Origin of the sequence: Streptomyces sp. NPDC058000, from assembly GCF_042886435.1 — a bacterium.
Lineage (GTDB): Bacteria > Actinomycetota > Actinomycetes > Streptomycetales > Streptomycetaceae > Streptomyces.
This window is the reverse complement of the sequence record NZ_JBHVQS010000006.1, coordinates 1-115,343: the sequence shown is the minus strand read 5'-3', so window position 1 is coordinate 115,343 and position 115,343 is coordinate 1. Positions and strand designations below refer to the sequence as shown.

General features: G+C 71.5%; 90 protein-coding genes, 5 pseudogenes and 1 riboswitch (1 of these 96 running past the window's edge). Of the genes and pseudogenes, 55 read left to right on the top strand and 40 right to left on the bottom strand.

The features are described 5' to 3' along the window. On the bottom strand, positions 1-3,682 hold the 5' portion of the coding sequence (gene eccCb, locus ACFVT2_RS09150; protein ID WP_390014111.1) for a type VII secretion protein EccCb. Its footprint begins 680 nt before the window's first position; the window shows 3,682 of its 4,362 coding nt (coding positions 1-3,682); the start codon lies at positions 3,680-3,682; its stop codon lies off the left edge, out of view. 57 nt (positions 3,683-3,739) lie between these two features. Then, positions 3,740-4,180, bottom strand: coding sequence for a hypothetical protein (locus ACFVT2_RS09145; RefSeq protein ID WP_390014109.1), 441 nt, complete (start codon positions 4,178-4,180; stop codon positions 3,740-3,742). A 348-nt stretch (positions 4,181-4,528) separates the two neighbouring features. On the opposite strand from ACFVT2_RS09145, the gene ACFVT2_RS09140 reads away from it, so the two are divergent. After that, positions 4,529-4,972, top strand: coding sequence for a hypothetical protein (locus ACFVT2_RS09140; protein ID WP_390014107.1), 444 nt, complete (start codon positions 4,529-4,531; stop codon positions 4,970-4,972). A gap of 70 nt (positions 4,973-5,042) precedes the next feature. On the opposite strand, the gene rodA is transcribed toward ACFVT2_RS09140, so the two are convergent. From rodA to ACFVT2_RS09095, 9 genes are all read right to left on the bottom strand, one after another. Next, complete coding sequence (rodA, locus tag ACFVT2_RS09135; protein ID WP_390014472.1) at positions 5,043-6,242, bottom strand: rod shape-determining protein RodA; 1,200 nt, start codon at positions 6,240-6,242, stop codon at positions 5,043-5,045. Positions 6,243-6,300: 58 nt separating this feature from the next. Continuing rightward, complete coding sequence (locus ACFVT2_RS09130) at positions 6,301-7,095, bottom strand: class I SAM-dependent methyltransferase (protein WP_390014469.1); 795 nt, start codon at positions 7,093-7,095, stop codon at positions 6,301-6,303. A 333-nt stretch (positions 7,096-7,428) separates the two neighbouring features. Further along, positions 7,429-9,078 (bottom strand): APC family permease, encoded by a 1,650-nt coding sequence (locus ACFVT2_RS09125; protein WP_390014105.1) that lies wholly within the window; start codon positions 9,076-9,078, stop codon positions 7,429-7,431. Between the two features lie 165 nt (positions 9,079-9,243). Beyond that, entirely contained in the window at positions 9,244-9,498 is a 255-nt protein-coding gene (locus ACFVT2_RS09120; RefSeq protein WP_390014102.1) for a hypothetical protein, read from the bottom strand. A gap of 66 nt (positions 9,499-9,564) precedes the next feature. After that, entirely contained in the window at positions 9,565-10,377 is an 813-nt protein-coding gene (locus ACFVT2_RS09115) for a class I SAM-dependent methyltransferase (RefSeq protein WP_390014099.1), read from the bottom strand. Beyond that, complete coding sequence (locus tag ACFVT2_RS09110) at positions 10,374-10,889, bottom strand: MarR family winged helix-turn-helix transcriptional regulator (protein ID WP_390014097.1); 516 nt, start codon at positions 10,887-10,889, stop codon at positions 10,374-10,376. The genes ACFVT2_RS09115 and ACFVT2_RS09110 overlap by 4 nt, the downstream gene beginning before the upstream one ends. Positions 10,890-10,947: 58 nt before the next feature. Continuing rightward, positions 10,948-11,199 (bottom strand): hypothetical protein, encoded by a 252-nt coding sequence (locus ACFVT2_RS09105; protein ID WP_390014094.1) that lies wholly within the window; start codon positions 11,197-11,199, stop codon positions 10,948-10,950. Between the two features lie 110 nt (positions 11,200-11,309). Next, the gene (locus ACFVT2_RS09100; RefSeq protein WP_390014092.1) at positions 11,310-12,026 is read right to left on the bottom strand and encodes an N-acyl homoserine lactonase family protein; all 717 of its coding nucleotides are present in this window, start codon (positions 12,024-12,026) and stop codon (positions 11,310-11,312) included. A 227-nt stretch (positions 12,027-12,253) separates the two neighbouring features. Further along, positions 12,254-12,748 (bottom strand): NUDIX hydrolase, encoded by a 495-nt coding sequence (locus ACFVT2_RS09095; protein WP_390014467.1) that lies wholly within the window; start codon positions 12,746-12,748, stop codon positions 12,254-12,256. 154 nt (positions 12,749-12,902) lie between these two features. Here ACFVT2_RS09095 and ACFVT2_RS09090 point away from each other — a divergent pair, with 154 nt between their 5' ends. The 3 genes from ACFVT2_RS09090 (at position 12,903) to ACFVT2_RS09080 (ending at position 15,294) form a co-directional block, all read left to right on the top strand. After that, positions 12,903-13,961 (top strand): DUF5954 family protein, encoded by a 1,059-nt coding sequence (locus ACFVT2_RS09090; RefSeq protein ID WP_390014089.1) that lies wholly within the window; start codon positions 12,903-12,905, stop codon positions 13,959-13,961. A gap of 71 nt (positions 13,962-14,032) precedes the next feature. Next, positions 14,033-14,242: an NUDIX domain-containing protein gene (locus ACFVT2_RS09085; RefSeq protein WP_390014087.1), complete on the top strand. Its 210-nt coding sequence runs from the start codon at positions 14,033-14,035 to the stop codon at positions 14,240-14,242. A gap of 410 nt (positions 14,243-14,652) precedes the next feature. Next, positions 14,653-15,294: a TetR/AcrR family transcriptional regulator gene (locus tag ACFVT2_RS09080; protein ID WP_390014084.1), complete on the top strand. Its 642-nt coding sequence runs from the start codon at positions 14,653-14,655 to the stop codon at positions 15,292-15,294. Positions 15,295-15,761: 467 nt separating this feature from the next. On the opposite strand, the gene ACFVT2_RS09075 is transcribed toward ACFVT2_RS09080, so the two are convergent. Next, complete coding sequence (locus tag ACFVT2_RS09075) at positions 15,762-16,358, bottom strand: hypothetical protein (RefSeq protein ID WP_390014081.1); 597 nt, start codon at positions 16,356-16,358, stop codon at positions 15,762-15,764. Between the two features lie 476 nt (positions 16,359-16,834). On the opposite strand from ACFVT2_RS09075, the gene ACFVT2_RS09070 reads away from it, so the two are divergent. The 5 genes from ACFVT2_RS09070 to ACFVT2_RS09050 all read left to right on the top strand — a co-directional run bounded on the left by ACFVT2_RS09070 (position 16,835) and on the right by ACFVT2_RS09050 (position 21,227). Further along, positions 16,835-18,058, top strand: a complete 1,224-nt coding sequence (locus ACFVT2_RS09070) for a sensor histidine kinase (protein WP_390014079.1) — start codon at positions 16,835-16,837, stop codon at positions 18,056-18,058. After that, a complete protein-coding gene (locus ACFVT2_RS09065) occupies positions 18,055-18,777 on the top strand; it encodes a response regulator (RefSeq protein ID WP_390014077.1) in 723 nt (240 codons plus the stop codon). The genes ACFVT2_RS09070 and ACFVT2_RS09065 overlap by 4 nt, the downstream gene beginning before the upstream one ends. Positions 18,778-18,939: 162 nt before the next feature. Further along, positions 18,940-19,956: a DUF418 domain-containing protein gene (locus ACFVT2_RS09060; RefSeq protein WP_390014075.1), complete on the top strand. Its 1,017-nt coding sequence runs from the start codon at positions 18,940-18,942 to the stop codon at positions 19,954-19,956. A gap of 267 nt (positions 19,957-20,223) precedes the next feature. Further along, positions 20,224-20,937 (top strand): HNH endonuclease family protein, encoded by a 714-nt coding sequence (locus tag ACFVT2_RS09055; RefSeq protein ID WP_390014073.1) that lies wholly within the window; start codon positions 20,224-20,226, stop codon positions 20,935-20,937. After that, the gene (locus tag ACFVT2_RS09050) at positions 20,934-21,227 is read left to right on the top strand and encodes a hypothetical protein (RefSeq protein WP_390014071.1); all 294 of its coding nucleotides are present in this window, start codon (positions 20,934-20,936) and stop codon (positions 21,225-21,227) included. Before ACFVT2_RS09055 ends, ACFVT2_RS09050 begins: the two co-directional genes overlap by 4 nt. Positions 21,228-21,314: 87 nt before the next feature. On the opposite strand, the gene ACFVT2_RS09045 is transcribed toward ACFVT2_RS09050, so the two are convergent. From ACFVT2_RS09045 to ACFVT2_RS09035, 3 genes are read right to left on the bottom strand one after another with little or no spacing between them, the layout of a single operon-like run. Continuing rightward, positions 21,315-21,878 (bottom strand): SMI1/KNR4 family protein, encoded by a 564-nt coding sequence (locus ACFVT2_RS09045; RefSeq protein ID WP_390014069.1) that lies wholly within the window; start codon positions 21,876-21,878, stop codon positions 21,315-21,317. A 59-nt stretch (positions 21,879-21,937) separates the two neighbouring features. Beyond that, positions 21,938-22,339 carry a DUF4345 domain-containing protein gene (locus tag ACFVT2_RS09040; protein WP_390014067.1) on the bottom strand — a complete coding sequence of 134 codons (402 nt, stop codon included), beginning with the start codon at positions 22,337-22,339 and terminating at the stop codon, positions 21,938-21,940. A gap of 57 nt (positions 22,340-22,396) precedes the next feature. Beyond that, on the bottom strand, positions 22,397-22,828 hold the full coding sequence (locus tag ACFVT2_RS09035) for a protein-tyrosine phosphatase family protein (RefSeq protein ID WP_390014064.1): 432 nt from the start codon (positions 22,826-22,828) through the stop codon (positions 22,397-22,399). A gap of 404 nt (positions 22,829-23,232) precedes the next feature. Here ACFVT2_RS09035 and ACFVT2_RS09030 point away from each other — a divergent pair, with 404 nt between their 5' ends. The 6 genes from ACFVT2_RS09030 to ACFVT2_RS09005 all read left to right on the top strand — a co-directional run bounded on the left by ACFVT2_RS09030 (position 23,233) and on the right by ACFVT2_RS09005 (position 30,532). Next, entirely contained in the window at positions 23,233-23,436 is a 204-nt protein-coding gene (locus tag ACFVT2_RS09030; RefSeq protein ID WP_390014062.1) for a hypothetical protein, read from the top strand. Positions 23,437-23,678: 242 nt separating this feature from the next. Continuing rightward, positions 23,679-24,905 (top strand): helix-turn-helix domain-containing protein, encoded by a 1,227-nt coding sequence (locus ACFVT2_RS09025; protein WP_390014060.1) that lies wholly within the window; start codon positions 23,679-23,681, stop codon positions 24,903-24,905. Further along, positions 24,902-25,453 carry a hypothetical protein gene (locus ACFVT2_RS09020; protein ID WP_390014058.1) on the top strand — a complete coding sequence of 184 codons (552 nt, stop codon included), beginning with the start codon at positions 24,902-24,904 and terminating at the stop codon, positions 25,451-25,453. Before ACFVT2_RS09025 ends, ACFVT2_RS09020 begins: the two co-directional genes overlap by 4 nt. Before the next feature lie 411 nt (positions 25,454-25,864). Continuing rightward, positions 25,865-28,252 (top strand): ATP-binding cassette domain-containing protein, encoded by a 2,388-nt coding sequence (locus ACFVT2_RS09015; protein ID WP_390014056.1) that lies wholly within the window; start codon positions 25,865-25,867, stop codon positions 28,250-28,252. Positions 28,253-28,465: 213 nt separating this feature from the next. Continuing rightward, positions 28,466-30,136 carry a peptide-N4-asparagine amidase gene (locus ACFVT2_RS09010; protein ID WP_390014053.1) on the top strand — a complete coding sequence of 557 codons (1,671 nt, stop codon included), beginning with the start codon at positions 28,466-28,468 and terminating at the stop codon, positions 30,134-30,136. Positions 30,137-30,355: 219 nt separating this feature from the next. Next, entirely contained in the window at positions 30,356-30,532 is a 177-nt protein-coding gene (locus ACFVT2_RS09005) for a hypothetical protein (RefSeq protein WP_390014051.1), read from the top strand. Positions 30,533-30,582: 50 nt separating this feature from the next. Here ACFVT2_RS09005 and ACFVT2_RS09000 read toward each other — a convergent pair whose 3' ends face one another. Continuing rightward, on the bottom strand, positions 30,583-31,593 hold the full coding sequence (locus tag ACFVT2_RS09000) for an ArsR/SmtB family transcription factor (RefSeq protein ID WP_390014049.1): 1,011 nt from the start codon (positions 31,591-31,593) through the stop codon (positions 30,583-30,585). Positions 31,594-31,842: 249 nt separating this feature from the next. On the opposite strand from ACFVT2_RS09000, the gene ACFVT2_RS08995 reads away from it, so the two are divergent. After that, complete coding sequence (locus tag ACFVT2_RS08995; RefSeq protein WP_390014047.1) at positions 31,843-33,120, top strand: alpha/beta hydrolase family protein; 1,278 nt, start codon at positions 31,843-31,845, stop codon at positions 33,118-33,120. Positions 33,121-33,180: 60 nt separating this feature from the next. On the opposite strand, the gene ACFVT2_RS08990 is transcribed toward ACFVT2_RS08995, so the two are convergent. Next, on the bottom strand, positions 33,181-33,702 hold the full coding sequence (locus ACFVT2_RS08990) for an AAA family ATPase (RefSeq protein WP_390014464.1): 522 nt from the start codon (positions 33,700-33,702) through the stop codon (positions 33,181-33,183). Positions 33,703-33,946: 244 nt separating this feature from the next. Here ACFVT2_RS08990 and ACFVT2_RS08985 point away from each other — a divergent pair, with 244 nt between their 5' ends. Beyond that, the gene (locus ACFVT2_RS08985) at positions 33,947-34,300 is read left to right on the top strand and encodes a PH domain-containing protein (RefSeq protein WP_390014045.1); all 354 of its coding nucleotides are present in this window, start codon (positions 33,947-33,949) and stop codon (positions 34,298-34,300) included. Between the two features lie 108 nt (positions 34,301-34,408). Here the strand turns inward: ACFVT2_RS08985 and ACFVT2_RS08980 are convergent, their stop codons facing one another. Both ACFVT2_RS08980 and ACFVT2_RS08975 read right to left on the bottom strand, forming a co-directional pair. Next, a complete protein-coding gene (locus tag ACFVT2_RS08980; protein ID WP_390014043.1) occupies positions 34,409-35,635 on the bottom strand; it encodes an NAD(P)/FAD-dependent oxidoreductase in 1,227 nt (408 codons plus the stop codon). After that, entirely contained in the window at positions 35,632-35,952 is a 321-nt protein-coding gene (locus tag ACFVT2_RS08975) for a bifunctional 3-phenylpropionate/cinnamic acid dioxygenase ferredoxin subunit (protein WP_390014041.1), read from the bottom strand. The genes ACFVT2_RS08980 and ACFVT2_RS08975 overlap by 4 nt, the downstream gene beginning before the upstream one ends. A 282-nt stretch (positions 35,953-36,234) precedes the next feature. On the opposite strand from ACFVT2_RS08975, the gene ACFVT2_RS08970 reads away from it, so the two are divergent. The 8 genes from ACFVT2_RS08970 (at position 36,235) to ACFVT2_RS08935 (ending at position 47,988) form a co-directional block, all read left to right on the top strand. Continuing rightward, positions 36,235-36,978, top strand: coding sequence for an IclR family transcriptional regulator (locus ACFVT2_RS08970; protein ID WP_390014462.1), 744 nt, complete (start codon positions 36,235-36,237; stop codon positions 36,976-36,978). 254 nt (positions 36,979-37,232) lie between these two features. After that, entirely contained in the window at positions 37,233-38,318 is a 1,086-nt protein-coding gene (locus tag ACFVT2_RS08965; protein ID WP_390014040.1) for an S-(hydroxymethyl)mycothiol dehydrogenase, read from the top strand. Continuing rightward, complete coding sequence (locus ACFVT2_RS08960; RefSeq protein ID WP_390014038.1) at positions 38,315-40,777, top strand: FAD-dependent oxidoreductase; 2,463 nt, start codon at positions 38,315-38,317, stop codon at positions 40,775-40,777. The genes ACFVT2_RS08965 and ACFVT2_RS08960 overlap by 4 nt, the downstream gene beginning before the upstream one ends. A 144-nt stretch (positions 40,778-40,921) precedes the next feature. Continuing rightward, on the top strand, positions 40,922-42,109 hold the full coding sequence (solA, locus tag ACFVT2_RS08955) for an N-methyl-L-tryptophan oxidase (RefSeq protein ID WP_390014035.1): 1,188 nt from the start codon (positions 40,922-40,924) through the stop codon (positions 42,107-42,109). An 11-nt stretch (positions 42,110-42,120) separates the two neighbouring features. Next, a complete protein-coding gene (locus tag ACFVT2_RS08950) occupies positions 42,121-43,281 on the top strand; it encodes an aromatic ring-hydroxylating dioxygenase subunit alpha (protein WP_390014029.1) in 1,161 nt (386 codons plus the stop codon). Then, positions 43,274-44,740 carry an aldehyde dehydrogenase family protein gene (locus ACFVT2_RS08945; RefSeq protein WP_390014026.1) on the top strand — a complete coding sequence of 489 codons (1,467 nt, stop codon included), beginning with the start codon at positions 43,274-43,276 and terminating at the stop codon, positions 44,738-44,740. Before ACFVT2_RS08950 ends, ACFVT2_RS08945 begins: the two co-directional genes overlap by 8 nt. Positions 44,741-44,752: 12 nt before the next feature. Beyond that, positions 44,753-46,318, top strand: a complete 1,566-nt coding sequence (locus ACFVT2_RS08940) for an APC family permease (protein WP_390014023.1) — start codon at positions 44,753-44,755, stop codon at positions 46,316-46,318. A gap of 62 nt (positions 46,319-46,380) precedes the next feature. Further along, positions 46,381-47,988 (top strand): GMC family oxidoreductase, encoded by a 1,608-nt coding sequence (locus ACFVT2_RS08935; RefSeq protein WP_390014021.1) that lies wholly within the window; start codon positions 46,381-46,383, stop codon positions 47,986-47,988. A gap of 24 nt (positions 47,989-48,012) precedes the next feature. Here the strand turns inward: ACFVT2_RS08935 and ACFVT2_RS08930 are convergent, their stop codons facing one another. Further along, a complete protein-coding gene (locus ACFVT2_RS08930) occupies positions 48,013-49,992 on the bottom strand; it encodes a heavy metal translocating P-type ATPase (RefSeq protein WP_390014018.1) in 1,980 nt (659 codons plus the stop codon). A gap of 107 nt (positions 49,993-50,099) precedes the next feature. Between ACFVT2_RS08930 and ACFVT2_RS08925 the strand changes: the two genes are divergently transcribed. Next, positions 50,100-50,483, top strand: a complete 384-nt coding sequence (locus ACFVT2_RS08925) for an ArsR/SmtB family transcription factor (protein WP_390014015.1) — start codon at positions 50,100-50,102, stop codon at positions 50,481-50,483. A gap of 86 nt (positions 50,484-50,569) precedes the next feature. Here ACFVT2_RS08925 and ACFVT2_RS08920 read toward each other — a convergent pair whose 3' ends face one another. The 5 genes from ACFVT2_RS08920 to ACFVT2_RS08900 form a co-directional block, all read right to left on the bottom strand. Then, positions 50,570-51,364 carry a carbon-nitrogen hydrolase family protein gene (locus ACFVT2_RS08920; protein WP_390014012.1) on the bottom strand — a complete coding sequence of 265 codons (795 nt, stop codon included), beginning with the start codon at positions 51,362-51,364 and terminating at the stop codon, positions 50,570-50,572. Between the two features lie 197 nt (positions 51,365-51,561). Continuing rightward, a complete protein-coding gene (gene aspA, locus ACFVT2_RS08915; RefSeq protein ID WP_390014009.1) occupies positions 51,562-52,971 on the bottom strand; it encodes an aspartate ammonia-lyase in 1,410 nt (469 codons plus the stop codon). Between the two features lie 52 nt (positions 52,972-53,023). Beyond that, positions 53,024-54,124 (bottom strand): asparaginase, encoded by a 1,101-nt coding sequence (locus tag ACFVT2_RS08910; protein WP_390014006.1) that lies wholly within the window; start codon positions 54,122-54,124, stop codon positions 53,024-53,026. Further along, positions 54,121-55,596: an amino acid permease gene (locus ACFVT2_RS08905; protein WP_390014003.1), complete on the bottom strand. Its 1,476-nt coding sequence runs from the start codon at positions 55,594-55,596 to the stop codon at positions 54,121-54,123. The genes ACFVT2_RS08910 and ACFVT2_RS08905 overlap by 4 nt, the downstream gene beginning before the upstream one ends. Beyond that, positions 55,593-56,354, bottom strand: coding sequence for a FadR/GntR family transcriptional regulator (locus tag ACFVT2_RS08900; RefSeq protein WP_390014000.1), 762 nt, complete (start codon positions 56,352-56,354; stop codon positions 55,593-55,595). Before ACFVT2_RS08900 ends, ACFVT2_RS08905 begins: the two co-directional genes overlap by 4 nt. 178 nt (positions 56,355-56,532) lie before the next feature. Here ACFVT2_RS08900 and ACFVT2_RS08895 point away from each other — a divergent pair, with 178 nt between their 5' ends. Continuing rightward, complete coding sequence (locus ACFVT2_RS08895) at positions 56,533-57,987, top strand: glyceraldehyde-3-phosphate dehydrogenase (RefSeq protein ID WP_390013997.1); 1,455 nt, start codon at positions 56,533-56,535, stop codon at positions 57,985-57,987. Positions 57,988-58,080: 93 nt separating this feature from the next. On the opposite strand, the gene ACFVT2_RS08890 is transcribed toward ACFVT2_RS08895, so the two are convergent. Continuing rightward, positions 58,081-59,004: an alpha/beta fold hydrolase gene (locus ACFVT2_RS08890; protein WP_390013995.1), complete on the bottom strand. Its 924-nt coding sequence runs from the start codon at positions 59,002-59,004 to the stop codon at positions 58,081-58,083. A gap of 126 nt (positions 59,005-59,130) precedes the next feature. On the opposite strand from ACFVT2_RS08890, the gene ACFVT2_RS08885 reads away from it, so the two are divergent. Both ACFVT2_RS08885 and ACFVT2_RS08880 read left to right on the top strand, forming a co-directional pair. Continuing rightward, a complete protein-coding gene (locus ACFVT2_RS08885) occupies positions 59,131-59,742 on the top strand; it encodes a CGNR zinc finger domain-containing protein (RefSeq protein WP_390013992.1) in 612 nt (203 codons plus the stop codon). 202 nt (positions 59,743-59,944) lie between these two features. Continuing rightward, positions 59,945-61,477 (top strand): adenosine deaminase, encoded by a 1,533-nt coding sequence (locus tag ACFVT2_RS08880; protein ID WP_390013989.1) that lies wholly within the window; start codon positions 59,945-59,947, stop codon positions 61,475-61,477. A gap of 66 nt (positions 61,478-61,543) precedes the next feature. Here ACFVT2_RS08880 and ACFVT2_RS08875 read toward each other — a convergent pair whose 3' ends face one another. Together ACFVT2_RS08875 and ACFVT2_RS08870 are read right to left on the bottom strand one after the other, a co-directional pair. Then, positions 61,544-62,146 (bottom strand): GNAT family N-acetyltransferase, encoded by a 603-nt coding sequence (locus tag ACFVT2_RS08875; protein ID WP_390013986.1) that lies wholly within the window; start codon positions 62,144-62,146, stop codon positions 61,544-61,546. A 125-nt stretch (positions 62,147-62,271) separates the two neighbouring features. Continuing rightward, on the bottom strand, positions 62,272-63,048 hold the full coding sequence (locus ACFVT2_RS08870) for a GNAT family N-acetyltransferase (protein ID WP_390013984.1): 777 nt from the start codon (positions 63,046-63,048) through the stop codon (positions 62,272-62,274). Between the two features lie 213 nt (positions 63,049-63,261). Between ACFVT2_RS08870 and ACFVT2_RS08865 the strand changes: the two genes are divergently transcribed. Continuing rightward, positions 63,262-63,939, top strand: a complete 678-nt coding sequence (locus ACFVT2_RS08865; protein WP_390013981.1) for a hypothetical protein — start codon at positions 63,262-63,264, stop codon at positions 63,937-63,939. A gap of 815 nt (positions 63,940-64,754) precedes the next feature. On the opposite strand, the gene ACFVT2_RS08860 is transcribed toward ACFVT2_RS08865, so the two are convergent. Together ACFVT2_RS08860 and ACFVT2_RS08855 are read right to left on the bottom strand one after the other, a co-directional pair. Continuing rightward, on the bottom strand, positions 64,755-65,735 hold the full coding sequence (locus tag ACFVT2_RS08860) for an aldo/keto reductase (protein WP_390013978.1): 981 nt from the start codon (positions 65,733-65,735) through the stop codon (positions 64,755-64,757). A gap of 11 nt (positions 65,736-65,746) precedes the next feature. Continuing rightward, on the bottom strand, positions 65,747-66,706 hold the full coding sequence (locus ACFVT2_RS08855; protein WP_390013976.1) for an alpha/beta hydrolase: 960 nt from the start codon (positions 66,704-66,706) through the stop codon (positions 65,747-65,749). A gap of 120 nt (positions 66,707-66,826) precedes the next feature. Here ACFVT2_RS08855 and ACFVT2_RS08850 point away from each other — a divergent pair, with 120 nt between their 5' ends. From ACFVT2_RS08850 to ACFVT2_RS08810, 9 genes and pseudogenes are all read left to right on the top strand, one after another. Then, complete coding sequence (locus ACFVT2_RS08850) at positions 66,827-67,486, top strand: TetR/AcrR family transcriptional regulator (RefSeq protein ID WP_390013973.1); 660 nt, start codon at positions 66,827-66,829, stop codon at positions 67,484-67,486. A gap of 875 nt (positions 67,487-68,361) precedes the next feature. Then, a pseudogene (locus ACFVT2_RS08845) lies at positions 68,362-69,000 on the top strand (MFS transporter); the annotation flags it as partial. Between the two features lie 783 nt (positions 69,001-69,783). Next, a pseudogene (locus tag ACFVT2_RS08840) lies at positions 69,784-70,170 on the top strand (alpha/beta hydrolase); the annotation flags it as partial. Between the two features lie 441 nt (positions 70,171-70,611). Then, on the top strand, positions 70,612-73,344 hold the full coding sequence (locus tag ACFVT2_RS08835; protein ID WP_390013970.1) for an AAA family ATPase: 2,733 nt from the start codon (positions 70,612-70,614) through the stop codon (positions 73,342-73,344). Positions 73,345-73,527: 183 nt separating this feature from the next. Further along, positions 73,528-76,248, top strand: a complete 2,721-nt coding sequence (locus ACFVT2_RS08830; protein ID WP_390013967.1) for an AAA family ATPase — start codon at positions 73,528-73,530, stop codon at positions 76,246-76,248. 569 nt (positions 76,249-76,817) lie between these two features. After that, positions 76,818-91,745: an amino acid adenylation domain-containing protein gene (locus ACFVT2_RS08825; RefSeq protein ID WP_390013964.1), complete on the top strand. Its 14,928-nt coding sequence runs from the start codon at positions 76,818-76,820 to the stop codon at positions 91,743-91,745. Between the two features lie 82 nt (positions 91,746-91,827). Beyond that, the gene (locus ACFVT2_RS08820) at positions 91,828-92,037 is read left to right on the top strand and encodes an MbtH family NRPS accessory protein (RefSeq protein WP_331246234.1); all 210 of its coding nucleotides are present in this window, start codon (positions 91,828-91,830) and stop codon (positions 92,035-92,037) included. 106 nt (positions 92,038-92,143) lie between these two features. Then, complete coding sequence (locus ACFVT2_RS08815) at positions 92,144-93,427, top strand: MFS transporter (protein WP_390013962.1); 1,284 nt, start codon at positions 92,144-92,146, stop codon at positions 93,425-93,427. 1,337 nt (positions 93,428-94,764) lie between these two features. After that, on the top strand, positions 94,765-95,232 hold the full coding sequence (locus ACFVT2_RS08810) for a VOC family protein (RefSeq protein WP_390013959.1): 468 nt from the start codon (positions 94,765-94,767) through the stop codon (positions 95,230-95,232). 78 nt (positions 95,233-95,310) lie between these two features. Here the strand turns inward: ACFVT2_RS08810 and ACFVT2_RS08805 are convergent. Continuing rightward, positions 95,311-95,472 (bottom strand): annotated as a pseudogene (locus tag ACFVT2_RS08805) (phytanoyl-CoA dioxygenase); the annotation flags it as partial. 701 nt (positions 95,473-96,173) lie between these two features. On the opposite strand from ACFVT2_RS08805, the pseudogene ACFVT2_RS08800 reads away from it, so the two are divergent. Continuing rightward, positions 96,174-96,530 (top strand): annotated as a pseudogene (locus ACFVT2_RS08800) (manganese efflux pump); the annotation flags it as partial. Positions 96,531-96,599: 69 nt separating this feature from the next. Here the strand turns inward: ACFVT2_RS08800 and ACFVT2_RS08795 are convergent. Further along, positions 96,600-97,199, bottom strand: a complete 600-nt coding sequence (locus ACFVT2_RS08795; RefSeq protein WP_390013956.1) for a cation transporter — start codon at positions 97,197-97,199, stop codon at positions 96,600-96,602. 82 nt (positions 97,200-97,281) lie between these two features. Between ACFVT2_RS08795 and ACFVT2_RS08790 the strand changes: the two genes are divergently transcribed. The 3 genes from ACFVT2_RS08790 (at position 97,282) to ACFVT2_RS08780 (ending at position 99,652) form a co-directional block, all read left to right on the top strand. After that, positions 97,282-97,647, top strand: a complete 366-nt coding sequence (locus ACFVT2_RS08790; RefSeq protein WP_390013954.1) for an ArsR/SmtB family transcription factor — start codon at positions 97,282-97,284, stop codon at positions 97,645-97,647. Continuing rightward, positions 97,644-98,354: a cation diffusion facilitator family transporter gene (locus ACFVT2_RS08785; RefSeq protein WP_390013951.1), complete on the top strand. Its 711-nt coding sequence runs from the start codon at positions 97,644-97,646 to the stop codon at positions 98,352-98,354. Before ACFVT2_RS08790 ends, ACFVT2_RS08785 begins: the two co-directional genes overlap by 4 nt. Positions 98,355-98,845: 491 nt before the next feature. After that, positions 98,846-99,652 (top strand): MgtC/SapB family protein, encoded by an 807-nt coding sequence (locus ACFVT2_RS08780; protein ID WP_390014460.1) that lies wholly within the window; start codon positions 98,846-98,848, stop codon positions 99,650-99,652. 160 nt (positions 99,653-99,812) lie between these two features. Here the strand turns inward: ACFVT2_RS08780 and ACFVT2_RS08775 are convergent. Continuing rightward, positions 99,813-100,280, bottom strand: a pseudogene (locus ACFVT2_RS08775) (HoxN/HupN/NixA family nickel/cobalt transporter); the annotation flags it as partial. A gap of 414 nt (positions 100,281-100,694) precedes the next feature. Between ACFVT2_RS08775 and ACFVT2_RS08770 the strand changes: the two are divergent. Both ACFVT2_RS08770 and ACFVT2_RS08765 read left to right on the top strand, forming a co-directional pair. Next, complete coding sequence (locus ACFVT2_RS08770; RefSeq protein WP_390013948.1) at positions 100,695-101,435, top strand: hypothetical protein; 741 nt, start codon at positions 100,695-100,697, stop codon at positions 101,433-101,435. A gap of 148 nt (positions 101,436-101,583) precedes the next feature. Then, entirely contained in the window at positions 101,584-101,796 is a 213-nt protein-coding gene (locus ACFVT2_RS08765; RefSeq protein ID WP_390013946.1) for a hypothetical protein, read from the top strand. On the opposite strand, the gene ACFVT2_RS08760 is transcribed toward ACFVT2_RS08765, so the two are convergent. Beyond that, positions 101,765-102,319, bottom strand: a complete 555-nt coding sequence (locus tag ACFVT2_RS08760; protein WP_390013943.1) for a lytic transglycosylase domain-containing protein — start codon at positions 102,317-102,319, stop codon at positions 101,765-101,767. The genes ACFVT2_RS08765 and ACFVT2_RS08760 overlap by 32 nt on opposite strands. A gap of 576 nt (positions 102,320-102,895) precedes the next feature. After that, positions 102,896-103,065: riboswitch (M-box (ykoK) riboswitch) on the top strand. 303 nt (positions 103,066-103,368) lie between these two features. Here ACFVT2_RS08760 and ACFVT2_RS08755 point away from each other — a divergent pair. From ACFVT2_RS08755 to ACFVT2_RS08730, 6 genes are all read left to right on the top strand, one after another. Beyond that, on the top strand, positions 103,369-105,015 hold the full coding sequence (locus ACFVT2_RS08755; protein ID WP_390013941.1) for an NRAMP family divalent metal transporter: 1,647 nt from the start codon (positions 103,369-103,371) through the stop codon (positions 105,013-105,015). 86 nt (positions 105,016-105,101) lie between these two features. Then, positions 105,102-105,437: a hypothetical protein gene (locus ACFVT2_RS08750; RefSeq protein ID WP_390013938.1), complete on the top strand. Its 336-nt coding sequence runs from the start codon at positions 105,102-105,104 to the stop codon at positions 105,435-105,437. Between the two features lie 114 nt (positions 105,438-105,551). Further along, positions 105,552-105,836, top strand: a complete 285-nt coding sequence (locus ACFVT2_RS08745; RefSeq protein WP_390013935.1) for a hypothetical protein — start codon at positions 105,552-105,554, stop codon at positions 105,834-105,836. Positions 105,837-105,964: 128 nt separating this feature from the next. Beyond that, positions 105,965-106,249, top strand: coding sequence for a hypothetical protein (locus ACFVT2_RS08740; RefSeq protein ID WP_390013933.1), 285 nt, complete (start codon positions 105,965-105,967; stop codon positions 106,247-106,249). A 425-nt stretch (positions 106,250-106,674) separates the two neighbouring features. Then, entirely contained in the window at positions 106,675-107,061 is a 387-nt protein-coding gene (locus tag ACFVT2_RS08735) for a hypothetical protein (protein ID WP_390013930.1), read from the top strand. Positions 107,062-107,207: 146 nt separating this feature from the next. Further along, positions 107,208-107,477, top strand: coding sequence for a hypothetical protein (locus ACFVT2_RS08730; protein WP_390013927.1), 270 nt, complete (start codon positions 107,208-107,210; stop codon positions 107,475-107,477). 208 nt (positions 107,478-107,685) lie between these two features. Here ACFVT2_RS08730 and ACFVT2_RS08725 read toward each other — a convergent pair whose 3' ends face one another. The 5 genes from ACFVT2_RS08725 to ACFVT2_RS08705 form a co-directional block, all read right to left on the bottom strand. Further along, entirely contained in the window at positions 107,686-107,997 is a 312-nt protein-coding gene (locus ACFVT2_RS08725; protein ID WP_390013924.1) for an ArsR/SmtB family transcription factor, read from the bottom strand. Between the two features lie 106 nt (positions 107,998-108,103). Beyond that, a complete protein-coding gene (locus tag ACFVT2_RS08720) occupies positions 108,104-108,514 on the bottom strand; it encodes a (2Fe-2S) ferredoxin domain-containing protein (RefSeq protein WP_390014457.1) in 411 nt (136 codons plus the stop codon). Between the two features lie 14 nt (positions 108,515-108,528). Next, on the bottom strand, positions 108,529-109,560 hold the full coding sequence (locus ACFVT2_RS08715; protein ID WP_390013922.1) for a WD40 repeat domain-containing protein: 1,032 nt from the start codon (positions 109,558-109,560) through the stop codon (positions 108,529-108,531). Then, positions 109,557-110,600 (bottom strand): CobW family GTP-binding protein, encoded by a 1,044-nt coding sequence (locus ACFVT2_RS08710; RefSeq protein WP_390013919.1) that lies wholly within the window; start codon positions 110,598-110,600, stop codon positions 109,557-109,559. Before ACFVT2_RS08710 ends, ACFVT2_RS08715 begins: the two co-directional genes overlap by 4 nt. 6 nt (positions 110,601-110,606) lie before the next feature. Then, positions 110,607-110,876, bottom strand: coding sequence for a hypothetical protein (locus ACFVT2_RS08705; protein ID WP_390013916.1), 270 nt, complete (start codon positions 110,874-110,876; stop codon positions 110,607-110,609). Positions 110,877-111,374: 498 nt separating this feature from the next. Between ACFVT2_RS08705 and ACFVT2_RS08700 the strand changes: the two genes are divergently transcribed. The 3 genes from ACFVT2_RS08700 to ACFVT2_RS08690 all read left to right on the top strand — a co-directional run bounded on the left by ACFVT2_RS08700 (position 111,375) and on the right by ACFVT2_RS08690 (position 113,041). Continuing rightward, positions 111,375-111,674 (top strand): hypothetical protein, encoded by a 300-nt coding sequence (locus ACFVT2_RS08700; RefSeq protein WP_390013913.1) that lies wholly within the window; start codon positions 111,375-111,377, stop codon positions 111,672-111,674. Positions 111,675-111,934: 260 nt separating this feature from the next. After that, positions 111,935-112,090, top strand: a complete 156-nt coding sequence (locus ACFVT2_RS08695; RefSeq protein ID WP_390013910.1) for a hotdog domain-containing protein — start codon at positions 111,935-111,937, stop codon at positions 112,088-112,090. Between the two features lie 258 nt (positions 112,091-112,348). Further along, positions 112,349-113,041 (top strand): transposase, encoded by a 693-nt coding sequence (locus ACFVT2_RS08690; RefSeq protein WP_390013908.1) that lies wholly within the window; start codon positions 112,349-112,351, stop codon positions 113,039-113,041. 69 nt (positions 113,042-113,110) lie between these two features. Here the strand turns inward: ACFVT2_RS08690 and ACFVT2_RS08685 are convergent, their stop codons facing one another. Beyond that, the gene (locus tag ACFVT2_RS08685) at positions 113,111-114,085 is read right to left on the bottom strand and encodes an Lrp/AsnC family transcriptional regulator (protein WP_390013906.1); all 975 of its coding nucleotides are present in this window, start codon (positions 114,083-114,085) and stop codon (positions 113,111-113,113) included. A 126-nt stretch (positions 114,086-114,211) separates the two neighbouring features. Between ACFVT2_RS08685 and ACFVT2_RS08680 the strand changes: the two genes are divergently transcribed. Beyond that, positions 114,212-115,087 (top strand): SDR family oxidoreductase, encoded by an 876-nt coding sequence (locus ACFVT2_RS08680; protein ID WP_390013903.1) that lies wholly within the window; start codon positions 114,212-114,214, stop codon positions 115,085-115,087. The last annotated feature ends 256 nt before the right edge of the window (positions 115,088-115,343 follow it).

The following is a 115,343-nucleotide window of genomic DNA, read 5'->3' as shown; positions in this document are numbered from 1 at the left end:
ACGCGATGCCGGGCGGGCCCGCCGCGGGCGGCGGCAGCTCGGCGGCCGGGAACACCGCCGGCAGCACCCGCACCGGCGGCGCCACCGGACCCGACCAGTGCGTACCCACCGCCGAGGCCAGCTCGCCCAGCGCGATGCCCAGGTTGTCGCCCTCGGCGACGCCGTCGATCCGCGGCAGCGCGGCGAGGAAGTGCAGCCGGTTCGGCGACAGACCCCGGCCGGGCCGGCCGACCGGCACGTTGACCGCCTGCCGGCGGTCGACCTCCGACTCCAAGGGGTCGCCCAGCCGCAGCTCGACCCGGTTCAGCAGCAGATCGCGCAGCGCCGGCCGGACCTCGCTGTACCGGGCGACACTGACCATGAGATGGACGCCGAAGCCCAGGCCGCGCCCGGCGAGGTCGAGGAGGGTGCCGTCCAACTGCTCGAAGTCCGACCGGAAGGAGGAGAAACCGTCGATCACCAGGAAGACGTCGCCCCACGCCTCCGACGGGAACTCCCCGGCCGCCCGGCGCTGCCGGTAGGTGGCGATGGAGTCGATGCCGTGGGCGCGGAAGAACTCCTCCCGACGCTCCAGGATCCCGCTGACCTCGGCGACCGTACGGCGCACCCGGTCCGGCTCCATCCGGGTGGTGACCCCGCCGACGTGCGGCAGCCCCGCCAGGTCGAGCATCCCGCCGCCGCCGAAGTCCACACAGTAGAACTGCACTTCGCGAGGGGTGTGGGTGAGTGCGAACGCGGCGATCACCGAGCGCAGCGCGGTCGACTTGCCGGTCTGCGGACCACCCACGAACAGCCCGTGCCCGGCCGTCCCGGAGAAGTCCAGGTACATCACCTCACGGCGCTGTTCGAACGGCTTGTCCACCACCGCGGCGGGCACCACCAGACGGCCCAGCGCGTCGTACGAGGCCGGGTGCAGACCGCGCTCGGCGGTGGCCACCAGCGGCGGCAGCAGCTGGTCGACAGTCGGCGGCGCGTCCAGCGGCGGCAGCCAGACCTGGTGCGCCGGCGGGCCCTGGCCCCGCATCCGCTGGACCAGGACGTCCAGCACGCTCTCGGAGAGCGCCGCCACGCGGTCCCCGGCCCCCGGGGGCGCCCCGGGAGCCCGGTAGGCGGCCGACGCATACGCGCCCATGAACCGGATCATGGACTCGCTGCCGTGCTGGAGGATGCCGGCGCCCGGGGTGCTCGGCAGGTGGTAGGCGTCCGGCACCCCGATCGCCGCCCGCGACTCCGCCGCGGAGAAGGTCCGCAGCCCGATCCGGTACGAGAGGTGGGTGTCCAGACCGCGCAGCCGGCCCTCCTCCAGGCGTTGTGAGGCGAGCAGCATGTGCACGCCGAGGGAGCGGCCGATCCGGCCGATCTGGACGAACATCTCGATGAAGTCCGGCTTGGACGTGAGCAGTTCGCTGAACTCGTCCACCACGACGACCAGCGAAGGCAGCGGCGGCAGGGCCGCCCCCGCGGCCCGGGCCCGCTCGTAGCCGGTGATGTTCGGGTGGTTCCCCGCGGAGCGCAGCAGCTCCTGGCGGCGCTGCAACTCGCCGGTGAGCGCGTCCCGCATCCGGTCGATCAGCGCGGTGTCGTCGGCGAGATTGGTGATCACCGCCGCGACGTGCGGCAGCTCCGCCATGCCGGCGAACGTCGCTCCGCCCTTGAAGTCCGCGAGGATGAAGTTGAGGTGCTCGGAGGAGTGGGTGACGGCCAGCGCCAGCACCAGGGTGCGCAACAGCTCGGACTTGCCGGAGCCGGTGGCGCCCACGCACAGCCCGTGCGGGCCCATCCCGCCCTGGGACGCTTCCTTGAGGTCCAGGAAGGCCGGCTGCCCGTCCTGCCCGATCCCGATCGGCACCCGCAGCCGGTGCTCCGGCGCACGCCGCCGCCACGGACCGGATACCTCGAAGCCCCCTGGATCCCCGATCTCCAGCAGCTCCGCGAACGACAGCTCGTCCTGCGCGGTGCGGACGGCCGACGGCGGCTCGACCGATGCGAACCGCGCCCAGCCGCCACGGGCCCGGGTGCCCAGCTCCGCCGCGGCCGCCGCCAGGTCGTGCACCGCGGCCACCCCGTCCGTACGCGGCAGCGCGATGTGCACGTACCGCTTCTCGGCCCGGTCGTTGCAGAGCGCCACACCCGGCGTGGCGGGGGTCAGCCGGGCGGCCAGCTCGGGGTGGATCAGGGACTCGTCGGGGGAGCTGAGCGCCAGCTCGAAGCGGGTCAGCATCACCTCCAGCAGCGGCCGGGGGACGGCCGCCCAGCGGGACGTGCTCACCATCAGGTGCACCCCGTGGCGCAGGCCGGTGGTCCCGATGCCGCGCAGTGCCACCGCCAGGTCCTGGAAGTTCTCGGCGAACTCCGCCCACCCGTCGACGACCAGGAAGAGGTCGCCGACCGGCTGGTCGGCGAGCAGACCGCGGGCCCGCGCACCCCGGTACGCCTCGATGGAGTCGATCGCCGGCAGGCGCTCGAAGTCGTTCTCCCGGCGGGTGTTGAGCGCCACCGCCTGCGCGACCATCCGGTGCACCCCGTCCGGGTCCTGGCGCTGGGCGAAACCGCGGACGTGCGGCAGGTGCTTGAGCCGGCGCAGCCCGCCGCCGCCGAAGTCGACGCAGTGGAACTCGACCTCGTACGGGGTGTGCGTCAGGGCGAGCGAGGTCACCAGCGTCTGGAGCAGCAGGGTCTTGCCGCTGCGCGGCCCCCCGGCCACGGCCACGTGCCCGGCGCCACCGGAGAGGTTCACGTAGTGGGTCTGGACCCGGCGGCCCTCGGCCCGGTGCGACCGGCCGATCGGCGTGATCAACTGCCCGCTGTCCCGCCAGTTCTCGGCCGCGAGGCCGCGGTCGCGGGTCACCACCAACGGCGGCAGCAACTGGTCCACGGTGGCGAGCGGCGACGGGCCGTCGGTCTCGGTGAGGCCGGGGAACGGCCGGTGCGCGTGCGGAGACGCCTTCGACAGTCGCAGCCGGCTGCCGCCCTGGATGTCGCTGCCGAAGAAGGTGGGCTTCTGCTCGTGGGTGCGGGCCACCGTGTCGGAAACGTACTGGTACAGCTCCTGCGCCGTGACCCAGCCGTCCTCGTCGAGGTCGGCGCGACCGGTGTTCAGGCCGTCGATCACGGCGCGGGTGAACACCGAGCTCCACTCGGCCGGCCCGCCGCCCGGGGGCGCGTCCTCGATGGCCTCCTGGACGGAGTTGGCCGCGGTGATCACATAGCTGCCGCGGTGGTCCACGAACTGCCGGGGGATGTCGTCGAGGCCCAGATCGCCCTTCGACGTGCCGAACGCGCCGGAGAAGCAGCAGTCCAACAGCGCTATCTTCTGCTGCGCCCGGCTGAACTCCATCGACTCCTTGATGAACTCCGCCGAGACCGAACTGGCCCGGATCATCTCGCGGTTGGTCCGCACGGTCGCGAAGTGCAACCGCCCCCGACGGTCCTTCAGGCCGTGGCACGACAGGTAGACCAGCGCGAGATCCACCTCGCGGTCCATGAAGAGCCGCTCGATGGCCTCCTCGATGACCGCCTTGGACTCGTCGACCAGGACCTGTACGGAGTCGAACTGGCCGATGTCCGGGTCTTCGAGCAGCGCCGCCAGCTTGCGGGCGTCGTGGACCGGCGACCGCAGCTGGGGCAGCGAGTCGTCGAGGTAACGCTCGGTCGCGATCAACAGGGCGCGGCGGTCACCCACGGGAGCCTCCCGCGGTCCGCGCTTCGGGGCGCGCCCCGGCGCCGTCCGGCCGCGCCATCAGGCGTCCCCCGTGGTGCCCTCCAGCGCCGACGGCCCCGCCGCTCCGCCCGGCGCGGCGTCGGGGCCCTCGGCCACCGCCCGGATCCAGGCTTCCACCGCCGCGTCGGTGGTCTTCTTCGACGCTCCTTGGATCTCCAGCCGGTTCTTCCCGCTGACCAGGACGGCCTTGCGGGCCCCGCTGCGTTGGATCACGTCCCGCACGACGCGGGTGACCGATCGCAGGACGGCGACCGAGAAGCCGCCGCTGAGCACCAGCGTGCCCAGCGACGCCAGCAGCCCGCTCTTGCCGCCGGTCGCACCGGCGGTCTGCCCGCGCTCGACGTCGGGCAGGTCGAGGCGTAGCAGTTCCTCGTGCAACTGCCGCGTCAGTTCGTCGAGTTCCTGGTCATCGACGTTCTCGTCGTGCACGACGACGGTGACGTCCCCCGTGATCGTCATGAGCCACCTTTCGCGTTACCGCAGGATTCTAGAGGCAGCCGCGCCTGGAGTGAGGCGTGGAATGTCTCAACGCTGCTGCAATGCGGCCGGGTTGGGTGCCCGGTGCGCCCGGAGGCGCCGTGCTGTCCCGTCGACTCCGCAGGAGTTCCCACCGCCTCCGACCCGCAGCGCGGCGACCCCGAGACGCGGTCGTGGTTGCCCGTACGGGTTGTCCCTTACCGCCCCCTGAGGCGCGGCGCCGTCGGAGTCGTCCGCCGGGTCGATGAACGGCGGCCGCGGCGGTCGGATGCTGGAGGTGATCGCAGGGAGGGGTGCGCCGCCCCTCCGGAAGCAGAAGGGACCTTTGTCATGAACGCCCGGAGCCCGCGTCCCGCCGCGGTTCCCGCCGAAGCGCTGCGGCACCCCCGCAGCCTCAAGGCATTCCGCGGTATGAAGCTGCTGGTCGGCGGCTACCTCGCGCTCAGCGTGCTCACCCTCGCGGCCATCTACCTGCTCCGCGGCGACGCCGCCGTCGTGAACGACGCCGTCTGGGTGCGCGCGAGCATCGTCGCCGCCAGTGCCCTGCTGACGTACACCTTCACCGTCCGTGCGGCCCGCGGCTCCCGGGGTGCCTACCGCAGGCTGCGGATCGTCGCCCCCCTCATGGCGGCGGCCATCGTCCTCGTCATCGCCGTCCCCGGCCCGTTCCCGGTGTGGCTGAAGGTCGAGCAGGGCGTGTGTGGGCTCGGCCTGCTGGGCGTCATAGCCGTCGCCAACGGCAGCCATCTGCGCGCCCTGTTCGCCGCCCGGTAGACGGCCGGTGCGAGCCGGTCCCGGCGGGGGTTCCGCACCCCGCCGGGCCGTGGCGTACCGGCCCGGGCGGTCAGGCCGACATCACCCGCTGGGCCTTTATCGACTGGAGCAGCCCGATGGCGACCCACCCCGCGAACATCGACGACCCGCCGTAGCTGACGAACGGCAGCGGCAAGCCGGTGACCGGCATGATGCCGAGGTTCATCCCGATGTTCTCGAACGCCTGGAAGGCCAGCCAGCCGACGATCCCGGCCGCGGCGACCGTGCCGTACAGGTCCGGGCACTGCCGCGCGATGCGGCAGGCCCGCCACAGCACCACCCCGATCAGCGCGATGATCAGGCCCGCTCCGAGGAAGCCCAGTTCCTCCCCGGCGACCGAGAAGACGAAGTCGGTCTGCTGCTCGGGCACGAACTGGCCGTTGGTCTGGGCCCCGTGGAAGAGCCCGGAGCCGGTCAGTCCGCCCGCGCCGATGGCGATCCGTGCCTGGCTGGTGTTGTAGCCGACGCCGGACGGATCGAGCGCGGGATCGGCGAACGCCGCGAACCGGTTGAGCTGGTACTGGTCCAGCAAGTGGAACTGCCAGACCGCCAGGCAGCCGACCACACCGACGCCCAGCAGGCCCAGGATCCACCGCTTGGGGGCTCCCGCCGCGATCAGCATGCACAGCACGATCGCCGCGATGCCCAGCACCTGCCCGAGGTCCGGGGTGAGCAGGATCAGCACCGCCGGGAACCCGCCCAGGGCGAGCGCCCGGATGATGCCCCGCCGGTCCGGTTCGGCCAGGTCACCGGCGTCCACCCGGGCGGTGAGCGCCACCGCCATCGCGACGATGATGGCGACCTTGACGAATTCGGCGGGTTGGATGGACATGCCGCCGCCGATCACGATCCACCGCCGGGAGCCGTTGATGGTGGCACCGACCGGTGTCAGCACCAGTGCCACCAGGAGCACGGCCACGGCGTAGAGGATGGCTGCGGTGTCGCGCAGCCGCCGGTGGCCGTACCAGAGGGTGAGCGCCCCCAGGGCGAGCCCGATCCCGGTGTTGATGAGGTGCCGCACGACGAAGAAGTACGGGTCGCCCTGGTTGAGTTGCATCCGGCCGCGGGTCGCGGAGAAGACCAGCAGCGCCCCGATCGCGGAGAGCGCGAAGGCCGCTCCGAACAACATCCAGTCGAGCCGGCGGATCAGGGACCCCCGCCCGAGGATCCGGCCCCAGGCCGATTTGGCGCGAGTGGTCCCGCGCACGGGAAAGCTGACGGCGCTCACCAGGGCCTCCTGTCCGGACGGAGCCACGACAGGCAGGAGGGTACTCCGCAAAGTTGCGCAACTATGAAAACGTGCGGTGTGTCGGTGCGTTCGGCCTGACGGAGGGCGAACTGCGCCGGAACAGCGCCGTCCACAAGAACGCCTCCCCGAACGAGGGGGACTCCGGTGGCTCGTCCCGCATCCGGCGCAGTTCGACCTCCGTCAGCCCGGCGAAGAGCGCGCGCAGCGCCTCGGGGGTGTAGGCGAGGCCGCCGTGCAGGCCGGCCCCGCGGTAGAGGTCGGCGTCCGGCAGCTCGGAACCCATCGCCCCGGCCGCGAAACAGGTGAGGCCGAAGCGGCCGCCGGGGGCCAATGCCCGGTCGAGGAGGGCGAGATAGCTGATCCGGCGGTGCGGCGGCAGGTGGTGGAAGCAGCCGGAATCGTAGATCAGGTCGTACGGGCCGCCCAGCTCGCCGCTCGCGGTGCCGCCCGGGTCGGCGAGCGCGGCGAAGGCGTCACCGCAGTGGAAGCGGATCACGGCCCCCGCCTCGCGGGCGCGGTCCTCGGCCCAGGAGAGGGCGGCCGGGGAGAGGTCGACGGCATCCACCTCGAAGCCCAGCGCGGCGAGGTGCAGCGCGTTGCGCCCCGGACCGCAGCCCAGATCCAGTGCGCGGCCGACGGTGACCAGCCCGCGGTCGAGGTAGTCGACGAGATTCTCGTCCGGCTTCGCCACGAAGAACGGCACCGGACGGTCGCGGTCCGCGTAGAAGCCGTCCCACCAGGCCGCCGCATCCGCCGTCCAGCGGTCGGCCGCCGGCGCGAACAGCCCGTCCAGCAGCCGGAGTACGTCCTCCACCGTCCGGATGTTCCGCTCCACCCGCCGGTCGCCGCCGGCCCGCTCCGGCTCCACGAACCCATCTGCCGCGCCCATCGGCCCACCCCGTCCCGTTCCGTCCGTCAGGTCCGGTTCCCCGGCGCCGCCCTGCCGGCCGAGGGTACGAGTCACCGCGCCGAACGACCAGGTCGGACCCGTCGGCCGAAGCGCCCCACGGCCCGTCCGACGCGCCCCGCCGAGGCCCGCGGCGCACCCCGCCGACCGCCACCGGAATCACCGCCCAACACCCCGTGCCACCCCGCCACGGGGCCAATTCCCGCCGCGCCGAGCCCAGTTTCCGAACGGATTCCCGTGCCGCCGCCACGCCAGGAGAGCTCACGCCCCGGTGACCACCTCCACCGACCCGATGTACTCCCGCGTCGCCTCGTCCGGCAGCCGTACCGCCTGCGCCCAGTAGTAGATGACGAGGCTGAACGCGGCGATCAGCGCGATGTCCCACCACAGCGGAAGGGTGTCCGTCGCACCGCAGGACACCTTGGACGCCGGACCGGTGCTGCAGAAGCCGCCCTGCCAGGAGATCACCCCCATGCCCAGCAGGTACACCGGCAGCCACTGCGCGTGCTGCCAGTCCAGGTGCGGGACCTTGGGGTTGAGCTTCAGCAGCGCCGAGCCGCCCAGGACCAGATAGCCCAGGACGATCGCCACGCCGAGGCGCCACAGCGTGTCCCAACCAGCCCAGTAGATGATCAAGTTGGCGACGACGAAGGCCACCGGGGCCCAGAAGAGCCCACCGGGCAGGCGGTACGGCCGCGGCCGGTCCGGATCCTGCTTCCGCAGACACCCGAAGGCGAGCGGGGCACCGGCGTACATCAGCACGCTCGCCGACGTCACGAAGCCGACCAGTTTCTGCCAGGTGGGGAACGGCAGGAAGACCACGAGCCCGATGACGAAGGCGACCAGCAGACCGAACCACGGCACACCGCGCTTGGTGGTGCGCTCGAACACCGCCGGCACGTAGCCGTTGCGGGACAGCCCGTACGAGATCCGGGAGGTGGCCGTCACGTAGATCAGGCCGGTCCCGGACGGCGAGATGACCGCGTCGATGTAGAGGAGCGTCGCCAGCCACCCGAGTCCGACGGAGGTGGCGAGGCCGGCGAACGGCCCCGCCTTGCCGCTGAACGACAGATCGGCCCAGCCACCGTGCGCGAAGGCGCTGTGCGGGAGCGCCCCGATGAACACCGCCTGGAGTGCCACGTACACCAGCACGCCGATCAGGATCGAGCCGATGACCGCCCGCGGGATGTCGTGCGCCGGGTTGCGGCTCTCGCCCGCCAACTGGTCGGCCTGCTCGAAGCCGAGGAGCGCGAAGATGATGCCGCTGGTGCTGATCGCCGAGAGCATGCCCTTGGCGCCGAAGGGCGCGAAGCCCTGGTACCCGAAGTTGCCGGGGTGGAAGGCGGCGGTCCCCATCACGATGATGGTGACGACGGGGACGGCCATCTTCCACCAGGTCGCCGCGCTGTTGGTGTGGGCCAGCCATCTGATGCCGAAGAAGTTGACGATCACGAAGAACGCCATGAAGGCGACGGCGAGCCCGTACCCGGCCGGGGTGAGGTGGTTCTTGCCGGTCTGCACCCAGGGGGCGTGCACGCTGAGGTAGTTCAGGGACGCCATCACCTCGATCGGCGCCACGGTGACCGCCTGGAGCCAGGAGAACCAGCCGAAGGACGCGCCGGCCGCGCTGCCGAACGCGTAGTGCGGGAAGCGCGCGGTGCCGCCCGCGACCGGGTACATCGCCCCCAGCTCGGCGTGGACGAACGCCAGGATGATGATGGCGACGGCCCCGATGCCCCAGGAGACCAACGCCGCGGTGCCCGCCGCCTGCGCCGCGAACAGCGCCCCGAACAGCCATCCGGATCCGATGATGGACCCCTCCGAGGCCCAGATCAGCCCGATCAACCCGATGTCTCGTTTCAGACCGGGATTCCGGGGCGCGGCGTGTGCGGGCGGCTTGTGCATCTCCATGGGGCGTGCCCTCGTTCTGCTGCGTCGGGTGCGTCGGGTGACGATGCGCCCACTGGCCTGTGCGGGCGTACGTACCTTTTGCCCCAATACTTCAGGACGGTCGAGAGGAGAACAGGCACGCCGCGCCGGGCGTGCCGCGGCCGGGCGTCACCTGCCCCGCCGGCGCTACGGACGGGCCGGCGAGGTACGAGGGGGCGACGGTGCCGGAGCGGGGGTGGCGGCGGGGCGGAGCATGTCGATGCCGGGCGGGGCGACCTCCACGCCGGTCTCGTCGAGGCCGACCGCCCAGGCGATGCCGGCGACACTGGCGGCCAGCGCGAGCGCCAGACCGATGGCCCCCAACGGGGCACACCGGTGTCCGTCCCGTGCGCTGCCGCTCTCCCGCATACCCGCCACCCCGCCCTCCGTACGTTGTTCCATGTTCCTTTGGAGGGAGGGGAGTTGACCATCACCCATACGGGGCAGGGGCGCGCCCGCGAGGTCGGGTCAGGGCTTGACGGCGTGCAGGATCCGCAGCCCCCGCGGCCCGGTCTCGTCGTGCCGGACCTCCAGACCGGCGGCCCGGCACTGCCCGGCCAGCCACTGCGCCGGGATCCGCAGCTTCGGGTAGCTGCTGGTCCGCAACTCCCAACCCGTCGCCGAGCGGGTGTGCAGCAGATCGTGGACCAGCACGGTGTCCGCATCGACGTATTCGAGGAAGCAGGTGAGCAGCCGGTCGTCCGTGCTGCGGACCGGCAGGAAGCGGTCGTCGCCGTGCAGCTCCGCCGTCAGGTCGCGGTAGGTGGCGACGAAGTGGCCGCCGCGGCGCAGCGCGTGCGCGATGTCGCGGAGGAGCCGGGTGACGTCGTCCTTGGTGGGCAGGTGCGGCAGCGTGTCGCCCATGCACACCACGGCCGCCACCGATTCCGCGGGCGCCGCCTCGGGAAGGGCGTCGCGGATGTCCCGGTGGAGGGGGCGGAGGGCCTCCGGGGCGCCCCCGGTCCGGGCATGTGCCTGGGTGAGTTCGGTGAGCAGCCGTTCGCTGGTGTCCACGGCGATGACGGGCGAGAAGCCGAGGCGGACCAGCGCCAGGGCCTGCGTCCCGGGGCCGCAGCCGAGATCGACGGCGATACTGCCGCCGTCCGAATCGCCCGAACCACTCGAATCACCCGAGCCTTCCGGCCCACCGAACTCCGCATGCACGCCCAGCTTCCGCAACAGTGCGAGCTGGCCCGAGGCGGCGGCGTGCACGTCGCCGCCCAGCATCCAGGTGTAGTGCTCGGCGAGCAGGCGCGCGTAGTGCTCCACGGCAGCGGTCATTGCGGATTCCCTTCGGATGGGGGGTGCGTGTTTCCCACCGCCGACTCGCCGGTGCGCACCCAGGCCGCGAGATCGGCGAGGTAGACGTTGGCCATCGAGGCTTCCAGGGCCCCGCCGAGCGCCGCCCGGTACGTGGGGGTCGCCTCCGCGTACCGCTGCCGGCCGGCCTCGGTGACGCTGGCGGCCACCGCGCGTCCGTCACCGGGGGCGGCGGCCCGCCGGGCGAGACCCTGGGACTCCAGGCGGCCGATCAGGCGGGTGACCGTGCTGTCCTTCAGCCCGATCCGGTCGGCCAGTTCGCCCATGCGCAGCGCCGGCCCGCTGTCCGGCCGGCTGAGCGCGCACAGCGCCCGGTAGTCCGACAGCGGTAGGCCGTGGCGGCGTTGGAGGGTGGCGTCGAGCTGCTTCTCCACCCGGCCCAGCAACCGCACCGCCATGCACCAGCGTTCGTCCTCCGCGTCGCCGGCGGGTGCGGCGGAGGCGCCGTCTGACATCGACTCGAACCCGTTCACAGCGGTAACCTAACTGCTTGCTCAAGCAATTACTAGACGGGGCGGGCGAACGCCGGGCCTACTCCGGCTGCCCCAGAACGACCCCGCGCCCGGCGTACACCCGGTCCAGCGCCTGCCACTCGACGTGTGCGAACTCCTGGGAACGGCCGGGGAGTCCGGAGGGATTGTGGATCACCACGTGGTCCGGGGTGACGCCGACGGCCAGGACCAGGTGCCCGCCCCGCTGCGGCGGCTCGGGGTCGGCGTCCCGGATGGCGGGGTGGACGGAGAGCAGCACGAGCCGGCCGGCGCCGATCAGCGCGACGGCCACGGCTCTTCCCCCGTTGCACCCGTGCCGTTGCACCCGTGCCGTGGTACCGGTCTCCGTAGCACCCGCCCCCGTGGCGCCGGTCTCCGTAGCGCCCGTCGCTGTGGCACCCGTCATCCGGCGCGCGGTGGCTCCCAGACCGAGCAGTCGTGGGCGAAGTACACCCGGCGCGGATCGAATGCGGCGAGCCGGTCGAGCCAGGGGCGGTAGCCGGGGAGCGGCGGCGCGATGCCGTCCAGAGCGGCTCGGCGGGCCAGGTGGTCGGAGGCGTAGTGGGAGGCGAAGTCATGGGCCTGGCCGGCCAACACCACCGTGCCGTCGGGACGGTGGAGGACCAGCGACTGGTGCCCGTCGGTGTGGCCCGGTGTCGGCACGATCCAGACGCCCGGCCAGACCTCCGCCTCGCCGGCGAACTCCTCGTAGCGCGCCCCGGGGAAGTCGATCAGCTCGTCGATGGTGTAGTCACCCCGCCGCGCGGTGGCCAGCTCCACGTCCTGCACCAGCACGGGCTTCCCGGCCAGCAGGGGGTTGCCGCCGCAGTGGTCGAAGTGCAGATGGCAGTTGACGACGAGTGAGATGTCGGCCAGGGACGCGCCGGCATCGGCCAGCGCGGCCTGGAGCGGGCGGCGTTGGGGGCGGTAGTGCGCCTCGGTCTCCGGGTCGGCGGCGCCGATGCCGGTGTCGAAGAGGAGCAGACCCCGGTCGTGCTCCACCAGGTAGGCGAGCGCGGGCTCCACCCGGGGCTCCGGGCCGCCGGTCTCCGACGCCGGCCGGATGAAGTAGCCCAGGTCGAGCCGGTGCACCGCCGGATGCGCTGAGGTCGTCTGCATGCCCTCATGATTGCCGGACCGGCCGGCTGCTCGCAGCCACTTTCCGGCGGCCACCGCCGACCCCATGGTCAACGGCGGCCGCGCCCGCACCACCGGCGCCCGCCCCCACGGGCGCCCGCCCCCACCGGCGCCCGCACCACCAGCGCCTGCACCACCGCATCCGGCCCACCGGCATCCGATCCACCGGCGGCATCCGATCCACTGGCGTCCAGCCGGCCGGAGCTCCGTCAGATCGTCCCGACGCACATCACATCGAGCCGGTGCGCCGCCGGAGCGGCGATCGTCAACTCCGGGCGCCACACGGTGAGGATCTGCGCGGACGGCGTGAACAGCGGCCCGGGCAGCGCCGTGGGGGAGTGCCATTCCCAACGGCTGATGTGCTGCGGTTCCGCGACGTGCGGCGTCCCCTCGAAGCGGGTGACGAGGGACGCCATCGTGATGCGGTTCAGACCGTGGACGTCGTCGTGCAGCATCGCGAAGACCCGCACGTCGTCCGGCTCGGTGCGCAGACCGGTCTCCTCGCGGAGCTCCCGGGCCGCGGCGGACCGCACGCCCTCACCCGGATCGACCTTGCCGCCGGGCAACTCCCAGGTCCCCGCGCGGTGCAGACCGAGCAGGACCCGCCCGTCCGCGTCCAGCACGATGACGCCGACCCCGAACGCCGCCTGTGCCTGCGGCGGTCGGTCCCCCCGCTGCCGGCTGGTCACCGCACCCGTACCCATGCCCGTTCCGCTGCCCATCCCGTCCCTTTCTCGGTTCTTCAGCGACCTGCCCCGTTCCCGGGGCGGCAACACTTTCCCGCACATTCACCCACAGGAGGGGGTCACATCCCTCGTTCCGGCCGAACCCGGCGCGCACAGCGGCCACAATGCGCGCATGACCGATGACTGGAAGCGACAGATCGACCGACTCCACCAGGACTTGCTGCGGCGCGACGATCCGGCCGAGTGGGTCGCGGAGGCGGATGCCGTGGACGCGTCCCGTCGCTATCCGGACCTGGCGCTCCGCGGCCCGGTCTTCGGTCTCGCCGTCCTCGACCCCGCAGGCACCGCGGACCCCGCGGCCACCGCGCAGAAACCCGAACGCGACCCGGAATGGCGCCTGTTGAAGCCTGTCACGGACGGCACGCCGCAGGACACCCGGGACACGCTCAACTCCCACCTGTGGTTCAAGGCCAAGGACGACACCGACGATCCCGTCGTGCGGCGCGAACTGCTGGCCGCGGTCGCGCGGTTGGAACGCGAACCACTCGACGAACTGACGGTCTGCGACGCCCGCTACCGGATCGTCCGCGGCGACGAGTTCGCCCGCACCGGCCAGGCCGGTCTGGAACCACCCAGGCCCACCGACCTCGAACCGGTCGACCGCACCTGGGAAGGCCGGAGCGACACCACCCCGTCACCGGACCGGGACTTCGCCCTCGTCCCCGGCCGCGAGACCAGCCCCATGGCCGCCGCCATGAAAGTCGCACTCCAAGGCTTCGCCTACTCCGGGGCGCGCTTCCCCACCGCCGTCCGCGAAGAGTCCGAACGCGCCCGCACGGCCTACCCGGACGTCGTCCTGCTGCCCGTCGGCTTCGGTGTGGCCGAACGCCGCTTCGGAGGCTGGCAACCGAGGGGAGCGCTGATGCCGACCCCGCACGAAGCGCGGCGGCTGCTCGCCGACGCCATGGTCGAATTCTGGCCCGAGCTGTACAAGTTCAGCGACGCGGAACGGAAGCGCTACGCGCAGGCCGCCGAGGAATTCAAGGCCGCCGGCCGCGCCAATGAGGCGCGGGTGGGCGACAAGGCGTTCCAGATCTGCCGTATCGAGCGGATGGTCCGGACCGGCCCCGACGGCCCGGAGCCGCCTCGCCCGTCGGACATCGACGACTACGGCCCGACGAAGATCCATCCGACCATGGACGAGGACGGCACGCTCCACTACGACAGCTGACCGCCGGCGACCCCGGCCTGGATGATCTATTCCAAGGGGCCGCGCTGGTTGCCGGTGGATAGCATGCGCGGATGTCCTCGGTGCACCTGCGTCGCGCAGTCCGTGCAGTCGTCCTCGACGAGGATGACCGTGTCCTGCTGTGTCGTTTTGCCGTCCCCGAGCCGGTCGGCACTGTCGTATGGGCGGCACCTGGTGGCGGCGTCGAGTGTGGTGAGACGCCGCTCGCCGCGCTCCGCCCGGCGCGTCCTTGCCCGCCGCGCTCGACGAGCATCCCGCAATGACGAAGGCCGCAGCTGCTGCCGCAGCCGCCGTGACGGCGCGCCTCATCCCAGCCCCCAGATAACGCAGGCAGTAGTCGGTCTCTGACGAGTCTTGATCGTATTCACCAGAGGTCCGCGTCGCGCCAGCCGGCCTGGATGGCGCCACGGGGTTGAACTCCGCTGCCTGTCGCGTCTCTTCGCCGAACCGAGGCGGTACAGGTGCGTCGAACGAGCCTGCCCTGACCGGTGAATGGGCGTAGGCCATGCCGCGGAGCACCCCCGTGTCCCCGCCGCAAGCGGCCCCACGCCACACCCTCCGTAGTGCGTACCCTTGGCCGTTCAGGTGCCTCGCTCCCCCCGCAGGCTTCCAGCATTATCTGCCACGCGTATTATGTCAACGGTATTAGAAAGAACTGACGGAGAAGCCGACCATGCCGAAACAGGTGGATCACGACGAACGCCGCGAAGCGATCGCCCGAGCGCTGTGGCGGGTGGTGGAGCAGCGGGGCGTTGCGCATCTGACCCTGCGCGAGGTCGCGAAGGAGGCGGGCATCTCCCACGGGGCGCTGCAGCACTACTTCGCCTCCCGGGAGGCGATGCTCTCCTTCGCCATGGACCTCGCGTGGGAGCAGAAGACGCTGCGCGTCCACCGGGGCTTCCAGGCGCTCGGCGACCAGCCGCACCCCCGCGACGTGCTCCGCGTGATGCTCACGGAGATGCTCCCTTTGCATACCGACGCCCGCGCGGCGAGCCGGATCAGCGCCGCCTACGTCCTGGAGGCGCTGCACAACGAGAACATCCACGCGCGGGCCCGCGACGATATCGCCCAAGGGCGCGTCGTCTTCGAGCAGTTGATCCGCCAGGCGATCGCCGACGGGCACATCAGCCCCACCCGCGACCCGGTGGCCGAGACCAATCTGCTCCTCGCGCTCACCGGCTTCACCACCCTCCTCGAACTGGACGTGGTCGAGCCTCAGGACGCGCTCACCGCAATCGATCAGCACCTGGGCAGGCTGTTCACCACGAACGATCTCGGCACGGGACACGAGGGGGCCGCGGTCGATGACGCGTAGTTCAGGACCGACGGGACGGGATATGGGCCAGGATGGGCCGATGATGAGCGAAGAAGTTCGGGAGCTGTGGTTGCGCATACCAGGCACGTAAGCCCAACTCCAGCCCCTGATGGGCTGGTTGAGGCATGAGGACGGGTTGCGGGGGCAGTGCGGGCGTTCCAGGCCCCGCCCGCCGCGGGGGAAATGGGCGGAGCGCGCTGATGGGACCCTGCCATCCCGTCCCCCCCGCCGGACTACGCCCGTCAACGTGTGGGGCCCTGTTCCAGCCGCGCGAGCTGCACAGGCTGTGCGGTCCAGCGGATGTGGGATCCCGTACCCGCACCTGACTCGGTCACCGCGCGCAGCCGGCGCCGGGCGAACTGAACCTGCTCCAACTGCTGCCGCCGAGCACCGGTTAACGAGCACCGATGGTCCCTGGCCGAGTCGGACACCGTGCGCCCCCGCGGCCCGCGTCCCCCCCCCGCCGCTCAGCCGAGACCGCGGCGGGCCCGCTCGGCGTCGATGAGTTCGTCGGTCAGCTCCTCCGGGTCCACCGTGAACTCAAGCTCGTCGAGGGCGTCGTAGTCGGTCACGCCGAGCGGCAGACCGAACTCGGCGAGCTGGGCGGACAGCAGCGCGAACGCCCGCCGTTCATCGGGCTCGTCATGGTATTCGGCCTGGTCGGCGGCGCATGCCTCGGCAAGGGTGCGGCCGGCCATGCTCCAGTAGGTGAACTCGGTGTCGAGCTCGATGAGGGGCGTGGGGCCGTCCGCCGGCTCGTCGGGGTGGTGCCAGTAGCCGATCCAGCCCTTACCGCCCTCGGCGACGAGTTTGACGTACCGGGCCATCTCCGCGGCCGCGGCGTTGACGGCCTGCATCTCGGGGTCGGCGCGTTCCTCTTCGCTGAGGTAGCTGGTGTCGAGGAGCGGGTGGAGCTGCCCGGCTTCGAGAAAGGCGAGGTCCAGCAGATCACTTATCTCGGTGCGACCGCCCCACTCCGCCACCAGCATCGCGCGCAAGTCGTCCGGGATCGGACGGCCGTCCAGTCGCTCGCGGGAGAACTCGGCGAGCCGCTCTTCGAACATGGTCCCTCGTCACTGTCGAAACCGAAGCAGGATGATGAGACGACTCTACGGGCGGCCACTGACAACCGGACTTGGTGCCTTCCACAACACATACGTGGAGGAGAGCAGTTCAGCGCCGTGCTGGGGGCATCAGCAGCTGCCCGGACCGCTGCGTCAGGGGAGGGCGGGGCCGCTGCCCGTGCCGGAGACCGTGCGGGCGGCGGCCTCCGTGCGGCCGGTCGCGGTCAGCCGGAGCCGTCGTCGGCCGACCCGACCCCGGCTTCGTGCCCCTGCGCCGGCCCGACGGTCGCCCCGAACCAGGCGCTGATCACACACACAGTGCAGGACGGTCCGCGTCCCACACCGTGCTCCGGCTGCTGACGACGGTGGGGACGCGACTGCCTGCCTGCCCGCGTCGTGACCTGTCACCGCGGGCGGCCGGCAGGTCGGCCATTCGGCCGACTCGTCGCGGGCCGGTGCTTACGTAACCTGCCGGAGTGGAACGTCACGCACCCTTCCCGCGCCGTGCCCGGTGGATGGCCACCGGCTCGCTGTCCCTGGTCCTCGCCCTGTTCTGGCTGGCCGACTGGGCGAGCGTCCAACCACTGACCGGCTATCCGCACAGCCCGGCGGACTTCGTCCCCCTCGCCACCACACCGCTGTTCGCTGCGCTCCTGCTGATGCCCGACGGGTGGCTGACCGTAGGGCGCCGGGCCGCGGTCGCGGCGGCCGGCTCGTGGGCGGTGACCGTTGCGCTCGCTCTCGTGCCCGGCCGGAGCGCCGCCGGGACGTGGGGCCTGCCGGAGACCGGGGCACTGCTGGGGCTGCTCGTGCTCACTGCCCGGCGAGCCGAACCGCCGCGGGTCGCCGTCGCCCTGTGCACCGCACTCGGCACCGCCGTCGTCGCGGCCCCGCTGCGTCTCTGGCACCGCGGCGAATTCGTCAACTTCGCCTTCCTCCTCACCCTCGCCGTCGGCGCGGCGCTCGGCCTGGGCTGCTACCTGCGGGCCCTGGACGCCCGCCGGGCCCGCGCCGTCGTCGCCGTACGCGAGGGCGAACGGCTGGAACTCGCCCGCGACCTCCATGACTTCGTGGCCCACCACGTGACCGGCATCGTCGTCCAGGCCCAAGCCGCCCGAACGATCCGTGAGATCGCCCCCGAGCGCGTCGACACCATGCTGCTCGGGATCGAGAAGGCGGGACTGGAGACGTTGGACTCGATGCGCCGCCTGGTCCGGGTCCTGCGCGAGGAAGAGGGCCGCGCGGTGCGCCCCGGCGAGCTCTACGCCGCGCTGGCCGAACTGGCCGCCGACTTCGCCCGGGGCGGCGGGCCGGACGCCACCGTCCGGATCGACGCCGCCGCCCGCCGCGCCCGCCTCGCACCCGAAGTGGAGACCTCCGTCCAGCGCGCGGTGCAGGAGGCCCTGACCAATGTGCGGCGGCACGCGCCGGGGGCGACCACGGTGGCCGTTCGCGCCGCCCTTCGCGCCGGGCACCTTGCCGTCGAGGTGAGCAACGGCCCGCCCATCGAGCGCGCCGCCGCGCCCGCCGGGGGCCGCGGCGGTTTCGGACTGGTCGGCCTGCGGGAACGCGCCGAGGCGGTCGGCGGCTCGCTGACCGCCGGGCCGACCCCGGAGGGCGGCTGGCAGCTGACCGCGACGTTCCCGGTGCTGGACCAGGGGCCGGACGCCGACGCCGGCATGGCACGATCGGACCCGTGAGCACTTCCCCGACGTCTCCACCCGCGCCGGAATCCGCGCACCGGGCCCCCGCGACCCGCGTGCTCATCGCCGACGACCAGGAGATGGTCCGTACCGGCTTCCAGCTGATCCTCGACGCCCAACCCGACATCGAAGTGATCGCCGAGGTCGCCGACGGCGCGGCGTGCGTGGAGGCCGCCCGGCGGCTGTGGCCCGACGTCTGCCTGGTGGACATCCGGATGCCCAAACTGGACGGCCTGGACGTCACCCGGATCCTCGCCGGACCGGACGCCACCGATCCGCTGCGGGTCGTCGTGGTGACCACCTTCGACCAGGACGACTACGTCTACGGCGCCCTCCAGGGCGGCGCCTGCGGTTTCCTCCTCAAGGACGCCGGCCCCGGCCTGCTGGTCGAGGCCGTCCGGGCCGCGGCCCGCGGCGACGCGCTGGTCTCGCCGTCGGTGACGGTACGACTGCTGGAGCAGCTCGGCTCGCACCCGGGCGCGGCACCCGGCGCTGACGCCGGCGGACGCCCCGCAGGACCGCTCACGGACCGCGAGATGGAGGTGGCCAGACTGGTCGCCCGGGGGCGCACCAACCAGGAGATCTGCCAGGAGCTCTACGTCTCCCTCGGCACCGTGAAGACGCACCTCGGGAGCATCCAGACCAAGCTGGGCGTCCGCAACCGCGTGGAGATCGCCGCCTGGGCCTGGGAAACGGGCGCGGTGCGGTCCCGCTGACCACCGTCGGCCGACCTGCCCTCGCCGCTCGTCCGCTGCCGGGCCCGACGCCGGGGTGAGTGCCGGGGCGGGCGCCGGGTCGGCCGTTCGGCCGAGGGCGGCCGGGCGACTCCGGCCGAACGGCAGAGGCCCCGGGGACCCCCGCCGGCCGACCGTGGTTCCATGCAGCAGACCTCCACCGCAGCACCGCCCGCACCGGTCCAGGCCCAGGCGCCCGGCCGGCACCGCATCCGCGCCCTCGACGCCCTCCGGGGGTTCGCGCTGTGCGGCATCCTCCTGGTCAACATCCCGCAGATCACCGCCATGCACTTCGGGCCGAGCACCGGGGGCCTGCACCCGATCCGCGCCTTCTTGGACCTCACCGTCCAGGAACGCTTCTTCCCGATCTTCTCGTTCCTCTTCGGCATCAGCTTCGCGCTCTTCCTCGACGGTGCGGCCCGCCGCTCGGACCGGCCGCGGCTGCTCCTGGTACGGCGCCTGGTCGCGCTCGGCGTCCTCGGGGCGGCACACCAACTGCTGCACCCCGGAGAGGCGCTCACCCCCTACGCCATCATCGGGCTGATCGTGCTGTTGCCCGCCACCTGGCTGCCGACCCGGCTCGTCCTCACGGCCGGCGCCGCCCTCACCCTGGCCTCCGTGACGTTCGCCTCGGGCGGCATCATCACCATCCCGGGCCTGTTCCTGCTCGGCCTCGCGGTGGCCCGTCTGGGCCTGCCGCGCGCCCTGGACCACCGCACCGGCCGGCTCGCCGCGGTGCTCGCGGTGGTCGCGCCGCTCGCGGCGGCGGCGGTCTGGTGGCAGCACACCGTCGATCCCGCCGATGCCCACGCCACCCGGCTCGCCGCCGAGGCCGGACTCCTGGCCGCCGTCGCCTACGCCGTCACCCTGCTCCTGCTGCTGCGCACCCCGCTGGGGACGCCCTTGTCCGCGGTCCTGGAACCGCTCGGCCGCATGGCGCTCACCAACTACCTGACCGCCACCCTCCTCGTCGTCGCGGCCGCCCCGGTGCTCGGGCTGCGGCACTCCCTCCACTGGGGCGCGGCCATGGTGTTGGCCCTGGTGATCCTCATCCTCCAGACGCTCTTCAGCCGCTGGTGGCTGGCCCGCTTTCGGTACGGCCCGGTGGAGTGGTGCCTGCGCTGTGTGACCTGGTGGGAGCGCGTTCCCAACCGCCGCTGAACGGGCCCGCGTTGCCCGGCGAAGTACCGTGCCGGAGCCGACGAAGGAGAAGTTCCCCTCAAGCGGGTGAGGTGTCGCCGACTTGAGGGGAACCACGGACAGTCGTCGGAAAGTCGTACGTCCCGGTGCCGAGTCGCGGTCATTTCCGGTGGTCGGGCCGCGCTTTATACTCGGCCGAATTCTCGACGGAATGCCAGACTCCCGAATTTACCCACCAAGGAGTGGATTTCGGAATGCGGAACCGTTTCGCCTGGTGATGCTCTCCGGGTGTTGACCCATGCCTGGTGGCGCCGCGCCGCCACCACAACAGCCCTGATCCTCGCAGCGGTTCTCCCCACCGCATCGACCACCGCAATAGCCGATCCCGCTCCGCGACCCGCCCCCGAATTGCGGCCCGCCGCGACCGCATTCGACACCGTCCCGCTGAAACTCCCCGAACCGCCGTCCGCGGCGGTGGCGCGCACCGAACTCGCCGGACTGCACATCGCCGCCCCGCATTCGATGAACGGCTACAGCCGCGCGAAATTCCCGCACTGGATCAAGCAGTACGGGGAATGCGACACCCGCGAGGTGGTCCTCGCACGGGACGGCGAGGACGTCAAGCAGGACGAGAAGTGCCGGGCCATTTCCGGCACGTGGTTCAGCGAGTACGACGCGAAGGTCTTCCACGTCTCCGGCCAGCTCGACATCGACCACATCGTGCCGCTGGCCAATGCCTGGCGTTCCGGTGCCGACGAGTGGACCACCCCCGAGCGCCGGAAGTTCGCCAACGACCTCGTCCACGCCCAGCTGATCGCCGTATCTGCCTCCTCCAACCGGCAGAAGGGCGACCAGTCACCGGACCAGTGGTCCCCGCCGCGGCACGCCTACTGGTGCACCTACGCCCGCGCCTGGACCGACGTCAAACACCTCTACCACCTGAACATCACCGAACCGGAGAAGGCCAAGCTCACCGAGATGCTGGACACCTGCGAACAGTGACCACCCCCGAGCACGACGCACTCACCGACCGGGTCACGGCCGGCCCCGGTGGTGCGATGACGGTCCAGGTCGGCGTCATCACCGGCGACCTGACCGTCACCACCACCGACCGGGGCGACGGTACCGCCGGCGTCGTCATCCAATACACCGGCGCCGAGGAGCACTACGACCTCGAAGGCGGCCCGGTCCGGATTCCGTCCGGGGGCATCGACGCGTTCCACCGGGCGGTGCTGGACGCGGTGCGCGCCGGCGGTGCCGCCCAGATGCCCGGTACCGCCCCGCGTCCCTGACGCCGACGCCGACCGGACAACCGACGGGGACCCGGCCGACCGGTCGCGGTCCCCGTGTCCCGTCCCCCATGACCCACGGACTACGAACTACGCGGCGTCGAACCACTCCTCGTCGGCCGCCCAGTGCCCGACCCACCCGGCGAAGCCTGCGTCACCGGTGGTGAGTCCGAACTCCGCGCCGAACGGGACCGCGCCCTCACCGCTGATCATCCACACCTGACCGCGGTGTGCGCCGGTGATGACGAGGTGCCAGTTCATCCCGCAGCCGTCGGTACCGAGTACGACGGACCCGTCCTCGACGACCCGGTCGACCAACGGGTCCACCTCTGCGGCCGGCCGGGGATCCTCCTCCCACAGCCAGGCGTTCGTCAGCGGGAAGGGACGCCTGAGGGTCCGCGCCGATCCGTCGTCGCCCCAGTCCGATGGCAGCGCGGCGAGCGGCAACAGGCCGTATTCCGGCGGGCCGGCGGGCCACCCGTCGGCTATCTCCGCGACACAGGTGCGGTACGGCTCGGGCAGCACCACGCCGTGCTCCGCTTCGAAGGCGCGCACCGCGTGCCAGCCCAACGCCGGCCCTGCGGCGGCCGGGCCCGGGGCGAAGGCCGCCCGCAGCGCGGCGAGGTCGGCGGGATCGGGGTGCTCGTTCTCCATGTCCTCAGGGATACCACCCCGTACTGACAGTGGCCCCGTCTTCGCACCAGCGAAGTGCGTCAGCCGCGTCCCGCCGCGGCCGCCTTCTCGTCGGCGTCCGAGAGCCAGAAGTAGACCGGCGGGAGCAGGAGTTCAACGGCCGCCAGGGGGATCTGGAACCAGTGCGGCCAGCCGTGGACGAGCAGCGACAGCACCCGGCCGACCCCGCCGAGCAGGAAGACCGCGGTCAGCAGTCGCACCGCCGCCGACGGGACCGGTGACTGCCGCGCCGCCCAGATCCAGGCCAGCCCGAACCCGAGGAAGATTGCGTTGTAGAAGCGCTCCCGGCTGTCGACGGTGGCGCCGGCCAGTTCCTCGCCGGGCACCGACGCGATGCCGAGCACGAGGTGGTAGGCGCCGATCGCGACGCAGGCCACCCCCATGACCCAGGCCAGCCCCTTGAGAACCTTCGCCTTGTCCATGTGCACCGTCCTCCTCGTCGTTTGCGCGTGCCGCCGTCCCGCAGTGCGGCGGGCCCGTCACGGAGAAAAGTGGCGGACGTACCGCTTCTGCCAAGGGGTTTCCACGGCGTGCCGGTCGTAGTGCCGGCGGACGTATTCCACCGCCCGGTCGGCGGGTACGCCGTCGAGGACGGCGAGGCAGGCCAGCGCGGTACCGGTCCGGCCGCGGCCGCCGCCGCAGGCGAGCTCGATCCGTTCCGTCGCCGACCGGTCCCAGGCTTCGCGGAACACCCGCCGGGCCTCCGCGCGGTCGCTGGGCAGGCGGAAGTCCGGCCAGCGCAACCACCTTGCCTGCCACGGGACTTGGGGCGGCTGCTTGCCGAGCAGATACACGGCGTAGGTGGGCGGCGGGCCGGCGGGGAGCGGTCGGCGCAGGCCGCGTCCGCGGACCAGACGGCCGGAGGGGAGTCGGAGCACTCCGGGATCGGTGGTGTTCCAGGTCTCGATCACCCGTTCACCCTAGTTCTCCCGAGGGGGAGTTGGGTGGGAAGTCGCGACAACAGGGGATGTGCACCGGCCTCCGGAGGAGGTCGAACGGGTGTTGTGGCAGGAGTCGGATTCGCAACTGGAAACGCAACGGCAACCGCAATCGTGCCATTAACCGACTGTAGCGTTGGTGGATCGGTTCTGTGACGATGTACCGTCCCGGGACACGAGGTGGCCCTGGCAAGGCTGGGAACCGGTGCCAGGGCCACTCATTCGCATCCATCTCGATCAAGGAGGGACAGATGCCCCCTGACCGAACACCTCACTGGCGCCTGAAAGCAGCCCAGTTGAAGCGCTACGAAGCTAACATCCCTCGCAGGGGCCCGGTTGAAACCGGGGACCGGCGTGACTTCCCGGTCAACGAGCCGATGAGTGCCCGGTCCGCGGTCCGGATCGCCATCCGGTGCGACGTCCAACTCACCGCACCGTTGGGTGCGTTCCTCGCGATTCCGTATCTGGGGAACATCCTGGTGCAGGGCGTCGACGCCCGCTGGGCGCCCGCCGTGGCGCTGGCCGCGCTGATCGCGGCCTGCCGTCCCCGTCTCCGCCACCAGCGCCGACGCGCCGGCTGACGCGGTACGGGGCGTAGCCGCCGGTCCCGGCGGGCTGCGCGCGGACGGTGGTCCGAGACCCGGGCCCGTCGCGGCACCGGAGGTCCTTCCGGTGCCACGGCGGGCCACCCGGCGCGGTGCCGGTGTCGCGCCGCGGTGCCCGACGGCCCGCGGCGCACGGCCACGAAGCCGGCCGGCAAACCGCAAATCGCCCAATTCTGCGGCGAGTTCACGGTGGCACATCCCCCAGAAGGATTACAGCGATGACTCCTAAGGATCCTGGACCGGTCCCCTGCGCCAGGACCGGTTGCCCCAACGAGGTGGAGAGCGGGTCCGGTCCCGGGCGGCGCCGGAAGTACTGCAGCGACTCCTGCGGTCGGGCCGTCCGCAAGATCCGCAGTTCACAGCGGACCCCGGACACCAAGGCGCACGACGAGGACGCCCGCCAGGTCACCGACGACATGGCCTGCCGGATCGCCGTGCTACGGACCCAGATACGCGACGGCGACGCGCTCGCCGGGCTGCGGCAGGTCGTCGAGCTCACCAGCGACCTGGACTGCGTGACCGCCGCAGTGGTGCAACAGGCCCGCGACCGCGGGCACAAGGGTCCGGCCATCGCCGAGGCCCTGCACATCACGGTGGACAAGGTCGGCCGGGCGTACACGGCGGAGAGCATCGCCCGGAAGCTCACCAAGCGCCGGGCTCGGCGCGCGGCGCTCGCCGGCACCGCGGCGGTGCCGCAGCCCGCCGGCCGTGCGGAACCGCCGCCCGTCCCCGGCCGGCCGGACCAACTGACCGCCCCGACCCGCCCGGACCCGCTGACGTCCGCCGCCCGGACGGACGTCGAGCGGCGCCGGGCCGTCGTCGTCCGCACCGCCCCGTCGCGCCGCGCGTACCCGGAGGGCGAGGGCGGCGAAGGCGGGGGCAGAGCGGGCGGACCGGACTGCGGGCCACCGGGCCAGGACTCCCGCACCGCGCTCGCCTCGGCGCTGTCCCACCTCCAACGCGCCAGCGACAAGACGCTCCGGGCCCTCGCGGACGAGACGCGGGTGAGCGCCTCGTACATCTCCCGGATCCTCTCGGGTGAGCGCAGCCCCACCTGGAAGGTCACCCGCCGGATGGTGCACGCCTGCGGCGGCGACCCGGAGGCCGTCCGCCCCCTGTGGGACGCGGCCCACGGGCGGCGCCCGGCCCGCGCCGGGAGCCTGCACGCGGCGCTGCGCGGGCTGTATCTGTCCGCGGCCTGCCCGGACCCCACGGAGATCTGCCTCTCCAGCGGACACGCCCTCACCGAGCGTGAGGTCAATGGTCTGCTGCACGGCTCCCTGATCCCGGACTGGGAGACCGTCGGTGCGGTCGTCGGCGTCCTGCACGGCCGACCGGACGACATCCGCCCGCTCTGGGACCACGCCCGGCTCGCCCAACTCTCCCGATTTTCCTGCGGATTGGTTTCCGAACGGCGTACGCCGCGGGCCGAGGCGTTCGGATGACGCCGGCCCCCTCCCGTGCGCCGGCCCGGGGCGACCGCCGGCCCGCGACGCCCGCCACTCCGCCCGCGGTCGCCCTGCCGCCCGCCTTCGAAGCCTTCTACGCCCTGCACTGCGAGTGCTATCTCGGCTATGCCCTGGCCCACGTGACGGAATCGGCCGCGTCCCGGGTCCTGGGGGAGGCCATGGGGGAGGTCGTCATCCGGTGGGCCGACATCGTCCGCCGGCCCAACCCGGCCGCCTGTGCCTGGGCCCTGGTGAGTACCCGCATAAGGCAGCGGAGCGGGGGGCCGGGGCGCGATGTGGAGGGCCTGGCGTTACGTCACCTTGAGCACACGGCGTTACGTCATCCCGCCCTGGAATACGACGCGTTCGTCCTGCACGACGTGCTCGGCCACTCGGTGGAGGACGCCGCGGAGGCGATGGGGGAGGAGGTCAGCCGGGTCCGCTACGCGCTGGCCGCGGGGCGCAGCCGGGCGCGCCCGGGGGGCGTGGGGTACCCGCCCGTAGGCCGTCTGCCGGATCCCGCCCGCAATACCCCGCAGGGGTGACCCGAGCTGTTCGAGTGGTCGTCGGCGCTCGGATGTCAGGTCCCCCACGGCCTCCCGCCAGCGGGGGAACGTCTGTTCATCGTGTGCCCCCGGATCACCCGTTACGGGGGCCGGTGCGGGCCGTTCTTTAGGGCACCTGTGCCCCTCGTGTGCCTCGGAAGAGGAGGGCGAGCCGGGTGCCCGTGTCTGAGCGGGGTCCGGTTCCGTTCGAATTCCTCTCCGGTGGCGCGTCCGGGCGCGGCGCGCGGTTGACACCGCGGGATCCGGAGCGGCCCGCCCCACGGGTCGGTCGTCCCGGCGGTGCCGCGCCGGCAGCGGGCACGAGCCGATGACCGTGGAAGGGGAACGAGAACCATGCGGATGAAACGCGTTGGGGGAGACGGCCGGGTGCGGAAGGAGAAACCCGGGTCGGTGACCGGCGAGGAGCCGACCGGTGGCGAGGAGTTGCAGTTCCTCGACCGGACCGGCAGTCGGGAGCGGGCCGGGCGGCAGATCCGGCTGGTGGACATGGCGCGGCGGCTGCCGCAGTTGGTGCGGCGGTCGGTCGCGTTGGCCTGGCGGATCGACCGCTGGGCGGCCCTGGGACTGCTGGTCTGCCAGGCCGCCTCGGGTGCGGTGCAGGCGCTCGGCCTGTTGGCGGTCAGCGGGACGATCACGGCGCTGCTGTCCGGCGGGGACATCTACGGACGGCTGCTCGGGGCCTGGCCGTCGGTGCTCCTGCTGGCGGTCGCCGCCGGGGTGCGGGCGGCGCTCGGGATCGTGGTGGTCTGGCTGTCGTCCCGCTTGGGGCCGCAGATGTCCCGGGAGGCCGAACTCCGGCTGTTGCAGGCGGTCACCGAGGTCGAGTTGGCGGCCTATGACGCGCCCGGGTTCACCCACCGCAAGGAGGCGGCGGACCGGGGCGCCGAGATCGTCCAGGACCTGGTCGGGGAGGGGCAGGACCTGATCGCCTCGGTCGCCTCCCTGGCCGCCGGTGCGGCGGTGTTGACGGCGCTGCACCCCGCGCTGCTGCCCTTGTTGGCGCTGGCCAGTCTGCCCCAGGCGGTGGCCCAGGTGGGCGCGGCCCGGGTGCGGTACCTGGCCCGGCTGCGTGCCGGGGGCGACTATCGTCTGCTGTCGATCCTGCGCTGGCACGTCTGCGACCGGTACGCCGCCGACCAGGTCCGGGCCGGCACCATGGCCGACTTCCTCGTCGGGCGCTACCGCCAGATCACCGGGCGCATCAACCGCGCCGACCGGCGCGCGGCGAACACCGGGGCGCGGATGTCCGCGGTGGGCGCGGTCTGCGGCGGGTTGGCTTCGACGGCGGTCTGGGGCGCGGTGGTGTGGTTGCTGGCCACCGGCCGGATGAGCGTCGGGCACGCCGGTACCGCGGTGTTCGCGCTACAGACGGTCGGGTCGGCGCTGCGCGGCCTGGTCGCCGGGGGCGCCCGCATCATGCGCACCGGGCTCTACATGGACGACTGGTCGGAATTCCTGGCGGAGGCCGGCGGATTCCGGATGCGCCGCGGCACCGCCGTGCCCGCGGCCCCGCGCGAGATCCGCGTGACGGACCTCGTCTTCCGGTACGAGGAGGCGGCCCAGGACGCACTGCGGGGCGTCTCGTTCACCCTGCGGCGCGGTGAGGTCGTCGCCCTGGTCGGCTACAACGGCAGCGGCAAGACCACGCTGGCCAAGCTGCTGAGCGGGCTGTACCTGCCGACCACCGGGGCGGTCACCTGGGACGGCGTCCGCACCGACGACCTCGATCCGCAGGCCATGTGGACGCAGGTCGCGCTGGTGCCCCAGGAGTACGCGCGCTGGCCGCTGACCGCCCGGGAGAACATCACCCTGGGCCGGCCCACCGACGGCGGCGACGCCGACGTCCACGCCGCCTGCGCCCGGTCCGGTGCCGACGAGGTGATCACCGAACTGCGGTCCGGGCTCGACACGGTGCTGGCCCGTGACTGGCTCGGCGGACAGGAGCTCTCCGGCGGGCAGTGGCAGCGGATCGCCCTCACCCGCGCGTTCCACCGGTCGGCCGGACTGCTCGTCCTGGACGAGCCGACGTCCGCGCTGGACCCGCTCGGTGAGCACCGCATCTTCGCCGGTCTGCGGGAGATCGCGGCGACCCGCGCGGTGGTCCTGATCACCCACCGGCTCACCAATGTGGCCGTGGCCGACCGCATCCTGGTCCTGGACAAGGGTCGGGTCGTCCAGCACGGCACCTTCCCCGAACTGGTCGCGCAGCCGGGGCTGTTCCGTGAACTGTGGGCCTACCAGCACACGCGGGAGGTGCACCGGCCCGAAGGGGACGGGCCGGTCGCAACGGAGGTGGTCCCGCTGGATCCGGCGGAAGCCGCGGACGAGGCGCGCCGACCCGAGGTGACCGGCACCGCGGCGCTGCTCGTCAACGACCGCGGGCAGTACCTCCTCCATCTCCGGGACGCGCACAAGGAGATCTGCGACCCCGGTACGTGGTCGCTGCCGGGTGGCGCTCCGGAACCGGGCGAGACCGCGTACCAGGCGGTCACCCGGGAGCTGTGCGAGGAGGCCGAGTTGACGGTGCCCGACCTGGTGCCGTTCGCGCTGCTGCGGTGCTCGGCACCGGACGGCACCGTGCACGGGTGCATCCAGGTGTTCCTCGGGCACTGGAACGGTGATGCGGCGGCGCTGCCCCTCACCGAGGGGGTGCTGCTGCACTGGTTCGACGTCGGGACGCTGCCCCGGCTGACGATGTGCGACTGGGCGGCGGAGGCCATCCGCCGGCACCAGGACGAGCTGTGCGGGGCCACCGAGGGCTCTCTCGGCCGAGGCTGACGGGGACGGGCCCGGGCCGCTGCACCAGCGGCCCGGGCCCGGCTCGTCGGCTCTGGTCGGGCGGGGCCGCGGGTGGCCGGTGTGCGTCGACGGTCGGCCGGAGGCTGGTCGCCGAGGTGGGGAGGCCCAGTGGGGGACCGGTACGGCACCCGTAGGCGATCAGGCCAACAGGGCACTGGTGCACGGCAGTACGAAGCGCTTGACTCCTGATCCATGAGACGAGCGCTTCTCGCTTTGTGCGCCGCTGTCGTCGGACTGTTGCTGGGCGTGGTCCCGGCCGTGGCCGCGACGCCGCCCACCGAGTTCGGCAACGACTGGCACGACCCGATCACCGCGGGTCCACCCGTGTCCGTCCCCGACACGCCTTCCTGCCGCGTCACGGTCGCCGACACCGCCTTCCGTGACTACACGCCCTACAAGGGCACCTACATACCGCCCGGCAGTACGGGAGACCCCGGGAACCCCGAAAACGCGACAAACCCCGGAAACGCCGGAAAGTGCGGTCACCGCTGGAGCAAGGTCGTCCTGAGCCTCGAAGGGTCCGTGGCCGGGCGGCAGTTCGACCGTCTCGGCTATCTGCACATCGGCGGCGTGGAGGTCCTCCGCACCTCGACCCCGGAACCCTCGCCCCGGGGCATCGCCTGGCACGTGGAGAAGGACGTCACGCGGTACGCCTCCGTGCTGCGTACGCGGCAGCCCGTCGAGATGCTGATCGGCAACACCGTCGACGGGACCTACACCGGCGTCATCAAGGTCAAGGTCACGCTGACCTTCTACGCGGCAAAGGGCCGGGTGAAGGCGGCCGCCACCCCCGACAAGGTCCTCACCCTCCAGGGCGGCCACACTCAGGACGCGGTGTACCAGGGGCAGTTGACCACGCCGCGCAACAGTGAACGCATCGTCGCCGAGGTGTACGCCACCGGATCGGGCGGCGGCTGCGAGGAGTTCTGGTACCTGACGGTGCCGGACGCGGTGCCGTACTCGTGCCGGGCCAAGGACGGCCCGTACCGCGAGGTGCAGGTGCGGATCGACGGCCAGCTCGCCGGCATCGCGGCGCCCTTCCCGACCGTGTGGACGGGCGGCTGGTCCAATCCCTTCCTGTGGTACGTGATCCCCGGCCCGCGGGCCTTCGACGTCCGGCCGCTGGAGTACGACCTCACGCCGTTCGCCGGGCTGCTGAACGACGGGCGTCCGCACCAGGTCGCGGTGTCGGTCACCGGTCTGCCGGCCGGGCAGAGCGGCTGGAGCACCCCCACCAACATCCTGGTCTGGCAGGACGCCAAGGCGGCTCATGTGACCGGCGCGCTCGTCACTAGCCAGGCGGGCGACCCGGTCGACAAGACCGCGTACGAGCCGGGCGCCGAGCGCCGGTTGACGGCCGAGGGCGGGCACGCGCTCACGGTCGCGGGATACCTCGACACCTCGCACGGCCGGGTCACCACGACCGTCACGCGCCGGCTCACCGGGAGCTCCACGCACCGCTGGAACGCGGACGAGACGACCGACGCGCTCCGGGCACGCTGGCACGACGCGGAAACGGTGACCGTACGCGGTCGGGGGCCCGCGACCACCACCCGTACCCAGCGCACCTACACCATGGACGGTGCGACGACCGTGGACGCCGCCAACCGGCTGCGTACGACCATGACCATGGGCGACCGCGCGGACCTTGCCACCCTGCACGGCGGGCGGCGCACCGACTGGGCGCGGCTGGACGACACCTACACCGGCGACGCCGCGTACAACCAGAACGTGCCCCGTGACCAGCGGCACGCCACCGGAGTCTCGCGCGAGCGCTACCGCGTGCACGGTCCCGGCTCCTGCTACGACCGGACGTTGGCCACCGCCCAGGGGGAGTTGACGGCGGACCGGTACGGCTGCTGAGCGGATGACGGTGTGACGGTGTGACGGGCGTTGCCGAAGGCATTTGCTTCGTCGCGACAGTGAAGCAAAGAGGGCTGACTTTCGGTCAACTTCGGTTGAGTGTGGCCGGAGGGGCGCCTCTCTCTTCCCTCTTGGCGCACGTTCCGTAATAGGTTTCCTACTCACCGCAGTCGGCGGGAGAGGCCCGCCGCCGAGATCTGTCCGTCCACGGAGGAAGCGATGCCGCAGGGAACCATCGTGCTGTTCAACAAGAGCGACTGTGTGGGCATCATCGCCGACGAGCGCGGAGAACGGCTCCCGTTCTCGGGGATGGAGACGCAGACCACCGACGTCGGTCAGCAGGTCATCTTCGATGTGCACGGCGCGAAGGCCACCAATGTGATGGCGGTGCGCTGACGGTCCGGTGGCCGTGGACGGCGTCGCCCCCGGGCCGTCCACGGCCACCGCTACGACGGCGGCGGTCGGTCCGCCCGACCCCGCTCGACGAGCAGGGTTCCGAGCGGGGTGCGACGGTGGAGCACCGCCCGGCCGGCCCGCTCCGTGGTGATCAGGCCGGCCCCGCGCAGCGCCGCGGCATGGGTCGAGACGGTGGCGTTGCTGACGCACAGTCGGCGGGCGAGCGTGCCGGTGGTGTGCTCCGTCGCCAGGAGCAGCAGCATGTCCCGGCGGGTGCGGCCCAGTACCGCGGCCAACGCCTCGTCGGTGCCGCCGGCCGAGGATGGCGGGAGCGGAAGCCCCGGCCCGGCCGGATAGGTCAGGAACAGCGGCCGGCCGGGCAGGTCGGCGAGGAGCGGCGGTCCGGTCCGGTGGAAGGTGGGGACGAGGACCACCCCGCGGCCCCGCAGGTCGAGGGAGCGCCCCCGCGGCTCGCTCTCGTGGTGCGGCGCCGGTAGCGCGAACTCCCAGCAGCCGTCGCGTAGTTGGGTGCCGGGGACGAGGCTGGTGAGTGCGGTGGCGAGGCCGTGCTCGGCGACGGTCAGGGCGTATCGGGTGAACTCCGCGTGGTGCAGGTCCTGGATCAGCGGCCAGACGGGCCGGAGGACGGCGTCGAAGGCGGCGGCCTGGGCCCGACGGAAAAGCTGCCAGGCATCGGGGTCGCCGCGGTGCAGGTCGTGGACCCAGCGGGGGGCGGGCGTCGGCGCTCCGGCGTAGACCCGTTCGAGCTCGGAGCGGACCACGTTCGGGGAGGTGGCCCGAACGGACTCCAGTCCCTCCGTGAGGTCATCGCCGAACTGGTCGAGGAAGCTCGGGGCCCGCAGGCCGGGGACGAGGTCCCCGAAGGGTTGCGCGGCCGTCGGTAGGGCCCGCAGCGTCCGCTGCCGCCAGCGGCCGAAGAGCGGGGCGGCATCGCGGCGGCACATCGCGCTGAGCGCCACGTTGAGTTCCTGGAGCGGGGCCGGGCGGGGCGCGAACCGGACCCGGGCGAAGTCGGCGGCCGTGAAGTGGATCCGAAGCACTGTTCCCCCTGTCCGGCGGAGCCCCCGCCGTCGATGGCGCCAGCCTTTCGGCCGGAGCCTAAAGGATCGCCGGTCGCCGGTCCCGGCGGCAGGGTGTCGGTGACGAGGACGACGGTGACGGTGACGGTGGCGGAGAAGGCGCGGGCGACGGCGGTGGCGATCATGCCGTCGGGGTTCTCGCGGCTCGTCACGTCAGGTGTGACCGCGTTGGGTCGACGGCAGTGCAGGCGTAGGGAGTGAGGGGGAACGATGTCCCGGAATGTGGCCGAGGATGGCACGGGTGCCGGTGCGGGTGGGGTGGGTCGGCGGACGGTCGGCAGGGCGGCGGTGTCGCTGGCGGCCGCGGCGTTGTTCGCCGGTGCCGCCACGGACAGCGCACGAGCCGGGGAAGGGGCGCGGGAGGGGGTCGGGCTGACGCCCCTGTTGCCGGTGCCGACCGGGCCGTACCCGATCGGTGTCACCACCCTCTATCTCGTCGATCCGGAGCGGTCCGACCCCTGGGATCCGGCCATCCGGGTGCGGGAGTTGATGGTCACCGTCTTCTACCCGGCCCGTTCGGCGCACGGGCACCCGGTGGCCCGGCAGATGACCGGGGCCGCCGCGGAACTCTTCGCCCAGGTCGACGCCGCCGTGCACCACCTGCCGACGCACGGCGTGCAGTGGGCCGCCGTCAGGACCCATGCGCACATCGATGCGCCCGCGCGGGACGTCCCGGGGCCGGTGATCCTCTACAGTCCGGGCGGTGGCGATCCGCGCACCCTGGGCACCGGTCTGGCGGAGGAACTGGCCGGCCGCGGCGCGGTGGTCGTGACCCTCGACCACCCCGGTGACACCAGTGAGGTGGAGTTCCCGGTGGCCGGACCGGGGCGGCCGGAGAAGGTGCGGACGACCGTGTTCCGGAGGGACCCCCGGAAGGATCCCGGCATCTTCCGTACCGCGATCGAGACCCGGATCGCCGATCTCCGGTTCGTGCTGGACCAGTTGGCGGTGCTGGCGGCCGGTGGCAACCCCGATGCGGCGGGGCGCGCGCTGCCGGTGGGCCTCGGCCGGGCGGTCGATCTGCGCAGGGTGGGCGTCTACGGCCACTCGGCGGGCGGTACCGCAGCGGCCCAGGCGCTGTACGAGGATCCGCGGATCGGTGCGGCGGTGAATCTGGAGGGCTTCCTCGATCACCCGGCGCCGGCGCCGGGCCGGGTGGGGGAGCTGTTCCCGGTCGCCCGGCACGGTGTGGACCGGCCGCTGCTGCTGCTCGGCAGTGCGGGCTTCGCGGGGAAGGGGGAGTTGGCGCGTTCCTGGTCGGCGGTGCGGGCGCGATCGGGCGGTCGGGTCCGCCGGGGGGAGATCGCCCGGGCCGGGCACTGGGTGTTCACCGACTACGCGGCCCTCGCCCCGCAGTTGCAGGCCGCCGGGCTGCTGGGCGCGGGTGACCGGCGGGCACTGGTCGGCCGGATCGATCCGGCGGAATCCGTTCCGGCGGTGCGGAGGTGGGTGCGGTCGTTCTTCACCCGGCACCTGCCGCGAGGCTGACGGCCGGGGCGGCGTCCGGTGGGCGGTACCCCGCGCCGCCGCCGGACGCCGCCCCGGCCGTCAGGCCACCGATCCTTCGGCCCACGCCCGTTCGAGGATCGCGTCCACCGTCTCGTCGACGGTCTGCCGCGAGGTGTCCAGCCACAGCCCGAGGTCCCGGGGCGTCTCCGCCCGCAGCAGCACGTCCAGGTCCCCCACGCTCCAGTCCGGTCCGTACGCGGTCTTGGGCCGGGCTGCCTCCCGCGCGGCGACCGTCTCCGGATCGGGCAGCAGGGCGACGACGGCGAGCGGGCGGGTCACGATGTCGGCGGCCAGTTGGGCGAGGTGCTCGCCGAGGAGGATGTCCTGCACGATGACGGTGAAACCGGCCCTGGCGTACTCGTCCGCGCAGGTGGCCGTCAGCCGGTGCCGCAGCCGCAGTTGGGCGAGGGCTTCCTCCCCCGCGTCCGGGGTCATGCCGACCTGGCCCCGGACGATGTTGCGGCGGAAGCCGTCACCGCGCAGATGTACCGACCGGGGCAGGCGCTCGGCGAGGGCCTGCGCCACGGTGGACTTGCCGGCGGCCTGGATACCGGTGATCACCACGACTCCGGGTGCCAGCCAGGGACCTTGCGGGGTGACCCGCCCGGGGGCGGTGTCGAGAGCGTTCACGGTCATGGCGCCGATTATGTCCGCCGTCGCCCCGCCGGTCCTTCGATTTTCCTCCCGCTGCGGTGGGCCGCCGGGGGCACGCTCCGGTACCCGGTCCGCCCCGCCGCGGTCGGTCTCCGTATGCTCGCCCTACCCGATCCGGAAGGTGACCACTTTCGGAGGGAGGAAGGCGGACATGACGACCACCTACTACCGGGATCGCTGGATCACCTGCACCCCGGACGCGCTGCGGATCCGCGGCTACTACTTCCCGTGGGGCACCAAGACCATCCCGTACACCGCGATCCGCTCGGTGCGACGGGTGGAGATGGGCGTCCTGACGGGGCAGGGCCGCATCTGGGGCAGTGGGCACCCCCGGTACTGGGCGGGCCTGGACCCGCGGCGGATGACGAAGAGCACCGCGCTCGTCCTCGACGTCGGCCGCTACGTCCGGCCGTTCCTCACCCCCGACGATCCGGACGCGGTGGAGGCGGTGCTCCGCGAACGGATGCCGCCGGGCCCGCCGGCGGACGGCGCCGACCGGCGGTAGCGAGTCGGGTGCCGCGGCCGACATCGGGGTGAACCCCCAACGTCCCTGAAATGGCGGGGCGTTGGGTGGTTGCTGGGTGCGGACGGCGGCAGCGGTGCCGCGGGTCGGTCAGGCGGTGGGGGCGGGTTGGGTGGCGCGGGCGAGTTCGCGGCGGAGGCGCATGAAGGGGCGCGGGCGGTTGAGGGCGAGGACGGCGGTGGTACGGCCGTCGCGTTCGTAGCGGGCGAGGAAGCTGCGGTCGTCCGGGGAGCCTTCGACGATGCGGGGCACGTCGCCGGGCCGGTGGTGGCCGGCGAACTGGATGCGGACGCCGTACTGGTCGGACCAGAAGTAGGGGAGTGCGTGGTGGGTGCGGGCGGTCCGGCCGGCGAGGAGGTTGTGTACGGCGGTGGCGGCCTGTTCGGTGGCGTTGGTCCAGTGTTCGGCGCGGGCGCCGGCCACGTGGGCGACGTCGCCGGCGGCCACGATGGTGGGGATCGGGGTGACGCAGCCGGCGTCGCAGCGGACGCCGTCGCCGAGCGGCAGGCCGGAGCCTTCGAGCCAGTCGATCGCGGGACGGACGCCGATGCCGGTGACGACGACGTCGGCGGGGAGCAGGCGGCCGTCGGAGAGTTCCACGCCGGTGACCCGGTCGTCGCGGCCCGCGCTGTGCAGTCCCCGGACGCCGGTGCCGGTGAGCAGGGCGACACCGTGATCGCCGTGCAGTCGGGAACACAACTCGGCCATGGCGTAACCGAGTTGGGGAACGAGGGGAAGTGGTGCGGCCTCGACGACGGTGACCTGGTGGCCGAGGGCGGCGCACGACGCGGCGACCTCGGCGCCGATGAAGCCGCCGCCGATGACCACGACCCGGGCCGGGCCGCCGCCGGTCAGGTCGGCGCGCAGGGCCCGGGCGTCGTCGAGGGTCCGCAGGGTGTGGGAGCCGGCCGGGGCGGGGCCGGGGAGGCGGCGCGGGGTGGCGCCGGTGGCGAGCACGACACCGTCGGTGGTGAGGGTGTGGCCGGTGTCGAGGCGGATGGTGCGCCGGCGGGGGTCGAGGCCGGTGGCGCGGGTGCCCAGGAGCCATTCCGCGTCGAGTGCGGCGACCTCTTCGGCGTCGGTGAGGGCGAGTTGGCCCTCGGCGGACAGGTCTTCGGTGGCGGGGGTCTCGGCGGACGGGTCCTCGGCGGTGGTGGCCGGTGCGGTGAGGAATTCCTTGGAGAGCGGCGGGCGGTCGTAGGGGCGGTGCGGTTCCGCCCCGACGATCGTGAGGCGGCCGTCGTAACCCTGGGCGCGCAGCGCCCGTGCGGCGTACAGCCCGGCCAGTGAGGCTCCGATGACGGTGACCGACTTCATGCGGCGGTGCCTTCCTCGGCGGTGAGGTGGACGTAGACCATGCCGTCCTCGACCGACACGGGGTGGGTGCGGACGGGGCGACGGGCGGGCAGGCAGGTCGGTGCTCCGGTGCGGAGATCGAATGAAGCGGCGTGCAGCGGGCATTCGACCAGACACCCCTCCAGCCAGCCGTCCGCGAGTGAGGCGTCCTGGTGGGTGCAGGTGTCGTCGATGGCGTACAGCTCTCCGTCGGCGTGGAAAACGGCGATCGGAGGCGTGATGTCGAGGCGAACGGACTCGCCGGCGGGCAGATCAGCGAGGTGGCAGACGGGTATCACTGGGCCCCCCTGTTACTGTTCGGAACTATCGAGTTTCGCAATCCGCACGACAGAGCGTTATGCGCAACAGAATCCAGACGGGGGCCCGGCGCGTCAAGCGGTCCCCGGAAAAGCCGGCCCGATCGGGCCGCTGGATGGTGGCAGCGAGCTGGGTGGTGACACGGACCTATGACGAAAACGGCCAAGGCGGAGGCGCGGGCGGAGCAGCAGCCGGCGGGCAGGCCGGACCCGAAGCCGCACGACACCGTGGCGGGAAAGCCGCCCAGAGGTGCGGTGAGCGCGGTGCAGTCGGTGGATCGGGCGGTGACCGTGCTGGAGATCCTGGCCAGACTCGGCGAGGCCGGGGTGACCGAGATCGCCGACGAGCTGGGCGTGCACAAGTCGACCGCGTTCCGGCTGCTGGGCGTGCTGGAGAACCGCGGACTGGTCGCCCAGGAGCAGGAGCGCGGCAAGTACTACCTCGGCGCGGGGGTGTTGCGGCTGGCCGGGGCCGCGGCCGTTCGGCTGGACATCTCCCAGGAGGGCGCGGCGGTCTGCCGGACGCTCGCCGACGAACTGGGCGAAACGGTCAACATCGCGGTCCTGGAGAGCGATGCCGCGGTCAACATCATGCAGGCCCGTGGACCGGCCTCGGTCACCGCCCAGAACTGGCTCGGCCGACGGACGCCGCTGCACGCCACGTCCAGCGGCAAGGCGCTGCTCGCGTACCAGCCGTCGCCGGTCCAGGAGGCCGTACTGGCGCGGAAGTTGCCCCGGCTGACCGAGCGGACGGTGACCTCCGCGGTCGCGCTGCGCGACCAGTTGGCCGAGGTGGTCGAGCGGGGCTTCGCGGTCGCGGTCGAGGAGCTGGAGCTCGGGTTGCGCGCGGTCGCGGCACCGGTCCGGGCGCACGACGGCTCGGTGATCGGCGCGATCAGCGTGTCGGTGCCCGCGTACCGGCTGGACGAGGAGCGGCTGCCGGAGGTGGTCAAACGCACCGTTGCCGCTGGTGAGGAGCTCTCCCGGCGGATGGGGTACGCCTGTTGACGGGAGCCGGGCGTCGGCGGGCGCAGGGTCCGCTGACCGCCGGGTGACGGTCGTTCGTGGCGGGGTCGGGTGGTGGCATCCGGCCCCGCTTCCGTGTGCGCGGGGCGTCCGCGGGCGGCGCGCCGTGCTCCGCATGCGTAACCAGCCCTTTACAAACCGCTAGCGCGCACCTCTTGACGCTGCCGATACGCCGTTCCCAGTATGTCTCTCATCGCGCAACCAGTCGTGCAGGGCGCAACACTGAGGGGTAGGGCATGCCACACGAAGTCCATGCCGTCGTCGCGGCGAAGAAGGGCGCACCCGTCGGTCCGCAGATGATTCTGGTCCCGGATCCCGGTCCGGGAGAAGTGCTCGTCGACGTCCTGGCCTGCGGCGTCTGCCACACCGATCTGCACTACCGCGAAGGTGCCATCAACGACGAATTCCCCTTCCTGCTGGGCCACGAGGCGGCCGGGATCGTCGAAGCCGTGGGCGACGGCGTCACCGACCTCGCGCCCGGTGACTACGTGGTGCTCGCCTGGCGGGCGCCGTGCGGACAGTGCCGGTCCTGCCGGCGCGGCCGCCCCTGGTACTGCTTCGACTCCCGCAACGCCACCCAGCCGATGACCCTGCTGGACGGCACCCCGCTCAGCCCCGCCCTCGGCATCGGCGCGTTCGCCGAGAAGACCCTGGTCGCCGCCGGACAGGCCATCAAGGTCGATCCCTCGGCCCGTCCCGAGGCGGCCGGCCTGATCGGCTGCGGGGTGATGGCCGGCTACGGTGCCGCCGTCCACACCGGAGCGGTCGGCAGCGGCGACACGGTCGCCGTCATCGGCTGCGGCGGCGTCGGCAACGCCGCCATCGCCGGCGCCTCGATCGCCGGGGCCCGCCGCGTCATCGCCGTCGACATCGACGAACGCAAACTGGACGGCGCCACCCGCTTCGGCGCCACCCACACCGTCAACTCCCGCCGCACCGACCCGGTCGAGGCGGTCCGGGAACTGACCGGCGGGCACGGCGCCGACGTGGTCATCGACGCGGTCGGCCGCCCCGAGACCTACCGCCAGGGCTTCTCCATGCGGGACCTCGCCGGCACCCTGGTCCAGGTCGGGGTGCCCGACCCCGACATGAAGATCGAGCTACCGCTGATCGACCTCTTCTCCCGCGGCGGCGCACTGAAGTCCTCCTGGTACGGCGACTGCCTCCCCAGCCGCGACTTCCCCGTCCTCATCGACCACTACCTCAGCGGCCGGCTCGACCTCGGCGGCTTCGTCACCGAGACCATCGCCCTGGACGACGTGGAGGCCGCCTTCGACAAGATGCGGGACGGCCAGGTGCTGCGCTCGGTGGTGGTCCTGTGACCGGTCCGCTGCGCGACCCCGCCGACGCCCGGGTCGTCATCATCGGAGCCGGCATCGTCGGCTGCTCGCTCGCCGACGAGCTCACCGCCCGCGGCTGGCGCCGGGTCACCGTCCTCGACCAGGGCCCGCTGCCCGCCCCCGGCGGCTCCACCTCGCACGCCCCCGGCCTGGTCTTCCAGACCGGGCCGTCCAAGACCATGACCGAGTTCGCCGCCTACACCGTCCGCAAGTTCGGCTCCCTCGACGTGGACGGCCTGCCCTGCTTCAACCCCGTCGGCGGCCTGGAGGTCGCCACCACCGAGGCCCGCTGGGCCGACCTCCACCGCAAGGCCGGCCTCGCCGCCTCCTGGGGCGTCCGCGGTGAACTCCTCGACCCCCGGCAGTGCAAGAAGCTCTGGCCGATGCTCGACGAGCGCACGCTCCACGGAGGCTTCCACACCCCCGACGACGGCCTGGCCCGCGCGCTGCTCGCCTGCCGCGCGCAGCGGACCCGCGCCGAGAGCCGCGGCGCCCGCTTCCTGGCCCGGCACACCGTCACCGGCATCGAGCGCGCGGCCGGCCGGGTCACCGGCGTCGTCACCGACCGCGGCGTCTTCCCCGCCGACCACGTCGTCTCCGCCGCCGGCTTCTGGGGACCGGTGATCGGCGCCCTCGCCGGAGTGGACGTCCCGCTGCTCCCGCTGGCCCACCAGTACGCCACCACCGAACCGCTCCCCGAACTCGACGGCGTCAACGACCCACGCACAGAAGCCAGTAGGCCGATCCTCCGCTTCCAGGACCGCGACCTCTACTTCCGCGAACACACGGACCGCCTCGGGATCGGCTCCTACGCCCACCGGCCGATGCCCGTCGACCCCCGCACCGTCCCGGCCTTCGACGACGCCCCCGTCATGCCGTCCTCGCTGCCCTTCACCGAGGAGGACTTCGCTCCCAGCTGGCAGGACAGCATCGGACTGCTGCCGGCACTGGGCGCATCCCGGGTCGCCGAGGGCTTCAACGGGGTCTTCTCCTTCACCCCCGACGGGATGCCGGTCCTCGGCGAAACCCGTGCCCTGCGCGGCTTCTGGCTCGCCGAGGCGGTCTGGGTCACCCACTCCGCCGGCGTCGCCAAGGCCGTCGCCGAATGGATGACCGACGGCCGGCCCGCCACCGACGTCCACGAATGCGACCTCACCCGCTTCGAGGACGCCCAGCGCTCACCCGCCTATATAGAGGAGCGCGGCGCCCAGAACTTCATCGAGGTCTACGACGTCATCCACCCCCTCCAGCCCATGGCGCAACCCCGCCCGCTGCGCACCAGCCCCTTCTACCCGCGCCAGCAGGAACTCGGCGCGTACTTCCTGGAGGCCGGCGGCTGGGAACGCCCCCACTGGTACGAGGCCAACGCCCCGCTCACCGAAGGGCTCCGGCTCCCCGAACGGGACGCCTGGTCCGCCCGCCACTGGTCGCCGATCGCCGCCGCCGAGGCCGCCGCCACCCGCGAGCGGGTCGCCCTCTACGACATGACCCCGCTGCGCCGTCTGGAGGTCACCGGGCCCGGCGCGCTCGACTTCCTCCAGCGCATGACGACCAATCAGCTGGCCAAGAAGCCCGGCTCGGTGACCTACACCCTCCTCCTCGACGAGGCCGGCGGCATCCGCTCCGACCTCACTGTGGCCCGGCTCGCCCCCGACCGCTTCCAGGTCGGCGCCAACAGCGGAGCCGACCTCGACTGGCTGCTGCGGCACGCGCCGGAGGACGTCGGTGTCCGGGACATCACCTCCGGGACCTGCTGTATCGGCGTCTGGGGCCCGCTCGCCCGGGACCTCGTCCAGCCGCTGACCCGCGACGACTTCTCACCCGGTGCCTTCGGCTACTTCAAGGCCAAGCAGACCTACCTGGGCCACGTCCCGGTCACCGCGCTGCGCCTGAGCTACGTCGGGGAACTCGGCTGGGAGCTCTACACCACCGCCGACCTGGGGCTCCGGCTCTGGGACACGCTCTGGGAGGCCGGTCGGGAACACGGCGTGATCGCCGCCGGCCGCAGCGCCTTCAACAGTCTCCGCCTGGAGAAGGGCTACCGTTCCTGGGGCCACGACATGACCACCGAACACCACCCCTACGAGGCCGGACTCGCCTTCGCCGTCCGCCCCGCCAAGGGCGACTTCCTCGGCCGGGCCGCGCTGACGGGCCTCAGCGAGGAGACCGCCACCCGCAAGCTCACCTGCCTCACCCTCGACGACCCCGCCGCCAACGTCCTCGGCAAGGAACCGGTCTACGTCGACGGCGCCCCGGCCGGCTACGTCACCTCCGCCGCCTACGGCTACACCCTGGGTCGCGGCATCGCCTACGCCTGGCTGCCGGCCGCCGCCGCGGTCCCCGGCACCGCCGTCCACATCGAGTACTTCGGGGCGAAGGTCGCCGCGACCGTCGCCCAGGAACCGCTCTTCGACCCGCAGATGACCCGCATCCGCCGCTAGCACCTGTCCGCGAACCCCCGTCTGCCGCCCCCGTCGTCCAGCCCCTGTCGTCCGACTCCCGCGCCGGCCGGCCGACCACCCCGCGTACCAGCGCCGGCCGGCGCGCCCCTTCCGCACCCGTCCGCACGACGAAGGAGCGACCGAATGGCTCCCACCTACGACGTCATCGTCCTCGGCCTCGGCGGGATGGGCAGCGCCGCCGCCCACCACCTCGCCGCCCGTGGCGCCCGGGTCCTGGGCCTGGAGAAGTTCGGCCCGGTCCATAACCGAGGATCCAGCCACGGCGGTTCCCGGATCACCCGCCAGTCCTACTTCGAGGACCCCGCCTACGTCCCGCTGCTGCTGCGCTCCTACGAGCTCTACGACAAGTTGGAGCGCGACACCGGCCGGCAGATCGCCACCCTCTGCGGCGGCGTGATGATCGGCCGCCCCGACAGCCGCACCGTCCACGGCAGCCTGGCCTCCGCCAGGCAGTGGGACCTCCCGCACGAGATGCTCGACGCCCAGGAGGTCCGCCGCCGCTTCCCCACCCTCACCCCCGCCCCCGACGAGGTGGCCCTCTACGAGGCGCGCGCCGGATTCGTCCGCCCGGAGAACACCGTCGCCGCCCACGTCCAACGGGCCACCCAGGACGGCGCCGACCTGCACTTCGAGGAGCCGGTGACCCGCTGGGAGGAACTGCCCGGCGGTGCCGGGGTCCGCGTACACACCCACGAGAACACCTACACCGCCGGCCAGTTGGTGATCTGCCCCGGCGCCTGGGCGCCCCAACTGCTCGCCGACCTCGGCGTGCCGGTCACCATCGAGCGACAGATCATGTACTGGTTCGCCCCCGACGGCGGCACCGCCCCCTTCGTCCCCACACATCACCCCATCTACATCTGGGAGGACGCCCAGGGCGTCCAGATCTACGGCTTCCCCGCCATCGACGGCCCCGACGGCGGCGCCAAGGTCGCCTTCTTCCGCAAGGGCACCACCTGCACCCCCGAGACCATCGACCGCACCGTGTACGACCACGAGGTGCGCGCCATGGCCGACCAGCTCGGCCCCCGCATCCCCGCCCTCCCCGGCCGCTTCCTGAAGGCCGCCACCTGCATGTACTCCAACACCCCCGACGAAAATTTCGTGATCACCCGGCATCCGGCGCACCCGGACACTGTCACGGTCGCCTGCGGCTTCTCCGGCCACGGCTTCAAGTTCGTCCCCGTCGTCGGCGAGATCGTCGCCGACCTCGCGCTCACCGGCACCACCGCGCACCCCATCGACCTGTTCGCCCCTTCCCGTCGCTTCGCCGGGGAGACCCCTAGCCGGCCCGCCACCCCGGTCGCCTGAGGAGAGCAGCCATGACGACCACATCCGCCGATGTGCAACCGACGGCCCCCGCCCCCGCCGCCCCCAGCCTGATCCCCACCCTCCCCGGCCGCGCCTACACCGACCCGGACGTCTTCCGGCAGGAGCAGGAGGCGATCTTCGAACGGCTGTGGTTCTGCGCCGTCCGCAGCGCCGACCTCGCCCGGCCCGGCGCCTTCCGCACCGTCCGGGTCGGCCGGGAGAGCGTCCTGATCACCCGCAACCGCGCCGGCGAACTCCGCGCCTTCCTCAACATCTGCCGGCACCGCGGCGCGCAACTGTGCACCGAGGAGTCCGGCGAGGTCCGCCGCAACCTCCAGTGCCCCTACCACGCCTGGACCTACGACCTCGACGGCCGCCTGGTCGCCGCCCCCAACCTCCAGAAGATGCCGGACATCGACCGCACCGAACGCGGTCTGGTCACCGTCCCGCTGCGGGAATGGCTCGGCTACGCCTGGGTCTGCCTGGCCGACGACCCGCCGTCCTTCGAGGACACCGTGATCGGCGCGGCCGTCGAGCGGCTGGGCGACGCCGCGGCCATCGACCGCTACCGCACCCAGACCCTGGCCCTGGGCCGCCGCATCAGCTACGACGTGCGGGCCAACTGGAAGCTGATCGTCGAGAACTTCATGGAGTGCTACCACTGCGCCACCATCCACCCCGAACTCACCGACGTCCTCCCGGAGTTCGCGGACGGTTTCGCCGCCCAGTACTACGTGGGGCACGGCGCGGAGTTCGCCGACGAGGCCCGTGGCTTCACCGTGGACGGCAGCGCCGGCTTCGACCGGCTGCCCGGCATCGACGACAGTCAGGACCGGCGGTACTACGCGGTGACCGTCCGCCCGCAGGTCTTCGTCAACCTCGTCCCCGACCACGTCATCCTGCACCGGATGTTCCCGCTCGCCGCCGACCGCACCCTGGTCGAGTGCGACTGGCTGTACCTTCCCGAGGTCGTCGAGTCCGGCGCCGACACCGCCAAGTCCGTCGAACTCTTCCACCGCGTCAACACCCAGGACTTCGACGCCTGCGAGCGCACTCAGCCGGCCATGGACTCCCGCGCCTACCGCGCCGGCGGCGTCCTGGTGCCCAGCGAGCACCACATCGGTGCGTTCCACGCGTGGGTCACCGCGCAGTTGGCGGGCGGACGTGGCTGACCTGTTCATCGGCGGGCACTGGCGGTCCGCACGGCACGAACGCACCCGGGAGATCCGCTGCCCCGCCGACGGCAGCCTGGTCGCCGTCGTCGACGAGGGCGGCGGCAAGGACACCCTGGAGGCCGTCGCCGCGGCCCGCCGCGCCTTCGACGAGGGCCCCTGGCCGCACACCCCCGGGGCCCGGCGCGGCGACCTGCTGCTGCGGGTCGCCGCCCTCCTCGACCGGGACCGGGCGGCGCTGGCCCGCGCGGAATCCCTCGACACCGGCAAACGCCTGGTGGAGAGCGAGGCGGACATCGACGACGTGGCCGCCTGCTTCCGCTACTTCGGGCGGCTGGCGGGCGCCGACGACGGCCGGGTGGTGGACGCCGGCGATCCGGCCATCGACAGCCGGATCGTGCACGAGCCGATCGGCGTCTGCGCCCTGATCACCCCCTGGAACTACCCGCTCCTCCAGACCGCCTGGAAGGTCGCCCCGGCCCTCGCTGCCGGCAACACCTTCGTCCTCAAACCCAGCGAACTCACCCCGCACACCGCGCTCGCCCTGATGCGGCTGCTCCAGGAGGCCGGGCTGCCGGACGGCGTGGCCAACCTGGTGCTGGGCGCCGGCCCGGAAGCCGGCGCCCCGCTCGCCGACCACCCGGACGTCGACCTGGTCTCGTTCACCGGCGGGCTGCACACCGGCCGCCGGATCATGGCCGCGGCGGCCGGCACCGTCAAACGCGTCGCCCTCGAACTCGGCGGCAAGAACCCCAACATCGTCTTCGCCGACGCCGACTTCGACACCGCCGTCGACTACGCGCTGACCGCCGTCTTCCTGCACTCCGGCCAGGTCTGCTCGGCCGGCGCCCGCCTGCTGGTCGAGGACGGGCTGCACGACCGGTTCGTGGCCGAGGTGGTGCGCCGCGCCCGCGGCATCCGGCTCGGCGGCCCCTTCGACGAGCGGGCCCGCACCGGCCCGCTGATCTCGGCCGCGCACCGCGCCAAGGTCGAGGCGTACGTCGCCGCCGGACTCGCCGAGGGCGCGGTCCTCCGCTGCGGCGGGCAACGCCCCGACGACCCCCGGCTCGCCGACGGCTTCTACTACCTGCCGACCGTCCTGGACGAGTGCCACGGCGCGATGTCCGTCGTCCGTACGGAGTCCTTCGGTCCGGTCCTCACCGTCGAGCGCTTCCGCACCGAGGACGAGGCGGTACGGCTCGCCAACGACACCGTCTACGGCCTGGCCGGCGCGGTGTGGACCACCGACCAGGCGCGGGCCGCCCGGGTTGCCGCGCGGCTCCGCCTGGGTACCGTCTGGATCAACGACTTCCACCCCTACCTCCCGCAGGCGGAGTGGGGCGGCTACAAGCAATCGGGCACGGGGCGGGAACTGGGCCCCGGTGGGCTAGCGGAGTACCGCGAGACCAAGCACGTCTGGCGCAACACCGCGCCCACGGCGCTCAATTGGTTCGACTGAGGAGGACGGCCCTTGACCGCACCCGACGACGCCCCACCGGAGGACGACACCGGCCTGGCCGAATTCGGCTACCGCCCCGAACTCCAACGCTCCCTCGGCAATTTCCACACCTTCGCCGCCGGCATCAGCTATATCTCCATCCTGACCGGCACCTTCCAACTCTTCTACTTCGGCTACGGACACGGCGGCCCCGCCTACTGGTGGTCCTGGCCGATGGTCTTCGTCGGCCAGCTGATGGTCGCCCTCTCCTTCGCCGAACTGGCCGCCCGCCACCCGGTCGCCGGCTCGGTCTACAACTGGGCGAAGAAGCTCGGCAATCCGCACATCGGCTGGCTGGCCGGCTGGATGATGCTGGTCGCCTCCATCGTCTCGCTGGCCGCGGTCGCCCTCGCCTATCAGCTGACGCTCCCTCAAATATCGGCCGCCTTCCAGTTCGTCGGCGACGGCACCGGCACCTACGACACCGCGACCAACGCGGTGCTGCTGGCCGCCGTACTGATCCTCTTCACCACCCTGGTCAACGCCTTCGGCGTGAAGCTGATGGCCCGGATCAACACCGCCGGCGTCTTCATCGAGCTGATCGCCACCGTCGTCCTCATCGTGCTGTTCGCGGTGCACGTCGTGCGCGGCCCGGACGTGCTCCTCCAGACCCACCACACCGGAGCCGGCCAGCACCTCGGCTACTTCGGTGCCTTCCTCACCGCCTCGCTCGCCTCCGCCTACGTCATGTACGGCTTCGACACCGCGGCCTCACTCGGCGAGGAATCCCTGGATCCCTCGCGCAACGCCCCGCGCGCCATCCTCCGCGCCCTGGTCGCCTCGTTCGTGCTCGGCGGGCTGATCCTGCTGCTCGCGCTGATGAGCGTCAGCAGCCTGAACGGCAAGGGGCTGACCACCGACGGGCTCCAGTACGTGGTCCTGGACGTGCTCGGCGACACCGGCGGCAAGGCGATGCTCTGGTGCGTCCTGATCGCGGTCACGGTCTGCGCGCTGGCCGTGCACACCGCCGCCATCCGGCTCACCTTCGCGATGGCCCGCGACACCAACCTCCCCTTCGCCGCGCGACTCGCCCGGGTCAGTCCGCGCTTCCGCACCCCGGTCCTGCCCGCGGTGATCATCGGGGTGCTCTCACTGGCCGTCCTGATCCTCAACATCCGCCAGCCGCAGATCTTCTCGGTCGTCACCAGCATCGGCATCATCATGATCTACGCGGCGTATCTGCTGGTCACCGCGCCCATGCTGGTCGCCAGGGTGCGCGGCCGGTGGCGGCCGGCCGGCGGCGGCCGATTCAGCCTGGGCCGCTGGGGGCTGCCGGTCAACGTCGTCGCCGTGCTCTGGGGCGCCGCCATGATCGTCAACCTGGCCTGGCCGCGCGACGCCGTCTACAACGCCGCCCCGCCGCACCACTGGTACCTGCGCTGGGGCGCGGTGCTCTTCGTCGGCCTCGTCGCGGTCGGCGGCTTCGCCTACTACTGGTGCGTCCAGCGCCACCGCACCGGCGTCCTCGCCGACCACGCGGCCCGGCCGGCCACCCCCGCCGGCACCGACACCCCGGTCACCGTCCCGGCACACGACTGATCCGCCCGGTCCCGGATCCGCCCGCCTACGGATCCGTACGTCCGTAAGGAGGACACCTCCCCATGTCCCACGAAGAGTTCGACGAAGCGTCCGACGAAGCGTCCGGCGAAGCGACCGGTGGAGAGTTCGACTACGTCATCGTCGGCGGCGGCACCGCGGGGAACGTCGTGGCCGCCCGGCTCAGCGAGGACCCGTCCGTCACCGTCTGCGTACTGGAGGCCGGCCCCTCCGACGTCGGCGACGACAACGTCCTGCGGCTGGACCGCTGGATGGGCCTGCTGGAATCCGGTTACGACTGGGACTACCCCGTCGAACCCCAGGAGAACGGCAACAGCATGATGCGGCACGCCCGCGCCAAGGTGCTCGGCGGCTGCTCCTCGCACAACTCCTGCATCGCCTTCTGGGCCCCCGCCGAAGACCTCAACTCCTGGGCGGAGAACGGCTGTACCGGCTGGACCGCGGCCGACTGCTTCCCGCTCTACCGGCGCCTGGAGAGCAACGACGCGCCCGGCGCTCACCACGGCCGGTCCGGCCCGGTCACCCTGCGCACCCTTAAGGGCGCGGACCCCTGCGGCACCGCCCTGCTGGCCGCCTGCGCCGAACGGGGCATCCCCACCACCCCGTTCAACACCGGCACCACCGTGCTGCGCGGCGCCAACTGGTTCCAGATCAACTCCGACGAGGACAACACCCGCCAGTCCTCCTCCGTCGCCTACCTCCACCCGATCCTCGGCAAGCGCCCCAACCTGGAGGTCCGCACCGGAGTCCGCGCCCGGCACCTGCTGATCGACGCCGCCCGCCGCTGCACCGGCGCCGCCTACCTCGACCCCGACCTGATCCACACCCGCACGGTGACCGCCCGCCGCGAGGTGATCGTCTCCTGCGGCTCGATCGACACCCCCAAACTGCTGATGCTCTCCGGCATCGGACCCGCCGAGCACCTGCGCGCGACCGGCATCGAGGTCGTGGTCCACTCGCCGGGCGTCGGCGAGAACCTCCAGGACCACCCCGAGGGCGTGATCATGTGGCAGGCCGAGCGGCCGATGGTCACCACCTCCAGCCAGTGGTGGGAGATCGGCGTCTTCTACGACACCGAACCGGGCCTGGACCGGCCGGACTTGATGTTCCACTACGGCCAGGTGCCGTTCGACATGAACACCGCCCGGCACGGCTACCCGACGTCCGAGAACGCCTTCTGCCTCACCCCGAACGTCACCCGGGCCCGCTCCCGCGGCACGGTCCGCCTGCGCACCCGCGACTTCCGCGACAAGCCGAAGGTGGACCCCCGCTACTTCACCCACGACCACGACGTCCGGGTGATGACCCACGGCCTCCGCCTCGCCCGGGAGATCGCCGCCCAACCGGCCCTCGCCGCCTGGGCCGGCGCCGAACTCGCCCCCGGCCCCGACGTCACCACCGACGACGAACTCCTGGACTACATCCGCACCACCCACAACACCGTCTACCACCCGTCCTCCACGGTGAAGATGGGCGCCGACGACGACCCGCTGGCCCCACTGGACGCCCGCCTGCGGGTCAAGGGCGTCCAGGGCCTGCGGGTCGCCGACGGCTCGGTGATGCCGGAACTGGTCACCGTCAACCCGTGCATCACCACGATGATGATCGGCGAGAAGTGCGCCGACATGATCAAGGACGACGCTGAGCGCTGAGCGCCCCGGCCGGGCCGCCGTCCGTCACCCGGCCCGGCCGGCGGCCCGCCGCCACGCCGCCTCGCGCAGCAGCCGCAGCCCGTTGAGGCCCACGATGACCGTCGACCCCTCGTGCCCCAACACGCCGAGCGGTAGCGGTAGTTCACCGACCAGATCCCAGACCACCAGCCCCGAGATGAATACCGACGCGATCACCAGGTTCTGTACCACCAGCTTCCGCGCCGCCCGGGAGAGCGTCACCACCGCCGGCACGGTGGCCAACTCGTCCCGCACGATCACCGCGTCCGCGGTCTCCAACGCCAGATCCGACCCGGCCCGCCCCATCGCGACACCGGTGTGCGCGGCGGCCAGCGCCGGGGCGTCGTTCACGCCGTCGCCCACCACCAGCACCTTCCGTCCGGCCCGCTCCTGCTCCCGGACGGCGGTGACCTTGTCCTGCGGCAGCAGCCCGGCCCGGACGTCGTCGATCCCGGCCTCCTTGGCGAGCCGGGCGGCGGCCAGCGGATTGTCGCCGGTGACCAGCATCGGCGCCCGCCCGGTCAGGGTCCGCAGCGCGCCCACGGTCGCCACCGCGTCCGGCCGCAGCCGGTCGGTGATCCCCAGCACTCCGGCCGGGGCGCCGTCCCGCACCACCAGCACCGCGGTGTGTCCCGATTCCTCCAACTCACTTACCAGCGCCAGGACTTCACCGTCCACCGGCCCGCCGCCCACCAGCAGTCGGGCCGGCGCCCCGACCTCGACCAGGACACCGCCGACCCGGGCGCGGACGCCGGTGCCGGGCGTGGCGGTGAAGTCCTCGGCGCCGGGAAGCGCGCCGTCACGGTCGCGGGCGGCCCGTACGATCGCCCGGGCCAGCGGGTGCTCGCTCGGATGCTCGGCGGCGGCCGCGCAGGTCAGCAGCGCGTCCTGGGACAGTCCGGCACCGGGCAGCGGTCGGATCGCGGTCACCCGGGGCGTGCCCTCGGTCAGCGTTCCGGTCTTGTCCAGCGCGACCGCGTCCACCTGCCCGAGCCGCTCCATGACCACGGCCGACTTGACCAGGACCCCGTGCCGCCCGGCGTTGGCGATGGCCGACAGCAGCGGCGGCATGGTCGCCAGCACCACCGCGCACGGCGAGGCGACGATCATGAACGTCATCGCCCGCAGCAGCGCACCGGTCAACTCCGCCCCCAGCAGCAGCGGAACGGCGAACACCGCCAGGGTGACGGCCACCAGGCCCACCGAGTACCGCTGCTCGACCTTCTCGATGAACAGCTGGGTCGGCGCCTTGGTCTCGGACGCCTCCGCGACCATCGCCACGATCCGCGCGAGGACCGAATCCCCGGCGTCCCGCTCGACCCGGACCCGCAGCGCGCCCAGGCCGTTCAGGGTGCCGGCGAACACCTCGTCGCCGGGCTCCTTGAGCGCCGGCAGCGGCTCACCGGTGATGGTGGCCTGATCGACCTCACTGGCCCCCGCCAGTACCCGGCCGTCCGCGCCGATCCGCTCGCCGGGCCGCACCAGGATCGTGTCGCCCACCACCAGATCGGCGATGGCCACCGTCTCCTCGCCGTCGTCGCCGGTCAGCCGGGTCGCCGTCGCGGGCGCGAGGTCCAGCAGCCCGCGCACCGAGTCCTGGGTCCGGGCGGTAGCCAGCGCCTCCAGGGCGCCGGAGGTGGCGAAGATGACGATCAGCAGCGCACCGTCCATGACCTGGCCGATCGCCGCCGCCCCGAGCGCCGCGACGATCATCAGCAGGTCGACGTCGAGGGTCCGCTCCGTCAGTGCCCGGAGCCCGGCCCAGGCCGGCTCCCAGCCGCCCGTCGCGTAGGCGAGGGCGTACAGCGGGCCCCAGGACCAGGCGGGGGCGCCGGTGAGCTGGAGCGGCAGCGCGACCAGGAACGCGAGGGTGGCCAGGGCCGCCCAGCGGGCCTCGGCCAGTGCCCATACGCGGGTGCGCCGCGGGGCGGTCCGGGGGGTGGCCGTGACCGGTGGTGGCGGTTGCAGGGCGGTGGTTGCAGGCATGACGGAACGACCCTTCGCGGGCAGGAACGGGCGACGCCATCACCGTACAGGAATGGATGAACAACTCTTCATTCATTCTGGTGACCGGGATCCTTAGGATGGCTCCCATGGGCCACGGAATTGATGACAAGAGCAGCGCCACCACCCGCGAACGCCTGGACGCCGTAGGGGCCGCGGACGTCGCCGCCACCCTCCAGGCCCTCTCCACCCCCTCCCGGCTGCGCATCCTCGCCCGTCTCCAGGAGGGGCCCTGCTCAGTGGGGGACCTCGCCGCCGCCGTCGGCATGGAACAGTCCGCCTGCTCCCACCAACTCCGCCTGCTGCGCAACCTCGGCCTGGTCACCGGCGAACGCAACGGCCGCTCGATCGTCTACGCCCTCTACGACCACCACGTCGCGGAACTCCTCGACCAGGCCCTCTACCACGTCGAGCACCTCCGCCTCGGCCTGCGTGACGTCCCGTCAACCACCGAGGAACCACTGGTCAGTTGAAGGGCAGGGGCCCCGGCCGGATCCCTCCGACCGGGGCCCGCGCGGCCCGCCTGGGGCCTGTCCGGTGGATCAGGGTCGGACAGGCCCTACAGCCGCCGGTTGTCCAGCACGGCCACCGCCCGCCGGACCCGCTCGGCCTCCGCCGGGTCCACCTCGCCCAGCAGCAGCCCCGGCGCCCCGCCCAGCCGCGCCCGCACCGTCCCGTCCGGGCCGACCAGCGCGCTGTGCCCCACACCGGTCGGCGCCTTGGTGGGCGCCTCCGGATCGACGTCCTGGTCCGGCGCCGCCTGGTCCACCGCCGCCAGCCACACCGTCGCGTCCAGCGCCCGGGCCCGCACCAGCAGGTCCCACTGCTCCCGCTTGCCCGGCCCGGCACCCCACGACGCGGGCAGCACCGACACCGTCGCCCCGGCATCCGCGTGGGCCCGGAACAACTCCGGGAACCGCAGGTCGTAGCAGGTCGCCAGGCCCACCCGGACGCCGTCCACGTCGATCGTCACCACCCGCTCGCCGGACGCGACGGTGTCCGACTCGCGGAAGCCGAAGGCGTCATAGAGGTGGATCTTGTCGTAGGACTCCTCCACTCCGGGGCCGGTGGCCAGCAGGGTGTTGGCCACCCGGCCGTCCGGCGCCGGGGTGAACATCCCCGCCACCACGGTCACCCCGGTCTCCCGGGCCACCGCCCGCACCCCCTCGGCCCACGGCCCGTCCAGCGGTTCGGCGACCAACCCGAGCGGCACCCCGAAGCGCACCATCGCCGCCTCCGGCAGCACCGCCAGCCGCGCGCCCTCGGCGGCGGCCCGGCGCACCAGGTCCGCGACCTGCGCGAGGTTCTCCTTCGGTTCGGTCGAAGAGGTCATCTGGCACAGCGCGATACGCATCGGAGCCTTCTCCCGTCGTGTCCGGTCCGCGGCCCGCGCGGGGATCGTGCGAGCCGCCTTGACCAGGACGGTACGCCGTGCGGCCGCCGCGCCACAGCTTCCCCCGCCAGCACGCCGAAGCCCGGCCCGCGACGGACGCGGGCCGGGCTTCCGACGGGGAACCGGGGCGACGGGCGGCCGCCCCGGCCCCGGCCGGATCAGGACAGGGTGCCGCTCGCCCCGGCGATCTCCTCCGGGCGGAGCAGCGCGGCGAGCCGGTCCTCGGGCAACAGCCCCCGCTCCAGCACCAGTTCGGCGACCCCGCGCCCGGTGGCGAGGGCTTCCTTGGCGATCGCGGTCGCCGCGGTGTAGCCGATGTGCGGGTTGAGGGCGGTGACCAGACCGATGGAGTTCTGCACGCTCGCCCGCAGGGTCTCCGTGTTGGCGGTGATACCGGCGACACAGCGCTCCGCGAGGGTGCGGCAGGCCGCTCCCAGGTGCGTGATGCTCTCCGACAGGGAGTGCAGGATGATCGGTTCGAAGGCGTTGAGCTGGAGCTGCCCGGCCTCCGCGGCCATGGTGATGGTGACGTCGTTGCCGATCACCTCGAAGGCGACCTGGTTGACCACCTCCGGGATCACCGGGTTGACCTTCCCCGGCATGATGCTCGAACCGGCCTGCACCGGCGGCAGGTTGATCTCCGCGAGCCCGGCCCGCGGGCCGGAGGAGAGCAGCCGCAGATCGTTGCAGCTCTTGGAGAGCTTGACCGCGATCCGCTTGAGGACGCCGGACAGGTGGACGAACGCCCCGCAGTCCTGGGTGGCCTCCACGAGGTTGGCCGCGGTCACCAGCGGCAGCCCGGTGATCTCCGCCAGATGCCGGCGGGCCACCTCGGCGTAGCCCTTCGGCGCGTTGAGGCCGGTCCCGATGGCGGTGGCCCCGAGGTTGATCTCGTGGATGAGGGCGACCGCCTCGGCCAGCCGGCTCTGGTCCTCCTCCAGCATCACCGCGTACGCCGAGAACTCCTGGCCCAGCGTCATCGGCACCGCGTCCTGGAGCTGGGTGCGGCCCATCTTGAGGACGTCCCGGAACTCCTCGGCCTTGGCGGCGAACGCCTCGCGCAGCACGGTCATCGCGGCCAGGAGTTCCCGCACCGCGCTCACCGTGGCGACCTTGACGGCCGTCGGGTAGACGTCGTTGGTGGACTGGCTGAGGTTGACGTGCTCGTTGGGGTGCAGGTGGGCGTAGTCGCCCTTGGTGCGGCCCAGCAGCTCCAGCGCGCGGTTGGCGATCACCTCGTTGGCGTTCATGTTGGTCGACGTTCCGGCGCCGCCCTGGATCACGTCGACGATGAACTGGTCGTGCAGTCGCCCGTCGCGGATCTCCCGGCAGACGGCGGCGATCGCGTCGGCCTGCTCCGGGGCGAGCAGTCCGAGCTCGGCGTTGGCGCGGGCGGCGGCCTCCTTGACGGCGGCCAGCGCGTCGATCAGATGCGGGTAGCCGGAGATCGAGGTGCCGGTGATGGGGAAGTTCTCCGAGGCGCGCAGGGTGTGCACGCCCCAGTAGGCGTCGGCGGGTATCTCGCGGTCGCCGAGCAGGTCGTGTTCGCGGCGGTGGCCGGACGTCATGACGGGAGGTTCCTTCGTGCGGTGGGATGAGGGGTGAGGGGGAGGGGGTGTGTCACGCGGCCGGCTGCCGTGGACGGGGATGGTCGTCGTAGGGGTGGCCGGGCGGCGGATCGATCGCCGCGAGGAAACCGACCTCCGTACCGCCGCCCAGGACGGGGGCGGTGGCGAAGGGGGCGAGCACCGGGGCGGGCACGCCGCAGCGGGCCAGCGCCGCGGCCGTCACCGGCATCCGGGCGCGGTCCGCGCCGTCGGCGATCTTCACGCCGACCGCCCGGCCGTCCGGCAGCGCCGCGATCTGCACGCCCTCGAAACCGTCCTTGGCCAACAGCCCGGGCAGCGCCCGGACCAGCCGGGCGACATCGCGGTCGTGGCCGGAGACCATCTCCGGGTGGCTGCGCACGGCGTGCGCGACCCGGCCTTCGTCGGTGTCCGGGGCGGCCGTGGCCAGCCGGGCCGCGGCCCGGGTCAGACCGAGCAGCGACACCGCGAACAGCGGTGCGCCGCAGCCGTCGACGGTGACCCGCGCGATGCCCTGCCCGGTGAGTTCCTCCACGGTCGCGGCCAGCTCCCACTGGAGCGGATGCCCGGGATCGAGGTAGGTGTCCAGCCGCCAGCCGCGGCTGCGCGCCGTTGCCAGCATGGCGGCGTGCTTCCCGGAGCAGTTCTGGGCGAGCCGACTGGGGCCCAGACCGCGGGCCAGCCAGGCGTTCCGCTCGGCGGTCCCGTAGGGCAGGTCGGGAACGTTGCGCAGGTCGTCCTCGGTCAGGCCGGCGTCGTGCAGGATGCGCCGGGCGGTCGCCAGGTGACGCTCCTCGCCGGAGTGACTGGCCGCGACCAGGGCCAGCGCCGCGTCGTCCAGCGGCGGCAGCCCGGCCCGCAGCAGGCCGACCGCCTGGAGCGGTTTGAGCGCCGAACGGGGGTAGAACGCGGCCTCGGCGTCGCCCTGTTGGTACGCCACGGTGCCGTCCGCCCCCAGCACCACCACCGAACCGTGGTGGACGCCCTCGACGAGACCGTCGCGGACGACGTGGGCGACCGGGACGTGGTGCGGGGTGCGGACGGGCGGCGGATCACCCGCGGCCCGCCCCGCGGCGGCGCCGCCGGAAACCGTGCCGCCGGCCGTGTCAGCGCTGGTGCCGTACCACCTGCTCATGCGCCACTCCCGGGCTCGGCCCCGCGCTGGAGCGCGGCGACCCGGCGGCGGACCAGGAACCAGCCGCCGACCAGCGCGGCCGCGATCACCGGCAACGACAGCACAGTGGTCCGACCGGCGCCGCCGTCGGCCCACATCAGCACCAGCACCAGGGCGAGGAAGACCAGCGTCACCAGCTCGGTCCACGGGGAACCGGGCAGCCGGTAGCCGGGGCGGATCAGCTGCCCCGCCCGGGCCTTCCGCCAGAACAACAGATGACAGATCATGATCATGGCCCAGGTGCTGAGGATGCCGATCGCCGCGAAGTTCAGCACGATCTCGAACGCCTGGCTCGGCACGAGGTAGTTGAGCCCCACGCCCAGCACGCAGAAGCCCGAGGTGAGCAGGATCCCGCCGTACGGCACCTGGCTGCGGCTCATCACGCCGGTGAACCGCGGCGCGGACCCGGACAGCGCCATCGAGCGCAGGATGCGCCCGGTGGAGTAGAGACCGGAGTTGAGGCTGGACATCGCGGCGGTGAGCACGACGAGGTTCATCACCCCGCCCGCGGCCGGAACCCCGAGCCGGGAGAGCACGGTGACGAAGGGGCTCTCGCCCGACGAGTACGCGTTCCAGGGCAGCAGCATGGTCAGCAGCACCACCGTGCCCACGTAGAACAGCGCCACCCGCCACATGATCGAGTTGATCGCCCGGGGCACCACCTTCGCCGGCTCGGCGGTCTCGCCGGCCGTGACCCCGACCAGTTCCACCGAGGCGTAGGCGAAGACCACCCCCTGGATGACCAGCAGCATCGCCAGCGAACCGGTCGGGAAGATCCCGCCGTTGTCGATGATCAGCGAGGGCCCGGGGGAGTGGCCGTCCACCGGGTGGTGGGTGGCGAGCAGGTAGATGCCGATCAGCATGAACAGGGTGAGCGCGCCGACCTTGACGATCGCGAACCAGAACTCCAGCTCACCGAAGATCCTCACCGAGATCAGGTTCACCGTGAGCACCACCGCCAGCGCGATCAGCGCGATCACCCACTGCGGGACGTCGGCGAACATGCCCCAGTAGTGCGTGTAGGTCGCCACCGCGGTGATGTCGGCGATCCCGGTGGTCGCCCAGTTCAGGAAGTACATCCAGCCCGCGACGAACGCCCCCTTCTCGCCGAGGAACTCCCGGGCGTAGGAGACGAACGCGCCGGACGACGGCCGGTACAGCACCAGTTCGCCCAGGGCCCGGACGACGAGGAAGGCGACGACGCCGCACAGCGCGTACGCCAGGGCCAGCGACGGTCCCGCGGTGGCGAGCCGGCCGCCCGCCCCCAGGAACAGGCCGGTCCCGATGGCGCCGCCGATGGCGATCATGTTGATGTGCCGGGAGGTGAGCGACTTGCGGTAGCCGGCGTCGCCGGCGTCCACGTGCCCGCCGCCCGTAGGGGGCCGCCGCTCCGCGCCCGATGGATCCGTCTCGCGTACCGATGGCTCGTTCATCCGCGCTCCTCGCCTTCGGCGCCGTCCGTGGTGGGGGCCGCACGGTGCGCCGGCCCGACGATGGTGGACAGCGTCGACTCGACCCGTGCGAGGTGGTGCTTCATCGCTTCGACCGCGTCGTGCTCGGAGCTGTCGACGATGGCCTCCACGATGGCCCGGTGCTCCCGGTTCGCCTGCTCGCGGCGCCCGCCGACGTCGTTGAGGAACGCCGACTGACGGGCCAGGGCGTCCCGGATCTCCTCGATCACCCGCCGGAAGACCGGGTTCCGGGCGGCCTGGGCGACCGTCAGGTGGAAGAGCGTGTCCATGGCGACCCAGGCGGTGGTGTCGGTCTCCCGCTCCATCCGCTCCAGCAGGTGGTGCAGGTGGTCGAGGTCCTCCGGCGTCCGGCGCACCGCCGCGTACCCGGCGACCGGGACCTCGACGTGGCGACGGACCTCCAGCAGGTCACTGGCCGCGTAGTCGCCGAAGGTCGGATCGGCCACCGCGCCGTCCGAGACGACGAAGGTGCCCTTGCCCGTGCGGGAGACGGTGAGCCCCATCGTCTGGAGCGCGCGGAGCGCCTCGCGGAGCACCGGCCGGCTGACTTCGAGACGGCGGCACAGCTCGGCTTCGGAGGGGAGCTTGTCCCCGACGGCGTAGTCGCCCCGCTCGATGGCCCCGCGCAGATGGCTCAGCACGGCCTCCATCGCAGTCACGCGGCGGGGGACGGGGGTGGTGGGTATGTCGCCAGCTGTCTGGCTGTCTGACAGGTTCACCCGGGGATCGTCGGCCGCGGGCGGGGGAGCTGTCAAGGGAGGGGACGCGACGGGTTCACTCCGAGCGCGCGGAGCGTTCATCCGGCGGGCGCTTTCCTCAGGGGGCACCCCTTGGAAGGGTCGAACTGGCGTGGGGTTAGCATATGAGCACCGCCTAGCTCGATCGAGAGATAAGCCTGTGACTGTCAACGACGACTCGTTCACCAACTGGAAGAACCGCGAGGAGATCGCGGAGTCGATGATCCCGATCATCGGGAAGCTGCACCGGGAGCGGGACGTCACCGTCCTCCTCCACAGCCGTTCCTTGGTGAACAAGTCGGTGGTCAGCATCCTCAAGACGCATCGGTTCGCCCGGCAGATCGCAGGTGAGGAGCTGTCGGTCACCGAGACGCTGCCGTTCCTCCAGGCGCTCACCGCGCTCGACCTCGGCCCCTCTCAGATCGACATCGGCATGCTGGCCGCAACCTACCGGTCCGACGACCGCGGTCTGTCGGTGGCGGACTTCACCGCCGAGGCCGTCGCCGGCGCCACGGGCGCCAACAAGATCGAGTGCCGCGAGGGGCGCGACGTCGTCCTCTACGGCTTCGGCCGCATCGGCCGCCTCGTGGCCCGCCTCCTCATCGAGAAGGCCGGCTCCGGCAACGGCCTGCGCCTGCGCGCCATCGTCGTCCGCGGCGGCGGTGGCCGGGCCGCCGAGGACCTCGTCAAGCGCGCCTCGCTGCTGCGTCGGGACTCCATCCACGGCCAGTTCCAGGGCACGATCACCGTCGACGAGGCGAACAGCACGATCATCGCCAACGGCAACGCGATCAAGATGATCTACGCCAACGACCCGTCCGAGATCGACTACACGGCGTACGGCATCAAGAACGCCATCCTGATCGACAACACCGGCAAGTGGCGCGACCGCGAGGGCCTGTCGAACCACCTGCGCCCCGGCGTCGACAAGGTCGTCCTGACCGCCCCGGGCAAGGGCGACGTGCCCAACATCGTGCACGGCGTCAACCACGACATGATCAAGCCGGACGAGCAGATCCTGTCCTGCGCCTCCTGCACCACCAACGCGATCGTCCCGCCGCTGAAGGCGATGGAGGACGAGTACGGCGTCCTGCGCGGCCACGTGGAGACCGTCCACTCGTTCACCAACGACCAGAACCTGCTGGACAATTACCACAAGTCGGACCGCCGTGGCCGTTCGGCGCCGCTCAACATGGTCATCACCGAGACCGGTGCCGCGTCCGCCGTCGCCAAGGCGCTGCCCGACCTCAAGGCGAAGATCACCGGCAGCTCGATCCGGGTCCCGGTGCCGGACGTCTCGATCGCCATCCTCAACCTCCAGCTGGCGCGCGAGACCACCCGCGAGGAGGTCCTCGACTACCTCCGTGACGTGTCGCTGACCTCGCCGCTCAAGCGCCAGATCGACTTCACCAGCGCCCCCGACGCGGTCTCCAACGACTTCATCGGCTCGCGTCACGCGTCGATCGTCGACGCCGGCGCCACCAAGGTCGACGGCGACAACGCGATCCTCTACCTCTGGTACGACAACGAGTTCGGCTACTCCTGCCAGGTCATCCGCGTCGTCCAGTACGTCTCCGGGGTGGAGTACCCGACCTACCCGGCGCCGTTGGTCTGATCCCGGCAGCCTGTCGGGACGCGACCCCGGCAGGCCGAGCGCCCGTGGGGCGGCAACCGATCCGATCCGGATCGGTTGCCGCCCCTTCGCCGTTCAGCGGTCGAGGAACGGGAGGAGGTGATCGAGGAGGGCGTCGGGGTGCTCCTCGGGAACGTAGTGCCCGCAGTCGGGCAGTACGACGCCGGCGAACCGTTCGGTGACCGGGCGGAGGAGAGCGGCGAGGCGGTCGCCCTGTCCGCGGGCGCCGGCGACGCTGAGGACCGGCATGGGGAGCGGATGCTGCCGGCGCCGGCCGTTCTGGGCGATGTTCTCGTCGGTGGCCCGGTAGTAGTCGAAGCTGGCGCGCAGCGCCTCGGGGTCGCGGGCGAGCGTTTCGACGTAGAAGTCGACGGCGGACTCCGGCAGCGGACGCGCGGCCTTCAGGCGGAACTGGTCGCCGTAGTAGAGGTGTTCGCGGCCGCGGACGAGCAGCTCGTTGATCGACCGCTTGCGGTTGAAGGCGAAGTGCCACAGCAGGTCGTTCTGTGCCTCGGAGCCGAAGAGTGGGAGGTCGGGCGCGAGGCCGGGGAGGGTGGCGTCGAGCAGGGCGAGGCGTGCGACCGCGTCGGGGTGGTCCGCGGCGAGGGCGTAACCGAGCCACATGCCGATGTCGTGGCCGACCATGGCGAACCGTTCGTGGCCCAACTGCCGCATCAGCGCGCGGAGTTCGGCGGCCACGGTGCCGCTGTCGTATCCGTCGTGGGGTTTGTCGGAGCGTCCCACGCCGCGCGGGTCGACCGCGATCACGCGGAAGCGTTCCGCCAGGCGCGGCATCACGAAGCGCCACACGTACCAGTTCTGCGGCCAGCCGCCGACGAGCAGGAGGGGCGCTCCGGCGCCGCCCTGCACGGTGTGCAGCCCGACCCCGCCGACCTGCACGAGGCTGCTCTCGAAGACGTCCGTGAAGCCGTCCGGTAGCCAGGGGACGCCGGTGACGGTGCCGAAACCGGCCAGCGGCCGGAGGGTCGCAGCGCTCATGCCTGTCCTTTCCATGCTCTCGTATAGAACCGTTTAAACCGGTTCTCGTGAACCACTTAAAGCGGTTCGTCTGAGGACTGTCAAGCGCTGGCTGCCGGGCTGGCGGAGCGCGTACCATGAACCACCATGACCGGTTCACCTGCTGTCCGAAGCCCCTCGTCCCCGGCCGCTGCCCGGCCCGGCCCCGAGGACTTCCGGCTCGGCAACGAGATCCTCGCGTTCCGCTTCGTCGCCACCCTCAGCGAGCGACGCGGCAACCCGGTGGAACGGATCGCCACACCGGAACACCTCCGTACCTGGCTCGCCCTCAACGGACTCGGCGGCCCGGACCTGCCGGTGTCCGAGGCCCTGCTGCGCGACGCCCAGGCGCTGCGCGAGGCCATCCACCGGGCCGGCACGGCGGTCGCCGCCGACGAGGTGCCCGACCCGGCGGACGAGGAGCTGCTCAACCGCTGGACCGCACGGCACCGGGCCCGGCTCGTCCTCACCGGCGGGCGGGCGCGGTGGCGGCTGCCGGAGACCGACCCGGCGCGCGCCGCGCTCGCGGTCGTCGCGCTGGACGCCGTCGCCACCCTCGGCACCGGCGACGGCGTCATCAAGCGCTGCGAACAGCCCACCTGCGACGGGCTGTTCGTGGACACCAGCCGCGGCCGACGACGGCGCTGGTGCTCCATGGCGACCTGTGGGAACAAGGTGAAGAAGGCCAACCTCAAGGCGGCCCGGACCGGCACCGACTGAGCGTCGGCGCAGGTCGGCGGCCGACGTCACCGGCGTCCCCGCGCGGCGCCGGACGCCGCTGTCCGCCGGAATTGCCGAAAAGTGCCTGGCCAGAACCTTGTCGGACGGTGACGATGCGAACGTGAATCGTGATCACCGTCGTGCCACGCACCGTCGCCGGGTTCTCCGGACCGGTCTGGCCGCCCTCAGCATCCTGCCGTTGATGTCCGCACTGCCCGCGGCCGCACAGTCGCCCAACGCCCCCCTCCCCTCGTCGCCTTCCGCCCGGCCGCTGACCACGGCCGAGGCGCGCACCGCCGCCTACCTGGAGTCCGTCCGCCAGGATCCGGCGCGGCTGCGCGGCTTCTTCCGGCAGCTGCCGAAGGGCGGCGACCTGCACAACCACCTCTCCGGCGCGGTACCGACCGAGTACCTGATCACCCTCGCCGCCGAGGACGGACTGTGCGTCGACGAGAAGACGATGACGGCGGTTCCGCCGCCGTGCGGACCGGGCAAGCGGCCGGCGGCGGACGCCCGGACCGACCGGGCCTTCCATGACGCCCTGGTGCGCGCCTGGTCCATGGAGGACTTCCCGGCGGGCGAGTCGGGGCACGACCACTTCTTCGACACCTTCGGCAAGTTCGGCGAGGTGACCTGGCGCCACCGCGGCAAGCTGCTGTCGAGGGTCGCCGACGACATCGTCGGGCAGAACCAGTTCTACCTGGAGACGCTGGTCACCCCCGCCTCCGAGGAAGCCAAGAAGGTTGCCGACGCGATCGGTTGGCACGGCGACGCCGCCCGCATGCACCAGGAGCTGGTCGCCGACGGCAAGCTGGACCGCCTGGTGGCCACCGCCCGCAAGGAAGCGGACGACGCGGACGCCGAGTTCCGCAAGACCTCCCGCTGCGGCACGTCCCACCCCGCGCCCGGGTGTCGGCTGACGGTGCGGTGGAACTCCCAGGTCTCCCGGGGCAGCACCCCCGAGCGGGTCTTCACGCAGATGGAGGTCGGACTGCGGCTGGCCGAGCAGGACCCGCGGTTCACCGCGGTCAACTTGGTCCAGCCCGAGGACGGCGAAAGCGCCCTGCGCGACTACAGCCTCCAGATGCGGATGCTCGACTACCTGCACCGCACCTATCCGCGCGCCCACATCACCCTGCACGCCGGTGAGCTGTGGCCGGGCCTGGCCAAGCCGGCGGACCTGAAGTTCCACATCAACGAGGCCGTCGACGTCGCCCACGCCGAACGCATCGGTCACGGCGTGGACCTCGTCCACGAGGACGACTGGCGGCAGTTGGCGCGGACCATGGCCGCCCGCCAGGTGGCCGTCGAGGTCCCGTTCACCAGCAACGCCCAGATCCTCGGGGTGAAGGGCGCCGAGCACCCCTTCTCGACCTACCGCGCCTACGGGGTGCCGATCGTGCTGGCCACCGATGACCCCGGCATCTCCCGCATCGACATCAGCCACGAGTACCAGTACGCCGCCACCACGTACCACCTCGGCTACGGCGAGCTGAAGGACCTGGCCCGCGCCTCCCTCCAGTACTCCTTCCTCTCCGGCCGCAGTCTGTGGCAGGGCAACCCGACACGGTCCGGCTACCACCCGGTCGCCGCCTGCCGCGGACAGCTCCCCGGCAGCGGAACCCCCGGTCCCACCTGCCGGCACCTGCTCGCGTCCAGCCCCAAGGCGGCCGTCGAGTGGCGGCAGGAGGCGGCCTTCGCCTCCTTCGAGCGGAACGTCACCGCCCGCCGCTGAGCGCCGTCCGGCCCCGGGCCCTGGCGCACCGTGTACGACGGGGCGCCGGGGCTCCGCGTCGCCCGCTCAGCGGGACGCCTCCGGGCCGGTCGGCTCCACGCGGAAGTCGAGCATGTAGAAGACCTTGTCCCAGCGGCGCTCGCCGATCGCGACGAAGCCGGGGAGCCGGCCGTACTCCCGGAAGCCCAGCGACCGGTACAGGCGCAGGGCGTGCGCGTTGTCGGCCCGGGCGTCCAGGGTGAGCACCTCGACGCCGGCCTGCCGGGCGTCGTCGATCAGCGCGGCGGTCAGCGCCCGGCCGGTGCCGCGGCCGTGGGCGGTGCCGGCCACCGCGAGCTTCTCCAGATCGGCGTGCGGGCGATGGGTCGGGCGGCTGTAGCGCAGCCAGTAGCCCAGGCCGATCAGGGTCCGCCCGGCGTAGGCGGCCCGCAGTGCCCCGTCGCCGGACGTGGCGGCGGCCAGTACTCGCTCGACGAGTTCGGCCACCTCGTCGCGCCCGGGCGGGTCCACCCAGCCGAGCGGCGCGCCCTCGGCGACCAGGTCGGCGAGTATCCGATACGCCGACTCGGGGAAGTCGGCGGCCAGTTCGGGGTCGGCCAGCACCGCGTGGGCGTCCAGGACTCTGGACTCGCGGGCATTCTCGGGCTTGTTGATCATGAGGGGTCGCATGGGCGGCAGCCTAGTAGTGCTTCGTTCAGTTGGTTTTGACCGTGTTGTGTGTTGTGGGGCGTGCTGCCGCTCGTGGATCCGAGCGGCGCTGAATCCCGTCGGTCGATGCCGCGTTCCGGGTGAGGTCAGCCGAGCGTGTGTACGTACGGGGTGGTGGTGGCCAGCGGCACGAACCCGAGCCGCCGCAGGATCGGACGGCTCTGGTCGGACGCGTCGACCTGGAGGTAGCGGTAGCCGTGTTCGGCGGCGATGCGGGTGCGGAAGGCGACCAGGGCCCGGTAGACGCCCCGGCCGCGCCACTCCGGCACGGTGCCCCCGCCCCACAGGCTCGCGAAGGACGTCCCCGGGTGCAGTTCCATCCGCGCCGCGCTCACCGGAACGTCACCGGCCATGGCGACGACCGCGGGAGGCAAGCCAGCGGTCAACTGGCCGAGCAACAACTGCCGGTGGTACGGCCGCGCCTCGCCGAACGCCCGCTCCTGCGCGGCCACCGCGAGCTCGACCCCGGCAGCGTCGGTCACCGGGAGCAGGCGAACGCCCTCGGGCAGCTCGACGCTCGTGGGCAGGTCTTCGATGTCGGCGACCATCAGCGTCTCCTCCGGCTCGGGGACGAAACCCGCTGCCCGCAGCCGTCCGGGTAGGTCGGCCGGCCGGTCGTACCCGTACAACTTCCACTCGAACCCGCGCCCGAGCGAGGTGAAGTACTCCACCTGTTCCGCGACCGCGGCGTCCGCCGTGGCCTCGTCCAGCTCCGACCAGACGACCCCGTTCCAGCCGTCGGCGTCTGCGCCGACATGGCGTACGACGCCGCCCACCCGCTCTACCCGGGCTCCGGGCCCATCGGCCCGGATGCCCTGCCGCATCTCGCGATCGAATACCGCCAGCACTGTGTCCTGATCCATCCGCTCACTCCAGCATCACCAGGCGCACGAGGCAACGGAAAATGGATGGCGCCCCGTCGAGTGGCGTAGCTGAGCTCTGCTGAGCACCCTTGCGGCATGACTGGCGCCGGGGCTGGAACCGACGGGTCCGTCCGGTGGGACGCGGTGCTCAGTTCGGCGGTTCGGATGCCGGTGCTCGGGTGGTGATTGCGCCCGGCAAGAACGGGGGTTGCAATGGGCGATATACCGGGCGCACGCGTGGAGTTGGACCGGCTGGGCCGAGCCCTGCGCGCGCAAATGGTCGAACTGATCACCGACCTGACCCCCGGCAGCGACCTCGGCCTGCTGTTCCTCGACGAGCCGACGGTCGCCGACTGGCACGAGCCGCTGCGCCACCACTACTCGGCCCTGTTCCGCGGGGAGCGTCCGGCGAACGTCGGCGCCGCCGACCTCGCGTCCCGCGCGCCCGCCCGGCTCGGCTCGGCAGGCTGGGAAGTCGCGGCGTCGGAGGAGAACGACGGCGCGAAGCGCTGGAACGTGGTCACTGGCCGCCATGACGGCAGCAGCATCGAAATCCGTGTAGGCCACCACACGTCCGCCGTGATGTTCAGCGGGCAGACGCCGATGCTGGCCCTGCGCGCGCCGGAGGAGTTCCAGTGGCCGGAGCCGGTACGCACGCCCGAGACTGTCGCGCCCGGATACGTGCTGTGCTACGAGTGCGACGGCCTGGGCGAGTGCCCCGGATGCCCCGGATGCGGCGGACGCGGCTGGGTGCCCGACCAGGCCCACGGACGGACCAACTGTCGCGAATGCCGCAGGGAACGCGTCTGCCTGATCTGCCGGGGCTCGGGTCAGCTCGCCATCTCCCAGCTGAGCCCGTACCAGCAGGGCCATTACCCCGAATTGGGCTAGTTCGCGCATACCGCCTGGCGTGGACTCGTCGCTTCCCTCGGTGGTCAGGGCCGTCTCCCGGCGTCCTCGACGAGCTCCTGCACCACCCGCGCGCATACCGCCATGATCGCCTCAACGCCGTCGGCCGTACGCAGTGACTCCAGCACCCGCATACGCCGGCCAGGGCCTCATGCCGGTCCTGGCGGCGTACGGCGATGATCACCAGCCCGGAGCGGTCCACCACCTCCTGGTTGCCGACGCACACCCGTACGCCCTCGTAGTCCTCGGACAGTTCCACGGCCGCGCGGGCGCCCCGGGGGAGAGGAGTGCGACAGCCAGGGCGCCTGCCAGGCAGAGAGTCATCCTCGCCCAACCCAGCGCCGGCGGCAGGCCGGTAGCGCCAGAGGCGTCCTTGGTGAGCAGCCCGGTCAGCCCGATGCTGGTGCCGAGCACGAACATCACGGTCGCGGCGGGGCGTGCCCACCACTCGCCCGCGTTGACGGCCCAAGTCGTCCCGAGCCAGGCGAGGACACCGAACCGAACGCTCCGATGACGGACAACACGACCGGGCAGGTGCCGACAGCCGAGTCGACCCGCGCATGGGCGTACGTGGGGTAGCCGGCCCGGACGTCGCCGGCCGGCAGATCACGGTCGGCGTAGGGGACGATCGTCGCGAGGACGGTGAGCCCGAGACCCGTGCACATCGTTCCAATTGCCCATCGCTCATGGGGGTCTTCCCCATCCGAGCGCCTTCCCCTGAGTCATATCGAGTCGTGCGGCGAAGATGGCTCGCAAGAGCCCGACGATCTCCGCCCGCGCATACCCTGCTCCGGGTCTCATTGGTCGATCATGCCGATGCCGTGGTCGCCGTATCGCGCCCCTCGGGCCCCAATGGTGGGGACGGCAACGTCGATGCGGCTGAGGTCGGTCGCGGTCAGGTGCAGATCGAGGGCGGCCAGGTTGTCGCGCAGGTGGGGGCGACGCGAACTGCCGGGGATGGGGATGACGTCGCTGCCACGGCTGAGGAGCCAGGCCAGGGCGACCTGGGCGGGGGTGGCATCCGTGGCGGCGGCGAGTCGAGTGAGGGCGTCGACGATGGCCAGGTTGGCCCTGAGGTTGTCGCCGGTGTAGCGGGGGGCGGTGGCGCGGAAATCGCCGCTGTCGTACGAGGTGGTGGCGCGGACGGCTCCGGTGAGCAGGCCGCGGCCGAGGGGGCTGTAGGCGACCAGGGCCGCGCCGATGCTGCGCAGAGCGGGCAGGATGTCGTTTTCGACATGGCGTTCCCACAGTGAGTACTCGGTCTGGACGGCGCTGATGGGGTGTACGGCGTGGGCGCGTAGGAGGGTGGCGGCGGAGACTTCGGACAGCCCGATGTGGCCCACCTTGCCCTGGGCGACCAGTTCGGCCAGCGCTCCGACCGACTCCTCGACGGGCACGACAGGGTCGATGCGCGCGAGGTAGTACACGTCGATGTGGTCGGTGCGCAGCCGGCGCAACGACGCCTCGCAGGCACGCCGCAGATAGCCGGGAGAACCGGTGGGGACCAGCCCTTCGGCGGTGCGCCGGATGCCCGTCTTGGTGGCCAGCACGACGCGGTCACGGTGCGGCGCGAGGGTCTGGCCGAGGAGTTCCTCGTTCGCACCGTCGCCGTAGAAGTCGCCGGTGTCGAACATGGTGACGCCACATTCGAGGGCCTCCAGCACGGTGGCCGCTGCCTCATGTGGGTCGGCGGGGCCGTAGCTGCCCGTCATGCTCATGCAGCCCAGACCGAGTCGGGAGACCGCGGGGCCGTCGGCGCCCAGGGTATTGGTGTGCATCGTTCCCCCCATCACGTCGCCAGGGCCGCGCGGAGGAACGCGAGGATCTCCGCCTGGGCGGCTCCGGCCTGCGGTTCCACTCCCGGCAGGGTGAGGAACGCGTGCCTCGCGCCCGGGTATTCGGTCAGCCGCACGGACGTCCCGGCGGCCCGCAGCCGCTCGGCGTAGCGGCGGCCGTGATCGGCGAGCGCATCCTGGGTCGGCACCACGAGCAGCGCCGGGGCGAGCCCGCTCAGGTCGTCCGCGTAGAGCGGCGAGAACGCCCGGGCGTCCGTTCCCGCCGGGACGGCGAGCCGCTGAAGGAGCCGCAGTTGCGGCAGGGCGCGGGTCGGGCTGTATGCATACTCGGCGATCGAGGGGTGGTCGTACATCGTGTCGGTCACATCGACCACGGGGTTGACCAGCACCTGCGCCGCCAGGTGCAGACCGTCCTCCCGGGCCCGGATGGCCGTCAAGGCGCTGACGAGTGCGCCGCAGCTCTCACCGAAGACGGCCGTGCGCGCCGGGTCGATGCCCCACTGCGCGGCGTGCTGCACCACATGCCGCAGCACGTCCCAGCCGTCGTCGGCGGCGTTCGCGAGCGGACTGTCCGGGGCGACGAGGCGGTGCTCGACCGAGACGACGAGCGCGGGCAGTTGGACGGCGAGGTGGCTGTTGGTCCAGTCGCACTGCACCGCCGTGCCGACGAAGCCGCCTCCGTGGACGTGGACCACGAGTGGCAGGTCGGTTCGGGCGGCGTCACCGTCACCCGTCGACGCCGGCCGGTACAGCCGGACCGGGAGGTCGCGTCCGGGCAGCGCGACGTTACGCCACTCGATCGCGGCGCCGGGGTCCGGCTCCCCGATGATCGCCCGCGCCGCGTCGGATGCCCGGAAGCGGTTCTCCGCGTCGCGGTAGGCGATCAGTTCCTCGGTCGTTAACGCCTCGAAGTCCGGCTCCGGCGGCCGCGTCGCAGCTGTGGTCTGGCTCATGTCCGTGTCTCTCCTTCTTCTCCCGGCCTTGCCTCCTGGCAGGCGCACGTCCTTAGTATGCACGCACTGCGTGCAACAGCAAGTGCATAGACTAGACTGAGCCCGGACGAGAGGGGCGAGATGGCAGGCCGAAGGCGTTGGTCGACCGAGGAGATCCTGGACACGGCGGCGGAACTGCTGCGTACGGGCGACGCAGAGTCGTTCAGCGTGCGCAAGCTCGCGGCAACGCTCGGGACCGACTCCTCCAGCCTCTACCGGCACTTCCGCAACAAGACCGAACTGCTGCGCGCGGTCTCCGATCGGATCCTGGCGTCCGCCATGGACGGCTACCGCCCCGAGGGCGACTGGAAGCAGCGCATCACCGCCACGGCCCTTCGCCTGCGCGAAGCCTTCGGCCGGCAGCCCCAACTCGCCGTGATCTGGGGGCGCTACGCGTCCGGCGGCACCGGATCCCGGTTGCTCATGGAAGAGATCCTGCAGTCCCTGCGAGCCTCGGGCCTGCCCGATCAGGAGATCCCGGCGCGCTACCACCGGATCGTCATCCTCCTCGCCGCGTTGATCGCCTCCGAGGCGGGCATCAGCACCATCACCGCCGAAGAGAACGAACAGGGCATGGAGCAGTTCCGTGTGGCGGTACTGGGCGCCGACCCCGAACGCTTTCCCACCCTGGCCCACTACGCTCGCGACATCCGCCCCCTCGGTGCAGACCGCCGCGACGCGTTCGAGGAGATCCTCGCCGCCCATCTCGCCCACATCGAGGCTGCAATCTCCCCGAGCTAGGCAGCTTCCTGCGGATCATCGGATCGTTGGGTGACGTGGCGGCGCTCTCGGTCAGCGTCAGATGCGATGGGTCGATTGCCGCGGATGCGAGGTCGCACGAGGCCGTCGGGCCCTCGGCATGGCCACGTCCCAGGCGGATGAGGACCAGGCTGCGCTCGCCCAACGCCTCTGCAACGAGCGGGAGAAGATCGTTCAGCGGATCGCCGACATGTTAGGCGTGCCGAGGTCGACGGTGTACGGACACCTCGACAAGACCAAGATGGTGGCCCGCCAGCCTAGAAGACCATGGTCGTGAAGCCCTGACCCGTACTTTGCAGCCGGGGTCAAATAGGAGCGCGGGGCCTCGATGAGCTGCCGACTGCCTTGACCGGCCCGGCCGAAGCCCACGCCGGCCAAGACGCAGCACCCACCGGCGGGCTGACGGGGAGTCAGCTTGCACCACACATGTTGCGATCAGTGCCTTTCCGAGCCGAGCCACGGATCCGCGAAGACCTCCCTGGAACGCACGCCGGGACCGGCCACCCCAAGAGAAGTGGCGACGCAGGGCTGCTTGATGGTAGGCGGCGGCGACGCGGTCGGAAGGGTGGCCGAGGGCGAGGAGCGCTTCGCCCTCGGGGCCGATCGGTGTGGTGGGGATGCCATAGAGGACGGTGAACGTAGGTATGGGCTGCGGTGCCTTCCTGTGGGGTCGGAGTGGGCGGCCGGGTGGGCCGCCCACGTCTGGATCAATTCGGTTGCGGCGGAACCCGTGAGCCCGGTGAGGTACCTCCATGGACGGGGCCACGAAGCAGCCGCAACGGGGGAGTACAGGAAGAGACCCTGCAGTCACGGGGCAAACAGCCCCAAGGCACGCTCTGGCGGTGCTCGTGGCCCTGATGCTGGCTGCCTTCACCTTCAACACTGCTGAGAACCTGCCGGTCGGCCTGCTGGAGCTCATCGCCGAAAGCCTTCGGGTCTCCCTGTCAGCGGTCGGCCTCCTGGTCACCGGTTACGCCGTGACGGTGGCCGTCGTGTCTGTGCCGCTCGCCCACTTTGTGCAGGCTGTGCCCCGACGTCATGTGCTCACGGGACTGCTGGCCGCGCTGGTCGTGTCCAGTCTGGTTGCGGCGCTGTCGACCTCCTACTGGCTGCTCCTTGTGGCGCGGCTGCTGACGGCGCTCGCCCAGGCGCTGTTCTGGGCCGTGATGGGGCCGGTCGCGGTGTGCCTGTTCGCGCCCGAGGTCCGTGGGCGTGTGGTCGGAGCGCTGTCCGTCGCGGGTTCACTGGCCTTGGTGCTTGGTGTTCCTGTCGGAACCTGGCTGGGCCAGCATGGCGACTGGCAGGTGCCCGTCGCCATGCTGGCGGCTCTGGCGCTTGTCTCTCTGGTGACGATCGCCATTCTCCTGCCGACCTCGCATCCGGAAGAAGAGCCCGCCGCCTACGGAACCAGCCCCGACGGCCGCCGGTTCGGGACGGTGCTTGTGGCCGGGACGCTGTCCGCCACCGGGGCGTTCACGGGATACACCTACATCGTGAAGTCGTCTACCTAGGTGCTCTGACCTGGCATGATTCGGTCATTCGGGCCTCTGACCTGCGGGGATAGATCTTTCAGCGTCTTGCAGGCTCGTGCCGTGTTGCTCAGCCGGTTCTCCCCACGCGCTCCCCAGTGCCGCCTGAACTCCCCAGATTCTCCCCAGGGAAGGCCCGTACAACGGGACGAGGGCGCCTTCGGACAGACAGAGGACTACCAGCAGATTCTTGGTCTGCTGGTGGTACAGGGCTCATAGCGGTGCTCACCTGCTGTGATGGCGGCCGAGGCGACCGTCGGGCGGGAGTTGGTCCGTGCGTGGTCCGGATCTTGGCGTCAATCACCGAAAGCCGGGAAGGGCTCTCGGCGCCGTTGCGGAGGGCGGCCATCCGCAGTCTCCAGTGCTTAGGAAGAGCGGCCTGGTCTCTTGGTTGACCCTGCAATGTCTGTATCAGTGTCGTCGCGGTACCTCTCGTCTCTGCGGCTGGAGCGGTAGAGGCTGGCGTGTTGCGCACAAAAGGGGCTTGGGAGCGCTCTGCGTGAGGCTCTTGAACCCGGAGGGCGACGTGACGGCGATCCGCCAGTAGGTCTTCACCTGCTTCTGGCTCAGCCTCAGCACGCGTGCCGAGTCGGCTGGCAATGCGCGTTGTCGCCGACAGCTACCTCTGCACGACGGACCGTCGGTCGTGGAACCGCAGGGCACAGGTTGTAACCCCCGTCCAGGAGCGTCCAGTAGGTCCAGGACGGGCGCTCAGTGCCAGGTCAGAGCCTGCTCTTCAGGGCCGTCCACCAGCTGATCGCGGGCAGCCCCGACGCGTTCTTCGGACACTTCCTCGACGCCTGGTCCACGAGCCCCGGAGCGATCCCGGCAGACGTACGCGCCGAGTACCTGCGCGCATGCCGGGACGCCATCGCCTCGATCGTCGCCGACTACCGCGCCACCGCGACCGTCGACATCGGACACGACCGGGCCGACCTCGACGTCGGCAACCGGCTCACCATGCCGGTGACGGTCGTCCAGCAGGACTCGGGCCGGCAGCTCGGGTTCAACGCCGCCGCGATCTGGCGGCCGTGGACCACCGACCTGCAGCACTTCACCACCCGGGCCGGCCACTTCATGGCGGAGGAGGCTCCGCAGGACATCGCCGCGCTGATCCTGGAACTGGCGCGGAGGTGACCGCCGCGGCGCCCGGACATCCGGCAGCGGCCGGTTGCCGTGCGTGGGCGCCCGCTCGGACGACCACGGCCGTCGCCGTTCAGTTCAGTCGTTCGACTCAGGCTCACCGTGCACTCCCGTCACTAGGGTCCGGATGACGGACACGGGAGAAGGAAGCTCCTCGGAGGGCCATACGGGCCGGGAGGGAGGCCGGACAACTGCCCGGCGCGCGGACCGTCGTGGAGCAGGGCCGGGGTCGACCGGCCCCCGTGCAGCGGGAGGTGCCGCTGCACGGGTGGTACGGAGTTCGCCCCGGAGCGGGGCTTCCTGCCGCCGTCGGGTTCCGCGCGGGCTGTGACTCACAGGACGCGCCCTTCCTCCGGCTGGAGGGCGGTGGTGCCGGTGCCGGCTCTCCCTCCCGGGCACGCTACGAGACGGAAGACTTCAGTGGGTGGATCAGTGGTGACGACGCAACTCCATGGACGCGACGACGAACTGCGCACGCTCCGGGAGATGATCGGACGGCTTCCCGGTACGGGCGGTGTGCTGACCGTTCTCGGTGAGCCCGGCATCGGCAAGACCACCCTCCTGCGAGCCGCCGTGGCGGCCGCGGAAGAGTCCGGAGCGGTCGCCCTGGAGACCACCGGGGTCGAGGCGGAGGCCAGGGTGCCCTTCGCCGGACTGCACCAGCTGCTGCGGCCGGTGATGGCCGGCGTCGGGCGGCTGCCCGCTCCCCAACGAACCGCGTTGCAGTCGGCCTTCGGTGTGGTGGACGGCCCGGTACCCGAGGTCTTCATGGTCGCGTTCGCCGTCCTGAACCTGTTGGCGGAGGCCGCCGAGGACGCCCCGCTGCTCCTGGCCCTCGACGACGCGCAGTGGCTGGACGCCCCGACGCAGGAGGCGCTGGCGTTCGTGGCCCGGCGGGTGAGCAGGGACCCGATCCTGGTGGTCGCGGCGCTGCACAAAGGGCATGCCGGCCCGTTCGCCTCGCTCGGGGCGGCCGACCTCGACCTGGCCGGATTGGACGACTCCACCGCCCGGCACGTGCTGGCCCAGGAGGCCGGCGATCTGAGCCTGCCCATGCGGGAACGGATCCTGAGGGAGGCCAGGGGCAACCCGCTCGCGCTGGTCGAGCTGCCGGTCGCGTGGCGGGACCAGCGGGAGGCGGCACAGCAGGCGACACCGGGCTTTCTGCCGCTCACCGCGCGCCTGGAGCGTGCCTTCGCCGGCCGGGCCGCAGAGCTGCCGGCCGACAGCAGGGACGTGTTGCTGGTCGCGGCCGTCGACCACGCCGACGACCTGTCGGAGATCCTGGCGGCGGCGTCGGTGCTGGCCGGACGGACGCTCACGGTGGAGGCGCTGGATGCGGCGGTGGCGGCCCGGCTGCTGCGGCTGGAGGGATTACGCCTGCTGTTCCACCATCCGCTGGTGCGTTCGGCTGTGCAGATGTCGGAGACGTTGACCCGGCGGCTGTCGGCGAACGCGGCGCTGGCCGAAGTGCTGGCGGACGAGCCCTACCGCCGGACCTGGCACCTGGCGCAGTCCATCATCGGCCCCGACGACGACATAGCCGACGAGCTGGTGGCCAGTCGCGCGATCTCGCTGCGCCGCGGTGGTACGGCCATGGCGGCCTGGGAGTTGGAACGGTCCGCGCAGTTGACCAGCGACCACGCCAAACGCGGTCGTCGGCTCCTGCTGGCCTGCGAGCACGCGTTCGGCCTCGGCAGGGCCGATCAGGTCGAACGGCTGCTGCGGGCCGCCGAGCGGTCCGGCCTGACCACGCTCGATCGAGCCCGGCTGGAGTGGCTCAGGGAGCTCTCCGACAACGGGGGGCCCGAAGACGCGCTCCGGGTGCCGCAGCTGTGCGAGACCGCGCGGGAATCGGCGGACGAGGGCGACGTCCAACTGGCGTTGAGGTTGCTGTTGAGCGCGGCCCTGCGGTGCTGGTGGGCCGATGCCGGCCCGGACGCCAGGGCCGTGGTGGTCTCGGCAGTGGAGTCGTTGGAAGGGACCGAGAACGACCCGCGCCGTCTCGCGATCCTCGCCGTGGCGGAACCGGTACTTCGCGGACGCGTCGTGCACGACTGGTTGTCCGGCACGGCCTCGGCGGCCTACGCCGACGTCGAGGGGTTACGGATGCTCGGTATGGCCGCCCACGCGATCGGGGACCCCGTCCGCGCAGTGGGCCTGCTCGGCCGGGCCGAACTGAAGCTCCGTGAACAGGGGCGGCTCGGGCTGTTGTCGCACACGCTGATCCTTCAGATCGGTCATCTGCTGTGTACGGGAGACTGGGAGCGGGCCGCGACGGTCTCCGAGGAGGCACACCGCACGGCCGGAGAGTCCGCGCGCGCGATCTGGAGCAACGGGGCACTGGTGCTGGAGGCGGTCATCCGCGGACTGCGCGGCGAGGTGGACGAAGCGCTGGGGCTGGCCGCCTCCGTCGCGACCACCGCCCACCGTGGCCGCCTCGTCCACCTGCTGGCCTGCGTCCAGTTGGCCAAGGGGGCGGCGTTCGTGGCCACCGGACGGCATGCCATGGCCTATGACGAGCTGTGCAGTCTCTTCGACCCCGACTCCCCGAACTACCACCAGCGTGCGAGTTTCGACGGGGTGTTGCTGTTCGCCGAGGCCGCCGTGCACTCCGGTCACGAGGAGCAGGCCCGGGGGGTGCTCGCGGACCTGGAGAGGGTCGCGTCGGTCACGCCGTCCCCGCTCCTGCACACCCATCTGCTCTACGCCCGTGCCGTACTGGCGGAAGAGCAGGATGCCGAGCATCTGTTCCGGACCGCGCTCGCGGAGGACCTGTCACGCTGGCCGCTGGTCCGGTCCAAGCTGGAGCTGGCCTACGGGACGTGGTTGCGCCGCCGTCGCCGGGTGGCCGAGTCGCGCACGCTGTTGCGTTCCGCCCGGGCAACTCTGGAGCTGATCGGCGCCACCGGATGGGCCGAGCAGGCGAGGGCCGAGCTGCGGGCCGCGGGGGAGCGGGCCCTGTCGGTGGCCCCGGCGGCGCACGCGGTGCTGTCTCCGCACGAGTTGCAGATCGCCCGCCTGGCAACCCAGGGTTTGTCCAACCGGGAGATCGGCGAACGCCTCTACCTTTCGCCCCGTACCGTCGGTTGGCACCTCTACCGGATCTTCCCCAAGCTCGACATCACCTCCCGGGCCCAACTCGCCTCCCGCCTGAACCCGTTCTGAGCGCGGTTGAGCCTTCGCGCGCCGGGCTGATCCGGCACCCCCGCAGTCCGCTGTCGAGGCCGTCCGCACCGCAATGCGACCGGGGGCGGGGAGACACGAGGCAGCGCTACCTTGATCGGTTAGGCTCGCTTCCGGCCGTTCCGCCACGGCCGGGTGAGCGTCGCCTACGGTGAGGGGCAGGGCGTGGACGAGGGAACGGTCCTGGTGGGGCGTGAGACGGAGCTCGCCACGATCGTCGGTTTCCTCGACGCCATCGCGGCCCGGGGTCGCTCCCGTGTCTTCGTCGGGGAACCGGGCATAGGTAAGACGGCGCTGTTGGCGGCGGCGGCCGACGAGGCCAGGGCGCGGGGACTGGCCGTGCTGTCGGCTCGGGGCGCGGAGTCCGAGCGGCACCTGTCCTTCGCCGGACTGCACAGCCTGCTCTATCCCGTCCGGGCCTGCCTGGACCGACTGGAGCCGGTCCACCAGGAGGCGCTGCGCGGAGTCTTCGGCCTCTCACAGGCCCCGGTCGAGTTGTTCCTGGTGGCGCTGGCCGCGCTGGAGTTGCTCGCCGAGGCGGCCGAGCAGCGACCGCTCCTGCTCCTCGTGGACGATCTTCACTGGCTGGACGCCGCCAGCCGCGACGTCATCGAGTTCGTGGCCAGACGCCTGGACTCCGAGCCGCTCGTCCTCCTGGCCGCGAGTCGGCCGCACCGGGCGGTGACCGGCCAGAGCCTGGACGCCCTCGGTCCGGACGCATCGCGGACCCTGCTGCGGAGACGTGTCGACCTCCCGCCCGACCTGGAGGACAAGGTGCTGGACGAGGCGGCGGGCAACCCGCTGGCCCTGCTGGAACTCCCGGTCGCTCTGCGGTCTCAGGGGATACAGGGCGGCGCGCTGCCGCTGACCGCCCGCCTGGAGACCGCCTTCGCGGCCCGCCTGGCCGAGCTGGACGAACGGCCCCGACTGCTCCTGCTGTTGGCCGCCGTGAACGACGGTGAGCTGCTGGCCGAGGCCGTGGCCGCCGCGGCGAACCTCACCGGCTCCGACGTTGCGGCCCGCGACGCCGAGCAGGCCGTGCGCCTGCACCTGGCCGCAACCGACGGCACGACGGTGACCTTCCGCCACCCGCTGGTGCGCTCCGCCGTGTTGCAGACGGCATCCGAGACGGAACGGCGGCGCGCTCACCAGTCGCTGGCGCAGGTACTCACCGGCTTCCCCGACCGGTACGCCTGGCACCTCGCGGCCGCCTCTGACGGACCGGACGAGGACCTGGCCTGCCTGCTGGACCAGGCGGCCGACCGGGCCGTGCAGCGCGGCGCCCCCTCGTCGGCCGCGACCTGGCTGGAACGTTCCGCCGATCTGTCGCAGACCGAGACGGGCAGGGGCCACCGGCTGCTGCGGGCCGCCGAGGTCGCCTTCCAGCTCGGCCGTCCCCGGACCGTGCACCGCTACATGGAGCGGATCCAGGCGGCCATGCTGGACCCGGCCGACCGAGGCACACTGGCCTGGTTACAGGGAGCGTTCGTCGACGGGGTCACCAGCGACTCCGAGATCGTGCGGCAATTGGCCGCGTCGGCCAGACAGGCGCTGGACGACGGGGAGCCCGAGATCGCCGCCGACCTGCTGTCGGGGACGGCGACCCGCTGCTGGTGGGTCGAACCCGGCCGGCAGATCCGCGCCGACCTGCTGGCCTTGACCGATCGGCTGGCCGCCGGCGGCCGGCTCCGGCATTCCGACCGTGATCCGCGGCTGCTCTGCGCCTGGGCGGCTGCGGGCGGCCTGGAGCGGCACGGCACGGTGGTCGAGGAGCTGGCCTGGTGGGCATCGGAGGGCGACCTCTCCGACCCGGGGACCCGGATGCTCCTCGCCCGCGCGGCCTTCGTCTCCGGGGAGTTCGAGCGGTGTCTGCTGTTCTGCCGGCCCGCCGTCGACAGGCTGCGTGCTCAGGGCCGGCTGGGGTTATTGACGGCCATGCTGGCGACCCAGACGTTCTCGGCGTTCTACCTGGGACGCTGGGACTTGACCGAGGCCACCGTCGACGAGGTCAGCCGGCTGGCCGCCGAGACCAGACAGCCGATCTGGGAGGACAGCGCGGCACTCGCGTCGGCCCACTTGGCGGGCCTGCGCGGTCAGGCCGCGCGTGCGCGGGAACTGCTGGCCCCGGTGGAGCGGGTCGCGGTCACAGCCGGCAACCAGGCCATGCTGAACAGCGTCCAGCTGTCCAAGGGCTTCACCGAGCTCGGCCGGGAGAACTACTCCGACGCCTTCCTCGAACTGCGCCGGACGACGGATGAGACGGACCACGCCCACCACCCGGTCCTGCAGTTCTGGGGGCTGGACTACCTGGCCGAGGCGGCCGTCGGCGGCGGCCACCAGGCCGAGGCACGAGAGATCCTGGACCGGCTCAGACCCGCGCTGGGCCGCTCGCCGGGAGCGGGCGCGGTGCGGGCCGTGCGGTTCGCCGAGGCGCTGCTGGCGAACGACCTGGATGCCGAAGCCGCTTTCGCCCGGGCGTTCGCACTGAGCCGGGCGGCGTTACCGTGGTATCGGGCCAGGCTGGACCTGGCCTTCGGTACCTGGTTGCGGCGCCGCCGCCGAGTCACCGAGTCGCGGGCCCCGTTGCGGGCGGCCCACAGTGTCTTCACGGTGCTGGGGGCCGGCGCGTGGGCCGAGCGTGCCGCCCGCGAACTACGGAGCTCGGGAGTGAAGGACAGGGTCGCGTCGGTACGCGGGGCGTCCCGCCTGTCGCCGCAGGAATGGCAGATCGCCAGGCTGGCCGCCAAGGGGCTGTCCAACCGCGACATCGGCCAGCAGCTGTACCTGTCGCATCGCACGGTCGGCTCGCATCTCTACCGCATCTTCCCCAAACTCGGCATCACCTCGCGCGGCCAGCTGCACGACGCCCTGCCGCCGGAGCAGTAGGAGTCTCCGGCCGGTCGCGGCGAAGAGCACAGCGGTCACCGCGGGATGCGCGTCGTGGCCGGAATGGTGTCAACTCCCCTCCCGAAGAACGCTGTTCATGGACCTGCGTCACTCTAGGGCAGCAGCGGGACCACAGGCCACCATCGCCGACAACGCCCGTCGTCCCACCAGTCGAACTACCGGTGGGACGCCGAGTCCGTCAGGGCACAGCGGCAGAGCGGGCGGCCGGTGTGGCGTACACGTGTCACGGTGCCGGCCCGCGTTGCGACGTGCCGTCCGGGCCGGAGCGACGAGCCCCGGGCGCGGTGATGGGGCACCGGTCACCGCAGAGCAGGTGCCCAGTCATCTGACTGGTGCCAGTGGCCTTCCCCTGTGCACAGAGTTGTGCCCACAGCCGACCGGACGGACGCCCTGTTCCGCAGGATCCGGACCGCATCGCGAGTCATGGACCGGCCTCCTGCGTGCCTGTGGGCCACGGACGGAGGTCGGGGGCCACGCCTGAGGGGGATGGCGACTTCCGCGATGTCGGCTGCTCTTGTCGCAACTACCACGAGAGGTTGGGAAACGCCATGGCTGCCGCCGAGCCCGCCGGCCTTCCGCTGTCGTCCGCCCAGAACGGAGTGTGGGTCGCGCAGCAGCTTGACCCGACGGGCGTCGCCTACGACCTGGGTGAATACCTCGACATCCGTGGCGATGTGGACCCGGAGCTGTTCGAAACGGCGCTGCGGCACGTAGTGGCGCACACCGAGTCGCTGCACGTCCGGTTCGACGCCGGGGGCGAGGACGTCAGACAGGTCGCCGCCGATCCACCCGTGTGGGAGCCGGCCACCGCCGACTTCCGCTCGCACCGGGACGCACCGGTGGTCGCCGAGGAGTGGATGCGGGCCCAGATGGCCCGGCCGATGGATCTGCGTACCGGTCCTCTCTTCAGGCACGCCCTGCTCAGGGTCGGTGACCAGCGGTACTTCTGGATGCACCGCTACCACCACCTCGTCATGGACGGGGTGGGCATGGCGCTCAGTGCGCGCCGCGTCGCCGAGACGTACACGGCGCTGGCCGAGGGAGCGCCGCTGTGGCCGGGCGGCGACACTCCGTTGAGCCGGATGCGTGCGGAGGAGGCCGCCTACCGGGCGTCGGAGGAGTTCGCGCAGGACCGGGCGTTCTGGCTCGCGCGCATGGCGGACCGGCCCGAGCCGACCGGATTCGCCCCCCTCCGCCATGCCAGGAGCGGTGACGTCGTGCGCTGCCACCGCAGTGTGTCGGCGCGGGGCACGGAGGGCCTGCGGGCCGCCGCCCAGCGGGCCGGTACGACGTGGAAGACCGCCGCGCTCGCGGCGACGGCGGCGTATCTGCACCGGGTCAGCGGCGCCCAGGACGTGGTCGTGGGACTGGCGGTGACCGGACGGCAGCGCACGCCCGAGGCCCACAACGTGCCCGGGATGTTCGCCAACGTGGTTCCCCTGCGGGTGTCCGTGCGGGAGGGGATGTGCGTGGACGAGCTGATCCGGACCACGTCCCGGGCCCTGCGCGAGGCCCTGCCCCACCAGCGCTACCGGATCGAGGACCTCCAGCGCGACCTGGGGATGTCTGCGGTCGACGGGAAGCTGTTCGGTGTCGCGGTCAACATCATGGCTTTCGACTACGACGTGACCTTCGCCGGATGTCGCACCTTCGCGCACAACCTGTCCACCGGTCCGATCGACGACCTCGCCGTCAACGTCTACGACCGTGGCGAGGACGGCGCCGTCGCCTTCGGCTTCGAGATCGACGCGGCGCGCTGCGGGTCGGACGAACTCTCGGTGCAGCAGCGCCACTTCGTGAGGTTCGTGGAGGATCTGGCCACGGCGCATCCGGACACCCCCATCGGTGAGCTCGCCCTGCTGTCCCCGGAAGACGTGTCCGGTCTGCTGGAGTCGGGGGCCGGAGCCGTGCTCCCGCCCGTGGACCGCTGTCTGCACGAGCTCGTCGAGGAGCAGGCCCGACGCACCCCCGAGGCGGTGGCGGTCCGCTGTGGCGGCGACGAGATCAGCTACCGGGAACTCGACACGTGGGCGGACGAACTGGCCCGGCGACTGCGGGCCGTCACCACCCGTGAACAGCGGGTGGGCATCTGTCTGCGTCGCTCCGTGGCTCTGGTCTCCGCCACGCTGGCGGTGCTCAAGGCGGGGCGTGTCTACGTCCCGATGGACCCCGGACTGCCGGGGCGCCGCTTGGAGTTCATCGCCCGGGACGCCGGCGTCGGGCTGGTGGTGAGCGGACCGGAGAGCGAGGGGCGACTGTCGTCGCTCGCGGTGTCCCAGATGCCCGTCGGCCGGGTGCCCGACGGCCGGGGCGGCGCGGCGCCCGCTCCCGTCCCGACCGTCGTGCCGGGCCAGGGCGCCTACCTGCTGTACACCTCCGGGAGCACCGGCCGCCCCAAGGGTGTACTGGTGGAGCACCGGGCGGCCGTCGACTTCGTCACCCAGAACGTCAGGGCGTACCGCATAGCCGCGACGGACCGGTTCCTCGGCTTCGCCGCGCTGACCTTCGACGTCTCGGTCCTGGAGATGTTCGGTGCCCTGGCCTCCGGAGCGACGCTCGTGCTGGCCACCGACGAGGAGCGGGTGGACGCCGAGCGACTGCAGTCCCTGCTGGTCGCCCAGAACGTCACCGTCGCCGACCTGCCGCCGGCCCTGATGCCGTTGCTCACCCCGCGCGAACTGCCGGCGCTGCGGCTGGTGTCCGTCGGCGGGGAGGCGCCTTCCGGCGAGCTGGTGGACCGCTGGGCGGTGGAGGGACGAGAGTTCTGGAACTCCTACGGACCCACCGAGACCACCGTGTCGGTGACGATGAAGCAGTGCCTGGCCCCATCTGGAGGACAGTCGCCGTCCATCGGCCGACCGATGGCCAACCACCGGGTCTACGTGGTCGATCCGCAGCTCCGACTGCTGCCCCCCGGCCGGCCGGGCGAACTGTGCGTCGCCGGTGCCGGGCTGGCCCGCGGCTACTTGGGCCGCGGTGGTCTGACGGCGGACCGGTTCGTCCCGGACCCGTGGGGGAGGCCGGGGGAGCGGATGTACCGGACAGGGGACCTGGTGCGCTGGACGCCCGAAGGCGAGCTGGAGTTCCTGGGGCGGGTGGACCACCAGGTCAAGATCAACGGGCATCGCATCGAACCCGGCGAGATCGAGACGGAGCTGCTGCGCCATCCGGACGTCGCCCAGGCGACGGTGGTGGCCCGGCAGACCCCGGGCACCGGCCGCAGCCTTGTCGCCTACGTGGTGGCGCGGCACGGCCACGGGGTGCACGACGATGCGCTGCGCGCCCACTTGGGCGAGGCCCTGCCCGGCTACATGGTTCCGCACGCCTACGTCGCCCTCGACCGCCTTCCGCTGACCGCAGGCGGGAAGGTCGACCGCGCGGCGCTGCCGGAGCCCGAACGTCCCGAAGCGGTCGGCCGCGATCCCCGCACGGCGCGCGAAGCGGCCCTGTGCCGGCTCTTCGCCGAGGTGCTCGGACTGCCCGCGGTCGGCGCCGACGACGCGTTCTTCACGCTGGGTGGAGACAGTATCACCGCCATCGCCCTGGTCAGCCGGGTGCGCGAGACGGGCCTGGAGATCGCGCTGCGCGACGTCTTCGCCCACAAGACGCCCGCCGCGCTGGCGGCCGCGCTGCGCGAGAGCGAGGAGGGCGACCGGCCGACGGGCGAGGAACACGGCGCCGCGAACGGTGAGTTCCCGCCGACTCCGATCATGCACTGGCTTCGGGAGACCGGCGGCCCGGTGAACAGGTTCAGCCAGTCGGTGCTGCTGCAGACTCCCGCAGAAGCGGATCAAGAGCACCTCACCGCCGCCGTCCGGACACTCCTCGATCACCACGACGCACTGCGGATGCGGATGACCTTCGAGGACGACCCGGCCACCCCGTGGTCGGGCACCGTGCAGCCGCCCGCATCGGTGGACGCGGCTCGGCTGTTCTCCCGGATCGACATCTCCCGGGCCGACGAGGCGACGGCGCACGCCATGATCGCCGAAGCCCGCGATACCGCGCTCGGGCGGCTCGACCCGGCCGCCGGGGTGATGCTCCAGGCCGTGTGGTGCGATGCGGGATCCGAGCGCCCCGGGCGCCTGCTGCTGGCTGTGCACCACCTTGTCGTCGACGGGGTGTCCTGGCGCATCCTGCTGCCGGACCTCGCCATCGCCTGGGAGGCCGTGACGGCTGGCCGGCGGCCCGAACTTCCCGCGGTCGGTACATCCTTCCGCACGTGGGCGCACGACCTGGCCCGGCTGGCCCAGTCGCCGGACATCACCGGGCAACTGCCCTGGTGGCGTGGGGTGCTCGACGCCTGCGAACCCGTACTGGGCGAGCGCCTGCTCGATCCGGTACGCGACACCGCCGGCACGGCCCGCCACCTGACGCTGTCCATGCCCTCGGAGCTGGTGCGTCCGCTGCTCTCGACCGTCCCCGCCGCCTTCGGCACCGGAGTCAACGAGATCCTGCTCACCGCGCTCGCCCTCGCCGCCGACCACTGGCGTGCCCGACGCGGACTGACCGGCTCCACGCCGTTGTTGCTCGACCTGGAAGGGCACGGCCGCGACGCCGGTACCGGCCGGCTCGACGTCTCCCGAACCGTCGGCTGGTTCACCAGCCAGTTCCCGGTCCGCCTGGACCTCGGCGGGATCGATGCGGCCCGGGCATGGGAGGACGAGGCCGTCCTGGCGCGGGCGGTGGAACAGGTGGCGGCCACCTTCGGCGAACTGCCGCGGGGCGGCTGGGGGTACGGGTTGCTGCGCTACTCGAACCCGCGCACACAGGCCGAGCTGACGGGGCGTGCCCGCCCGCAGATCCTCTTCAACTACCTCGGCAGGTTCACCGCCCACCACGACGGCGACTGGGCCATCGCCCCCGACGCCGAGCAGCTGCGCGCCGACACCGACCCCGGCATGTCCCTGGAACACTGCCTGGAGGTCAACGCGCTCGTCCGCGACCACGCCGACCACGCCGAGCTCACCGCCACCTGGAGCTGGCCGGATGCGGTGCTGTCCGAGGCCGAGGTCGGAGAGCTGGCCACCGCCTGGACCCGGGCCCTGGAGCTCGTGGTGACCGCGGCCGCACGCCGGGACGTCGTCCGGAACACACCGGAGGACTTCCCGCTGGCCCGCGTCAGCCGGGCCGAGCTGGACCACCTGGTGGGCAGCGTCCCCGGCATCGAGGACATCCTGCCCCTCTCCCCCCTGCAGGAGGGAATCTTCTTCCACTCCTCCTACGACGAGCGGGACGTGGACGCCTATACGGGGCAGCTGATCCTCACCCTGGACGGCCCGCTCGACACCGTGGCGCTGCGCCGTGCCTGCCACCGGCTGCTCCAACGGCACTCCGGCCTGCGGGCCGGATTCACGGACCACGGAGTCTCCGAGCCGGTACAGGTGGTCCTCGGCGCCTGCGAAATCCCCATGGAGGAGCTGGACTTCCATGCGCTCGGCGAGGAGCAGCGCCGGACCGCGCTGGAGGAGTTGCTGGCTGCGGACCGCGCCCGGCGATTCGACCTCGCCCGCCCACCGCTGCTGCGCTTCACCCTCGTCCGGATGGGCGCCCGGCGCCACCACCTCGTCATGACCAACCACCACATCCTGTCGGACGGCTGGTCGACCGCGGTGCTGCTGGAGGAGCTGTGCACGGCCTACCGCGATCACGGCGCGGAGGGTGGTGGCACACCGACCGCCCACGCGGAGGTTCCGTACCGCGCCTATCTGGCCTGGCTGGCCCGGCAGGACCGGACCGCGGCCCTCGACGCCTGGCGGCGGGCGCTCGGCGGTCTGGACGAGCCGACCATCCTGGCCGCTGTCGACCGCAACCGGCTCCAGGCGGTGCCCGAGCGCGTGACCGCGGAGCTCACCGAAGAGCTGACAGCGCGACTGGTGGCGCGGGCCCGGAGCGCCGGAGTGACGCTGAACAGCGTCGTGCAGGGCGTGTGGGCCGTCCTCCTGGCCCGACTGACCGGGCACGACGACGTGGTCTTCGGCGGGACGGTATCCGGACGCACGCCGGACATCCCCGGGGTGGAGACCATGGTCGGCCTGCTCATCAACACGCTCCCGGTGCGCTTCGCCGTCCGGCCCCACGAGCCGCTCATCGAGGCGGTGGCCCGTCTCCAGGACGAACAGGCCCTCCTGTTGGACCACCAGCACCTGGGTATGGCGGACATCCAGCGCGAGTCCGGCCTCGGCACGCTCTTCGACACCACGGTCGTCTTCGAGAACTATCCCCTGGACCGGGCGAAGCTGGCGGACCTGGCCAGCGGCCTTCGGCTGACGGACATCAAGGCGACGGACGCGACCCACTACACCGTCAACCTGATCGCGGTCCCCGGTAGGCGGCTGCGACTCCACGTGGACCACCGCGCCGACGCGATCGCACCCGAGGCGGCGGCTGCGATCGCCCGATTGCTGGAACGCCTGCTGTCCGTCGTCGTCGACGCCCCCACCACTGCGGTCGGCCGGATCGAGTTGCTCTCGGACCAGGAGCGCGACCGGGTGCTGGGGGAGTGGAACGCCACCGACCATCCGGTGCCGGACGCCACCCTGCCCGAGCTGTTGGCGGCGCAGGCCCGACGGACTCCGGACCGCACGGCCACCGTCTTCGAAGGCGACGCGCTCTCGTACGAGGAACTCCACGCGCGAGCCAACCGCCTGGCGCATCTCCTGATCGCGCGGGGCGCCGGGCCGGAGAAGACCGTGGCACTGGCACTGCGGCGCTCCACGCAGATGGTCGTCGCCATCCTGGCCGTCCTGAAGTCGGGGGCCGCGTACCTGCCCGTCGACCCGGACCTGCCTGCCGGCCGGATCGCGTACCTGACCGAGGACGCGACGCCGCACCTTCTGCTGACGAGCACCGACACCGACCCGTCCATGCCGCAGCGCGCGGCGACGCCGCGGCTCGTGCTCGATGAACCGGCCCTCCTGGGAGAACTCGACCGCCTCAGCCCCCGCGACCCCGCCGAGGCCGACCGCACGGTCCCGCTGCTGCCGCAACACCCCGCCTACGTCATCTACACCTCGGGCTCCACCGGTCGTCCCAAGGGCGTGGTGGTGACGCACGGCGCGATCGTGAACCGCCTGGCATGGATGCAGGAGTCGTACCAACTGGACGGCACGGACCGGGTGTTGCAGAAGACGCCGTTCGGGTTCGACGTCTCCGTGTGGGAATTCCTCTGGCCGCTGCTGTACGGGGCGACGCTGGTGGTGGCCCGGCCCCAGGGACACCAGGACCCGGCCTACCTCGCCCGTGTCATCCGGCACGAGGCCGTCACCACCGTGCACTTCGTGCCCTCGATGCTGCGTGCCTTCGTCGACGAGCCGTCGGCGGCCGACTGCCGTTCGCTGCGCCGGGTCGTCTGCAGCGGCGAGGCGCTGCCCGTCCGTCTCCAGGAGGACTTCTGGCGGGTGCTCGACGTCCCGCTGCACAACTTGTACGGACCGACCGAAGCCGCGGTCGACGTGACCAGTTGGAAGTGCCGGCCCGGCTCCGCCACCGTTCCGATCGGCCGGCCCATTTGGAACACCCGTCTGTACATACTCGATCCGCAGCTGTCGCCGCTGCCGGTGGGGGCCACGGGCGAGCTGTACCTGGCGGGAGCGGGCCTGGCCCGCGGCTACGCCGGCCGCGGTGGACTGACCGCGGACCGTTTCCTTCCCGACCCCTTCGGGCCTCCGGGCACGCGGATGTACCGCACGGGAGACCTGGCCCGCTGGCGCACCGACGGCGCCGTCGAATACCTCGGACGCACCGACGACCAGGTCAAGATCCGTGGTTTCCGTATCGAACTGGGGGAGATCGAGGCGGTGTTGGTGCGGTGTCCGGAGGTGTCGCAGGCCGTGGTCGTGGTGCATGAGGACGGGGACGGTGACCGGCGTCTGGTGGGGTACGTCGTCGGTGCTGTGGGTGCCACGGTGGATCCGGATGCGGTGCGTGGCGATCTTGCGGTCGCGCTGCCCGATTACATGGTGCCTGGTGCTCTTGTGGTCGTGGATGTGCTTCCGTTGTCGCCGAACGGGAAGCTCGATCGCCGGGCGTTGCCCGCGCCGCCGGTGGCGGAGTCCACCGTGGTCCATCAGCCTCCGGTGACGGCCACCGAGGAACTCGTCGCCGAGATCTGGTCCGCCGTGCTGGGTACCGACCGCATCGGGCGGCTGGACAACTTCTTCACCCTGGGCGGGCACTCCCTCAAGGCCACCCGCGCCATCTCCCGCCTCAACACCCGTGCCGACACCGACGTCCCGCTGCGGACCCTCTTCGAAAACCCCACGCTCAGCGGTTTCGCGGCAGCCCTCGACGGCGGCCGGGCCACCGCCGCGACCACCATCGCCCGCCGGACGGCCGACACCCCCGCGCCGCTGTCCTACGGCCAGCAGCGGCTGTGGTTCCTCGACCGACTCCGGCCCGGCCGGGCCGACTACACCATCCCCGTCGTCACCCGACTCCGCGGCGGGCTCGACGACCGGGCTCTGCTCCACGCGCTGACGGAGGTGGTACGCCGCCACGAGGTCCTGCGGTCCCGCTACGAACACGACGGCGACCTGCCCGTCCAGATCGTCGAACCCGTCACCGCCTTCGTCCCCGTGGTCACCGACCTGAGCGATCTGCCCGAGGGCGAGGCCCGGGCCCGCGCGCACGATCTGGCGACCACCGACGCCGCGACCCCGTTCGACCTTTCGGAGGCGCCACTGATCCGCGCCCGGCTGATCCGCGTCACCGAGCACGAACACATGCTGGCTCTGGTACTGCACCACACGGTCGCCGACGGCTGGTCGATACCGGTGCTGTGGGACGAACTGGCGGCCGGGTACGCCGCAGCCGCTCGCGGGACCCGGTTACAACTCCCCGAACTCCCGCTCCAGTACGGCGACATCGCGTCCTGGCAACGGGACCGGATGGCCGCCGGCGCACTCGCCGACCAACTCGACCACTGGCGCCACCGGCTCGCCGACGTCCCCCAGTTGGAACTGCCCGCCGACCGCCCTCGGCCGCCGGTGCGCTCCGGAGCGGGTGACGTGGTCTCCTTCCGCCTTCCCGCCGAACTCCACACGAGCCTGGTCGCGTTGGGGCAGCGCAAGGGCGCCACGCTGTTCATGACCCTGCTCGCCGGATTCCAGGCCGTCCTCGCCCGCTACACCGGCCGGCACGACATCGCCGTCGGCACCCCGATCGCCGGCCGCAACCGTGCCGAGCTGGAGTCGTTGATCGGCTTCTTCGTCAACACCCTGGTGCTGCGCACCGACCTGTCCGGCGACCCCGCCTTCACCGAACTGCTCGCCCGCAGCCGGGACACCGCCCTGACCGCCTACGCCCACCAGGACCTGCCGTTCGACACGTTGGTCGAGGAACTGCAACCGGACCGCGACCCCAGCCGCAACCCCCTCTTCGACGTCCTCTTCCAGCTCCACCCGGACCTACCGGACGCCCTGCGGATCGACGGCCTGGTCGTGGAACAGCTGGAGGTGGACAACGGCACCTCGAAGTTCGACCTGAGCCTGGCGCTGACCGAGCGCCCCGACGGCCTGACGGCGACCATCCACTACGCCACCGACCTGTTCGACCGCGCCACCGTCGAGCGCCTGGCGGAGTATTACGTCAGGCTGCTCACCAGTGCCGCCTCCGACCCGACGCGGCCGCTCTCCCAGCTGGAGCTGCTGAGCCCGGCCGAGCGGCACCAGGTACTCGACGCCCCTACGACCACCGCCGACTTCCCCCGTGACCGCCTGCTGCACGAACTCGTCGAGGACCAGGTCCGCCGGCGCCCGCATGCCATCGCCGTCACCTGCGGCACCCGGCAGCTCACCTACGCGGAGCTGAACGCCCGAGCCAACCGCCTCGCCCGGTGCCTGCGCGCGAGAGGGGTCGGGCCCGGTCACACCGTCGCGGTCGTGCTGGACGCCACGCCGGAAGCGGTGGTCGCCGTACTGGCCGTACTCAAGGCGGGCGGCGCATACGTCCCCGTGGACCCTGGTTACCCCGCCGACCGCATCGCGCTCATCCTGGCGGACAGCCGGGCACGGCTCGCCCTGACCCAGGACTCCGGTACCGCGACCCCGGCCGGGCTCAGCGGCGTACCCGTGCTGGACCTGGACCGGGAGCGGTCCCGCATCGCTGCCCAGTCCGGCGAAAACCTGCCGCCGGCCGCCTCCTCGGCCGACCTCGCCTACGCGATCTACACCTCCGGCTCCACCGGTCGTCCCAAGGGCGTTGCCGTGCCGCACCGCGGAGTGGTCAACTACCTCACCTACCTCACCCGCACCTTCGAGATCGACGAGCACGACGTCGTCCTCGCCCGCACCGCGCTGACCTTCGACCCTTCGGTGCGCGACCTGTTCGCACCGCTGTCCGTCGGCGCGCGGGTCGTGGTGATGCCTCCCGACGAAGCCAAGGACCCCCACGCGCTGCTGGCCGCCATCGAGGAACAGCAGGTCACCGCCGTACTCTCGATCGTCCCCTCGATGCTCGACGCCCTCGGCGCCACCGCTGTACGGCCACCGGGGTCCGCGCTGCGCCTGGTGATGACGACCGGCGAGGCGCTGACCCCCGCCCACGCACGCCGAGCCCGCCGTCTGGGCGCGGAGTTCGTCCTGGTCAACCAGTACGGGCCGACCGAATGCACCAACACCTCGGCCTTCCGTTCGGTGACCGACCGGGACGTCGAGGACGGCCGAATCCCCATCGGGCAGCCGATCCCCAACGCCCGGTGCTACGTCCTGGGCGAGCACCTGGAGGTGCTGCCGCCGGGAGCGGTGGGAGAACTGTGCATCGCCGGGCCGGGGGTGACTCGCGGATACCTCCATGACCCGCGGCGCACCGCCGAGCACTACGTACCCGACCCGTTCGGGCCGCCGGGGGAGCGGATGTACCGCACCGGCGACCTGGCCCGCTGGCGGGCCGACGGCACCCTGGAGTTCCACGGCCGACGCGACAACCAGGTCAAGGTCCGCGGGCACCGGATCGAACTCGGCGAGCTGGAGGCCGTGTTGGCGCGCCACCCCGACGTCGCTCAGGCCGTCGCTGCGGCCCGCGGCGAGGGACTGGAGCGCACGTTGGTGAGCTACGTGGTGTGGCGCTCTCCCGACGGGCGACAGCCCTCCCCGGAGGACCGCAGGTCCGCCCTGCTGGACTTCCTGCGTGCGACTCTGCCCGCCGCGATGGTGCCCTCGGCCGTGGTGGAGCTGGGCGCGTTGCCGCTCACTCCCAACGGCAAGGTCGACCGCAAGGCCCTGCCGGCGCCCAACATCGAGCAGCAGCGCCGCGCCTACCGCGCTCCCGCCGACGCCGTCGAGCGCACCATCGCGTCCGTCTGGGAGGAGGTACTGGGCCGCGAACGCGTCGGGACGCACGACGACTTCTTCGAGCTGGGCGGCCACTCCCTGCGTGCCACACAGGTGGCCGCGCGGCTGCGGCACCGACTCGGCCGGGAAATCCCCCTGCAGATGGTCTTCACGTACCCCACGATCACCGCGTTCGCCCGGGCACTCGACGACACCGCCCGCGCCGGCGGGGCGATCGGGCACCGGGAGACCGACACCGCCCCGGTCTCCTTCGGCCAACAGAGGCTGTGGCTGCTCGACCAGCTCCAGCCGGGCCGCCCCGACTACAACATGCCCTCCGCAGTCCGGTTCCGCGGTCCACTGGACCAGGACGCCGTCATCGCCGCGCTGCATGCCGTCGTCGCCCGCCACGACGTGCTGCGCTCAAGCTTCATCAACCGCGGGCCGAGCCTCGGTGGCGGGGGCCTGTGCCAGGTCGTCGCCCCCGTCAACGCCTTCGCCCCGGCCCGCACCGACCTCTCCCACCTGCCTCACGCCCAGGCCCAGCGGCGCGCCGGGGAACTCGCCGAGCAGGACGCCAAGGCCCCCTTCGACCTCTGCACCGCGCCGCTGATCCGAGCCCGGCTGATCCGCCTCGCCACCGAGGACCACCTGCTGGTGGTCGTCGTCCACCACGCCGTCTTCGACGGCTGGTCGGCCCGCCTGCTGTGGGACGAGGTGTTCGCGCACTACCGGGACCTGACGGCCGGACGCCGACCCGCCCCGCCCCATCTCGCCGTCACCTACCGCGACTTCGCGAGCTGGCAGCGCGGACGGATGACCGGAGCGGCACCGGAGGGGGACCTCGCCTACTGGCGCGACCGCCTGACCGGCGTCGCCCCCCTGGAGCTGCCGACCGACCGGCCACGCCCGCCGGCCCCCTCCGGCCGTGGCGACCACGTCGACTTCACCCTCCCCGGGCCGGTGCTCGACCGGCTCCGGGACATCGGCAAGGAGAACGGCGCGACGCTGTTCATGGTCCTGCTGGCGGGCTTCCAGACGCTGCTCGGACGCTGGGCCGGCACCGACGACGTCGCGGTCGGTGCCCCGATCGCCGGCCGTAACCACGCGGAACTGGAGCCGCTGATCGGGTTCTTCGTGAACACCCTGGTGCTGCGCGGTGACCTGTCCGGCGACCCGACCTTCACCGAGCTGGTGGCACGGGCCCGGGACACCGCCCTGGCCGCCTACGCCCACCAGGACGTGCCCTTCGAACGCCTGGTGGAAGCGGTCCGGCCGGAACGCGACCTGAGCCGCAATCCGCTGTTCCAGGTGATGCTGGTGCTCAACGACGACACCGCCTCTCCCGTCGAACTGCCCGGCCTCGACGCGGAACCGGTCGAACTGGGCGGTGGGGCTGCCAAGTTCGACCTGAGCCTCTACCTGTCCGAGGAACCCGGCGGGCTCGGCGGCCGGGCCGTGTACGCCACCGACGTCTTCGACCGGGCCACCATCCTGCGCCTGATCCGCTCCTTCGAGCGGGTCCTGACGTGCGCCGCGGCCGACCCCGGCCGGGCGGTCGCGGAACTACCGCTGCTGGACCCGACCGAGCGGCACCGGGTGACCGTCGGGCGGAACCGCACCAGCCGTGCCCTCCCCCGGAGCACCCGCCTCCACGAGCTGATAGCCGACCGGTGCGAGCGCTCGCCGCACGCCGTCGCGGTCAGCGACGCACGGCAGTCGCTGACCTACGACGCCCTGGGCCGTCGCGCCAACCAACTCGCCCACCACCTCCGCTCCATGGGGGTGGGACCGGACATCAGGGTCGGCGTGTGCCTGGAACGCTCGATCGACCTGCCGCTCTGCCTGCTGGCGGTCCTCAAGGCCGGCGGCGCATACGTCCCGATCGACCCGGACCATCCGAGGGAGCGCAACGCCTTCATGGTCGGCGACAGCGCGGTGCGGGTGCTCCTGACCTCCGGAGCCGCACGCGATCGGGTCCCGGCCGCCGAGGGCGTGCGCGTCGTGGACGTCGCGGCGGAGCGGGCGTCGATCTCGAAGCAGCCCGAGACCACTCCCGTCCTCGGCCTCGGCGCCGACCACCTCGCCTACGTGATCTACACCTCCGGCTCGACCGGTGTCCCCAAGGGCGTCATGGTCCCGCACCGGGGACTGGAGAACTTCGCCCTGGACATGGCCGAGCGGCTGGAGCTGACCACGACGGACACCGTCGCCGCCCTGACGACGGCCTCGTTCGACATCTCGGTACTGGAGCTGCTGGTGCCGCTGACCCGCGGCGCGACGGTCCACGTCGTGGACCGGGACACCGCGCGCGACGGCTCCCTGCTCACCGAGCGCCTCGACGACGCGGGGGTGACGGTGGTGCAGGCGACACCGGCGACCTGGTACCTGCTCACCGAGGCCGGCTGGAAGGGCGGCCCCGGCGTACGGGCCCTGACCGGCGGCGAAGCGCTGCCACCCGCGCTCGCCCGTCGACTGCGCGAGCGCGTCGGCCCGGTCTGGAACGTCTACGGGCCCACGGAGACCACGATCTGGTCCACCGCCCACCCTCTGCACGGCACACCGGACGCCGGACCTGACGTGGGTGCCGTGCCGATCGGGCATCCGCTGACCAACACGCACGTGTACGTGCTCGACGAGCGGATGCAGCCCGTTCCGGTGGGCGTCGAGGGCGAGTTGTACATCGGAGGCGAGGGCGTCGTCCGCGGCTATGCGGGACGGCCCGGCCTGACCGCGCGGCGCTTCGTCCCCGATCCGTTCGGCACCGGTACCCGCCTCTACGCTACCGGCGACCTGGTCCGGTGGCGTGCGGACGGTGCCCTCGAGTACCGCGGCCGCGGGGACGGCCAGGTCAAGATCCGAGGCCACCGCATCGAACTCGGCGAAATCGAGGCGGCGCTGGCGCACTGCGAGGGCGTGGCGGAGGCGGCGGCCGCGGTCCACGGCGAGGGGGTGGACGCCGTGCTCGTCGGCTACGTCGTGCGGGACCCGGGCCACCTCGAACCGGTCCAGCCGACCGAGGCCCTGCACGAACGGTTGCCGGGCTACATGGTGCCCACCCGCTTCGTGGACCTGGAGGAGCTGCCGCTGACCGTCAACGGCAAACTCGACCGCAAGGCACTGCCCGCCCCCGACCTGCCAGGGAACCGTGGCCCTCTGCAGGCCCCCCGCGACCGGACCGAACTTCGGATGGCCCGCATCTGGGAACACGTCCTGGGGGTCACGCCGGTCGGCGTGCGAGACGACTTCTTCGCCCTCGGCGGGCACTCCCTCAAGGCGTTCGCCCTCATCGAGGCGATTCGCCGGGAGATGGACGTCGCGCTCCCGCTCCACGTGGTCTTCCGCAAGCCGACGGTAGAGCTGATGTGCGAGGCCCTGCCGGCCGGCGCCGGGGACCGGCTGCTGGTGCCGCTCGCCGACGGCGACCCTGCACAGCCGCCGCTGTTCCTGGTTCACCCGCAGGGCGGCGATGTCTGCTGCTACCTCGAACTGGCCCGGGGCCTGGGGAGCCGGCGGAAGGTGTACGGCATCGAGTCGGTGGGCTACAACACCGACGAGCCGCCGCTGCACCAGGTGCCCGACATGGTCGACCGCTACCTCTCCGAGCTGCGACCGGCCGCCCCGCACGGACCGTACCTACTGGCCGGGTGGTCGTTCGGCGGCCGGGTCGCCTTCGAGATCGCGGCACGTCTGGAGGCCGAGGGCGAACAGGTCGCATTTCTGGGCCTGATGGACACCCGGGCCCCCGCACGCGGGCCCGTCCGGCCGCAGGAGGAGAACATCGGCGGGGCCACCGGACTCCTCCAGCTCGGCATCGCCGCCGGCCTGGACGCCGAAGACCTGCGTGGGCTCGACGAGGAAGAGGCCATCGCGGCCCTGCTCCGCAAGGGACACGAGGACGGCCGGCTCCCGCGCCGCGCCGAGACCGCAGCCATGCGGCGCATGGTCCGGGTGGCCGCCGCCAACGAACGGGCAGCCGCCCTGCACCGCGTCACCGGGCAGGTCCGCACCGACCTCCACGTCTTCGCGGTGGCCGAACAGCACCCGGTGCTGCGCACCCCGCTCATCGACCCCGAGGAGTGGACCGTCCGCACCGAAGGCTCGGTTCACACGATCGGCATCCCCGGCAACCACCAGACCCTGGTGGACCCGCCACACGCCGCTGAACTGGCCGCCCTGATGGCCACGGCTCTCGAAGGGCCATGACCGGAATGCACCGACCCCACCCGGCCCACCACCCACCCACCGATTCACCTTCACACGATTCACCGTCACGAGGAGACCGCACATGAGCGAGGACAAGGGCACCCAGGAATGGACCGTCGTGGTCAACGACGAGGAGCAGTACTCGATCTGGGCGGTGAACCGGCAGATCCCCGGCGGCTGGAAGGAGATCGGCGTGCGCGGCACCCAGGAGGAGTGCCTGAGCCATATCGACCAGGTCTGGAGCGACATGCGGCCGCTGAGCCTCCGTCTGGCCATGGACGCCGCCGGGTGATCTCGCGGCACCAGTGACCGCCGACCCGGCCGAGGACGGGAGCCCGCACCGCACGCCGGTGCGGGCTCCCGTCCACAGGGCCGAACACCACGGAAACGGAGCAGCCGTGAACAGCCGGGCCCCCCTTGTGGCACTCGTCGGCGTATCGGGCATCTCGGCGCTCGGGCTCGCCATGACGCTGTTGGCCATCCCCTGGTTCGTCCTGCGGGTGAGTGGCAGCGGTACCCAGACAGCGCTCGTCGCCGCGTCGGAGACGCTCGGACTGCTGGTTTCGGCCGTCTTCGGCGGACCGGTCGTGGACCGCGTCGGTGCCCGCCGGGCGAGCATCGGCGCGGACGGGCTCACAGCCATGGCGGTCGCCGCCATGCCGGTCGCGCACGCGACGCTGGGCCTGTCACTGCCCGCCGCGGTAGTCCTGACCTTCGCCATGGGGCTGACCCGCGGCCCCGCCGACACCGCCAAGCAGGTGCTCGTGGCCGAGGCGATCGCGTTGGCCGGGACCTCGGTGGAACGCGGAACGGGCTCCTTCGAAGGCGGCAGGCGAATCGGCACGATGCTCGGTGCGCCACTGGCCGGCGCCCTCATCGCGACCATCGGTCCGGTACCGGTGTTGTACGTTGACGCAGCCGCCCTCCTGCTGTCCGCCGTCCTCGTCCTGACCCTCGTCCCACGTCCGCCCACCGCCCCGCCCCCCACCGCGACCTTCTCCGACAACGGGTATATGCGGCACCTCCGCGACGGCTTCCGGTTTCTGCGGCACGACCGGCTGCTGTTGGCGCTGACCGCCATGCTGCTGGTCACCAACGCCATGGACGGCGGGTTGAACGGTGTCCTCTACCCCGCCTACGGTGCGCGCGTGCTGCACAGCAGTACCCTGCTCGGTGCATTGATCACGGCGTCCGGTGTCGGCGCGCTGACGGGTGCGACGCTCTACGGCTGGACCGGCCACCGGTGGTCGCGCAGAGCGGTCTTCGCCCTCTGCTTCGCCGTCGTCGGTGCCCCCCGCTTCCTGCTGCTGGCCGTCGGCCCTCCGCCGGCGCTCCTGCTGCCCGCACTGGTGATCTGCGGCCTCGGTTCGGGGATGCTCACCCCCGTCATGATGGCCGTGGTCTACGACCGGATTCCGTCCCGACTGCAGGGCAGAACCCTCAGCCTCATCGTCGCCTGCGCGCTGGCGGCCATCCCGATCGGCCAACTGGCCGCGGGCGTCCTGCTCGACCACGTGGGACTGGCACCCGCTCTGCTCGTCTTCGGTTGTACCTACCTCGTCGCCACGATGTTCCCGTTCACCTTCCCCGTCTGGCACGAGATGGACACCCGACGCTCCCCCCAGGGACCCGAAGCGAACGACGGCGGTGCGCGGGCGACGGCGCAGTCCCGCCCGGACTGATGGCTCAGGACCGCCGATCCCTCTCCGCCGCCCAGCACGGCGAGGACGCGGGCCACGGCCAGGGTGGCGAGAGCGGCGGAGGCGGACCCGGCAGCCGTTCCCGACCCGGCCCGGAGAGGCGCATGACGGGCAGAAGCCCGGGCCAGGCGCCTGCCCACGGTCCTCTAGAAGAACCCGAGCCTCTTCGGCGAGTACGACACCAGAAGGTTTTTCGTCTGTTGGTGGTACAGGGTTCATGGTGGTGTTGACGTGCTGAAACGGTGGTTGTGACCGTCGCCGGGAGAGAGCTGGTCCGTACATGGTCCGGATCTTGGCGTCAGCTGCCTGTTTGCTGACCAGAGCCGTCGACAGCCTTCAGGGGCACGTGCCACGTGGCCGGCACACATGCTGAGCGGTGCGGTGATCCTCAACGGCTCGGACGTGTCCGCCACCATCGCCCTTCGTGGAACCGCCGTCGAGGCTCGGCGAGGAGTGGGTCAAGTCCAGAGAAGAAGGGACTCCCAGGCGGCGGGCGCATGGGCACACCGACCTCGCAGGATGCTGGCCGCGATACCTCTTCGGCTTCCATTGACACCAGGCTGGTGGCGGTGTTGCGGGTGTAGCGGGTTGGCCAGCATCTTTGCAGTTCAGAGGTGGTGCAGGTCGAATTGGTGCATGTGCATGTGTCGCCACCTGTCACCACCTCTGGCGGGGTGCGTGCTGACTCAATGCTGACATTCATGACTACCCGTCAGCTAAATCTGACGGGTAGTCATGGTGTCACCTCGCGTGTCGTGGATCAGGCGGCGGATGGCTTCGGATGGCGAGCTGTTGCGTAGGCTCGATTTCGGAGTCGATCTATGTCGATATCCGCCTTGAGGAGCATCTGGTGCCCCGAGTGTGCAGTCGGGAGCAGGGTGGCTAAGGGCGCGTGCTTGGGCCGTGCTTGGGCCGTGCCGTAATGAGGGATTACCGCTTGCTCAGTGCGATACGTTTTTTGGGCGCTGCGGCGTGGGGTCGGGTGAGTTTGGCCGGAACGGGGGAGAGGTGAGCTTGGTCAGGCGCCAGGCTGGAAGGGGTCTCCACGGCGGGGAGTAGTTGTTGAAGCGGGCCGAGATCGGGACCCCCGTGGCGCTGCGGGAGGCCGTCGAGTTCTTGACGTCGCACGGGGCGTCGCTTGTCGGCATCTCTCGAATGGTCCCCGACTGCCAGTTGTGGGTCAGCAAGGCTGCACAACGGGAGGCCGCAGAACTGAGATTCCCTCGTGAGCAAGCGCGAGGTACTGCTCCGTGGTTGCAGTGGTGGTTGCATTCACCGGCGCGACTGCCGGTTTGGCAACCTGGGCGTACATTCGGCAGATGGGCCTGACGATGCGTGTGGTCGAGCTGGAATGCACAGATACGCTGAAGCTGGCTGAATTCTGGAGCGCCGTCCTGGATGTCCCCATCGGGCCTGGGGCGGACGGGGTGAACATTGCTCCGCGCGGCGAGCAGGAGATGCGGCTCTACCTGGTGGAGGAACGCGCTCCAGTGCGGCCGCGGAGCAGGACGCGACTGTGGCTGAACCCTGTTGACGGAGCGCTGGAAGTCGAGGTTGCCCGGCTCACTGCCCTGGGCGCGAAAGTCATCGAGAAGCGTTGGACGAACCGGAGTTGCGGTCTGGCGGTGGTGGTGCTGGCTGACCCGGAGGGTAACGAATTCTGCATCGAATCCAGCTACCACGAGGTCGCCGAGGCCGTGCGACGCTTCGAAGATGCCGACGATGATCTCGAAGGGCTGGGGCCGGAACCGGAGTCCATCGGAGTCGTCCGCATCGATACTCCCTAGACGCCCGGCGCCGACGTCGGTCAGCCACAGAAGAGCTCGACTGACGGGCTGTGAAGGATCTTGGAGGCGGCTACTCGGCAGGCCCTGGCGGATCGCGGTCTCCACGGGTGAGTATGCGCCGTCGGCCCGCTCCAGTTCGTACGGCGTGGCCGGCATCAGCGGCGGTTGGGCCATGAAGCGTGGCCGCGCCCCATGGTGCGGTTGCGCCGCGTGCACCAGGAACGGGTGGCACAGGAAGACGGTCAGGACAGTGGCGTAGACATGGCCGCGCTTGAGAGCAGAGTCGTCCACGCCCGGAATGCGGGGACTCTTCCCCAGCGGCTCGGCCGGCAGAGCTCGGACGCGGTGGAGCAGAGTGTTCGGGCTGACCGTGCAGTGCAGCATGCCCGCGAGTCGGGCACCGGCCCGTCCGGCCAGGAGCCGACTGATCGCCACCAGCATTCGGAATGTGTGCCAGAACCCGATTCAACCGACGTCGACAACATCTGCGTGGTCGACGGCCGTCCGCAGCGTCATCGCATCGAGACAAGCCGACGTCGGCGTCGAATGAGTTCAGCTGTCGTCGAGAGCCGAGGTCAAAGGCGTTGGCTACGGGGGCAGGCGGCCGGATGGATCAGCTTGATTGCCGGCCTGCAGGTTTTCCGTGGGCACTGCCTCCCGTACCCATCGACACCGCGGGCGGTGTATGGGAGGCGCCTCCCGGATCCATCGATGAGTGACTTCGCTGCCACTGCTCGATAAAGCCAGACTGGTGGTTGCCGCTGCTCAGGGCACTGCCAGACCGACCGACGTGCTGAAACTGATCGCCCTCGTGTTGTCGCTGGCCATCGACTCGTTCGCCGTGGCTGCGTTGATCGGGGCGACTGGTGTGACCTCGCCCCAGCGATGGCGAATCGCCGCACTGTTCACTGTGTTCGAGGGCGGTATGCCATGGGCGCCCCTTGGCCCGTGCGCTCGGCGACACTGCGGACTGTGTGGCCGCCGCGGCCCTGGTCATCCTCGGCTCCTGGATGCTGTTCTCCGACGAGGAGAAGGAGGAGGAAGCCGCCGAACGCCTCGTGACGGCACGCGGCTGGGCCATGCTCGGGCTCGGCCTGAGCATCAGCCTGGACGAGCTGGCCATTGGATTCAGCCTGGGCCTGGGCCTGGTCCGCTTGCCCGCGGCCGGGGCGGTCGTCGCGATCGCCGTCCAGGCGTTCCTCGCGGCCCAGCTCGGTCTTCTCCTCGGCTCCCAGGTCGGCGAGCGGTTGCGTGAGAACGCCGAGCGCCTGGCCGCACTTGCGCTGATCGCGCTCGGGCTCTTCCTTCTCGGGGAGCGGCTCCTCCAGCCGTGGCAGCTTGGAGGGCGCGTCAGTGAGCAGAGCGGATCAGTGGTCGCCGAAGAAGATCTCCCACGCCTCGCGGATCGCGTAGTAGACGAGGACGTAGCCGGCCAGCGGGTCGGCCCACCACCATCCGAAGGCGAGGTTGAGCAGCAGCCCGACGAGGACCGCGGCGGCGAGCAGGCCGTCGATCAGGGTGACGCGGCCCTCGGTCTTCAGCACCGGGTTGTCCAGGGCCGCCCCCGTACGTGCCTTGCCCGCGGCCAGGGAGAACATCACAGCCGCGGTGATCGCCGTCCAGGTGATCCCCAGCGGGGAGTGATGCGGATGGAAGCCGCTGACCAGCACGAGCGTGGACTGCACCAGCAGATACACGGCCAATGCGGCGAAGGCGCCGCCGATGAGCCGCAGGGCCCGGCGTTGCCGGTCCTCGCCAGTGCCGGACAGCTCCCAGATCACCACGGTCGACGCGCCGATCTCGATCAGGGAGTCCAAGCCGAATCCCGCGAGCGCCACCGATCGTGCCGACCAGGCGGCGATCGCCAGCACGACGATGCCCACCACGTTCCAGGCGAGAGTGGTGTACTCCAGGGCGAAGCCCCGGCGGAGCAGAGTCGTGCGTTTGGCGGCCTTCGTAGTGGTCACCGGTTGATTGTCCCAAGCACCGGAGTCGACCGAATGTGAGGCCCCATAGCGAGCCTGGAAGATTTCTCGATACCATCGCGATATGGCGATGACATCTCCTTTGGTGGCTGATGGGCGGGTGGGCCTCGCGCCGGCCGCTGCGCTGTTCCGCTCGTTGGGCGACCCGGCCCGCCTCGCGATCGTGCGGCGCCTGGCGACCGGCGAGGCCCGTGTGGTCGACCTCGTCGAGCAGCTGGGCCTGGCCCAGTCGACGGTCTCCAAGCACCTGTCCTGCCTGCGCGAGTGCGGCCTTGTCGACTCCCGCCCGGTCGGCCGGGCCTCGGTCTTCACCCTCACCCAGCCTTCGCTCCTTGACCTGCTGCAGGCGGCCGAGCTCCTGCTGGAGGCCACCGGCGAGGCGGTCGCCCTCTGCCCCACCTACGGCATCCCGGACGGAGCAGGCGGATGAGCGCTCCCGAGGCCGGCGCAGAAGAGCTGACCATCGCGGAGGCAGGTGGCTGCCACTGCGAGCCGGGCTGCACCGATGGCTGCTGCCGCCCGCCCGTCGAGCGGGACGCCGCCTGGCACGCCGCCGCAAGCAGGGCCAAGCTGCTGTCCTGGCTCTCCCTTGCCTACATGGCCGCCGAGGGCGCGATAGCGCTCACCGCGGCAGTCATAGCCGGCTCGGTCGCCCTGCTCGGCTTCGGCCTGGACTCGGTGATCGAGGGCCTCGCCTCCGTGATCATCGTCTGGCGGTTCAGCGGTGCCCGCACCCTGTCCGAGACCGCCGAGGCTCGCGCGCAGAAGGCGGTCGCGGTCACCTTCTTCCTCCTCGCCCCCTACATCGCCTACGACGCGATCTCCACCCTGGTGACGGGCGAGAAGCCGTCCACCAGCTGGCTCGGCATCGGCCTGTCAGTGTCCTCGCTGATCGTCATGCCGCTGCTGGGCCGGGCCAAGCGGCGCCTCGGCAAGGTCTTGGACTCCGGCGCCACCAGCGGCGAGGGCACCCAGAACCTGCTCTGCGCCTACCTGGCCGCCGCGGTCCTGGTCGGCTTGCTCGCCAACACCCTGTTCGGCCTGTGGTGGCTCGACCCGGCCGTCGGCCTGCTCGTCGCCGGCCTCGCCGTCCGCGAAGGCATCGAAGCCTGGCGCGGCGAGGAATGCGGCTGCTGACCCCTGCCGCCCAACGGCCGCCGACCGGGCGGCCGACGCTCATCGAGCCTGTCGGGTGAACCCTTCGGCGGGTCCGTGCACCACGCGTGTTGCGCCCGCTATCGTCGCCCCGATCGCTTCCGAGCTGCGTGAATTCGCACCGCACGCTCGCGGCACCCCGGCTCCCTACCCCACCCCCTCAGGTAGGGGCACCAAGGAGCATCTTGGCGGCCAACGCTTGAGCAAATCACCCAAGCGCTGGTTCAAGTCGATTCCCCGACGTCAGCACGGGCGTTGGCCCTCCCCGCGGTCAGCCGGCAGAAGTCCGCTGAGCTGGACCACTGTAACCACCCAGTAGATGGGCGGAACCGGACACGATGCCGCCGTTCACGCCGAGCGACCTGTGGAAACGAGCCCGAGGTGCATGCGTCGGTTCAGTACCTGGCTGTGAGTCGCCGATACAGGTGCAAACGCGGGAAAGGGATCAAGGACGAGGGGAACGGATCATGGCCATCATCAACGAGTGGCAGATGGTGGACAACATCGCCGCCGGGCTCGGCTTCGGCGCAGCCATCGGCCTGGAGAGGCAGTGGCGGGCCCGGATGGCCGGGCTGCGGACGAACGCGCTGGTGGCCGCTGGCTCCGCGCTGTTCGTCCTGTTGTCCAACTACGGCTTCGCGCAGGCCACCAGTACCGTCGGATACGACGGCTCGCGGGTCGCGGCCCAGATCGTCACCGGCATCGGCTTCCTCGGAGCCGGTGTCATCATCCGCGACGGGCTGAGCGTGCGCGGACTCAACACCGCGGCCACGCTGTGGTGTTCGGCCGCGGTCGGCGCCCTGGCCGGCACGGGGCTGTACGTCCTGGCGGGGCTCGGCACGATTGCAGTGGTGGGTGCCAACCTGCTGCTGCGGCCGCTGGGCCGGCGCCTGGACCGGGAGCCGCGCGGCGGCGCCGAGGTCGCCACTAACTACCACTTCGAGGCAGTATGCACCGAGCCGGAGGAGGCACACATCAGAGCCCTGATCGTCCAGGCCGTCACCCGGCCCGGCTTCCGGCTGCACTCGGTGTACAGCCGCGACGCGGAGGAAGGGAAGGTCACCGTCGCCGCCGAGCTCACCACCGAACGCCGTGACGACTCCCTTCTCGAAGCGGCCGTCAGCCGACTGTCGTTGGAACCCGCCGTCTCCGCAGTGAGCTGGACGGTGATCGGCCACCCGGACGAGGGCGACGGCGACTACCCCGCGGACGAGGCGTCCCACCGTCGGTTCCGGGACTTCTTCACCGGGTGGGGGCGCGGGGGAGCGCCGCGGCAGTAGCCGGGTATCGCCGAGAGGCTCGTTTCCGCAGGGTTCTCGTCGTGAATGGCGGCATCATGTCCGGTTGCGACCACACGGACCAGCGGGACCGGCGGCCACGTGGCAGCTGCCCCGTCCGCCGTCCCAGCCGGCTTCCCCGCCACCGGGACGGTTCGTGCGGTCAGTCCGTGGCTGCTTCGCTGGGCTGGATGTGGGCGGTCCACTTGTCCTCGATGCGGGCGACCTTCCACACGACGAGAGCGATGGCCCAGGTCGCCACGAAGAGGGCGACGATGGCGAACCCGATCACGTTCAGGTCCAGGCCGCCGATCCAGTCCCAGAACGCTCCGTGGAGGTCGAGTTTGTCGGCGAGCAGGGCGAGGAGTTCGACGGTGCTGATGATCAGGGCCACGGCGACGGACAGAGCGGTGATGGTGAGGTTGTAGTAGACCTTGCGGACCGGCTTGGAGAAGGCCCAGCGGTAGGCGAAGTTCATGGACGAGCCGTCGATGGTGTCCAGCAGCGACATGCCCGCCGCGAAGAGGACGGGCAGGCACAGGATCGCGTACCAGGGTAGGCCGGAGGCGGCACCCGAGCCGGCCAGCACCAGCAGGGCGAACTCGGTGTCGGTGTCGAAGCCCAGGTCGAATGGGGCACACGCCATCCCCGCGCTGCGACCGCGATGGGCATACCGGCGGCCGGCCGCAGGGCTCCGGCCTAGCGCTGAGCGAACAGACTCGGAACAGGCGCCTGCACAAGGAAGTTCCGGGACGTGTGCGGCGAGGCGAGGCTCGATGCGGATGGCGAAGGGCAGCCCGGACTCAGTAAGAGCCGCGGAACGGATTCCCGTGGGGAAGCAGCCAGCCGTGAAGGTTGCGGGTATACCTCGTGCCCCTTGCGTATCCGTGCCAGCATGTACGTGTGTTCGATGGTCTCTTTGTTGTGGGGATTTCCCTCCGCGTGTGACCGCCACGGCATGTCCGACTGTCGTACCGAGCGGTCACGGGTGCTGATGGGAGGGCAAGGTATGAACCGTTGGCTGCACGGCCCCGTCGCTGAATCGGTGACCGTTACCTTTGCCGTTCTGGTCCTGCTGGAGACCTTGGCACTGGCCCTCGCCCCCTCCGGCTTTCGGCCGGTGGTTCTAGGCGCCCTGGCCGGCACCGCCATCACCGCCTTGCTCCTCATACGGCCCCGCCGTGCGGATGCCCGTCCCCGTCCGCCGCAACGGCCCAGCGCAGAGGGCTGGCTCAGCAGCCACGCCCTGGAAAGCTTCCCCATGGACGCCGTCCGCCCGCTTCTGAACCGGCCGAACGCGCCGGACCTCCGCCGCCTCTACGCCGCCTGGACCCTCGCCCTCCTCGGCTACGAGGGTCGTTTCATCGCCCGCCACCTCCACCTGCCCACAACCATCGTCCGGCTGCTGACCGACGCGGCACCCCGGCACGACCGCACCCATCCGCCCTTGGCCCCGCACGGCGGCGTTCCTGCGGACGACCCTCGCCTCCCGCCCGTACGCCGCGCTGTACGCCAGGCCGCACACCGGCTCGCCGAAGACGCCCCCGCCCTCACCTCAGCCGGCGCCGAGACCTTGCGTACCGGGCTCGCGGCCCGCGCGGACGCTCTGCGCCAGGCCGTGCTCGCCGCACACCGCGCCGGCATGCGGCACCAGGACATCGCCCACGACGCCGACCTGGACCTGGCCACCATCGACGAATGGACAGTGTGGACAGCCGTCGGCCCGCGCTCTGCGGCGGTGCACCACAAGAAGCGGCACGGAGCGGGCGGCAGACGCCCCGGGTGAAGCCGGAGGGCGCTAGGCATCCGCTTCGTACGCCGCCTCCCGCGCACCGCTCAGGGGGCGGCGGCGCTCGGTGGCCGGTCCTGGACGCGCTGCTCGAAGGAGTGGCCCTCGGCCTGTCCCCTGCCCGCGACCGGCTCAGGTCGACGGCATGGTGCCGGCACTGGCCGTCGCGCTCTTCGCCGCGGTCGCCGTCCGGCTGCACCTCCGCCACCAGGCCAAGAAGCTGCAGGGCCGCCCGCTGTCCCCGGAAGGCGTGGGCGACGCCTGGTTCACCTCGCTCGGCGTCATGACCAATCCCGCTGTTTCGCTTGGCGCTGACTGTGTGGGGGTCAGTTGCCCGGAGGGCTGGGCGACGCGCTGATCTGCTTGGCGTAGGTCTGGGTGTACTTCGGGATCAGCGCCTCGATCCGGTTGACGTAGTTCTGCGTCTCGGGGATCCGTGGGATGCCGTGGGCCTTGCGCACCGTGCCGGGGCCCGCGTTGTACGCGGCGAGTGCGAGCTGGGTGGGGTCGCCGGGGATGCCCTTGACCTCCTTGAACAGGTGGCACATGTAGGCGCCCTGGGCCGGGATGGCGTCGGCTGGGTTCCATACGTCGGCCTTGCCGTCGCCGGTGTAGTCCTTGCCCCACTCCGCCCAGGTCGACGGGTGGAACTGCGCGATGCCCTGCGCTTGGCCGGAGTCCGCCTGCGGGTTCCAGTGGCTCTCCGCGTCGAGTTGCGCGGCCAGCATCGGAACGCTCAGCTCCGGGCAGGTCTTGGTGGCCAACTGGACGGTCGCCAGATACTGACGGGGAATAGTGGGCAGTGCGGGCGGCCGGGTCAGCCACCAGACGACACCGAGGGCGACGGCGACTACGAGTACGACTCCGAGCGTCAGGCCCACCAGACACCCTCGGCGTCCGGAGCGCCTGGGTTCTATCTCCGCCGGAGAAGCACGGTACGTCGTGGCGGGCGACGACGCCCCCCAGGAGTGACGTGCGGGCTGCTGACCTTGTCCCCGGCCGCTGTCCGTCGCTCCGGCTTGCTGCTCTTGCATGTGCCCAGTCCGTCCGGTCAGGTTCATCCGGCGATATGTCGATAACGGGTGGGACGCATTGGGCTCCACGTTAGTTGCAAGATCGCGCAACCGAGCGAGCGTCTATGGGGATTGCCACACGAGGGAACCGGCCTCGGCCGCCCGCCGCGACACCGTCACCAGCGCCGCAGACTAGCCCGCCTACGGTCGTCGTAGGCGCGGTAGAGATCCGGCACGGTGGATCCCCTCCACTGCAAGAGTTATCCCGGGCGCGATCTCCAAGACCTCGAAGGCTTTCCGGCGCGGACCATCGGTTCCGTGCTGCACCGCCCCCAGCCGGAACGGCCCCGTGAAAGGTGTCGCACCGGGGAACAACAAGTCAAGAACGAGTCAAGCAGTTGCGATGATGCGCAAGTATGAGCCAGACTCGTCGAGGTTTGAAACAAGGCACCTCGTTCGGTGAGGCGTCTGCACGGACACAGGCCACTGACCCCACGACGTCGAGAGACGCCCAGGTTCAGGACAGATCTCCCCGACTTAAGGGGTGATCCCAAGTGGCTGCCCCACAGGATTACGCCGTGCAGTGCCAAAGCTCTGACGAGTTGGGGTGAACCGGTCATGCGGGCCGGTCTGCTCTTTGCCGAGTCGTTTGGCGCGATCACGCGCCCCGGCCGGGAGGAGGCGAGAGTTCATGGATTGCGGTCCCAGTAGTCCGGGCCACAGTAGGCCCCGCCTCCGCCTGTTCTCGCCCTGTCCCGGCATGCGGTAACCACCTTCTGCGCGTACTCGCGTCCCTGTTCTAGCGCCCAGCACCCGTGCGGCCTGACGCCGTCCCGGGCCGCTGGCCTGCGCGTGCAGCGTGTGTGGTGCCCAGGCATGCCCGAAACCTCCCCCTTCGGGGGAACGGGAGGTCTGTCATGACCGAAACGACGCTCACCCACCCCACCGCTCCCGCACCGCGCAGCGCAGTCCTTGACGACGCGCACGTGGGCGACATCCGCGGTGCGCTCGGCACCATCAAGCAGGACGACACTGGCGAGCGCCGGGGCCTGTCCGCGAAGTTCAAGACGCTGCTCGCGATAGTCGGGCCCGGCCTGATCGTGATGGTCGGCGACAACGACGCCGGCGCCTTCGCCACCTACGGCCAGGCCGGTCAGAACTACAGCACCCAGCTGCTGTGGACCCTGCTACTGCTGATCCCCGTCCTGTACGTCAACCAGGAGATGGTGCTCCGCCTCGGCGCCGTCACCGGCGTCGGCCACGCCCGCCTCATCCTGGAGCGGTTCGGGAAGTTCTGGGGCGCGTTCAGTGTCATCGACCTGTTCCTGCTCAACGCACTGACCCTGGTCACCGAGTTCATCGGGATCACGATGGCCGCCGACCATCTGGGCCTGCCGAAGGTCGCCTCGGTGATCCTGGCCGCCGCCATCATCATCGCCTCCGCCTTCACCGGCTCCTTCCGCCGCTTCGAGCGCATCGCCGTCGCCCTGTGCGCCGCCTCGCTGCTCCTGGTCCCCCTCTACTTCATGCTCCACCCCAAGACCTCGCAGATGGCCCACGACTTCGTGGTCCCGGTCATCCCCGGCGGCAGCGGTGAGCTGGCCACCGTCATGATGCTGATCATCGGCATCGTGGGCACCACGGTTGCGCCCTGGCAGCTGTTCTTCCAGCAGTCGTACGTCATCGACAAGCGCATCACCCCGCGCTTCATGAAGTACGAGAAGGCCGACCTGTGGATCGGCATCGCCATCGTCGTCATCGGCGCAGCCGCCATGATGGGCCTGGTCGCCGCCGCCTTCGCCGGCACCAAGGGCTTCGGGAACTTCACCGACACCGCGGGCCTGATCACCGGCATCTCGGCCAAGGCCGGCAAGGTCGCCGGCGTCCTCTTCGCGATCGCCCTGCTGGATGCCTCGATCATCGGCGCGTTCGCCGTCTCGCTGTCCACCGCCTACGCCATCGGCGACGTCTTCGGCATGAAGCACTCCCTGCACCGCGGGATCAAGGGAGCCAAGGGCTTCTACGCCGTCTACGCCGGCCTGGTCGCCGCCGCGGCCACGATCGTGCTGATCCCCGGCTCCCCGCTCGGCCTGCTCACCCAGGGCGTCCAGACCCTCGCCGGCGTCCTGCTGCCCTCCGCCTCCGTCTTCCTGCTGCTGCTCTGCAACGACAAGCAGGTCCTCGGCCCCTGGGTGAACGGCCCCAAGACCAACGCCTTCACCGCGGCGGTCGTCGGCGTCCTGGTCTCGCTGTCGATCATCCTGACCGCCTCGGTCCTCTTCCCGGACATCAGCTCCAACATGATCCTCGACATCATGGCCGGCTGCGGTGTCGCCGGGGTGCTGGCCGCCGGCTACGCCTTCACCCGCCGGCGCACCGCCACCAAAGAAGACCCCATCGACCGCACCGGCCGCGACAACTGGCGGATGCCGCCGCTGGAGACGCTGACCCGGCCGGTCATGTCCACCGGCCGCAAGATCGGCATGGGCGCCCTGCGCACCTACCTGCTGATCGCGATGGTCCTGGTCGTCATCAAGATCGTCCAGGTCGCCCTCGGCAACTGACTACTTCTCCATCCCGGGTGGCGGCGGGACCTCCCCGCCCGCCGCCACCCCACCCACCGACCCCTCACGGAGAAGGGAGGGCACCCATGCGCCTTCTCCCGCACCTCACCAAGCTCACCGCACCGGCCCGACGACACCACCACGCCACCGACAACCGGACCGCCCCGCACCCCACCAGCCACGACTGTCCGCGTGTGCAGTTGGCCCTGCATGACGGCACCGAGCGGAACTACCTGCTCGACAGCCCCAGCACCTGCCCCCGTCCCCGAGGCCCGCACGCCCGCTACGAGCCACGCGTGCACCTGGCCTACCTCCTCGCTCGGCAGGGCCACGACGCCTACTGGCTCGCCGGCTTCGCCGACCTGCCGCTCCCCGCGGCCGAGCGCATCACCGAAGCCGCCACCACGGCTCCCCGCACCTGACACAGGCCGCAGCGCCACGCGGGCGCTGAAGCCCGCACACCACTGAATCGTTCGCCCGCCCTCGGCCACGCCTGCCCGCCGCCGACCGCGCCGCTCAACGGAGGTGACTTCCGCATGTCCGTCTTCACCGCTGTCCACATCCACCGCCCCGCTATCCACCGCCCTTCCACACGCAGTTGGAACCCCGGCCGAGCCGTACTCGGCTTTCTCGCCACAGCGGTACGACGCATCGCCGACAGCCCTCTGGACAGCCCCGTCCTGCACACACTCCCCTGCCCGGCCTCCGCCACCAGGACCACAGCCGAGGACCAGCCCGCTCGCCCGCACGCCCACTGGCACACCGTCACCGGCCCCGACGGCCGCCGGCACCTCGAAGCCGACTGGCACGTGACCCCCTGACGCCCCAACACCCCCGCGCACAGGAAGAACACGCCGGCGCTGACGCCCCTGGGGGCGGGGGTGACTACTCTCCCGCCGGCCCCAGGGGCCACCCGACACCTGAACCTCACCTACCGGGAGGCACAGCCATGCGCTCCCTCGCCAAGCCAGCCGCCCTCACCGGCCCCAAAACCGACCGCGTCCACCCGCGCGTGCACCTGGCCCTGCACGACGGCGTCGAACGCCTCTATCTCCTGGACGACCCGGAGGACTACCCGGCGTCCACCCGCCGGAACGCGGTATACGACCCGTACGTACACCTCGCCTACATCCTCGCCCGGCAGGGCCACGAGGCCCCCTGGATCGCCGGGTTCGCCGACCTGCCCCTGCCCGCGGCACACCACATCACCGCGACCGCACTGGCTCACCCCTGATGTCCCGGACGCCGACTTCCCCGGCGTCCCCACTGACCGCCCGCTACTCCTCGGTGGTCCATGCCCAGCTGCCGGCATGCCACCTCAAGGAGGTGACCTCGATGTCCGTCCGTCTTCTTCCTTGCCCGTCCCCGATACGTGGCGCCACGCGTCATCCGAGCCGTGCGCGCCTTCTCCACCAGGCCGTCCGGCGGATCGCGGAGGGTGCCGTCGACAACCCCGTCCTGCATCTGTGAGGGCCTCGTTCGGCCTTGTACGACAGCCGGCCTCTCGCACTGAGCGCACCCACACCTTCCCGGACGGCTCTCGGGACCGGTGCGGCCGGAAGCAGCTCAAGACCCGTGGGCAGCGCCTCAAGTCCCACCGGCATTCGGCGTCTTGACCATGGCCACCACACCACCCGACGACGGAGAGGAGGCCCCGCCATGGCCTTTCCGAACACCCTGCTGCTCGCCAGCGTCAGACGACTCATCGACCGCTCCCCGCCTTCTGCCACCGACCCCACCGTTCTGGCGACGGTCCATGCCCGCTGCGACCCGCACGCGGAACCTCACATACGGGCCCGGCTCTCCCAGGCCCTCCAAACCCACGGCGTGGGAACCGGCGAGCCCCGCGTCCTGGCTGCCGAGCCGGACGTCGTCCATCTGGAGGCGCATTTCACGACCTCAGGCCCCATCACGGCGCCACTGGGCCAACTGATCGCCGACGTCTGGCTGAATCCCGCCGTCCACGACCTCCACTGGCACCTGGAGACCGCCGCCCCTGGAAAGCCCACGTCACGACAGCTCGCACAGCCCGCGACACCTGCGTGAAGCGCAAACCAGCTGTGACGGCAGCCAACTTCCCACCTACCACGCTCTGTTAACCGGCCAGCTCGCAAGGTGCCCGTATGAAAATCTGGCTTCGCCCGCTTACCCGGTGCACGACGGCCGTCGTGCGTCCCGTACGGACGCACTGCATGCTTCAGGCCGTGTGCGATCGCCGCGTCGAGAAGAAGGTACGCGCACTGTGCTTCCGCGCGTTCGCGGACACCGACACGCGCCTGCACAGCGTGCACACCATCAATCGGGACGGCAGCGTCGATGTTCTCCTGCAGATGACACTCACCCCGGACAGCCCCGCAGTCGCTGCCCTGGAACGGCTGGTCGTCCTCCTGACACGCGAACCTCAGGTGCGTGATCTGCGCTGGCACCTGTACCCCGACAACACCCCTCCGAGCACTGCCTGACCGTCCACCCCGGAGCGAGCAAAGGCCCAGGAGCATTGGCAACCTGCCTGCGTGGAAGACCACGGCCTCCCAGTCGCCTGGGAGGAGGGCTACCCCGGCCTCGACTGCTTGGGCACGTGCGACAAGGCCGGAAGGCGGTCAGCGGCGAGCCGTAAGAAGTGGGCCGGCGGGTCGTAAGTCTGTGTGCCGTGTGCCCGTGGCGGCCTCTCTACCCTCGGCCGTCCCGGTCCCCGAGTGTGCGGTGCTCGATGTGGTGGACGGCCTCGTCGAGGAGTTGGGCGACGTGGTTGTCGTGGAGGCGGTAGACCATGCGACGCCCTGCCCGCTGGCCGGTCACCAGGCCGAGGATGCGCAGCAGGCGGAGCTGGTGGGAGACGGCGGACTGTTCCATGTCGATGGCGGTGGCGAGTTCGGTGACGGAGCGCGGCTCTTGCCGGAGTGTCGTGAGGATCTGTAGGCGGGAAGGGGCGGCGAGGGCCTGGAGGGTGGCGGCGACGGTTGTGATCGTGGCTGCGTCCATGGGGGTCGCCGCACGTGCACGCGGTGGGGTCGGTTCCCGTACGTCCGAGGCGGTGTTCGCCGGGCATTCGGGCCATGGGCATGGGGAGAAACGATCGGCCGCAGTCTCACCGCCGTGCACGCTCGCGCCCGCCTGTCCGCCTGCGTACCTCGCCCGGCGGGCGGATGAACTGCAGCTCCAACGTGGGTGGAGGCTGGGCGATTCCCGGACCGCCGTCGGCGGCCCACCGCAGTATGTCGTCGGTGGCGGCATCGTCCATGGCCCAGCCGATCCACGTGGCGCGTCCGCCGCGGCGTCGCCCCTCGCCGGAGGGCTGGACCACGATGATGTTGGCCTGGTCGCAGGGGCCCAGGCAGTCCGTCGTGCGGACGGTGAATCGGCCGTCGGAGTCGGTGGCCGCCGCGTACAGCCGGTCCAGTTGCCAGGCGTGGTCGGTGCCGGGGTGCTTGCGCGGGTTTCCGCAGCAGCATCCCCGGCACACCACCAGTGTGACCGGGCGGGCGCGGGCTGCCCCGATCACGCCATACGTGGTCACAGGGCGGTCCGGGAGGGCAGGCGGTGGGCGCGGACGCGGCCGTCGCGGTAGGCGGCGATCAGCAGGTGCGGTCCGGCCCAGGCCAGGGCGGCCACCGCCGCGTCACCGTCGAGCGTGCGCTCCGGGCGCAGTCGTGCTTCTGGCCGTCCTGCGGTGGCCCGCCACAGGGCGATCGTGCCGTCGTCGCCTCCGGTGGCGAGGTGACCTTCGGCACCGGGGCGCCAGGCCAGGGCCGTGACGGTCTCGTGGCAGCGCAGCGAGCGTGGTGCGGTGCCGGCCGGGCCCTTGCCGCGGAAGTCCCACGCGGTGACGTCGGGGGCGCCGTCGGCCGCGAGCCAGCAGCCCGAGTCGTCGAAGGCGAGGCGCGAGACCTTCTCCGGGTAACCGGACATCGTGAGTTCGTTGGCGTCGCGGGTGCGCCAGATGTGGATGGAGGCGTCCTGGTTGCCGCTGCAGATCCACCGGTCGGTGGGGGCGACGGCCAGCGCCAGGTGTGAGCCGAGGTAGGGGTAGGTCCGCACCGGGGCGGCCTGGTGGCGCTCGTGGCAGCGCACCGCACCGTAGGCGGCGACCGCCAGGCGTCGGCCGCCCCGCATCCAGGCCAGGTCCGTCACGGTACTGGCGGCCGGCTCCGTGGCCCACAACTCCTGGCCGCCGGCGTCCAGTACGAGGGCGCGGCGGCCGGAGGCGACGGCGAACCGCTCGGCATCCGCCCACCGGGCGGCCGATGACCAGGCGCCGCTTTCCCTGACAGTGGTGTTGCCGTCTTCCCGGTGCCATAGCGCGTATCCGGTCGGGCCGGCGGCCACCAGGTGCCGGGCGTCGGGGGACAGGGCCGTATGCAGTGCGCCGCCGGGGAGTTCGACGGTGCCGATGGCTGCGCCGGTGGCGGTGTCCAGGATGACGGTGGTGCCCTCGGCCCCGGCGACCGCGACGAGATCGTGTGCGGTGCCGAGTGCCACGGGGGCGTCGTCGAGGGTGAGGTCCCAGACGATGCCCAGGTCGGCGTCGGGTGAGGCGATGCTCATACGGCGGCTCCGGCGGTGGCCAGGCAGCCGGCGAAGTCGCGTTCCAGCTCGGCCCGGTCCAGGTTGCGGCCGATGAACACCAGCCGGTTGCCGCGGAGCTCCCCGTCGTTCCAGTCCCGGCCGAACTCGCCGACCAGCAGCATGTGCACCCCTTGGAACACGTACTGCTTGGGGGCACCCGCGATGGCCAGGATGCCCTTGGAGCGGAAGATGTCAACGCCCTTGGTACGCAGGAGGTTGCCCAGCCAGCGGTTGAGACGGTCCTCGTCGAGTTCGCCGGGCAGGTCGATGCCGACGGAGGTGACGGTGGTGTCGTGCTGGTGCTCGGTCTCGGTGAGGAAGGAAGGGTCGTCGGCGAGCACGCGGTCGAGGTCGAACGCGCCAACGTCCAGGACCTGTTGCAGGTCGACCTCGGCGTGCCGGGCGGGGATGATCTGGACGCCGGAGTTGATCGCGCGGATGCGCAAGGCGACCTCTGCGACGGTGGCCTCGTCGGCCAGATCGGTCTTGTTGAGCACGATGCGGTCGGCGAAGGCGATCTGTTCGACGGCCTCGTTCTCCACGCCCTCGGGCTTCTCCTCGTCCAGGTGCTGAAGGACGTGGGCGGCGTCGACGAGGGTGACGATGGCGTCCAGGCGCAACTGGGCGGCGATCTCGTCGTCCATGAAGAACGTCTGCGCGACCGGTGCGGGGTCGGCGAGTCCGGTCGTCTCGATCAGGATGTGGTCGAACTTCTCCCGGCGCCGCATCAACGCGCCCAGGATGCGGATGAGATCACCGCGCACGGTGCAGCAGATGCAGCCGTTGTTCATCTCGAAGATCTCTTCTTCGGCGTCCAGGACGAGGGCGTCGTCGATGCCGACCTCGCCGAACTCGTTCTCGATGACGGCGATCCGCAGGCCGTGCTGCTCGGTGAGGATGCGGTTGAGCAGGGTGGTCTTGCCCGAGCCGAGGAACCCGGTTAGCACGGTCACGGGGACGCGTTCGTCCACGGCAGCGGCCTCTGCGGCCTCCGGTGTCCGATCGGTGGTGTCGGTCATGGCGGGTCAGGCTCCTTCGGGTGCGGTGGCGAGCAGGCGACGCAAGTCGTCCTCGGTGACCTGGTCGGCCGGGCGGTGCAGCGTCCAGCGGCGGGCGGGGCCGTCCATCGGCAGGACGGCGACGACCGTCTCCAGCGGCGGGCAGCCGGGCTCGATGCAGGCAAGTTGGCGGATCACCACGGCGCTCTCCTCGTCGAGGCCGAGCAGACGCCGCACCGCCTCCTTCAGCTCGGGGAACTGCGGCGGTCGCGCAGAACGCTGGCCAGGCAACGGCATGGGATCTCCTCCATGGATGTCGTGAGCACCGAGCCGAGTGCAGGGGAGAACGCGCCTGGTGTCACGGCGAGTTGACGCGTTCCTGCCGATCGTGGTGGTTCCTCGCTTCCGTGAGTCCGGCTGACGAAGGCAGGGGCAGGCGGTGCGGTCACATGCCGGCGAGCCGGTGCTCTGCTCCCACGGCTCGGCAACGGTTCCACCGATACGCTAGATGAAAATGAAAACCATGTCTATGTGCGCGGGGGATCTGCACTGCCCAGTCCTCAGCGCATGCGGCTCAAGCCGGGCCCACCGATTCCGATGGATCACCCCGTACAAGCGAGCTGGAACGATGTGAACGCAACGCAGTCCCTCCTGGCGCCCGGCGCACCTCGGGACGGAAGTGATCCCAGCCAACCTCCGCTGACTTTTGCGAATGCCACGCCTGGTTAACACTGAAGGTGCAGGCTCTCCCGTCGGAAGAGATCCATTCATGCGAGGGAGAGGGCAGGTTTTGCCATGCTGACCAGTACGCACACTTCTCACGCGAACCACACGCACCAGCACGGGACGGGATGCGGACACGTCGCCGTCCCACACGGCGACCATGTCGACTACGTGCACGACGGGCACGTGCACCGGATCCACGACGACCACGCCGACGAGTGCGAGCCGATGGGCCACACGGTCCACCAGGCACACGACCACCAGCACCGGCCGGGATGCGGACACGTCGCCATACCGCACGGCGACCATGTGGACTACGTCCACGACGGGCACCGCCACGCCCTCCACGACGGGCACTGGGACGACCACTGATCCCGTGTTGTTTCGCCCGATCGCGCCGCTTGGCCAGATGACTGGTCCGGTTTGGGACAGCTGCTGTTGCACCGCCCGCGCATGCAGCGTTCACGCGTGATGGGTGCGGTTCCTCCGGGGCGCCCGGAGGAACCGCACCGCCGCCGGTCTACGACTTGCTGGAGCGGGCGCGGGGCAGGGCGAGGCCGCGCGCCGGCTAGGCCGAGAACGCCCGACGATCAGGCGGCAAGGTCTGATTAATTTGAAACGCCCGCAACCGAATGGCCTTCCGCCCTCTGGTCCGCGCCGTCGACCTGTTGACCGTCCACACCCGACTCGGCCGTGCAGGGCGGACCTCGATGGATGTCGAGGTCTGCGTCACGGCGGAACCTGGAACGCCTCAGGGCCGGCCGTGGAGGTGGCGATCGCGAGCCTGATGTTCGTGGCGATCGATCCCACGGCCTCGGGCGCGACCCGTGCCGGGCCTTTTTCCCTTGCCGGAGAGGGCCTGCTGAGCGGCTGGGCCGCGTGCAGTGTCACTCCCCGCTGCGGAACACCTTTCTGGTGAGCGAGCGTACAGGGTGGGATCGTGGGCTGTCCGTGGCAGCCGATGGAAGGGGCTGGTCGGGCATGCGGGGGCGGTGCTGTTGCGCCGGCCCTCCAGTACGGGTGCCCGGTGGCGGGAGCGGGCGGGGGTGCTCGTCCAGCTCGCCGTCGCGATGGTGCTCGGGGCGCGGAGCCTGCTGGAGGCCGAGCAGCTCCAGCTCCACCACCAGGGCCTGTTGGGCCCTGCGGCCTCGGACTCCACGATGCGCCACCTGCTGGCCGAAGTGGACGAGAGGACCCTGACGCGGATCGCGAAGGTGGGGCGGCGGGTGCGTCGGCACGTGTGGATGCTGCTCCACCTGCGGCCCGGTGGCTTCCCATGGCTCACGGTCGCCGGACGGAGGCTGACGGGCTGGATCGTCATCGACCTGGACGCCACGGTTATCACGAGCGCGTCCCGGAAACAAGGAGCCGCCGCCACGTTCAAGGGCACGTTCGGCTTCCACCCGCTGGGCGGCTGGTGCGCGAACACCGGCGAAAGCCTCGCGATGGAACTGCAGCCGGGCAACGCAGGGGCGAACACTGTGGACGACCACGTCCGCGTCCTCGCCGCCGCGCTGGATCAGATACCGCACTCGTCCCAGTCGAAGATCCTGGTTCGCGTCGACGGCGCGGGCGCCACTCACGGCCTGCTGGAACCCGGCGCATCCCGCAGCGTCACGCGACGGCCCGTCCTCCAACAGCAGAGGACATTACGGGCGAACAGCTGCATCGATCAGCGACCGAACCCCGCTGACCAATCGAGGCTAAGTGGTCGGCTCGGTAAATCCTTCGGGGGTTGACTCCGGAGCTGGTGTCGTGTGTGGTGCCGGTCAGGTGAAGTCTGCCCTACTGGGTGGCCGGGGCCCCGGTTAGCGGGTGGTGGGGATGCAGGCTCCCGCAGCCTTGAAGGTGCGGATGACCGGGGCGGTCTCGATGGACTGGATGGCATCGAGTGCGGCCACGCGTTCGGTGAGGTAGCGACACAGGTCGTCAGCGTCACGGCAGTTGACGGCGGCGACGAGGTTGCTGGGGCCTGTGGTCATGGCGGCGAAGGAGACCTCGGGGTGGTCGGCCATTGCCCGTGCCACGTCGGAGAGCCTGGATGGCTGCACGGACATCCAAAGCCGTGCCTCGGTGGGGAAACCGAGCGTGGCTGGGGCGACGTCGGCAGTGAAGGTGACGACTCCAGCGCGGCGCAGTGTGTCCAGGCGGCGTTTGACGGTGGAGTCCGCGCTGCCCGCCATGGTCGCGAGCTCGGCGTAGCCGGCCCGTCCGTCGCGGGCGAGGATCTCCAGCAAGGCCCGGTCCTGCTGGTCGAGGGCGACGGGCCCGGTGGCGGGGGACGCGGGCCCGGGGCGGAGTTGGTGGGCCTGTTGCTCAGTGAGCCAAGCAGGGCCCGTCCAGGTGGTGGGCAGTGCTGTGGCGCGCAGGAGGAGATGCGCGGAGACCGCGGTGACGCGGTTGGTGCGCGGGAGCTTGTCCAGCAGCAGGGAGTCGCGGTCGGCTGCGGTAGGTGTCTGGACGTTGCACGAGACCTCCGTACCGCCGGAGAGCAGATATACGTAGGAGGTGTCGGGGCGGGCCGCCAGTGCGCTCGCGATTGCGCTGGCCGCGTCAGGGGTACACCGCACCCGGAGGGTCCAGGACGTGCAGCCGAGTCGCACTCCGTTGACCACCCCGACGACCCGCACCAGGCCGGCCGATCGTAGCCGCTGGTAGCGGCGGGCGATGGTGTTCTCCGAGACGCCGAGTACCTCGGCGACCGTGCGGAACGGCACCCGCCCATTGATCCGCAGAGCATGGATCAGGCCGCGGTCGGTCGCATCCAGTGTGACGGTATCCATTGCATGAGGCTATGACATGACGGATTCCCGCATCTATAAGTCGCTGTCTGGCACCCCTGCGTGACGTGGCTCATCGTGGCCGGCGTACCCGCGCCCGCACAGCACAGCACAGGTAGGAGAGCTTCGATGTCCGCCAAGAACACGATCCTGGTCACGGGGGCCACGGGGAATGTGGGCCGCCAGGTGGCGTCCCAACTCATAGCCGCCCGCACCTGCACGGTGCGGGCACTGACCCGCAATCCCGCTGCGTCCAGGCTTCCCGGCGAAGTCGATGTGCGGCAGGGCGACCTGGCCGACCCCGCCGCGCTGGAGGCGGCGTTGGAAGGAGTGGACGCCGTGTTCCTGATGTGGCCGTTCCACAGCGCCGAACCGGCTGCCACCGTCGTGGACGCCATCACCCGACACGCCCACCGGGTCGTACTCCTGTCGTCCGCCGCCGTCCAGGACGGGCTCGCCCCCGAACAGCAACGCCACCCCGTGGGCCAGTCCCACGCACACATCGAACGACTCATTGAGCGGTCCGGGCTCACCTGGTCACACCTGCGCCCCAGCACCTTCGCCGCCAACACCTTGTGGTGGGCCGATCAGATCCGCACCGGTGACGTGGTGGAGGGCTCGTACGGCGCTGTGTCCATGGCTCTCCTCCACGAGGCGGACATCGCCGCCGTGGTCGTGCGTGCCCTCACCGATGACGGCCACGATCACACCGTCCACCACCTGACCGGCCCCGAGGTCCTCACTCAAGCCGAACAAGTGCGGACCATCGGCGAGGTGCTGGGCCGCCCGCTCCACTGGCAGGAGCTGTCCCATGAAGCAGCGCGACAGCGGCTTCTGGCCGACAACAGCTTTCCCGACTCATTCGTGGATGCCCTACTCGACGGCTACGCCGACATGCTCGCCGCGCCCAGCCCGACCTGCACCTCCACGGTCGAAACGGTCACCAGAACACCGGCACGGACCTACCGCCAATGGGTCTGCGACCACGCCGCTGACTTCCAGTGACACCTATGCTCAAGCGAAACAGACGCTTCCCGTTGCGGCTTCCTAGGTGAAGAACGCCTTCTTCCCTGGGCCACGCTCCTGCACCGCCGGATGCCGACCGACCGCAGCACGAACATCGACCGCCTGCAGGTGGGGAGCAAGAGCAAGTCTGGGGACTCACAGGCTCTGACCGCAGTTTCGTGAATCCCCAGGTCAGGGGTGGGAACGAGGGATCGTTTCAGCACGGTGTTCCCTGGCGTGGCGAGCAAGACGATCG

Bases quoted from the DNA above. Each gene is read 5' to 3' on its own strand.
- ACFVT2_RS09145 (WP_390014109.1), bottom strand. From the start codon at position 4,180: ATGACGATCACGGGGGACGTCACCGTCGTCGTGCACGACGAGAACGTC.
- ACFVT2_RS09140 (WP_390014107.1), top strand. From the start codon at position 4,529: ATGAACGCCCGGAGCCCGCGTCCCGCCGCGGTTCCCGCCGAAGCGCTG.
- ACFVT2_RS09125 (WP_390014105.1), bottom strand. From the start codon at position 9,078: ATGGAGATGCACAAGCCGCCCGCACACGCCGCGCCCCGGAATCCCGGT.
- ACFVT2_RS09120 (WP_390014102.1), bottom strand. From the start codon at position 9,498: ATGGAACAACGTACGGAGGGCGGGGTGGCGGGTATGCGGGAGAGCGGC.
- ACFVT2_RS09115 (WP_390014099.1), bottom strand. From the start codon at position 10,377: ATGACCGCTGCCGTGGAGCACTACGCGCGCCTGCTCGCCGAGCACTAC.
- ACFVT2_RS09100 (WP_390014092.1), bottom strand. From the start codon at position 12,026: ATGCAGACGACCTCAGCGCATCCGGCGGTGCACCGGCTCGACCTGGGC.
- ACFVT2_RS09095 (WP_390014467.1), bottom strand. From the start codon at position 12,748: ATGGGTACGGGTGCGGTGACCAGCCGGCAGCGGGGGGACCGACCGCCG.
- ACFVT2_RS09090 (WP_390014089.1), top strand. From the start codon at position 12,903: ATGACCGATGACTGGAAGCGACAGATCGACCGACTCCACCAGGACTTG.
- ACFVT2_RS09085 (WP_390014087.1), top strand. From the start codon at position 14,033: ATGTCCTCGGTGCACCTGCGTCGCGCAGTCCGTGCAGTCGTCCTCGAC.
- ACFVT2_RS09080 (WP_390014084.1), top strand. From the start codon at position 14,653: ATGCCGAAACAGGTGGATCACGACGAACGCCGCGAAGCGATCGCCCGA.
- ACFVT2_RS09075 (WP_390014081.1), bottom strand. From the start codon at position 16,358: ATGTTCGAAGAGCGGCTCGCCGAGTTCTCCCGCGAGCGACTGGACGGC.
- ACFVT2_RS09060 (WP_390014075.1), top strand. From the start codon at position 18,940: ATGCAGCAGACCTCCACCGCAGCACCGCCCGCACCGGTCCAGGCCCAG.
- ACFVT2_RS09045 (WP_390014069.1), bottom strand. From the start codon at position 21,878: ATGGAGAACGAGCACCCCGATCCCGCCGACCTCGCCGCGCTGCGGGCG.
- ACFVT2_RS09040 (WP_390014067.1), bottom strand. From the start codon at position 22,339: ATGGACAAGGCGAAGGTTCTCAAGGGGCTGGCCTGGGTCATGGGGGTG.
- ACFVT2_RS09030 (WP_390014062.1), top strand. From the start codon at position 23,233: ATGAGTGCCCGGTCCGCGGTCCGGATCGCCATCCGGTGCGACGTCCAA.
- ACFVT2_RS09025 (WP_390014060.1), top strand. From the start codon at position 23,679: ATGACTCCTAAGGATCCTGGACCGGTCCCCTGCGCCAGGACCGGTTGC.
- ACFVT2_RS09020 (WP_390014058.1), top strand. From the start codon at position 24,902: ATGACGCCGGCCCCCTCCCGTGCGCCGGCCCGGGGCGACCGCCGGCCC.
- ACFVT2_RS09010 (WP_390014053.1), top strand. From the start codon at position 28,466: ATGAGACGAGCGCTTCTCGCTTTGTGCGCCGCTGTCGTCGGACTGTTG.
- ACFVT2_RS09005 (WP_390014051.1), top strand. From the start codon at position 30,356: ATGCCGCAGGGAACCATCGTGCTGTTCAACAAGAGCGACTGTGTGGGC.
- ACFVT2_RS08995 (WP_390014047.1), top strand. From the start codon at position 31,843: ATGTCCCGGAATGTGGCCGAGGATGGCACGGGTGCCGGTGCGGGTGGG.
- ACFVT2_RS08985 (WP_390014045.1), top strand. From the start codon at position 33,947: ATGACGACCACCTACTACCGGGATCGCTGGATCACCTGCACCCCGGAC.
- ACFVT2_RS08980 (WP_390014043.1), bottom strand. From the start codon at position 35,635: ATGAAGTCGGTCACCGTCATCGGAGCCTCACTGGCCGGGCTGTACGCC.
- ACFVT2_RS08965 (WP_390014040.1), top strand. From the start codon at position 37,233: ATGCCACACGAAGTCCATGCCGTCGTCGCGGCGAAGAAGGGCGCACCC.
- solA (WP_390014035.1), top strand. From the start codon at position 40,922: ATGGCTCCCACCTACGACGTCATCGTCCTCGGCCTCGGCGGGATGGGC.
- ACFVT2_RS08950 (WP_390014029.1), top strand. From the start codon at position 42,121: ATGACGACCACATCCGCCGATGTGCAACCGACGGCCCCCGCCCCCGCC.
- ACFVT2_RS08935 (WP_390014021.1), top strand. From the start codon at position 46,381: ATGTCCCACGAAGAGTTCGACGAAGCGTCCGACGAAGCGTCCGGCGAA.
- ACFVT2_RS08930 (WP_390014018.1), bottom strand. From the start codon at position 49,992: ATGCCTGCAACCACCGCCCTGCAACCGCCACCACCGGTCACGGCCACC.
- ACFVT2_RS08925 (WP_390014015.1), top strand. From the start codon at position 50,100: ATGGGCCACGGAATTGATGACAAGAGCAGCGCCACCACCCGCGAACGC.
- ACFVT2_RS08920 (WP_390014012.1), bottom strand. From the start codon at position 51,364: ATGCGTATCGCGCTGTGCCAGATGACCTCTTCGACCGAACCGAAGGAG.
- aspA (WP_390014009.1), bottom strand. From the start codon at position 52,971: ATGACGTCCGGCCACCGCCGCGAACACGACCTGCTCGGCGACCGCGAG.
- ACFVT2_RS08910 (WP_390014006.1), bottom strand. From the start codon at position 54,124: ATGAGCAGGTGGTACGGCACCAGCGCTGACACGGCCGGCGGCACGGTT.
- ACFVT2_RS08905 (WP_390014003.1), bottom strand. From the start codon at position 55,596: ATGAACGAGCCATCGGTACGCGAGACGGATCCATCGGGCGCGGAGCGG.
- ACFVT2_RS08890 (WP_390013995.1), bottom strand. From the start codon at position 59,004: ATGAGCGCTGCGACCCTCCGGCCGCTGGCCGGTTTCGGCACCGTCACC.
- ACFVT2_RS08885 (WP_390013992.1), top strand. From the start codon at position 59,131: ATGACCGGTTCACCTGCTGTCCGAAGCCCCTCGTCCCCGGCCGCTGCC.
- ACFVT2_RS08880 (WP_390013989.1), top strand. From the start codon at position 59,945: ATGTCCGCACTGCCCGCGGCCGCACAGTCGCCCAACGCCCCCCTCCCC.
- ACFVT2_RS08875 (WP_390013986.1), bottom strand. From the start codon at position 62,146: ATGCGACCCCTCATGATCAACAAGCCCGAGAATGCCCGCGAGTCCAGA.
- ACFVT2_RS08870 (WP_390013984.1), bottom strand. From the start codon at position 63,048: ATGGATCAGGACACAGTGCTGGCGGTATTCGATCGCGAGATGCGGCAG.
- ACFVT2_RS08865 (WP_390013981.1), top strand. From the start codon at position 63,262: ATGGGCGATATACCGGGCGCACGCGTGGAGTTGGACCGGCTGGGCCGA.
- ACFVT2_RS08860 (WP_390013978.1), bottom strand. From the start codon at position 65,735: ATGCACACCAATACCCTGGGCGCCGACGGCCCCGCGGTCTCCCGACTC.
- ACFVT2_RS08855 (WP_390013976.1), bottom strand. From the start codon at position 66,706: ATGAGCCAGACCACAGCTGCGACGCGGCCGCCGGAGCCGGACTTCGAG.
- ACFVT2_RS08850 (WP_390013973.1), top strand. From the start codon at position 66,827: ATGGCAGGCCGAAGGCGTTGGTCGACCGAGGAGATCCTGGACACGGCG.
- ACFVT2_RS08825 (WP_390013964.1), top strand. From the start codon at position 76,818: ATGGCTGCCGCCGAGCCCGCCGGCCTTCCGCTGTCGTCCGCCCAGAAC.
- ACFVT2_RS08820 (WP_331246234.1), top strand. From the start codon at position 91,828: ATGAGCGAGGACAAGGGCACCCAGGAATGGACCGTCGTGGTCAACGAC.
- ACFVT2_RS08810 (WP_390013959.1), top strand. From the start codon at position 94,765: ATGGGCCTGACGATGCGTGTGGTCGAGCTGGAATGCACAGATACGCTG.
- ACFVT2_RS08790 (WP_390013954.1), top strand. From the start codon at position 97,282: ATGGCGATGACATCTCCTTTGGTGGCTGATGGGCGGGTGGGCCTCGCG.
- ACFVT2_RS08785 (WP_390013951.1), top strand. From the start codon at position 97,644: ATGAGCGCTCCCGAGGCCGGCGCAGAAGAGCTGACCATCGCGGAGGCA.
- ACFVT2_RS08765 (WP_390013946.1), top strand. From the start codon at position 101,584: ATGGTGCCGGCACTGGCCGTCGCGCTCTTCGCCGCGGTCGCCGTCCGG.
- ACFVT2_RS08755 (WP_390013941.1), top strand. From the start codon at position 103,369: ATGACCGAAACGACGCTCACCCACCCCACCGCTCCCGCACCGCGCAGC.
- ACFVT2_RS08750 (WP_390013938.1), top strand. From the start codon at position 105,102: ATGCGCCTTCTCCCGCACCTCACCAAGCTCACCGCACCGGCCCGACGA.
- ACFVT2_RS08745 (WP_390013935.1), top strand. From the start codon at position 105,552: ATGTCCGTCTTCACCGCTGTCCACATCCACCGCCCCGCTATCCACCGC.
- ACFVT2_RS08740 (WP_390013933.1), top strand. From the start codon at position 105,965: ATGCGCTCCCTCGCCAAGCCAGCCGCCCTCACCGGCCCCAAAACCGAC.
- ACFVT2_RS08735 (WP_390013930.1), top strand. From the start codon at position 106,675: ATGGCCTTTCCGAACACCCTGCTGCTCGCCAGCGTCAGACGACTCATC.
- ACFVT2_RS08730 (WP_390013927.1), top strand. From the start codon at position 107,208: ATGCTTCAGGCCGTGTGCGATCGCCGCGTCGAGAAGAAGGTACGCGCA.
- ACFVT2_RS08725 (WP_390013924.1), bottom strand. From the start codon at position 107,997: ATGGACGCAGCCACGATCACAACCGTCGCCGCCACCCTCCAGGCCCTC.
- ACFVT2_RS08715 (WP_390013922.1), bottom strand. From the start codon at position 109,560: ATGAGCATCGCCTCACCCGACGCCGACCTGGGCATCGTCTGGGACCTC.
- ACFVT2_RS08710 (WP_390013919.1), bottom strand. From the start codon at position 110,600: ATGACCGACACCACCGATCGGACACCGGAGGCCGCAGAGGCCGCTGCC.
- ACFVT2_RS08705 (WP_390013916.1), bottom strand. From the start codon at position 110,876: ATGCCGTTGCCTGGCCAGCGTTCTGCGCGACCGCCGCAGTTCCCCGAG.
- ACFVT2_RS08700 (WP_390013913.1), top strand. From the start codon at position 111,375: ATGCTGACCAGTACGCACACTTCTCACGCGAACCACACGCACCAGCAC.
- ACFVT2_RS08695 (WP_390013910.1), top strand. From the start codon at position 111,935: ATGGCCTTCCGCCCTCTGGTCCGCGCCGTCGACCTGTTGACCGTCCAC.
- ACFVT2_RS08685 (WP_390013906.1), bottom strand. From the start codon at position 114,085: ATGGATACCGTCACACTGGATGCGACCGACCGCGGCCTGATCCATGCT.
- ACFVT2_RS08680 (WP_390013903.1), top strand. From the start codon at position 114,212: ATGTCCGCCAAGAACACGATCCTGGTCACGGGGGCCACGGGGAATGTG.